This window comes from Ruegeria sp. YTSA072 (genome assembly GCF_059610285.1).
The window spans coordinates 457,622-572,605 of the sequence record NZ_JBXWNI010000001.1 but is presented as its reverse complement, the minus strand read 5'-3'; the positions used below and the strand labels follow the sequence as shown (position 1 = coordinate 572,605).

Annotated in this window: 109 protein-coding genes and 4 tRNA genes (2 of these 113 only partly in view); 51 read left to right on the top strand and 62 right to left on the bottom strand. The window is 57.1% G+C overall.

Features of this window, described 5'->3' with window-relative positions:
- Positions 1-72: the 5' end (the start) of a class I SAM-dependent methyltransferase gene (locus AC2FIB_RS02760; RefSeq protein WP_496841708.1), read on the bottom strand. The gene continues 780 nt to the left of window position 1, outside the view; the window shows 72 of its 852 coding nt (coding positions 1-72); it begins with the start codon at positions 70-72; the stop codon falls past the left edge of the window.
- Between the two features lie 139 nt (positions 73-211).
- On the opposite strand from AC2FIB_RS02760, the gene AC2FIB_RS02755 reads away from it, so the two are divergent.
- From AC2FIB_RS02755 to AC2FIB_RS02735, 5 genes are all read left to right on the top strand, one after another.
- A complete protein-coding gene (locus AC2FIB_RS02755; protein WP_282118526.1) occupies positions 212-1,327 on the top strand; it encodes a carboxylate-amine ligase in 1,116 nt (371 codons plus the stop codon).
- Positions 1,328-1,444: 117 nt separating this feature from the next.
- Positions 1,445-2,587, top strand: coding sequence for an acyl-CoA dehydrogenase family protein (locus tag AC2FIB_RS02750; RefSeq protein ID WP_496733142.1), 1,143 nt, complete (start codon positions 1,445-1,447; stop codon positions 2,585-2,587).
- Positions 2,588-2,594: 7 nt separating this feature from the next.
- Positions 2,595-3,635, top strand: a complete 1,041-nt coding sequence (locus tag AC2FIB_RS02745) for an enoyl-CoA hydratase/isomerase family protein (protein ID WP_496841707.1) — start codon at positions 2,595-2,597, stop codon at positions 3,633-3,635.
- Positions 3,636-3,638: 3 nt separating this feature from the next.
- A complete protein-coding gene (mmsB, locus tag AC2FIB_RS02740; protein WP_496733140.1) occupies positions 3,639-4,511 on the top strand; it encodes a 3-hydroxyisobutyrate dehydrogenase in 873 nt (290 codons plus the stop codon).
- Positions 4,512-4,608: 97 nt separating this feature from the next.
- Entirely contained in the window at positions 4,609-4,941 is a 333-nt protein-coding gene (locus AC2FIB_RS02735) for a hypothetical protein (RefSeq protein ID WP_058271892.1), read from the top strand.
- A 9-nt stretch (positions 4,942-4,950) separates the two neighbouring features.
- Here AC2FIB_RS02735 and uvrA read toward each other — a convergent pair whose 3' ends face one another.
- The 3 genes from uvrA to AC2FIB_RS02720 form a co-directional block, all read right to left on the bottom strand.
- Positions 4,951-7,809, bottom strand: coding sequence for an excinuclease ABC subunit UvrA (gene uvrA / locus AC2FIB_RS02730; protein WP_496733139.1), 2,859 nt, complete (start codon positions 7,807-7,809; stop codon positions 4,951-4,953).
- A gap of 176 nt (positions 7,810-7,985) precedes the next feature.
- A tRNA-Asp gene (locus tag AC2FIB_RS02725) sits at positions 7,986-8,062 on the bottom strand.
- 46 nt (positions 8,063-8,108) lie between these two features.
- Positions 8,109-8,185 (bottom strand) — tRNA-Asp (locus tag AC2FIB_RS02720).
- Positions 8,186-8,396: 211 nt separating this feature from the next.
- Between AC2FIB_RS02720 and AC2FIB_RS02715 the strand changes: the two genes are divergently transcribed.
- Together AC2FIB_RS02715 and AC2FIB_RS02710 are read left to right on the top strand one after the other, a co-directional pair.
- Positions 8,397-8,471: transfer RNA gene (locus AC2FIB_RS02715), tRNA-Val, on the top strand.
- Between the two features lie 127 nt (positions 8,472-8,598).
- The gene (locus AC2FIB_RS02710) at positions 8,599-10,185 is read left to right on the top strand and encodes an APC family permease (protein ID WP_496841706.1); all 1,587 of its coding nucleotides are present in this window, start codon (positions 8,599-8,601) and stop codon (positions 10,183-10,185) included.
- A gap of 52 nt (positions 10,186-10,237) precedes the next feature.
- Here AC2FIB_RS02710 and lon read toward each other — a convergent pair whose 3' ends face one another.
- From lon to AC2FIB_RS02695, 3 genes are all read right to left on the bottom strand, one after another.
- Positions 10,238-12,646, bottom strand: coding sequence for an endopeptidase La (gene lon, locus AC2FIB_RS02705; protein ID WP_058277828.1), 2,409 nt, complete (start codon positions 12,644-12,646; stop codon positions 10,238-10,240).
- A 211-nt stretch (positions 12,647-12,857) separates the two neighbouring features.
- Complete coding sequence (tgt, locus tag AC2FIB_RS02700; RefSeq protein WP_113788867.1) at positions 12,858-13,988, bottom strand: tRNA guanosine(34) transglycosylase Tgt; 1,131 nt, start codon at positions 13,986-13,988, stop codon at positions 12,858-12,860.
- A 64-nt stretch (positions 13,989-14,052) separates the two neighbouring features.
- Complete coding sequence (locus AC2FIB_RS02695; RefSeq protein WP_496733137.1) at positions 14,053-14,964, bottom strand: nucleoside hydrolase; 912 nt, start codon at positions 14,962-14,964, stop codon at positions 14,053-14,055.
- Positions 14,965-15,141: 177 nt separating this feature from the next.
- On the opposite strand from AC2FIB_RS02695, the gene AC2FIB_RS02690 reads away from it, so the two are divergent.
- The 3 genes from AC2FIB_RS02690 (at position 15,142) to AC2FIB_RS02680 (ending at position 16,771) form a co-directional block, all read left to right on the top strand.
- Positions 15,142-16,032 (top strand): SPFH domain-containing protein, encoded by an 891-nt coding sequence (locus tag AC2FIB_RS02690; RefSeq protein ID WP_496733136.1) that lies wholly within the window; start codon positions 15,142-15,144, stop codon positions 16,030-16,032.
- The gene (locus AC2FIB_RS02685; protein WP_496733135.1) at positions 16,032-16,310 is read left to right on the top strand and encodes an NfeD family protein; all 279 of its coding nucleotides are present in this window, start codon (positions 16,032-16,034) and stop codon (positions 16,308-16,310) included. The genes AC2FIB_RS02690 and AC2FIB_RS02685 overlap by 1 nt, the downstream gene beginning before the upstream one ends.
- 98 nt (positions 16,311-16,408) lie before the next feature.
- Positions 16,409-16,771: an SUF system Fe-S cluster assembly protein gene (locus AC2FIB_RS02680; RefSeq protein WP_058271500.1), complete on the top strand. Its 363-nt coding sequence runs from the start codon at positions 16,409-16,411 to the stop codon at positions 16,769-16,771.
- A gap of 97 nt (positions 16,772-16,868) precedes the next feature.
- On the opposite strand, the gene AC2FIB_RS02675 is transcribed toward AC2FIB_RS02680, so the two are convergent.
- Entirely contained in the window at positions 16,869-17,204 is a 336-nt protein-coding gene (locus tag AC2FIB_RS02675) for a hypothetical protein (protein WP_496733134.1), read from the bottom strand.
- A 199-nt stretch (positions 17,205-17,403) separates the two neighbouring features.
- Between AC2FIB_RS02675 and AC2FIB_RS02670 the strand changes: the two genes are divergently transcribed.
- Entirely contained in the window at positions 17,404-17,769 is a 366-nt protein-coding gene (locus tag AC2FIB_RS02670) for a HesB/IscA family protein (RefSeq protein WP_058271498.1), read from the top strand.
- Here AC2FIB_RS02670 and AC2FIB_RS02665 read toward each other — a convergent pair.
- A complete protein-coding gene (locus AC2FIB_RS02665) occupies positions 17,766-18,677 on the bottom strand; it encodes an isopenicillin N synthase family dioxygenase (protein ID WP_496733133.1) in 912 nt (303 codons plus the stop codon). The genes AC2FIB_RS02670 and AC2FIB_RS02665 overlap by 4 nt on opposite strands.
- A gap of 121 nt (positions 18,678-18,798) precedes the next feature.
- Here AC2FIB_RS02665 and tpiA point away from each other — a divergent pair, with 121 nt between their 5' ends.
- A complete protein-coding gene (gene tpiA / locus AC2FIB_RS02660) occupies positions 18,799-19,548 on the top strand; it encodes a triose-phosphate isomerase (protein WP_496841705.1) in 750 nt (249 codons plus the stop codon).
- A gap of 2 nt (positions 19,549-19,550) precedes the next feature.
- Here the strand turns inward: tpiA and AC2FIB_RS02655 are convergent, their stop codons facing one another.
- The 6 genes from AC2FIB_RS02655 to AC2FIB_RS02630 all read right to left on the bottom strand — a co-directional run bounded on the left by AC2FIB_RS02655 (position 19,551) and on the right by AC2FIB_RS02630 (position 26,689).
- Positions 19,551-19,862 (bottom strand): DMT family transporter, encoded by a 312-nt coding sequence (locus AC2FIB_RS02655; protein WP_496733131.1) that lies wholly within the window; start codon positions 19,860-19,862, stop codon positions 19,551-19,553.
- Between the two features lie 325 nt (positions 19,863-20,187).
- Positions 20,188-21,564 (bottom strand): TRAP transporter large permease, encoded by a 1,377-nt coding sequence (locus tag AC2FIB_RS02650; RefSeq protein ID WP_496733130.1) that lies wholly within the window; start codon positions 21,562-21,564, stop codon positions 20,188-20,190.
- Positions 21,564-22,241 carry a TRAP transporter small permease gene (locus AC2FIB_RS02645; protein WP_058271493.1) on the bottom strand — a complete coding sequence of 226 codons (678 nt, stop codon included), beginning with the start codon at positions 22,239-22,241 and terminating at the stop codon, positions 21,564-21,566. Before AC2FIB_RS02645 ends, AC2FIB_RS02650 begins: the two co-directional genes overlap by 1 nt.
- Positions 22,242-22,356: 115 nt before the next feature.
- Positions 22,357-23,358, bottom strand: coding sequence for a DctP family TRAP transporter solute-binding subunit (locus AC2FIB_RS02640; RefSeq protein ID WP_109311602.1), 1,002 nt, complete (start codon positions 23,356-23,358; stop codon positions 22,357-22,359).
- A 371-nt stretch (positions 23,359-23,729) separates the two neighbouring features.
- Positions 23,730-24,959 (bottom strand): sigma-54-dependent transcriptional regulator, encoded by a 1,230-nt coding sequence (locus AC2FIB_RS02635; protein ID WP_496733128.1) that lies wholly within the window; start codon positions 24,957-24,959, stop codon positions 23,730-23,732.
- Positions 24,956-26,689 (bottom strand): sensor histidine kinase, encoded by a 1,734-nt coding sequence (locus AC2FIB_RS02630; protein ID WP_496733127.1) that lies wholly within the window; start codon positions 26,687-26,689, stop codon positions 24,956-24,958. Before AC2FIB_RS02630 ends, AC2FIB_RS02635 begins: the two co-directional genes overlap by 4 nt.
- 47 nt (positions 26,690-26,736) lie before the next feature.
- On the opposite strand from AC2FIB_RS02630, the gene AC2FIB_RS02625 reads away from it, so the two are divergent.
- The gene (locus tag AC2FIB_RS02625; protein WP_496733126.1) at positions 26,737-27,918 is read left to right on the top strand and encodes a cytochrome P450; all 1,182 of its coding nucleotides are present in this window, start codon (positions 26,737-26,739) and stop codon (positions 27,916-27,918) included.
- Here AC2FIB_RS02625 and AC2FIB_RS02620 read toward each other — a convergent pair.
- Positions 27,915-28,394: an Lrp/AsnC family transcriptional regulator gene (locus AC2FIB_RS02620; RefSeq protein WP_058271489.1), complete on the bottom strand. Its 480-nt coding sequence runs from the start codon at positions 28,392-28,394 to the stop codon at positions 27,915-27,917. The genes AC2FIB_RS02625 and AC2FIB_RS02620 overlap by 4 nt on opposite strands.
- A gap of 143 nt (positions 28,395-28,537) precedes the next feature.
- Between AC2FIB_RS02620 and cobA the strand changes: the two genes are divergently transcribed.
- The 7 genes from cobA (at position 28,538) to infC (ending at position 34,167) form a co-directional block, all read left to right on the top strand.
- Positions 28,538-29,314: a uroporphyrinogen-III C-methyltransferase gene (cobA, locus tag AC2FIB_RS02615; protein WP_282168399.1), complete on the top strand. Its 777-nt coding sequence runs from the start codon at positions 28,538-28,540 to the stop codon at positions 29,312-29,314.
- A complete protein-coding gene (locus tag AC2FIB_RS02610) occupies positions 29,314-29,628 on the top strand; it encodes a DUF2849 domain-containing protein (protein WP_496733125.1) in 315 nt (104 codons plus the stop codon). Before cobA ends, AC2FIB_RS02610 begins: the two co-directional genes overlap by 1 nt.
- 68 nt (positions 29,629-29,696) lie before the next feature.
- A complete protein-coding gene (locus tag AC2FIB_RS02605; RefSeq protein WP_496733124.1) occupies positions 29,697-31,361 on the top strand; it encodes a nitrite/sulfite reductase in 1,665 nt (554 codons plus the stop codon).
- Positions 31,351-32,112, top strand: coding sequence for a phosphoadenylyl-sulfate reductase (locus AC2FIB_RS02600; RefSeq protein ID WP_282118555.1), 762 nt, complete (start codon positions 31,351-31,353; stop codon positions 32,110-32,112). Before AC2FIB_RS02605 ends, AC2FIB_RS02600 begins: the two co-directional genes overlap by 11 nt.
- Positions 32,109-32,516: a DUF934 domain-containing protein gene (locus AC2FIB_RS02595; RefSeq protein WP_170557552.1), complete on the top strand. Its 408-nt coding sequence runs from the start codon at positions 32,109-32,111 to the stop codon at positions 32,514-32,516. Before AC2FIB_RS02600 ends, AC2FIB_RS02595 begins: the two co-directional genes overlap by 4 nt.
- Before the next feature lie 108 nt (positions 32,517-32,624).
- Positions 32,625-33,458 carry a ferredoxin--NADP reductase gene (locus tag AC2FIB_RS02590; protein ID WP_058271890.1) on the top strand — a complete coding sequence of 278 codons (834 nt, stop codon included), beginning with the start codon at positions 32,625-32,627 and terminating at the stop codon, positions 33,456-33,458.
- A 127-nt stretch (positions 33,459-33,585) separates the two neighbouring features.
- Entirely contained in the window at positions 33,586-34,167 is a 582-nt protein-coding gene (infC, locus tag AC2FIB_RS02585; protein WP_496722603.1) for a translation initiation factor IF-3, read from the top strand.
- 88 nt (positions 34,168-34,255) lie between these two features.
- On the opposite strand, the gene AC2FIB_RS02580 is transcribed toward infC, so the two are convergent.
- Together AC2FIB_RS02580 and AC2FIB_RS02575 are read right to left on the bottom strand one after the other, a co-directional pair.
- Complete coding sequence (locus AC2FIB_RS02580) at positions 34,256-35,578, bottom strand: aspartate aminotransferase family protein (protein WP_496841704.1); 1,323 nt, start codon at positions 35,576-35,578, stop codon at positions 34,256-34,258.
- Positions 35,575-36,345: a beta-keto acid cleavage family enzyme gene (locus AC2FIB_RS02575; protein ID WP_496733122.1), complete on the bottom strand. Its 771-nt coding sequence runs from the start codon at positions 36,343-36,345 to the stop codon at positions 35,575-35,577. Before AC2FIB_RS02575 ends, AC2FIB_RS02580 begins: the two co-directional genes overlap by 4 nt.
- Before the next feature lie 101 nt (positions 36,346-36,446).
- Between AC2FIB_RS02575 and AC2FIB_RS02570 the strand changes: the two genes are divergently transcribed.
- Positions 36,447-37,334, top strand: a complete 888-nt coding sequence (locus AC2FIB_RS02570) for a MurR/RpiR family transcriptional regulator (protein WP_496841703.1) — start codon at positions 36,447-36,449, stop codon at positions 37,332-37,334.
- A 47-nt stretch (positions 37,335-37,381) separates the two neighbouring features.
- Here AC2FIB_RS02570 and AC2FIB_RS02565 read toward each other — a convergent pair whose 3' ends face one another.
- The 5 genes from AC2FIB_RS02565 to AC2FIB_RS02545 form a co-directional block, all read right to left on the bottom strand.
- Positions 37,382-38,173 carry an FAD binding domain-containing protein gene (locus AC2FIB_RS02565; protein WP_282168405.1) on the bottom strand — a complete coding sequence of 264 codons (792 nt, stop codon included), beginning with the start codon at positions 38,171-38,173 and terminating at the stop codon, positions 37,382-37,384.
- A 94-nt stretch (positions 38,174-38,267) separates the two neighbouring features.
- The gene (locus AC2FIB_RS02560) at positions 38,268-40,628 is read right to left on the bottom strand and encodes a xanthine dehydrogenase family protein molybdopterin-binding subunit (protein WP_496841702.1); all 2,361 of its coding nucleotides are present in this window, start codon (positions 40,626-40,628) and stop codon (positions 38,268-38,270) included.
- Positions 40,629-40,707: 79 nt separating this feature from the next.
- Positions 40,708-41,193 carry a (2Fe-2S)-binding protein gene (locus tag AC2FIB_RS02555; protein ID WP_109311614.1) on the bottom strand — a complete coding sequence of 162 codons (486 nt, stop codon included), beginning with the start codon at positions 41,191-41,193 and terminating at the stop codon, positions 40,708-40,710.
- Positions 41,194-41,344: 151 nt separating this feature from the next.
- The gene (locus tag AC2FIB_RS02550; protein ID WP_496841701.1) at positions 41,345-42,346 is read right to left on the bottom strand and encodes a molybdopterin-binding protein; all 1,002 of its coding nucleotides are present in this window, start codon (positions 42,344-42,346) and stop codon (positions 41,345-41,347) included.
- The gene (locus AC2FIB_RS02545; protein ID WP_496841700.1) at positions 42,343-43,311 is read right to left on the bottom strand and encodes an XdhC family protein; all 969 of its coding nucleotides are present in this window, start codon (positions 43,309-43,311) and stop codon (positions 42,343-42,345) included. Before AC2FIB_RS02545 ends, AC2FIB_RS02550 begins: the two co-directional genes overlap by 4 nt.
- Positions 43,312-43,553: 242 nt before the next feature.
- Here AC2FIB_RS02545 and AC2FIB_RS02540 point away from each other — a divergent pair, with 242 nt between their 5' ends.
- The gene (locus AC2FIB_RS02540) at positions 43,554-44,054 is read left to right on the top strand and encodes a hypothetical protein (RefSeq protein WP_082637106.1); all 501 of its coding nucleotides are present in this window, start codon (positions 43,554-43,556) and stop codon (positions 44,052-44,054) included.
- A 3-nt stretch (positions 44,055-44,057) separates the two neighbouring features.
- Here AC2FIB_RS02540 and AC2FIB_RS02535 read toward each other — a convergent pair whose 3' ends face one another.
- Both AC2FIB_RS02535 and AC2FIB_RS02530 read right to left on the bottom strand, forming a co-directional pair.
- Positions 44,058-45,314: a vWA domain-containing protein gene (locus AC2FIB_RS02535; protein WP_496841699.1), complete on the bottom strand. Its 1,257-nt coding sequence runs from the start codon at positions 45,312-45,314 to the stop codon at positions 44,058-44,060.
- A complete protein-coding gene (locus AC2FIB_RS02530; RefSeq protein WP_496733115.1) occupies positions 45,314-46,222 on the bottom strand; it encodes an AAA family ATPase in 909 nt (302 codons plus the stop codon). Before AC2FIB_RS02530 ends, AC2FIB_RS02535 begins: the two co-directional genes overlap by 1 nt.
- Positions 46,223-46,376: 154 nt before the next feature.
- Here AC2FIB_RS02530 and pyrC point away from each other — a divergent pair, with 154 nt between their 5' ends.
- On the top strand, positions 46,377-47,414 hold the full coding sequence (gene pyrC, locus AC2FIB_RS02525; protein ID WP_496841698.1) for a dihydroorotase: 1,038 nt from the start codon (positions 46,377-46,379) through the stop codon (positions 47,412-47,414).
- Here the strand turns inward: pyrC and AC2FIB_RS02520 are convergent.
- The gene (locus AC2FIB_RS02520) at positions 47,411-48,706 is read right to left on the bottom strand and encodes an MmgE/PrpD family protein (RefSeq protein WP_496841697.1); all 1,296 of its coding nucleotides are present in this window, start codon (positions 48,704-48,706) and stop codon (positions 47,411-47,413) included. The two genes, pyrC and AC2FIB_RS02520, sit on opposite strands and share 4 nt — an antisense overlap.
- 37 nt (positions 48,707-48,743) lie before the next feature.
- A complete protein-coding gene (locus AC2FIB_RS02515; protein WP_496841696.1) occupies positions 48,744-49,190 on the bottom strand; it encodes a type II toxin-antitoxin system RatA family toxin in 447 nt (148 codons plus the stop codon).
- 71 nt (positions 49,191-49,261) lie between these two features.
- On the opposite strand from AC2FIB_RS02515, the gene hpt reads away from it, so the two are divergent.
- Complete coding sequence (gene hpt / locus AC2FIB_RS02510) at positions 49,262-49,804, top strand: hypoxanthine phosphoribosyltransferase (RefSeq protein ID WP_058271886.1); 543 nt, start codon at positions 49,262-49,264, stop codon at positions 49,802-49,804.
- Between the two features lie 131 nt (positions 49,805-49,935).
- The gene (locus tag AC2FIB_RS02505) at positions 49,936-50,295 is read left to right on the top strand and encodes a hypothetical protein (protein ID WP_282118568.1); all 360 of its coding nucleotides are present in this window, start codon (positions 49,936-49,938) and stop codon (positions 50,293-50,295) included.
- Positions 50,296-50,299: 4 nt separating this feature from the next.
- Here AC2FIB_RS02505 and AC2FIB_RS02500 read toward each other — a convergent pair whose 3' ends face one another.
- Both AC2FIB_RS02500 and lipA read right to left on the bottom strand, forming a co-directional pair.
- Positions 50,300-51,442 (bottom strand): amidohydrolase, encoded by a 1,143-nt coding sequence (locus tag AC2FIB_RS02500; RefSeq protein ID WP_496733112.1) that lies wholly within the window; start codon positions 51,440-51,442, stop codon positions 50,300-50,302.
- Positions 51,439-52,389, bottom strand: a complete 951-nt coding sequence (gene lipA, locus AC2FIB_RS02495; protein WP_058277796.1) for a lipoyl synthase — start codon at positions 52,387-52,389, stop codon at positions 51,439-51,441. The genes AC2FIB_RS02500 and lipA overlap by 4 nt, the downstream gene beginning before the upstream one ends.
- Before the next feature lie 263 nt (positions 52,390-52,652).
- Here lipA and AC2FIB_RS02490 point away from each other — a divergent pair, with 263 nt between their 5' ends.
- Positions 52,653-53,201: a peroxiredoxin gene (locus tag AC2FIB_RS02490; protein ID WP_496841695.1), complete on the top strand. Its 549-nt coding sequence runs from the start codon at positions 52,653-52,655 to the stop codon at positions 53,199-53,201.
- A 47-nt stretch (positions 53,202-53,248) separates the two neighbouring features.
- Here the strand turns inward: AC2FIB_RS02490 and AC2FIB_RS02485 are convergent, their stop codons facing one another.
- Together AC2FIB_RS02485 and AC2FIB_RS02480 are read right to left on the bottom strand one after the other, a co-directional pair.
- Entirely contained in the window at positions 53,249-54,172 is a 924-nt protein-coding gene (locus AC2FIB_RS02485) for a hydrogen peroxide-inducible genes activator (protein ID WP_496841694.1), read from the bottom strand.
- A gap of 52 nt (positions 54,173-54,224) precedes the next feature.
- Complete coding sequence (locus AC2FIB_RS02480) at positions 54,225-55,334, bottom strand: DUF6456 domain-containing protein (protein ID WP_496738831.1); 1,110 nt, start codon at positions 55,332-55,334, stop codon at positions 54,225-54,227.
- A 240-nt stretch (positions 55,335-55,574) separates the two neighbouring features.
- Between AC2FIB_RS02480 and AC2FIB_RS02475 the strand changes: the two genes are divergently transcribed.
- Positions 55,575-55,874 (top strand): DUF6477 family protein, encoded by a 300-nt coding sequence (locus AC2FIB_RS02475; RefSeq protein WP_108859085.1) that lies wholly within the window; start codon positions 55,575-55,577, stop codon positions 55,872-55,874.
- On the opposite strand, the gene AC2FIB_RS02470 is transcribed toward AC2FIB_RS02475, so the two are convergent.
- Together AC2FIB_RS02470 and AC2FIB_RS02465 are read right to left on the bottom strand one after the other, a co-directional pair.
- A complete protein-coding gene (locus AC2FIB_RS02470) occupies positions 55,875-57,419 on the bottom strand; it encodes a trimethylamine methyltransferase family protein (RefSeq protein WP_496733110.1) in 1,545 nt (514 codons plus the stop codon).
- A 133-nt stretch (positions 57,420-57,552) separates the two neighbouring features.
- Positions 57,553-57,993, bottom strand: a complete 441-nt coding sequence (locus tag AC2FIB_RS02465) for a GNAT family N-acetyltransferase (RefSeq protein ID WP_496841693.1) — start codon at positions 57,991-57,993, stop codon at positions 57,553-57,555.
- A 91-nt stretch (positions 57,994-58,084) separates the two neighbouring features.
- Between AC2FIB_RS02465 and guaA the strand changes: the two genes are divergently transcribed.
- The 9 genes from guaA (at position 58,085) to AC2FIB_RS02420 (ending at position 67,356) form a co-directional block, all read left to right on the top strand.
- Positions 58,085-59,644, top strand: a complete 1,560-nt coding sequence (gene guaA / locus AC2FIB_RS02460; RefSeq protein ID WP_496733108.1) for a glutamine-hydrolyzing GMP synthase — start codon at positions 58,085-58,087, stop codon at positions 59,642-59,644.
- 97 nt (positions 59,645-59,741) lie between these two features.
- Positions 59,742-60,647, top strand: a complete 906-nt coding sequence (locus tag AC2FIB_RS02455) for a DMT family transporter (RefSeq protein ID WP_496733107.1) — start codon at positions 59,742-59,744, stop codon at positions 60,645-60,647.
- A gap of 121 nt (positions 60,648-60,768) precedes the next feature.
- On the top strand, positions 60,769-61,896 hold the full coding sequence (locus AC2FIB_RS02450) for an OmpP1/FadL family transporter (protein ID WP_496841692.1): 1,128 nt from the start codon (positions 60,769-60,771) through the stop codon (positions 61,894-61,896).
- Between the two features lie 104 nt (positions 61,897-62,000).
- Complete coding sequence (locus tag AC2FIB_RS02445) at positions 62,001-62,897, top strand: DMT family transporter (protein WP_496733105.1); 897 nt, start codon at positions 62,001-62,003, stop codon at positions 62,895-62,897.
- A gap of 49 nt (positions 62,898-62,946) precedes the next feature.
- The gene (locus tag AC2FIB_RS02440; protein ID WP_496733104.1) at positions 62,947-63,819 is read left to right on the top strand and encodes an ATPase; all 873 of its coding nucleotides are present in this window, start codon (positions 62,947-62,949) and stop codon (positions 63,817-63,819) included.
- 39 nt (positions 63,820-63,858) lie between these two features.
- Positions 63,859-64,776 carry a homoserine O-acetyltransferase MetA gene (metA, locus tag AC2FIB_RS02435; protein WP_058271457.1) on the top strand — a complete coding sequence of 306 codons (918 nt, stop codon included), beginning with the start codon at positions 63,859-63,861 and terminating at the stop codon, positions 64,774-64,776.
- Positions 64,727-65,719, top strand: a complete 993-nt coding sequence (locus AC2FIB_RS02430) for an alpha/beta fold hydrolase (RefSeq protein ID WP_496733103.1) — start codon at positions 64,727-64,729, stop codon at positions 65,717-65,719. Before metA ends, AC2FIB_RS02430 begins: the two co-directional genes overlap by 50 nt.
- A gap of 49 nt (positions 65,720-65,768) precedes the next feature.
- Complete coding sequence (ppk2, locus tag AC2FIB_RS02425; protein ID WP_496733102.1) at positions 65,769-66,638, top strand: polyphosphate kinase 2; 870 nt, start codon at positions 65,769-65,771, stop codon at positions 66,636-66,638.
- 103 nt (positions 66,639-66,741) lie between these two features.
- Complete coding sequence (locus AC2FIB_RS02420) at positions 66,742-67,356, top strand: TetR/AcrR family transcriptional regulator (protein WP_496733101.1); 615 nt, start codon at positions 66,742-66,744, stop codon at positions 67,354-67,356.
- 8 nt (positions 67,357-67,364) lie between these two features.
- Here the strand turns inward: AC2FIB_RS02420 and AC2FIB_RS02415 are convergent, their stop codons facing one another.
- The 3 genes from AC2FIB_RS02415 to AC2FIB_RS02405 form a co-directional block, all read right to left on the bottom strand.
- Positions 67,365-68,423, bottom strand: a complete 1,059-nt coding sequence (locus AC2FIB_RS02415; protein ID WP_496733100.1) for an adenylate/guanylate cyclase domain-containing protein — start codon at positions 68,421-68,423, stop codon at positions 67,365-67,367.
- Complete coding sequence (locus AC2FIB_RS02410) at positions 68,420-68,788, bottom strand: group I truncated hemoglobin (RefSeq protein ID WP_496733099.1); 369 nt, start codon at positions 68,786-68,788, stop codon at positions 68,420-68,422. Before AC2FIB_RS02410 ends, AC2FIB_RS02415 begins: the two co-directional genes overlap by 4 nt.
- Positions 68,789-68,914: 126 nt before the next feature.
- A complete protein-coding gene (locus AC2FIB_RS02405) occupies positions 68,915-69,757 on the bottom strand; it encodes a glycosyltransferase family 25 protein (RefSeq protein ID WP_496733098.1) in 843 nt (280 codons plus the stop codon).
- 150 nt (positions 69,758-69,907) lie between these two features.
- On the opposite strand from AC2FIB_RS02405, the gene speB reads away from it, so the two are divergent.
- Positions 69,908-70,882: an agmatinase gene (speB, locus tag AC2FIB_RS02400; RefSeq protein ID WP_282168425.1), complete on the top strand. Its 975-nt coding sequence runs from the start codon at positions 69,908-69,910 to the stop codon at positions 70,880-70,882.
- Positions 70,883-70,903: 21 nt separating this feature from the next.
- Here speB and AC2FIB_RS02395 read toward each other — a convergent pair whose 3' ends face one another.
- From AC2FIB_RS02395 to AC2FIB_RS02365, 7 genes are all read right to left on the bottom strand, one after another.
- The gene (locus AC2FIB_RS02395) at positions 70,904-72,124 is read right to left on the bottom strand and encodes an aminopeptidase P family protein (RefSeq protein ID WP_496733097.1); all 1,221 of its coding nucleotides are present in this window, start codon (positions 72,122-72,124) and stop codon (positions 70,904-70,906) included.
- A gap of 161 nt (positions 72,125-72,285) precedes the next feature.
- Positions 72,286-73,497 (bottom strand): ABC transporter permease, encoded by a 1,212-nt coding sequence (locus AC2FIB_RS02390; protein WP_496733096.1) that lies wholly within the window; start codon positions 73,495-73,497, stop codon positions 72,286-72,288.
- Between the two features lie 5 nt (positions 73,498-73,502).
- Complete coding sequence (locus tag AC2FIB_RS02385; RefSeq protein ID WP_496733095.1) at positions 73,503-74,774, bottom strand: ABC transporter permease; 1,272 nt, start codon at positions 74,772-74,774, stop codon at positions 73,503-73,505.
- Positions 74,775-74,840: 66 nt separating this feature from the next.
- The gene (locus tag AC2FIB_RS02380; RefSeq protein WP_496733094.1) at positions 74,841-75,932 is read right to left on the bottom strand and encodes an extracellular solute-binding protein; all 1,092 of its coding nucleotides are present in this window, start codon (positions 75,930-75,932) and stop codon (positions 74,841-74,843) included.
- A 112-nt stretch (positions 75,933-76,044) separates the two neighbouring features.
- Positions 76,045-77,136 (bottom strand): ABC transporter ATP-binding protein, encoded by a 1,092-nt coding sequence (locus AC2FIB_RS02375; RefSeq protein WP_496733093.1) that lies wholly within the window; start codon positions 77,134-77,136, stop codon positions 76,045-76,047.
- Between the two features lie 149 nt (positions 77,137-77,285).
- Complete coding sequence (locus AC2FIB_RS02370; protein ID WP_496733092.1) at positions 77,286-77,993, bottom strand: maleate cis-trans isomerase family protein; 708 nt, start codon at positions 77,991-77,993, stop codon at positions 77,286-77,288.
- Complete coding sequence (locus AC2FIB_RS02365) at positions 77,990-79,135, bottom strand: M24 family metallopeptidase (protein ID WP_496733091.1); 1,146 nt, start codon at positions 79,133-79,135, stop codon at positions 77,990-77,992. Before AC2FIB_RS02365 ends, AC2FIB_RS02370 begins: the two co-directional genes overlap by 4 nt.
- Before the next feature lie 195 nt (positions 79,136-79,330).
- Between AC2FIB_RS02365 and AC2FIB_RS02360 the strand changes: the two genes are divergently transcribed.
- The gene (locus AC2FIB_RS02360) at positions 79,331-80,515 is read left to right on the top strand and encodes a M24 family metallopeptidase (RefSeq protein WP_496733090.1); all 1,185 of its coding nucleotides are present in this window, start codon (positions 79,331-79,333) and stop codon (positions 80,513-80,515) included.
- Complete coding sequence (gene argE / locus AC2FIB_RS02355) at positions 80,512-81,669, top strand: acetylornithine deacetylase (protein ID WP_496733089.1); 1,158 nt, start codon at positions 80,512-80,514, stop codon at positions 81,667-81,669. The genes AC2FIB_RS02360 and argE overlap by 4 nt, the downstream gene beginning before the upstream one ends.
- On the opposite strand, the gene AC2FIB_RS02350 is transcribed toward argE, so the two are convergent.
- From AC2FIB_RS02350 to AC2FIB_RS02325, 6 genes are read right to left on the bottom strand one after another with little or no spacing between them, the layout of a single operon-like run.
- Complete coding sequence (locus AC2FIB_RS02350; protein WP_496733088.1) at positions 81,666-82,532, bottom strand: urea carboxylase-associated family protein; 867 nt, start codon at positions 82,530-82,532, stop codon at positions 81,666-81,668. The genes argE and AC2FIB_RS02350 overlap by 4 nt on opposite strands.
- Positions 82,533-82,575: 43 nt before the next feature.
- Positions 82,576-84,054 carry an aldehyde dehydrogenase gene (locus tag AC2FIB_RS02345; RefSeq protein WP_496841691.1) on the bottom strand — a complete coding sequence of 493 codons (1,479 nt, stop codon included), beginning with the start codon at positions 84,052-84,054 and terminating at the stop codon, positions 82,576-82,578.
- 8 nt (positions 84,055-84,062) lie between these two features.
- Positions 84,063-85,097 (bottom strand): LLM class flavin-dependent oxidoreductase, encoded by a 1,035-nt coding sequence (locus tag AC2FIB_RS02340; protein ID WP_496733086.1) that lies wholly within the window; start codon positions 85,095-85,097, stop codon positions 84,063-84,065.
- Positions 85,097-86,017, bottom strand: coding sequence for a flavin reductase family protein (locus AC2FIB_RS02335; protein ID WP_496733085.1), 921 nt, complete (start codon positions 86,015-86,017; stop codon positions 85,097-85,099). Before AC2FIB_RS02335 ends, AC2FIB_RS02340 begins: the two co-directional genes overlap by 1 nt.
- Positions 86,014-86,793 (bottom strand): alpha/beta fold hydrolase, encoded by a 780-nt coding sequence (locus tag AC2FIB_RS02330; protein ID WP_496733084.1) that lies wholly within the window; start codon positions 86,791-86,793, stop codon positions 86,014-86,016. Before AC2FIB_RS02330 ends, AC2FIB_RS02335 begins: the two co-directional genes overlap by 4 nt.
- Positions 86,765-87,364 (bottom strand): amino acid synthesis family protein, encoded by a 600-nt coding sequence (locus AC2FIB_RS02325; protein WP_058271883.1) that lies wholly within the window; start codon positions 87,362-87,364, stop codon positions 86,765-86,767. The genes AC2FIB_RS02330 and AC2FIB_RS02325 overlap by 29 nt, the downstream gene beginning before the upstream one ends.
- 107 nt (positions 87,365-87,471) lie before the next feature.
- Between AC2FIB_RS02325 and AC2FIB_RS02320 the strand changes: the two genes are divergently transcribed.
- From AC2FIB_RS02320 to AC2FIB_RS02300, 5 genes are all read left to right on the top strand, one after another.
- Positions 87,472-88,335, top strand: a complete 864-nt coding sequence (locus tag AC2FIB_RS02320; protein WP_496841690.1) for a LysR family transcriptional regulator — start codon at positions 87,472-87,474, stop codon at positions 88,333-88,335.
- A 77-nt stretch (positions 88,336-88,412) separates the two neighbouring features.
- Positions 88,413-89,663: a sarcosine oxidase subunit beta family protein gene (locus tag AC2FIB_RS02315; RefSeq protein ID WP_496841689.1), complete on the top strand. Its 1,251-nt coding sequence runs from the start codon at positions 88,413-88,415 to the stop codon at positions 89,661-89,663.
- Positions 89,664-89,676: 13 nt separating this feature from the next.
- Positions 89,677-89,964: a sarcosine oxidase subunit delta gene (locus AC2FIB_RS02310; protein WP_058277765.1), complete on the top strand. Its 288-nt coding sequence runs from the start codon at positions 89,677-89,679 to the stop codon at positions 89,962-89,964.
- Positions 89,961-92,906 (top strand): sarcosine oxidase subunit alpha family protein, encoded by a 2,946-nt coding sequence (locus AC2FIB_RS02305; RefSeq protein WP_496841688.1) that lies wholly within the window; start codon positions 89,961-89,963, stop codon positions 92,904-92,906. Before AC2FIB_RS02310 ends, AC2FIB_RS02305 begins: the two co-directional genes overlap by 4 nt.
- A complete protein-coding gene (locus AC2FIB_RS02300; protein WP_496733081.1) occupies positions 92,899-93,459 on the top strand; it encodes a sarcosine oxidase subunit gamma in 561 nt (186 codons plus the stop codon). Before AC2FIB_RS02305 ends, AC2FIB_RS02300 begins: the two co-directional genes overlap by 8 nt.
- A 7-nt stretch (positions 93,460-93,466) precedes the next feature.
- Here the strand turns inward: AC2FIB_RS02300 and AC2FIB_RS02295 are convergent, their stop codons facing one another.
- Genes AC2FIB_RS02295 through AC2FIB_RS02285 form a run of 3 tightly spaced genes read right to left on the bottom strand, consistent with a single transcriptional unit; the run spans position 93,467 to position 95,114 of the window.
- A complete protein-coding gene (locus AC2FIB_RS02295; RefSeq protein WP_496733080.1) occupies positions 93,467-94,471 on the bottom strand; it encodes a GlxA family transcriptional regulator in 1,005 nt (334 codons plus the stop codon).
- Positions 94,472-94,514: 43 nt separating this feature from the next.
- Complete coding sequence (locus tag AC2FIB_RS02290) at positions 94,515-94,769, bottom strand: hypothetical protein (RefSeq protein WP_496733079.1); 255 nt, start codon at positions 94,767-94,769, stop codon at positions 94,515-94,517.
- Between the two features lie 3 nt (positions 94,770-94,772).
- Positions 94,773-95,114 carry a hypothetical protein gene (locus AC2FIB_RS02285; protein ID WP_496733078.1) on the bottom strand — a complete coding sequence of 114 codons (342 nt, stop codon included), beginning with the start codon at positions 95,112-95,114 and terminating at the stop codon, positions 94,773-94,775.
- Positions 95,115-95,220: 106 nt separating this feature from the next.
- Here AC2FIB_RS02285 and AC2FIB_RS02280 point away from each other — a divergent pair, with 106 nt between their 5' ends.
- Positions 95,221-96,099 carry a LysR family transcriptional regulator gene (locus AC2FIB_RS02280; RefSeq protein ID WP_496841687.1) on the top strand — a complete coding sequence of 293 codons (879 nt, stop codon included), beginning with the start codon at positions 95,221-95,223 and terminating at the stop codon, positions 96,097-96,099.
- Between the two features lie 129 nt (positions 96,100-96,228).
- Here AC2FIB_RS02280 and AC2FIB_RS02275 read toward each other — a convergent pair whose 3' ends face one another.
- Positions 96,229-96,906: a GntR family transcriptional regulator gene (locus AC2FIB_RS02275; protein WP_496738171.1), complete on the bottom strand. Its 678-nt coding sequence runs from the start codon at positions 96,904-96,906 to the stop codon at positions 96,229-96,231.
- 110 nt (positions 96,907-97,016) lie between these two features.
- Here AC2FIB_RS02275 and AC2FIB_RS02270 point away from each other — a divergent pair, with 110 nt between their 5' ends.
- On the top strand, positions 97,017-98,048 hold the full coding sequence (locus tag AC2FIB_RS02270; protein WP_496841771.1) for an AbrB family transcriptional regulator: 1,032 nt from the start codon (positions 97,017-97,019) through the stop codon (positions 98,046-98,048).
- 46 nt (positions 98,049-98,094) lie between these two features.
- Here AC2FIB_RS02270 and AC2FIB_RS02265 read toward each other — a convergent pair.
- The 9 genes from AC2FIB_RS02265 to pyrH all read right to left on the bottom strand — a co-directional run bounded on the left by AC2FIB_RS02265 (position 98,095) and on the right by pyrH (position 108,400).
- Positions 98,095-98,184, bottom strand: a tRNA-Ser gene (locus tag AC2FIB_RS02265).
- A gap of 90 nt (positions 98,185-98,274) precedes the next feature.
- Positions 98,275-100,704: a DUF3772 domain-containing protein gene (locus AC2FIB_RS02260; RefSeq protein WP_496841686.1), complete on the bottom strand. Its 2,430-nt coding sequence runs from the start codon at positions 100,702-100,704 to the stop codon at positions 98,275-98,277.
- The gene (locus AC2FIB_RS02255; RefSeq protein ID WP_108858796.1) at positions 100,704-101,738 is read right to left on the bottom strand and encodes a cysteine synthase A; all 1,035 of its coding nucleotides are present in this window, start codon (positions 101,736-101,738) and stop codon (positions 100,704-100,706) included. Before AC2FIB_RS02255 ends, AC2FIB_RS02260 begins: the two co-directional genes overlap by 1 nt.
- 69 nt (positions 101,739-101,807) lie before the next feature.
- Entirely contained in the window at positions 101,808-102,923 is a 1,116-nt protein-coding gene (locus tag AC2FIB_RS02250) for an NUDIX domain-containing protein (protein ID WP_496841685.1), read from the bottom strand.
- A 32-nt stretch (positions 102,924-102,955) separates the two neighbouring features.
- Positions 102,956-103,396: a TrgA family protein gene (locus tag AC2FIB_RS02245; RefSeq protein WP_058273774.1), complete on the bottom strand. Its 441-nt coding sequence runs from the start codon at positions 103,394-103,396 to the stop codon at positions 102,956-102,958.
- A 16-nt stretch (positions 103,397-103,412) separates the two neighbouring features.
- Positions 103,413-104,621 carry a class I SAM-dependent methyltransferase gene (locus AC2FIB_RS02240; RefSeq protein ID WP_496733073.1) on the bottom strand — a complete coding sequence of 403 codons (1,209 nt, stop codon included), beginning with the start codon at positions 104,619-104,621 and terminating at the stop codon, positions 103,413-103,415.
- A gap of 69 nt (positions 104,622-104,690) precedes the next feature.
- Positions 104,691-106,115 carry a cryptochrome/photolyase family protein gene (locus tag AC2FIB_RS02235; RefSeq protein ID WP_496733072.1) on the bottom strand — a complete coding sequence of 475 codons (1,425 nt, stop codon included), beginning with the start codon at positions 106,113-106,115 and terminating at the stop codon, positions 104,691-104,693.
- Between the two features lie 54 nt (positions 106,116-106,169).
- The gene (locus AC2FIB_RS02230; RefSeq protein ID WP_496733071.1) at positions 106,170-107,396 is read right to left on the bottom strand and encodes an aminotransferase class V-fold PLP-dependent enzyme; all 1,227 of its coding nucleotides are present in this window, start codon (positions 107,394-107,396) and stop codon (positions 106,170-106,172) included.
- 251 nt (positions 107,397-107,647) lie between these two features.
- Positions 107,648-108,400, bottom strand: a complete 753-nt coding sequence (gene pyrH / locus AC2FIB_RS02225; protein ID WP_109312162.1) for a UMP kinase — start codon at positions 108,398-108,400, stop codon at positions 107,648-107,650.
- Positions 108,401-108,497: 97 nt separating this feature from the next.
- Here pyrH and miaA point away from each other — a divergent pair, with 97 nt between their 5' ends.
- The 5 genes from miaA to AC2FIB_RS02200 all read left to right on the top strand — a co-directional run.
- Positions 108,498-109,391, top strand: coding sequence for a tRNA (adenosine(37)-N6)-dimethylallyltransferase MiaA (gene miaA / locus AC2FIB_RS02220; protein ID WP_496733070.1), 894 nt, complete (start codon positions 108,498-108,500; stop codon positions 109,389-109,391).
- A 327-nt stretch (positions 109,392-109,718) separates the two neighbouring features.
- Positions 109,719-111,389, top strand: a complete 1,671-nt coding sequence (locus AC2FIB_RS02215) for an ABC transporter substrate-binding protein (RefSeq protein WP_496733069.1) — start codon at positions 109,719-109,721, stop codon at positions 111,387-111,389.
- A 135-nt stretch (positions 111,390-111,524) separates the two neighbouring features.
- Positions 111,525-112,571: an ABC transporter permease gene (locus AC2FIB_RS02210; protein ID WP_058274233.1), complete on the top strand. Its 1,047-nt coding sequence runs from the start codon at positions 111,525-111,527 to the stop codon at positions 112,569-112,571.
- A gap of 12 nt (positions 112,572-112,583) precedes the next feature.
- Positions 112,584-114,047: an ABC transporter permease gene (locus AC2FIB_RS02205; protein WP_496733068.1), complete on the top strand. Its 1,464-nt coding sequence runs from the start codon at positions 112,584-112,586 to the stop codon at positions 114,045-114,047.
- Positions 114,048-114,138: 91 nt separating this feature from the next.
- Positions 114,139-114,984 carry the start of a dipeptide ABC transporter ATP-binding protein gene (locus AC2FIB_RS02200; protein ID WP_282118615.1) on the top strand. 1,242 nt of this gene lie beyond the right edge of the window, so only the first 846 of its 2,088 coding nucleotides appear in the window; it begins with the start codon at positions 114,139-114,141; its stop codon lies beyond the right edge, outside the window.

Below are 114,984 nucleotides of genomic sequence, written 5' to 3'. Positions count from 1 at the left end.
CACTTTGTCGATCAGTTTTACACCAAACCGGTCAAGCGCGGCGTTCAGCCGGGGGAATTTCCTTGGTTTCACGGGGGGCTCCGGGTTTGGTGACGGTCTAGACGCCTCCTTACCTGTGCGCATGGGGGCTTCGCAAGAACCCAGCTGGCAAACACTTGGCAAAAAGACAATTTCCGTATTCACTGGTCAGAACACAGTTGCGAGGGCCGGAATGCAGCAGGAATTTACGCTGGGCATCGAAGAAGAGTATCTGCTGGTTGATCGAGACAGTCTGGAACTCGCCGAAGCGCCTGCCGCCTTGATGGAAGCCTGCCAGGCCGATTTTGAAGGACAGGTCAGCCCCGAATTCCTGCAATGTCAGATCGAGGTTGGTACGCGGCCGCATGTGACCATCAGTTCTGCGCGCGAGGATTTGAAACGCTTGCGGTCCTGTGTCTCGAAACGCGCCGCCGAGCACAACCTTGCCCCAATCGCTGTATCCTGCCACCCCTTTGCCGACTGGAAAAAGCAGCAACATACGCGCAAAGACCGATATGACGCCCTCCAACACGCGTTGGGCGGAGTGGCGCGGCGTATGCTGATCTGTGGCATGCATGTTCATATCGGGGTGGCCGATTCAGCCTTGCGCGCCGACCTGATTCCGCAGCTGTCCTACTTTCTGCCGCATCTCTTGGCCTTGTCGACGTCATCGCCCTATTGGAACGGAGAAGACACAGGTCTGTCTTCGTACAGGTTAACGGTATTTGACAACTTGCCCCGGACCGGTCTGCCCCCGATCTTTTCCGGCTGGTCCGAATATGAACGCACCACGGGCGTTCTGGTCGAACTGGGCGTGATCGAAGACACCACGAAAATTTGGTGGGATCTACGACCGTCGCACCAATATCCAACGCTGGAAACCCGGATCATGGACGTGCAACCCCGCATGGAGCATGCACTTTCACTAGCCGCAATGGTGCAGGCGTTAACGCGCATGTTGTGCCGCCTGAAAGACAGAAACCTCAGGTGGCGGCAATATGATCGGTTCTTGATTGGCGAAAATCGCTGGCGCGCGCAACGCTATGGCGTGGGCGAAGGGATGATTGACTTCGGAGATCGCTCAATCAAACCCATGCCGGAACTTATGGGCGAATTGATGGGTCTGCTGGCCGAAGACGCCGAAGCTCTGGGCACCATGACCGAGTTGGCAAAGCTGCAGCAGATTGCCCAGAACGGCACCTCGGCCACCCGCCAGCGCCGGGTACATGCCGAGGCAGCGGCAAAAGGTGATGACCCCGGCAAGGCTGTGGTTCAACACTTGATTGACGAATTCCATCAAGACCTCTGAACGTTGGCACGTTTTCCCGCACAAGAATGTGCCCGTGATTGATGGCCGTGCAAAATTTCTGTAAGGATTGGGAAATAAACACTCGTTCAATTCAACGGGCAGCGTGGGAGGCAATCCATGGATTTCGCAACAACCGAAGAGCAAAACGCAATCTTCGACATGGCCCATGATTTCGGGCAGGAAAACATCGCCCCATTTGCCCGCCAGTGGGAAGCCGACGGCACCATCCCCAAAGACCTTTGGCCGCGCATTGGTGAGCTGGGTTTCGGCGGCCTTTATGTCTCGGAAGACAGCGGCGGTTCTGGCCTGTCTCGTCTGGACGCCACGCTTGTGTTCGAAGCTTTGTCGATGGCCTGCCCCTCGGTCGCGGCCTTTCTGTCGATCCACAACATGTGCGCCAAGATGCTGGACAACTTTGCCAGTGACGAGCTGAAATCCCGCATCATGCCCGATGTTCTTAGCTTGAACACCGTGCTCAGCTATTGTCTGACCGAGCCCGGATCGGGTTCTGACGCGGCCGCTTTGAAAACCCGCGCTGAACGCACAAACGAAGGCTATACCCTGAACGGTACCAAGGCTTTTATCTCGGGCGGCGGGTATTCGGATGCCTATGTTTGTATGGTGCGCACCGGTCAGGATGGACCCAAGGGCATTTCGACGGTCTATGTCGAGGATGGCACCCCGGGCCTTAGCTTTGGTGCGCTTGAACAAAAGATGGGGTGGAAAAGCCAGCCTACAGCTCAGGTACAGTTCGACGATTGCAAGATCCCCTCCGACAACCTTGTCGGTGTCGAGGGCGACGGTTTTAAATACGCAATGAAGGGGTTGGATGGCGGACGTCTGAACATCGCGTCCTGTTCTCTAGGTGCCGCACAAACCGGGTTGAACATGACACTGCAATACATGTCCGAGCGGAAGGCTTTCGGGCAGTCCATCGACCAGTTTCAGGCCCTTCAGTTCCGTCTGGCAGATATGGAGATTGAGCTGCAGGCCGCCCGGACATTCCTGCGTCAGGCGGCGTGGAAGTTGGATCAGGGCGCGCCCGATGCAACAAAGTTCTGCGCTATGGCCAAGAAATTCGTGACCGAAACGGGATCGAAAGTGGTAGATCAATGCCTGCAATTGCATGGCGGCTATGGCTATCTGGCCGATTACGGTATCGAAAAGCTTGTACGCGATCTGCGCGTGCATCAGATTTTGGAAGGCACGAACGAGATCATGAGGGTCATCGTTGCCCGCCAGATGCTCTCTCAGCGCTGAGGACTTTATGTCAGACATCTATATTCGCACAGCAGGCCTTGCCGGTCGTATCACCCTGACCCGAACCAAGGCCCTGAATGCACTCAGCTATGACATGTGCCTGGCGATCGACACCGCTTTGCGCAACTGGCGTGAGGATGACGCGGTCGATCTGGTCATTCTGGATGCCGAGGGCGACAAGGCCTTTTGCGCGGGCGGTGACATTGCCGAGCTTTATGAGACCGGCACCAAGGGCGATTTTGAATACGGCCGAAAGTTCTGGCTCGATGAGTACCGCTTGAATGCCCTGATCTTCGAATACCCAAAACCGGTAGTCAGCTTCCTACAGGGTTTCACGATGGGTGGAGGCGTCGGCATCGGGTGCCATGGCAGCCATCGCATCGTGGGTGAAACGTCGCAAATCGCCCTGCCTGAATGCTCGATTGGTTTGGTTCCGGATGTCGGCAGCACACTGATGCTGGCACTCGCACCCGGACGGTTGGGTGAATATCTCGGCACTACCGGTCATCGTATGGGTCCAGCAGATGCCATTCTGGCCGGTTTCGCAGATCATTACATTCCGATCCAGCAATGGCCGGATCTGATCGACATGCTTGAAGCATCCGGCGACGCCAGCATTCTTGAAAGCCATTCCGACACGCCGCCCGAAGGCTCGTTGGTCGCAATGCAAGATGCAATTGAGACGGATTTCGGGGGCGAAACGCTTGGAGATATCCAGAACAGCCTGCGCAACTCGAACAATGACGCCGCCGCTGACGCACTGAAGTTGATCGGGCGCAATTCGCCACTCTCCATGGCTTGCACGGTCGAAATGCTGCACCGTCTACGCACTCCAAACCTGACCATACGCAAGGCGTTGGAACTGGAGTACCGATTTACCTATCGCGCGATGGAACACGGGGACTTTCTGGAAGGTATCCGGGCGCAGATCATCGACAAGGATCGCAACCCAAGCTGGCGCCATCAAAACCCAGACGTACCGGCTGTCGCTGTTTCAAAGATGCTACAACCTTTGGGCGCGGACACGCTGACTTTTGAGGAGGAATAAGGAATGAAAATCGGGTTTATCGGTCTGGGCAACATGGGCAATCCGATGGCGGCCAACCTTGCCAAAGCAGGGCATGATGTCAGCGGCTTTGACATGGCAGATGTCTCTGTCCCGGGTGTCACTATGGCCAGCTCCGGTCCTGAGGCCGCGACTGGTGCCGACATCGTCGTGACCATGCTGCCGAACGGACAGATCCTGCGGGCGGTGGCAAAAGAGATCATTCCCGCCATGGTGCCCGGAGCGATCTGGATCGACTGTTCAACGGTCGATGTCGACAGCGCCCGTGCCGTCGCTGAGCAGGCCAAAGGGGCGGACGTTCTCGCAGTAGACGCCCCTGTGTCAGGTGGCATCGGCGGTGCGGCAGCGGGTACGCTAACCTTCATGGCAGGCGGTAGCGACGCGGCGTTTGAAAAGGCATCGCCGCTGTTCGACATCATGGGTCAGAAGGCTGTGCATTGCGGCGAATCCGGTGCTGGTCAAGCGGCCAAGATTTGCAACAACATGATCCTGGGCGTAACCATGATCGCCACCTGCGAAGCCTTTGCGCTGGCCGACAAGCTTGGGTTGGATCGGCAAAAGATGTTCGATGTGGTCAGCACGTCCTCGGGCTATAGCTGGACGATGAACGCCTATTGCCCTGCCCCAGGTGTCGGCCCTGCAAGCCCCGCGGACAACGGCTATCAGCCCGGTTTCGCGGCTGAACTGATGCTGAAAGATCTTCGCCTCAGCCAGCAAGCTGCTGAAAGTTCGAACGCAGACACGCCCATGGGACAGGTTGCAACGGCGCTATATGAGAAATTCGTCGAATCCGAAGACGGGCTGGGCAAGGATTTTTCCGCCATGCTGCCACGTTTTGAAAACCGTACCAGGGGCTAGTCGCCACAGGGTGGCAGCTTCCTGCCCATCGGGTTGACCGGCGGACGAACAGCGGCCATCTGTTTCCTAACCGCGCTTTAACGCGAAAGGAAACATGATGTCGCGAATTCTGTCTGTTACTTTGACCATTGTCGCGCTTTCATTGAGCCCGGCTACAGCAATGGCAGGGAACGGAAAGAGTAAGGCGGGTCATTGCCCGCCAGGCTTGGCAAAAAAAGCAGTTCCCTGTGTTCCGCCGGGTCAGGTAAAAAACCTGTATAAAAAGGGCGACTATATCACGCGCGACTACCGCTGGATCAACGATCCCTACCGTTATGGTCTGAATCGCGGCGGATCCTACATTCGCGCGGGCGATTACGTTTATCGTGTCGACCCCGAAACGCAAAAGGTGCTGAACCTGATCGGCGCAGTGGCTGATATTCTTTACTAAGGAACTGCACTATTCCGCAGCAACGCGCGCACCGTCCAACATCGGTTTGAGATACCTGCCGGTATGGCTGCGGTCGACCTCGGCCACATTCTCGGGTGTCCCGGTTGCCACGATTTCACCACCGCTATCGCCGCCTTCCGGACCGATATCAATGATGTGGTCGGCGGTTTTGACGACATCCAGATTGTGTTCAATCACTACGACAGTATTGCCCTGATCGACCAGTTCATGCAGCACTTCCAACAACTTGCGCACGTCTTCGAAATGTAGACCAGTGGTCGGTTCATCCAGAATATACAAAGTCCGCCCGGTCGAGCGTTTGGACAATTCCTTTGAAAGCTTCACGCGCTGCGCCTCACCACCCGAAAGCGTAGTCGCCTGCTGTCCAACCTTGATATAGCCAAGCCCGACACGGGCCAGTGCATCCATTTTATCGCGGATCGACGGCACGGCCTTAAAGAACTCCTGCGCGTCCTCGACAGTCATATCAAGGACATCGGCGATGGACTTGCCTTTGAACTTGATCTCCAGCGTTTCACGGTTGTATCGCGCGCCCTTACAGGTTTCGCAGGTGACGTAGACGTCGGGCAGGAAGTGCATCTCAATCTTGATGACGCCGTCACCCTGACAGGCCTCGCACCGGCCGCCCTTGACGTTAAAGCTGAACCGTCCCGGTTTGTAGCCGCGCGCCTTCGCCTCGGGCAAACCGGCAAACCAATCGCGGATCGGTGTGAAGGCGCCGGTGTAAGTCGCTGGATTCGAACGCGGAGTTCGCCCGATAGGGCGCTGGTCAATGTCGATGACCTTGTCCAGATGCTCCAACCCTTTGATGGTTTCGCAGGGCGCCGGCGTTTGCCGTGCGCCGTTCAGACGCATGGAGGCAGTTTTAAACAGCGTCTCAATCGTAAGCGTCGATTTTCCGCCGCCGGAGACACCCGTGACACAGACAAACTTGCCCAGCGGAAACTCCGCCGTAACGTTTTTGAGGTTGTTCCCGGTCGCTTTGACAACCGTCACCTTCTTTTTGTTCCCTTTGCGTCGCTCAGCCGGGACCGAGATCTCGCGGGTTCCCGACAAGTATTGCCCGGTCATTGAGGCCGCATCAGCCGCGATTTGATCAGGTGTGCCTTTGCTGACAACCTGACCACCATGCACTCCAGCCCCCGGCCCGATGTCAAAAACATAATCCGCCTCGCGGATTGCTTCCTCGTCATGCTCGACGACAATCACTGTATTACCCTGGTCACGCAGGTTTTTTAGCGTCCCAAGCAAGCGATCATTGTCCCGCTGGTGCAAACCAATGGACGGTTCATCCAGAACGTACAAAACTCCTGTCAATCCCGATCCGATCTGGCTGGCCAGACGAATGCGCTGGCTCTCGCCACCAGACAAGGTACCACTTGAGCGGGACAGTGTAAGGTATTCTAAACCCACGTTATTCAGAAATCCTAGTCGCTCACGGATCTCCTTGAGAATGGCACGCGCGATTTCGTTCTTCTGGACACTTAGATGGTTCGGTGCATCTTCGATCCAGGCCAGGGCCTCGCGGATGGACATCTGGACAACCTGCCCAACATGCGCGCCTGCGATCTTAACCGCCAGCGCCTCTGGCCGCAGGCGATAGCCTTCACAGGCACCACAGGGGCGGTTGTTCTGATACCGCTCAAACTCTTCCCGAATCCAGGCGCTGTCAGTCTCGCGATAGCGGCGCTGCATATTCGGGATCACGCCCTCAAAGCTGCGGGTGACCTGATAGACCCGCCCGCCTTCATCATAGCGGAATTGGATTTCTTCGTCGCCGGAACCGCGTAGAAACACTTGCTGCACCTTTGGTGGCAGGTCCTTCCACGGCGTGTTCTTGTCGAACTCATAGTGTCGGGCAATCGCTTCGATGGTCTGCAGAAAGTACGGCGACTTTCCCTTGCGCCAGGGAGCCAAGGCCCCGTCGTATAGTTTCAGGGTCTGGTCCGGCACCACAAGACGTTCGTCAAAGAACAACTCGACGCCCAGACCGTCACAATCCGGGCACGCCCCGAACGGAGCGTTGAACGAAAACAAACGGGGTTCGATTTCAGGAATGGTGAAACCGCTGACCGGGCAAGCAAAGTTCTCGCTAAACGTGATCCGTTCCGGATCGCCCTCACGCGGCGCGGTTTCCAGAACGGCGATACCGTCGGCCAAGTCCAACGCGGTACGCAAACTGTCGGCCAGCCGAGTCTCCATCCCTTCGCGCACGACAAGACGGTCGACTACAACATCAATGTCGTGGCGATATTTCTTGTCCAGCGTGGGCGGTTCATCCAGCTCGTAGAATTCTCCATCGACCTTCACGCGCTGAAAACCCTGCTTGCGCAGTTCAAGGAATTCTTTTTTGTATTCGCCTTTGCGGTCGCGCACGATGGGGGCGAGCAAGTATCCGCGCGTCCCCTCTTCCATCGTCATGATGCGGTCGACCATGTCCTGAACCTGTTGCGCCTCAATTGGCTGCCCCGTGGCAGGGCTGTACGGCGTTCCGGACCGGGCGAATAGCAAGCGCATATAGTCATAGATCTCGGTGACCGTTCCGACGGTCGAACGCGGGTTCTTGGATGTTGTCTTCTGTTCGATAGAGATGGCCGGTGAAAGGCCGCTGATGTGGTCCACATCCGGCTTTTCCATCATGTCCAGAAACTGGCGCGCATAGGCTGACAGGCTTTCAACGTAGCGCCGCTGGCCCTCGGCATAGATCGTGTCAAAAGCCAAAGACGACTTACCAGACCCCGACAGCCCGGTGATCACCACAAGCTGATCACGTGGGATGTCCACGTCGATACCCTTGAGGTTATGTTCGCGCGCTCCACGCACTTCGATATTCTTCAGCTCAGCCATTTTTGGCCCCCAACACACAAGTGTCTTAGAAATAGGTGAACGACGCTGGAACTCCAACAGAAAAATTAGAACAAAGCAAGAACTGTCATTTATTCGCCTATCCAACAAAGCAGCATCGCAACTGACACGCCGAAGCGTGCAACAAGTTACGATTTCAACGCTGACTTTTGGGAAAATGGCGCGGTTGACGGGGCTCGAACCCGCGACCCCCGGCGTGACAGGCCGGTACTCTAACCAACTGAGCTACAACCGCGCATCTATTTTCGTGATCCCTTAACCCGGATCCAGGCTGACAGCAGTGGCGCGGTTGACGGGGCTCGAACCCGCGACCCCCGGCGTGACAGGCCGGTACTCTAACCATCTGAGCTACAACCGCCCGCTGTCTGTTCATCGCTGAACGTTTGGGTGTATTATGGCTACGCCCCGACATCGTCAAGCGGCGTTTTGAAGTTTTTTCGAAGAACCTGATTTTTTCCGATTGAGCCACCCACCCCCGAGGCCGGAAAACCAGCTTTTCATGAGGTGGATCGAATTCACCACAGGCCATCTTGCCAACCAATCCGAGTCGCTGTAACAGCAGCGCCTATGGGTGATTAGCTCAGTGGTAGAGCGCTTCGTTCACATCGAAGATGTCAGGAGTTCAAATCTCTTATCACCCACCATTCCACTTCCTCAGAATCAACACCTTCTAAGGCCTTGAAATTACAATACTTGCCAGCTTGCATTTCAGCTGCGTATCGTTCCTGCATCTGCCGTGTGATCAACCGGCGCTGAAGCACGGGGTTTCGCATGGCCAAATTGAAACGGGATATTGGCCTTGTCGGCCTGACCTTCATTTCGGTCGGTGGAATTATCGGTTCCGGCTGGTTGTTCGGTCCCCTCCTCGCAGTTCAACACGCAGGTCCTGCCGCTATCCTTTCGTGGATCATTGGCGCGGTGGCCATGTTCGTTCTTGCGATAACCTTCGCAGAGATTTCGGCCATGCTGCCCATTCCCGGGGGGATCGCCCGCGTCCCCCAGTTTTCGCACGGGAATATCGTTTCGATGGCAATGGGGTGGACCGCCTGGATTGGGTACAACACCACCGCCCCGATTGAGGTCGAGGCGATGCTTAAATACCTCGGGCCTTATGCTCCCTGGCTGCACACAGCCGCTACGGGCGATTTGACCGGCGCAGGTATCGCAGTGGCGTTGTTTTTCATGTTGTTGTTCGTTGTCATTAATGCGTTGGGGGTAAAATTCTTCACGCAAGTCAACGCGGCGCTGACATGGGCCAAAATTGCCATTCCTATCGTTCTATCGGTTCTGCTGATCGCAAGTCGATTTGACACCGGGAACTTCACCCAAGCGGGTGGTTTTGCGCCGTACGGCTTGCAGGGCATCATGGCGGCTGTTTCAACCGGAGGCGTCATTTTTTCCTTCATCGGTTTCCGCCATGTGGTCGATATGGCCGGTGAGGTTCGAAACCCCAAAGTGGCCATTCCTGCCGCGCTGGTGCTGTCCATTATTCTGTGTGCAGCCATTTACGTCGGATTACAGATCGCGTTTATCGGCGCACTTGACCCGGAGATGCTGAAGAACGGCTGGGCAAGCCTGAATTTTAGCGGTCAGGGGCCATTGGACGGGGTCATCCTATCCGTTGGGATCGTCTGGTTCCTGAGCGTTTTGAATGTCGGCTCGGTCATTGGCCCCTTTGGCAACGGTTTGGTGTCCACCGGCTCGAACGCGCGTATCGCGCTGGCCTTGTCACAGAACGGTTTCCTGCCAAAGCGTTTGCAAATACTGTCTTCATTTGGGGTGCCCTTGTGGGCCTTGTCTCTGAACTTTCTGATTGGAATTCTGTTCCTTCTTACGGTCCCGTTCACCACCGTTATTGCCCTGAATGGCGCGGCCATAGTCGTATCTTTTGCCGTTGGGCCAATCGCCGTTGTGTGCCTGCGCCGCCTGATGCCGGACCACCCGCGTTCCATTCGTATCCCTTTCGTCAAAGTGGTGGCCATCACGGCCTTCGCTGTCGCCACGCTCATCGTTTATTGGAGCGGATGGGACACCGTTTGGCGGCTTGGCATCGCGTTGATCGTCGGGTTTGTTCTTCTTCTGGCACGGTTCCACAATCGGTTGGACGAAATGGACGTGACCGAGGCCCTGTGGCTGGTTCCCTATTTCGGAGGGATCGGCTTGATCTCGTTCCTGGGACAGTTCGGGGAAGGTGCGCTTAAGCAAATCCCCTTTGGTTGGGATATTTTGCTGTGTGTTCTGTTTTCAATCGTCATTTTTGGTCTGGCGGTCCGATCCTCCCTGTCCGCCAAAAAGTTTCAGACTTACGTCGCCGAGGAAGAGGTTCTGGACCCGAAGAAACCCGTTATCGGCTTCTGAAAAAGAAAAAGGCGGGGAAAACCCCGCCTTTTCTTTGTCTATCGCCTATCGCTTAGTGCGTCGTGGCAGACGGGCTTGCGCTTTCAGTGGCCTTTGCAGCGGCTGCGGCAGCCTCTTCGGCAGCCTCATCCCACTCAATCGCTTCCGGCTCACGCACCAGCGCCAGTTTGAGAACTTCGGACACGTGCTCTACCGGAATGATCTTCAGACCTTCTTTCACGTTGTCCGGGATCTCAGCCAAGTCCTTTTCGTTCTCTTCCGGGATCAGGACCGTTTTGATGCCACCACGCAGGGCCGCCAGCAGTTTCTCTTTCAAACCACCAATCGGCATCGCATTACCACGTAACGAAACCTCACCTGTCATCGCGATGTCCTTGCGAACCGGAATACCGGTCAGCACGGATACGATCGAGGTCACCATGGCCAGACCAGCCGAAGGCCCGTCTTTCGGAGTCGCACCATCTGGCACGTGCACGTGGATATCTATCTTGTCGAACTTGGGTGGCTTCACCCCAATCTGAGGCGAAATTGACCGCACATAGGACGACGCCGCATCGATGGATTCCTTCATCACATCGCCCAGCTTGCCGGTGGTCTTCATCCGACCCTTGCCCGGCAGTTTCAGCGCCTCGATATGCAACAGATCACCACCGACCGATGTCCACGCCAGACCGGTGACAACACCAACCTGATCGTCCTGTTCGGCCAGGCCATAGCGGAACTTGGGCACGCCCAGAAACTCATCCAGATTGTCTGGCGTCACCGTTACAGATTCAGCCTCTTTCTTGATGATCTTGGTCAGCGACTTCCGCGCCACCTTGGCGATTTCACGTTCTAAGTTCCGAACGCCAGCTTCCCGCGTGTAAGTGCGGATGATCGAATGCAGCGCGTCATCGGTCAGTTCGAACTCCTTGGCCTTCAGGCCGTGGTTCTTCACCTGCTTGCTGATCAGATGCTGTTTGGCGATCTCACTTTTTTCGTCCTCGGTGTAACCGGCCAGCGGAATGATCTCCATCCGGTCCAGCAAAGGCCCAGGCATATTGTAGCTGTTGGATGTGGTCAGGAACATCACGTTGGACAGGTCGTATTCGACCTCAAGGTAGTGGTCCATGAACGTGCTGTTCTGCTCCGGGTCCAACACCTCGAGCATCGCCGAAGCCGGGTCACCACGGAAGTCCTGCCCCATCTTGTCGATCTCGTCGAGCAGGATGAGCGGGTTTGTGGTCTTCGCCTTTTTCAGCGCCTGGATGATCTTACCAGGCATCGAACCGATATAGGTCCGACGGTGGCCACGGATCTCGGACTCGTCACGCACACCGCCCAGCGAGATGCGGATGAACTCACGCCCCGTCGCACGTGCAACCGACTTACCAAGCGAAGTTTTACCCACACCCGGGGGGCCGACAAGACACATGATCGGGCCCTTTAGCTTCTTCGAACGTTGCTGAACGGCAAGATATTCGACGATCCGCTCCTTGACCTTCTCAAGGCCATAGTGATCGGCATCAAGAATGTCCTGCGCGCGGCCCAGATCCTTTTTCACGCGGGATTTGGTACCCCACGGCAAGGCCAGAATCCAGTCCAGATAGTTGCGTACGACGGTAGCCTCAGCTGACATCGGGCTCATGTTGCGCAGCTTCTTCAGCTCGCCTTCGGCCTTTTCACGGGCCTCTTTCGACAGCTTGGTCTCTTCGATCTTGGCTTCCAGTTCGGCCACTTCATTGCTGCCGTCTTCGCCATCACCAAGTTCCTTCTGAATGGCCTTCATCTGCTCATTCAGATAGTACTCGCGCTGCGTCTTCTCCATCTGGGTTTTGACGCGTGTCTTGATCTTTTTCTCGACCTGCAGAACCGACATTTCGCCCTGCATCAAACCATAGACCTTCTCAAGCCGCTCGCTGACGCTGAGGGTTTCCAGCAGGTCTTGCTTTTGCTCAACCTCGATACCCAAATGACCCGACACAAGGTCAGCCAGCTTTGCCGGTTCGGTGGATTCCCCAACCGCGGTCAACGCTTCTTCGGGGATGTTCTTGCGTACTTTCGCGTAACGCTCGAATTCATCCGCAACCGTGCGCTGCAGCGCTTCGGTCGTGGTCACGTCACCCGGAATCTCGGTCAGATACTCGGCGCGGGCCTCAAAAAACTCTTCGTTTTCAAGAAATTCCGTGATCATCACACGGGCTTGGCCCTCGACCAGAACCTTTACGGTGCCGTCCGGCAGTTTCAGCAATTGCAGTACATTGGCCAGCACACCGGACCGGTAGATGCCGTCCTCGGTTGGGTCATCGTCGCTCGGGTCGATCTGGCTGGACAACAGAATCTGCTTGTCGTCCTGCATCACTTCTTCCAGCGCCCGGACGGATTTTTCCCGACCGACGAACAGCGGCACGATCATATGCGGGAAGACCACGATATCGCGCAGCGGCAGCACTGGGTATGAGGAGTTCAGGGGCTCTTGCATGCTCTATCCTTATCATTGGCAAGACGGCTCTGGTCCCTCATCGAGGCAACGCCCGGCCGTCTCCTGTCTTGGACGATAAAGGTGGGGCAGTTAACGCCCTATTTCAACCTTACCGCCATCTCTCATGGTGAGAATGACCTGAGGTGTTCGGGACTGCAAGGCACCTGATGGACTATTCGGCGATTTTGATCACCAAAACGCCAAGCGCCTATCAAACAGGCTCAATATCCCCCTGCGCCCGCTGCGCATGGAACTCGACCTGCCACGCATCGAATGTTCCGGCAGCGATGGCGTCGCGCATGCCCTGCATGATCTCTTGGAAATAGTGCAGATTATGCCAGGTCAGCAGCATACCCGAAATCATTTCATTCGAACGGAACACGTGGTGCAGATAAGCGCGGGAGTAGTTTGAACAGGCGGGACACGTGCAGTGTTCATCCAACGGGCGCGGATCGTCTGAATGGCGGGCATTCTTGATGTTCACCACGCCGTAGCGCGTGAATACCTGCCCTGTGCGCCCCGAACGGGACGGCAACACACAATCCATCATGTCAATGCCACGCGCAACGGCGCCAACGATATCATCCGGTTTTCCAACGCCCATCAGATAACGAGGTTTATCGACAGGCAGCATATCCGGAGCAAAGTCCAGCACGTCGAACATCGCTTCCTGCCCCTCACCCACGGCGAGACCGCCGACAGCATAGCCTTCGAACCCGATCTCTTTCAGTGCCTCGGCCGATTCCTCGCGGAAATCCTGCTCTAGTCCGCCCTGCTGAATGCCGAACAAGGCATGACCCGGGCGATCCCCGAAAGCGTCACGCGACCGCTCAGCCCACCGCATCGACAGGCGCATCGACTCGGCAATGCGATCCCGGTCAGCGGGCAACGCTGGGCATTCGTCGAAACACATAACGATGTCGGACCCTAACAGGCGCTGAATCTCCATCGACCGTTCAGGCGTCAATTCGTGGCGCGAACCGTCGATATGAGATTTGAAGGTCACGCCTTTTTCGGTCAGCTTGCGCAACCCGGCCAGCGACATGACCTGGAACCCACCGGAATCCGTCAGGATCGGCCGTTCCCAATTCATAAACTTGTGCAACCCGCCCAGACGGTCGATCCGTTCGGCGGTCGGGCGCAGCATCAGGTGATATGTGTTGCCCAGCAGGATGTCTGCCCCAGTGGCACGTACGCTTTCCGGCATCATCGCTTTGACCGTTGCCGCCGTGCCAACCGGCATAAAGGCCGGCGTTCGAACTTCCCCGCGCGGAGTGTTGATTACTCCGGTACGGGCTTTGCCGTCCGTGGCCTTCAGGTCAAAAGAGAAACGGTCTGTCATGTGAATGCCTCAGGGTCGCTGAACCGGGCAGCAATTGCCCGATCTTCGCTGGTATTGCAAGCCGTCAGGGCAATGACGCAACGCGGTCAGTGAACAGGTTGACAACCCCTGCCCCGTCCACATCTCGGCATACGCGTACCGGTGGTCTGTTGGCCTCCGGTCGGGTTGCCCCGATTTGCGGACCATCGACCATAACCTGAAGCCCGGTTTCGACCATCTCGAACATGGGTTCGTGCGTGCAGGCGATCACGGCCGTCGAGTCGTGCAGGCCACACCCCTCGAGACCGCCGATATCCTTGTAGAACTTCAGGTAAAATTTCGAGATGTCGCGCAGGAAACCGCCCATGTCAGCGGAACGCGCTGCCAAAGCATCAAAATCCGCGGTCTCGTACAGAGTTTTCAGCGTGACATCCAAGCCGACCAGAACGGTATCTGGCGGAGACGCGAACACTGCATCCGCAGCCTGCGCATCGTGATAGATGTTGGCCTCGGCATGCTCTGTGATGTTCCCGGGGCAAAACACGGCACCGCCCATGATCACCAGTCGCTTGATGTTGCCTGCAAACTCTGGGTCCAACCGCATGGCATCGGCGACATTGGTCAACGGACCAATGGCGCAGACGACCAGCTCACCCTTGTGTTCCTGCGCCTGCTCGACAAGGAATTCGGCCGCCGTCAGGGGGTGATTTTCCCCAATCTGCGGGATGTCAGTCAAATCACCGAATCCTTCGGGGCCGTGCACGTGCTCGGACGGGTCGTAGGTGGTCGCACCCACTGGAAGCCGCGCTCCCTCGGCTACTGGCGCGTCCAGTCCCAGTTTATGGAGCAAGAACCGCGCGTTGCGGCTGGATTGGTGCACATGCGTGTTGCCGAAAACCGTGGTCAGGCCGATCAGGTCTATTTCTGGTGCAGCGGCGGCATAGGCAATGGCCATCGCATCGTCGATGCCCGGATCTGTATCAATTATCAGTTTCATCCCCGCCCGATAGCGCAATCACAACCGGATGCAAAGCAGCCACATTCAAAATATTCCACGCCACATTGTGGTTTTCAGAGATTTGCATCTATTCCCATTCCCGCCATACCAGAGTTGAAAATGAGCGAGTCAATCCCCAAGTGTATACCATAGTACACAACAATACAGAGGACAGATATGACCGAAGAACAGATCATTGGGTTGCTAACATCGAACATCATTTACCTGCTTGCGGCAGGTCTGATTGTCGTCGTTATTTTCAAAGGCATCAAAATTGTGCCTCAGTCCGAAAAATACGTGGTTGAACGCTTTGGCCGCCTGCACTCGGTACTTGGCCCCGGAATCAACTTTATCGTTCCTTTTCTTGACGTTGCGCGTCACAAGATATCCATTCTTGAACGCCAGTTGCCGAATGCGACGCAGGACGCGATCACTAAGGACAACGTTCTGGTTCAGATCGATACCTCGGTGTTCTACCGCATTCTTGAACCGGAAAAGACCGTGTACCGTATCCGTGACGTCGACGGCGCGATTGCAACAACCGTTGCAGGTATCGTCCGTGCCGAAATCGGTAAAATGGATCTGGATGAGGTGCAGTCCAATCGCGCGCAACTGATTGAACGCATTCAGGAAAGCGTCGAAACTGCCGTTGACGACTGGGGGATCGAAGTCACCCGCGCCGAGATTCTGGACGTAAATCTGGATCAGGCCACACGCGATGCCATGTTGCAGCAGTTGAACGCGGAACGTGCCCGCCGCGCGCAGGTGACCGAGGCTGAAGGTCAGAAACGTTCAGTCGAATTGAATGCCGACGCGGAACTCTACGCGGCCGAGCAGACCGCAAAAGCCCGCCGCATCCAGGCCGAGGCTGAAGCTTATGCAACCGGCGTAGTCGCCAAGGCCATTCAGGACAATGGTATCGAGGCCGCCCAGTATCAGGTCGCGTTGAAGCAAGTCGAAGCCCTGAACGCGCTAGGTAACGGCACCGGGTCGCAGACCATCGTGGTTCCCGCCAATGCGCTTGAGGCCTTTGGCGATGCCTTCAAGATGTTGAAAGGAGGAAAGTAATGGCTGACCCCATCTGGCTGACATGGTGGCTCTGGTTGGCCGGAGCGCTGGCTCTGGGCATACTTGAGATCGTCTTGCCGGGGTTCATCTTTCTTGGCTTTGCAATTGGCGCGGCGGTCACAGGGCTTTTGCTTGTGATTCCTGGTTTTGCCCCAAGCCTGGCAGTCTTGCTTTTGATCTTTGCGGCCTTATCGCTGGTGGCTTGGCTGATCCTGCGGCGCATGTTCGCCCTGCCCCACGGCCAGGTGAAAACCTTCCGCCACGATATCAACGATTGATCCAAATCGACGCAGCGTCCGGCGGGCCACACGGCACCACTGGACGCTGCCCCAGCCTTTCCCTATATAATTTCTCAGGTAACAGCCCCGAGGCACGAATGACCCATCCAAGTGAACAGTTCGAAGGTACGCCGCTGATCGCGCCTTCGACCATCGATCATCCACTCTACGATTCCGTGGTCGAGGCTTGCAGATCTGTCTTCGATCCCGAGATTCCGGTGAATATCTACGATCTGGGTCTGATCTATACGATCGATATCACCAAGGAAAACGCGGTGAAGGTCATCATGACACTGACCGCGCCCGGATGCCCGGTCGCCGGTGAAATGCCAGGCTGGATTGTCGAAGCCATCGAACCGGTCGCTGGCGTCAAAGAGGTTGACGTCGAACTGACATGGGAGCCCCCCTGGGGCATGGAGATGATGTCAGACGAAGCACGTCTTGAACTGGGATTCATGTAGAATTTCGCTCAGCTTTACCAAGTAAAGCATTGAAGGATAACAAAAGGGCTGTCCATAAACCGAGGCAGCCCTTTTTACGTCAAAGGGCCCGAGCGGCCTATTCCACGCCGCAGGTCGATTTTATCTCGGCCGCGCGTTGATCCAGCTCTTTGACGTAATCGCCATTCAACATACTGAGCCTTTTTTGCTCGGTTCCCGTGACCAGTCCCAGCAATGCACCGGCAGGAGTGATCGCAATGATACTTTCTGCCTGCTGGTCTTCTGCGTGCTTCTTTTCTGCGGCGATGGCTCGAAGATCCCCCTCGGCTGTTGCGCAATTCACCGGATGCCGTGCGCCATCCGTTGCTGCATGTGCCAGACCTGCGGTCAGAAAGACTGCGGCTACAGCTTGCATCGTTATGATTTTTCTGCGGAAATGCCTGTTCTTCGCCATCTTCTTTCGCCCTTCGCTCAAATGTCCTGTCACAATCGTCAAGCTAAGGCGAAGACCGGGAGTGACGCAAGTTTGCTGTGGCAATTGGTCGTTTGGCCGCGTCACTGCCGGTAAAACTTAGGTCAGCAGGTCTGCTATGTCTTGAGCCTGACGCCTCTCGGCCCTAGATTGGGGATAACGTAGCGCAACGGAGACCACCATGTTTGGCATTCCCGGCAAACAAGCCGTGACAATGACGACCAAAGCGGCCGAGCAGATCGCACGCCTGATGGCGACCGGCGGTCACGCCGGTTTGCGCATTGGCGTCAAGAAAGGCGGCTGCGCTGGCATGGAATACACCATGGACTACGTGGATGAAGCCGATACCAACGACGAAGTGGTCGAACAGGACGGTGCCCGCATCATGATCGCGCCAATGGCGCAGATGTTTCTGTTCGGAACTGAAATCGACTATGAGGTCTCGCTTCTGGAAGCCGGGTTCAAGTTCCGTAACCCGAATGTTGTGGACGCTTGCGGTTGCGGCGAATCCATCAAATTTGACGAGACGCTTTCCACACAAAACTAAGTCGCCTGCAGGTGCAGATAGGTTTCGTTGTAGCGCCGTGTAAGATGGTCACCTGCGCTGATCGTTTTGCCTGAGCTTTGCGGAGCAACGTTGGTGTCGTAGGATGGGTTAAAGAACAGTGGGACCGAAATGCGTTCTTGCGTCCCGCCTATGACGCGATGCTCGGTGGCTTTGACTTTTCCGGCGGTCCAGAATTCCAGCATCTCTCCAAAGTTGATGATGAATGTACCAGGCTCTGCAGAGACAGGTTGCCAGCTGTTATCCGGCATGCGGACCTCAAGCCCTGAGACCCCGTCTGTGGCCAGCAATGTCAGACACCCATAGTCAGTGTGCGCCCCGATGCCAAAATCCCGATCACCTGCCCATGCCGGGCGTTCTGGATAGTAGTTCCCGCGCAATAGGGCCATTGGCGTGTCAAAGGCACGATCAAAACTGAGTTTATCCCGGCCCAAAGCGACCGCAATGGCCCGAAGAACGCGCATCGCCACATTGCAGGCGTCACTGTAGTAACCTCTGATAATACCCTGAAATTCAACAGGACTATTCGGCCACAGGTTCGGAGCATACACGCTGAGCCCTTTTCCGGCGTAAGAATTTCCCGCAGGCAATTCGAAACCACAGTCGAACACTTCCTTGAAATCCGGATTGGCCTTGGGGTCGACCTGTTCTGATCGCGGCGCGCCCCACCCTCGGTTTGAACCCGTCATCGCCATATCAACGGTTTTTTTCTGGACGTCCGGCAAATGGAAGAAGTCGCGATACGCCTCGATCACGTTTCGGACTTGATCGGCGTTCAACCCGGTGTTCGACACCGTTAAAAACCCAACTTCACCAATGGCATGCAGCAGCATTGCCATCTCTGAAGCCTCGCGTTCATCCAGTTTTCTCAGATCCAGATCGTCGATCATGCCGCCCTCCACAATACCGCGGAACCTGCCGTTGTGGTCGGACCTTTGCAACCGGAATTGTCAGGCTCGGCTGGTGGTGCTATCCGATGAGCAAACAACGACTTATTTGGGGGTACGCGTTATGCGGCGCAAGCTGGCGGCTGGAAACTGGAAAATGAACGGAACTGCGGCTGCATTGCCCGAGCTTCAGTCGCTAGCCGGGTCGTTTCCTGACGCATCAGTGGATGTTCTGATTTGCCCCCCCGCGACCTTGCTGCACCGGGCGGCAGAAACGGTAAAAGACACCGGAATTTCGGTCGGTGGACAGGACTGCCACGCGGCCGAATCCGGCGCGCATACAGGCGATGTCAGCGCCCAGATGCTGATTGATGCAGGGGCAAGCGCGGTCATTCTTGGCCATTCCGAACGGCGCGAGGATCATGGTGAGCAAAACGACGATGTTCGCGCCAAAGCCCGCGCTGCGATGGACACGGGCCTGAAAGCCATCATTTGCGTCGGCGAAAGCCTGGAACAGCGCGAGGCCGCGAACACGTTGGACATCATCGGTGGTCAGTTGTCCGGTTCGATCCCAGATCAGTCGACCGGTGAGAACCTGGTTGTCGCCTATGAACCGATCTGGGCCATTGGCACCGGCAAAGTCCCCACACTGGACGAGATCGGAGAAGTGCACGACTTCATCCGCGCCCGGCTTGAACGTCGATTTGGCGAAGGCGTCGGCCGCTCGGTCCGGTTGCTCTATGGCGGTTCGGTCAAACCGGGCAACGCAGCCGATATCTTTGCAGTCTCCAACGTGGACGGGGCGCTGGTGGGCGGCGCAAGCCTGAAAGCCGAAGACTTTTCTGGCATTATCGACGCCCTGCAAAAGGCCTGAGGTCAGGCTAGTTTCATCGTCACCAGCCCGGCCACAATCAGGGCCGCCGCGATCAGGCGGGGCGCGCTCAGCGCCTCACCCAGAAACATCACGCCGACCATGAAGGCACCGACGGCGCCGATGCCGGTCCAGATCGTATAGGCCGTGCCTAAGGGCAACTCCCGCATCGCAAGGGCAAGCAACCCGAATGATCCGATCATCGACACGCCCATCAGGGCCGTAGGCCATAGGCGCGTGAAACCGGCAGATTGCTTCATGGCGACGGCCCAGACAATTTCCAGCAGGCCAGCGAATAGCAATAATATCCAGGGCATTTGGACACCTCATATCTCTTCGGGTCGTCCCGAATGATCAGCCAAATCGGCGAGGTCGTCCTCGGCTGAAAGATATACCCACTATACCGGGGTTCAAGAGGTCGGACACTTAATTGAGCACCTAAGGACACCCGGGCGGGCAAACGATCGACGCCCGATTGACGAGATGAAACTCTTAATGCGGCAATTCAACCGGTGATACGAAACTGATGGGTTCGCGTTTAGGGTGGTATCGAATGGGTTACCGACTATCTGGATCGATTCCGCACACAAAAAAGGCCGGGTCTGACGACAGACCCGGCCTTCTTTTCTTTCACAGAAACCGCTAGTTCGTAATGATCTCAGGCCCCATGAACGTATTGGGCAGGAAGGTCGATATCCACGGTATGTACGTCACCATGATCAGGAAGACGAAAAGCACGGCCAGGAACGGCAGCGCCGCCTTCACAACGCTCATCATCGGCATACCGGCCACGCCCGATGTCACGAATAGGTTCAAACCAACCGGGGGCGTAATCATCCCAATCTCCATGTTCACCACCATGATGATGCCCAAATGGATCGGGTCGATGCCCAACTCGATGGCGATTGGAAACACCAGAGGTGCCACGATGACCAACAATCCCGAAGGTTCCATGAACTGACCACCAATCAGCAGGATCACATTGACCACAATGAGGAAGGTGACTGGCCCCAGGCCCGCCGAAAGCATTGCACTAGCGATGTGCTGAGGCACCTGTTCATCGGTCAGCACGTGCTTGAGGATCAGCGCGTTGGCGATGACGAATAGCAACGTCACCGTCAACTTACCGGCCTCAAACAGCGTGTGCTTGGTGTCGGGGTGAAAGAACGCCGTGACCAAAGCATAGGGCTTTTTCAACAGCGGAATGTTCTGCCCATTCCCATTGGTGCTAAGCGGACCCATGTCCTTGTAGACAAAGCTGGCAATAAAGAAGGCATAGACGGCAGCGACAGCAGCGGCTTCGGTCGGTGTGAAGATACCGCCATAAATACCACCCAGAATGATGACGATCAGGAACAGACCCCAACCGGCTTCGCGGGCCGAGATAAAGATCTCGCCCCAACCTTTCCATTCACCTTTGGGCAGGTTTTTGACTTTGGCCATCACATAGATCGTAACCATCAGCATCAGACCCGCCATCAGGCCCGGAATGACGCCCGCAAGGAACATCCGCCCGACCGAGACCTCAACGGCGGCGGCATACACCACCATTACAATGGACGGCGGGATCAGAATGCCCAGCGTACCCGCGTTACAGATCACACCCGCAGCGAATTCCTTAGAATAGCCAACCTGCCGCATACCGGCGATGACGATGGAACCGATGGCTACAACAGTCGCCGGAGACGACCCCGACAGCGCGGCAAACAGCATACAGGCAAAGACACCCGCAATCGCCAGACCGCCCGGCAAGTGCCCGACACAGGCGATGGAAAAGCGGATGATCCGCCGCGCCACTCCGCCGGTCGTCATGAAGGACGATGCAAGAATGAAGAACGGGATCGCCAACAGAGTGAAGTGGCCTTCAAAGGCTTCGAACAGGGTTCCCGCGACCGAAGCCAACGAACTGTCGGAATAAATCAGCAGAAACAGGGTCGAGCTAAGACCCAGGGCCACCGCAATCGGCACACCGATCAGCAACAGGCCGATGACCATAGAGAATAGAAGTACGACGTCCATTAGTCATGCTCTCCTTGCTGAGCCCGGACTTCTTCGATCTCGTCCTCGACTTCGTGACTGGCAACAAGACGGTCGGTCTCACCACGCCAGATTTGTACTGCGACCTGAGCGAAGCGGATCACTAGAAGCAGCATCGACACCGGCAGCACCAGATACGGCACCACCTTGGGCAATTTTTCATACCCCTCGCCGTAGTTGATCAGATCCTCGAGGAAGCGCAGTGGCGCGACCATCGGGATATCGTCGACCTCGTAGAAACTCTGGCTGCGTGCGTCGAAATTGAACCCGGTCGGGAACCAGCGGCCCGAGGTGGGCGGCAGGTCGGCAAAAACGGCCCAGTAGTCATACGACCCTTTCAGCAGCAAAAGCGAGAACACCAGACAGCACGCCACCGATATCAGCGCCAGAATGCGGCGCGGCGCCGGGGCCAGCATGTTCAGGATTGCATCAACACCCAGATGAGCGTGTTTCTTGACCGCATAAGAGGCGCCCAGCAACACCAGCCAGCCAAAGGTGAAAACCGTTAGCTCAAGCGCCCACAAGATGTTGGAATTGAACACAAAGCGCGCGATCACGTTGGCGAAGGTTACGACCGTCATCACGCCCAACAGGGCGGCAATCATGGTCTCTTCGATATGGTCGACCAGCCCGCCTTGGCCGGGTTTCGAACCAGACATTTTTCTGTCCCCACATTATTGGTGATGAGAGTTAGATGTGGCGGGCCAAATTACGGCCCGCCCAGCCTGCGTGTCCGCCACTCCCCAGTCTTTGGACACGCGGCCTCAACCGGGATCAGAACCCGGCGTTGATGGCCTGAGCGGCGTCGATTTTGTCCTGACCTACGTCGTCAGAAAACTGGTCCCAAACGGGCTTCATCGCGTCGACCCAGGCCTGACGTTGTTCGGGGTTCAGTTCGCGGATGATACCGCCGGCATCAGTGATCGAAGCCTTAGCTGCTTCGTTCACCGAGAAGGCTTCCTTGTTCCGTGTCTCGGTCACTTCGCCCAGGATGGTCAGGAACTGATCGCGCACCTCGGGGTCAAGGCTGTCCAGCCAATCAACCGATGTCACAACCAGATAGTCGATGATGCCGTGGTTGGTCTCGGTGATACCGTCCTGCACTTCGAAGAACTTCTTGCCATAGATGTTCGACCATGTGTTTTCCTGCCCGTCCACAACGCCCTGTTGCAACGCGCCGTAAACTTCCGAGAACGCCATCTTCTGCGGGCTGCCGCCAATGGCTTCCATTTGGGCAACCAGAACGTCCGAGGATTGAACACGGAATTTCAGGCCTTCGGCATCCGACGGAGCCTCAAGCGGTTTGTTGGCCGACATCTGTTTCATGCCATTGTGCCAGAACGCCAGCCCTTGCAAGCCGCGGCGCTGCATGCTGTCTTTCATCGCCTGACCGTCAGCCGAGGCCTGGAATGCATCAACTGCGTCGATGTTCTTGAACATGAACGGCAGGTCGAACAGACGGAATTGCTTGGTAAACTTCTCGAACTTCGACAGCGACGGCGCGGCCAGCTGGACGTCGCCTTGAAGCATTGCTTCAAGCACCTTGTCATCATTATAGAGCGTCGAGTTCGGATAGACCTCAACGCACATCACGCCATTCATCTCGTCATTGACGCGCTGCTCCAGCAGCGATGCCGCGATGCCCTTAGGGTGTTTGTCCGTGTTCGTCACATGCGCGAATTTGACGACAATCTCGCCGTCATCACACGCGGCCATACCGGCGGTTGCTGTAACACTCAACGCCAGCGCGGTCGCGGCAGTTGTCAGGAATTTCATCTGTCTTTTCCTCCCAGACTTCCATGAAACCTTCAGTCAACGCCAGATCGGCGTCTCATGTCGCGCAGTGAAGCGAATCAAGGGGCACCGCTCAACTTTTTGTTCGAAATTCGGAAAGTTCAAATATTTTTGTTTTACTTCATAGTTTTAGATGGTACTTCCCCGCCATCAAAAGGCAGTGACACTACCCGTTGTGCGAAAATCCGCACATTTATTCCCCCGGCTGTGCGGATTTCCGCACGCACTTCGAATCAGATCGAACGACTCACCCCCTGATTCTCTGGTGACCACCCGCAGCCTGCGAATGCAGGCTGCCCGGCGCAACGCCATTAAATGCATGATAATGCAGTCAAAGGCGGCGGGTGTCCCCGTTAGCGCCGATAGTCTTCTGGGCGAATCTGATAGCGCGCCAGTTTGTCGTAAAAAGTCTTGCGCGGCAGTTTCAACGCACTTGCCGCATCCGAAGCTTTGCCATTGTGCCGACCCAGCGCCGCAATCAACAACGACCGCTCTACGCGCGCCATTTGCTCGTTCAGCCCCAGATCAGCGGCACGTGCCACCTCTTCCGGCATCCCTAACACGAACCGCATCGCCGCCGACATCAGCGATCTTGCGTTACCCGGCCAATCGCTGGCCATCAACGACGCAAGTTGCTCCGAGGTAATCTCGGGCTCGGCAATGCCCGCCTGTTCTGCCGCTTGCGCGACATAATGGCGAAAGATCACTGGAATATCTTCGGGTCGTTCCGCCAGCGACGGGATCCGCACACGCATGACATCCAGGCGAAAAAACAGGTCGGCATTGAATTGGCCCTGCTCTGACAGCACCGCCAGATTTGCGGTTGTTCCCGCGACAATCCGTGAACCGGTGCCCTCCTCTATCATTTCAAGCGCGGCGTATTGCGTGGCGTCTGGCATGGCCGAAACCTCATCCAAGAACAACGACCCACCGGCCGCATCTTCGCACACGCGTACCAACCCCTCGGGCGTCAGCCCTGAGGCCGGGCGCTTGACGAACGGCCCCTGCCCGACCGGCGACATCAGATGAACGACTTCGGCCACTTTCGATATCCCGCTGCCCGGTGGCCCGGTTACCAGAACTTCTGCCCCGGTGGGGGCGACGGATCGGACTCGTTCACGCAGGGCCTCGGCCTGTGCGGAAAGGCCGAACAAAAGCCGCGCTGCCGGATCGCCGCGCTCAAGCTCTGATTTGAGGGCACGCTGTTCGATCACCTGCGCGCGCGCGTCAAAGGCTCGTTCCAACACGGGCAGCAGGTCCGTCGCCGCACATGGCTTTTCCAGAAAATCAAAAGCTCCCTGTCCCATGGCCTGCACCGCCATCGGGATGTCGCCCTCACCGGTCAACAGAACAACGGGCAAATCTGGATCTACCTCACGCGCGTAGTTCAGCAGATGAAAACCATCCCGGCCCGGCATACGGATGTCCGAAACGATCACACCCAGAAAGTCGGCGCGAATATGGTCTTTTGCTGCCACAAAGGATCCCACAGTAACCGGATCATAATCTGCCAACTCAAGTGTTTGCGCCAAAGCTTCGCGGACGGCAGCGTCGTCATCAACCAGTAGAATTTTCCGCGTCATGCGACCTCGTACTCCGTGAAAGGTTCAAGCTCGACGGTAAACAGCGCCCCGGTGTCCAGATTTGCACCCCGGATGTTACCCCCAAAGCTTTGCACCAGACCATACGAGATCGAAAGCCCAAGCCCCATCCCCTCAGAGGTTCCGACAGCCTTGGTCGTATAGAACGGTTCGAACAGTTTTTCCGAGTTTTCGATGCCCGGGCCGATATCGCGGACAGTCACGGCCAGCTTGTCGCCGCGGTCGATCGCAATGCGAATAAGGCGGTCGTTTTGCCCGCTCATCGCGTCGGCGGCATTGTTGATCAGGTTGACGAATACCTGAACCAACCGCACCTCGCCACCCCATGCGTAAACCGGGTTATTGGGCGGGGCCCAATCCATACGGACATCCTCAGTTCGCAATCGCGCCTCGGTCAACTCGACCGCCGTATCGATCACCTGAACCAGGTTAACCTTGCCCATCGGTTCACTTTCGTTGCGCGAAAAGGCACGCAGGTTCTTGATGATACGCGCCATGCGCGCCGCCATGGCAGAGATACGCGTCAGGTTCTCCGACGCTTTCTCATCCCGGCCCCGGGATAGAAAAGCCGCGCCATTATCTGCGAATTGCTGGATCGCCATCAGTGGTTGGTTCAGTTCGTGACTGATACCCGCCGACATCTGGCCCAACGCGCTGAGTTTACCTGCCTGGATCAGCTCTTCCTGAGCGTGTTTCAGCGCCGCTTCTGCGTCTTCACGTTCACGCACTTCATGGCGCAGTGCGGTGTTTGCAGCTGTCAACGCATGCGTCCGTTGCGCGACCCGGCTTTCCAGAATCGTGTTGGCCTCGGCCAATGTGCGCCTGCGTTCGGTCGCCAGATACAACAGCGCACCGAAGGCCAGACAGATTGCAGCAACCGTCGCCGCCTGCAACCCCGCCAAACGCTGCGCGGGGGCCACATCGACCAGAACTTCAGCCGTCATGTCGATCACCGGCAAGTCCAGCATCAGGTGTAAAGCGCGGCTAGGCAGATACCGCCCCCAATTCAGTTCCCAGACCTCGTGCGGACCGACCAGAACCGAGGCAAAATCGACCACCCCGCCGTCTGGCGGTGTCAGGCCCAATTGACCCTCGTCCCGGTGCCAAAACAACAAGTCCGATCGGTTTGAGATAAACACGACACCGTCCCCGTCGGTGAAGAACACCGCCTCGGTACTGCCGCGCCAAGTCTGTTCCACATCCTGCACATCGGCCACAACGATCAATACACCCTCGACCCGACCAGCATCACCAAAGGCCGGGGCGGCGTAGGAATAGGTGCGATCTCCGCTGCTTTCCACAACCCCATGCGCGCTGCCCATTGCGCCCTGCAATGCGCGCCGAAACGCGGGGTGGTCCGCCATGTTTGGCCACACAACCGGCTGCGCCGAGGCCAGCACCTGCCCGCTTCGGTCAAGATACATCATGTTGACGGCCGAGGTTTTGTCGGCGACGTCCAGCAATATCGCGCGCGCTGCCCGTTGTTGCACCGGTGTCTCTAGGACGCGCAGGACCGGATGCGTGGCCATCAGCACGGCCAGTTCCTGATAGACCTGCATCTGAGTGCTGAGCCGGTCTGCAGCCAGTTCAAGGTCAGCCTCGGCCTTTTCGCTGAGCTGCGACAGCGCTTGACGATAGCCATAGGACCAGACCCCTGCGGTCAACAGGCCGACAGCAAACAAAAATCCCAGAATGACCCAAACGCGTTGCATGATATAGGGTCTTGCATTCGCCGCGCCGCATGGCAAGTCTGCGCCGCATGAAGACGGTATTTCAATCTCCGGTCGACCCGGAATTCGTGCAGAACCCCTACCCCTTCTATGATCTGGCCCGCGCGTGCGGTGATCTGGTCTATTGGGAGGACTATGGGAAAATTGCGGCTGTATCACACCGGGCGGTCTCGGCGCTTTTGAAAGACCGCCGCTTTGGTCGGGAAGTACCCGAAGAAATGCGAACCCCAGGTCCGGCGCATCTTGCCCCTTGGCTGGCGGTCGAGGCGCATTCGTTGCTGGAAGCCGAACCGCCAAGACACACACGTTTGCGCGCATTGGTGATGCGGGCATTCACGTCGCGCGCCATATCGGCGCTGGAACCTTCGATTCACGACCTAACCCATTCTTTGATTGACGCATTTCCCGACCAACCGTTCGATTTGCTCTCTACCTTTTGCACCCAAGTTCCGGTCATCACGATCTGCCGCCTTCTGGGCGTGCCCGAGGATATGTCACCCAGCCTACTCCGCTGGTCACATGATATGGTGGCGATGTATCAAGCCAGCCGTACGCCCGAGACTGAGACCACTGCCGCAGCCTCATCCCAAGCATTCACCGACTTTCTGATCGACTACATCGAGCAGCGCCGCAGCGATCCGCAGGACGATCTGATCACACGGTTGATCGTGGCCGAAGAAGATGGCAAAAAGCTCTCACGCGAAGAGCTGGTCGCCACCTGCATCCTGCTTTTGAATGCCGGGCACGAAGCGACCGTGCATTCACTTGGAAACGGCGTGAAGACCGTTTTGCAAAATGGCATCGGACCGCAATACTTTGCGCCGGGCACCATCGACCGCACGGTAGAAGAGGTTTTACGTTATGACCCGCCGCTGCACATGTTCACCCGCTATGCTTATGAAGACATCGACGCATTTGGGCACAGTTTCAAACGTGGCGATGAGGTCGCGTTACTATTGGGCGCTGCGAACCGGGATCCTGCCGTCTGGAGCGACCCGGACAGGTTTGATCCCACCCGCGCCATCGTCACGAACACCAGTTTCGGTGGCGGCCTGCACTTTTGCGTTGGCGCCCCTCTGGCACGGATGGAAATGCGCATCGCACTGTCCACGCTGTTCGACAGTTATCCGAACCTGCGCCTAAGCGCCGAGCCCGAGTTTTCGAACACGTACCATTTCCACGGGCTGACCAAACTGATGGTGCAGACCTAGCTTTCGATCAGCGCTTTCAGAGGCAACATGGTGGTGGACTTGATCTCTTCCATCGACAGCAAGGCGGTCACGTTGTGCACGCGCACTTCTGAAATCAGCGCCTGATAGAATTCATCATAGGCACGCGCGTTCTTGACCCGCACCTTCAGGATATAGTCGATGTCCCCGGCCAGCCGATGCGCTTCTTGCACTTCGGGCCTGTCGCGCAGGGCCTTGAGGAACTTGTGCTGCCAGTCAGCCTCGTGCTCTGAGGTGCGGATCAGAACAAAAAACGTAGCTTCAAATCCCAGCGCTTCGGCGTCCAGCAAAACGGTCTGCTGCCCGATCACACCGGCCCCTTTCAGCTTGCGTATCCGATTCCAAACCGGCGTCTTGGAACTGCCGACACGAGCGGCTATTTCGTCCAGCGATTGACTGGCGTCCCGCTGCAGCTCGACCAGAATTTTCCGATCCGTATCATCAATCCGCACCGACATTCCAAATTTCCCTTCGTTTCGAAACCAATGTCCCGTTTTGCCGTTGGCGTGGAACATTTGTCCTTATTTGTTCGCCTATATGGCGTATTGGCGGGAATATTTCCTATATTGCAACACAAGTCAAACCACACTCGGGACACGAAATGCAGCTTACGCAATCATATGATGGCACAGGACATGTCGACTTTGTCGGCGCGGGTCCGGGCGATCCGGAATTGCTGACGCTCAAGGCACTGAACGCCTTCGAGCGCGCGGATGTTGTTCTGCATGACCGTCTGATCAGTGATGAGGTCCTGGCCTTGGCCGGCAAGACCGCCCAACTGGTCGATGTCGGCAAGGCCGGTTTCGGCCCATCGTGGAAACAGGAAGACATTGACGCCCTGCTGGTTGAGCACGCCTTGAAAGGTCAGCGCGTCGTGCGCCTGAAGTCCGGCGACCCGACCGTATTTGGCCGTCTGGATGAAGAGATCGAGGCGGTTGAGGCTGCTGGTATCTCGTGGCGGATTGTTCCGGGCATCACCGCCGCTTCGGCGGCAGTTGCCGGAATCGGTCAAAGCCTGACACGGCGTGGGCGCAATTCTTCGGTCCGATTTCTGACCGGCCACGACATGAAAGGGTTTGCGGATCACGACTGGACTGCCTTGGCACGCGCCGGTTCGGTTGCCGCGATTTACATGGGCAAAAAGTCCGCTCGTTTCATTCAGGGTCGCCTGATTATGCACGGTGCAGATCGCCAGACGCCGGTGACGTTGATCGAAAACGCTACACGCCCCGATCAGCGCATTCTGGAAACAACGCTGGACCAGTTGCCCACCGATTTGAACGCCGCCGAAATGGATGGCCCTACCCTGACCTTTTTTGGCCTCGCCCCGCGCCAAGCGACCGCGGCCCTGACCGAATTTAAGAAGGAGCACGCCTGATGGCCCGCGCTTTTACCCCCAAAGTAGTGACCGCCAACGACCTGTTGGAAGGTGACGTTATTTATCTGACTGAAGACGACCAGTGGTCTCGGGAGTTGTCCGAGGCCGAGCTGATCACCGATGAAGCGCACGCGCAGGTGCGTCTTCTGGATGCCTCGCGCCAGGCCAACAAGATTGTCGGGGCGTATCTGGCCGACGCTATTGCCGGCGAAGATGGCCCCGAGCCCACCCATTTCCGGGAAGACTTCCGCCGCACTGGTCCGTCCAACTATGCCCACGGCAAACAGGAATCCTCCCCGCAGCCCCGGGCCTGACCTCTGGCCCTTCTCTCTCCCCTTCTCAAGGCCCCAAGGTTCGGGGCTGCAACTAAGGACAGCTAATCATGTATCGCTACTCCGAGTTCGACACAGCATTTTTGGCAGAACGTAACGCGCAGTTCCGCGCGCAGGTCGAGCGCCGTATTGACGGCTCGTTGACCGAAGATGAATTCAAACCGCTGCGCCTGATGAACGGCCTGTATCTGCAGCTGCACGCCTATATGCTGCGGGTTGCCATTCCATATGGAACGCTCTCCAGCGCTCAGATGCGTCAGCTAGCCCTCCTGGCCCAGAAGTGGGACAAAGGTTATGGCCACTTCACGACCCGTCAGAACATCCAGTACAATTGGCCCAAGCTGAACGACGTGCCCGATATGCTGGACGCGCTGGCCGAGGTTGGCATGCACGCCATTCAGACCTCGGGCAATACCATCCGCAACGTGACTGCCGACCATTTCGCCGGTGCCGCAGCGGATGAGGTCGCTGACCCGCGCCCCTATGCCGAATTGCTGCGCCAGTGGTCGACCGACCACCCGGAATTCCAGTTCATGCCGCGTAAGTTCAAGATCGCCATCACCGGCTCGGAAAACGACCGTGCCGTGATCAAGGCGCATGACATCGGCCTGCAACTGGTCGAACGTGATGGCGTTCTGGGCGCTCGTGTTATCGTGGGTGGCGGTCTGGGCCGTACGCCGATGATCGGTAAAGAACTGTCCGAATTCGTCGCCTTCGACGATCTGCTGGCCTATCTGGAAGCCACTGTTTCCGTGTGGAACCAGATCGGCCGCCGCGACAACAAGTACAAAGCTCGCATCAAGATCACCGTGCATGAGCATGGCATCGACGCGATCCGCGCCAAGGTTAACGAACGCTTCCTGAAAGTTCGCCCGCAGTTCAAGGGCGCAGACATGAACCTGTTGGAAGAGATCAAGGGCCACTTTGCCCCGCCAACCTTCCGTGAAGCCTCGGTTGCGTCGTTCGAAAGTGCCTACACCAACGATCCGGTCTTCCGCTCTTGGGTCGATACCAACATCGCGCCGCACAAGAACGCGGACCACGCGATCGTCACGATCTCGATCAAAAAGCACGGCCAGACACCGGGTGATGCGACTGCTGAGCAGATGCGCGTGATGGCCGATCTGGCCGAAGAGTTCGCTTATGACGAGCTACGTATCAGCCACGAGCAGAACGTGATCCTGCCGCATGTCCACAAGTCGGACCTGCCCGCGATCCACGCTCGTCTGAAAGAGCATGAGTTGGCCACCGCCAATATCGGCCTGATCAGCGACATCATCGCCTGCCCCGGCATGGATTACTGCGCGCTGGCGACAGCCCGTTCGATCCCGGTAGCACAGGAAATCGCGACCCGTTTCGATGATCTGAAGCTTGAGCATGATATCGGTCACCTGAAGATCAAGATCTCGGGCTGCATCAACGCATGTGGTCACCACCACGTGGGGCACATCGGCATCCTGGGTCTGGATCGCGCAGGCGTCGAGAACTACCAGATCACTCTGGGTGGTGACGCGACCGAAACAGCCGCCGTTGGCGACCGCACCGGTCCGGGCTTTGCCTATGATGAGATCGTGCCAGCCGTTGAGCGCATCGTGGACACTTATCTGGAACAGCGTGAGAGCGCCGAAGAAACCTTCCTGGAAACCTATCGCCGCGTAGGCATGGCACCGTTTAAAGCGGCGCTTTACCCCGAGGCACAGGCCAATGCCGCTTGACCTGATCCAGACGGAACTGGGGGCCGACCGCGCTGAGCTGACCGAAAAGGTCGAAGAGCTGAACACCCAGTTCCGCCACCACAGTGCCCATGACGTCATGCATGGTGCGTTGGAGGCAATCGAAGAGCTTGCTTTGGTCTCCAGCTTTGGGGCGGAATCGGTAGTTTTGTTGCACATGGCAGCCGTGGTCGACAAAGCCACGCCGGTCCTGTTTGTGGACACGCAGATGCTGTTCACCGAAACGCTGGAATATCAGCAGGACGTTTCAGATCGGCTTGGCCTGAAGAACGTTCACATCATCCGCGCAGATGATGAGGATGTTCAGCGCGAAGACCCATACGGCGCCTTGCGCCTGAGCGACACGGATGCCTGCTGCAACCTGCGCAAAACCTTCCCACTGCAGCGTGCTTTGGCGGGGTATGACGGCTGGATCTCAGGTCGGAAGCGGTTCCAGTCTGGCACACGCGCCGCGCTTGACTTTTTTGAGGTCGAAGACGGCACCGGTCGGATCAAGGTAAACCCGCTGGCCCATTGGGCGCCCGAAGACGTGCGCGCCTATATGGATGAAAACAACCTGCCCCGGCATCCGCTGGTGGCCAAAGGTTACCCCTCGATCGGTTGTGCGCCCTGCACCTCGCCGGTCAAAGAAGGCGAAGACCCCCGCGCCGGACGCTGGCGCGATCAGAACAAAGAAGAATGCGGCATCCATTTTGTCGACGGCAAGATGGTGCGCGCTGGAGAGAAAACATGAACGTAATCGTAACGGATGAGGGGTTCGCCCCCGACGACTGGACAGATGGCTTTGTCACGCTTGAAGACGCGGCCAATGATGTGGTTGCGCTGGACGTGGCTTCGGACACTGACCCCGATGAGCTTGTCGACCGCCTGGGCAGCGCCCGGATGGTCCGTGTGGACTTCCCGTCTTCGGCGGATGGTCGTGGCTTTACCATCGCCCGCGTGTTGCGCCTGAAAGGCTACACCGGTCGTCTGCGGGCCAGAGGCCATGTTCTGGCCGACCAATACGCCATGGCGCGCCGCAGCGGGTTCGATGAAGTCGAAATCGACGACGCACTGGCCAATCGCCAGCCCGAAGATCAGTGGCTGGCCCGCGCCGATTGGAAAGACCACAACTATCAGGCCCGCCTGCGCGGCTAAGATCGCCAATCGCCAGCTTGTGAATTCAAAGGGGGCATTTAGCCCCTTTTCCTGACTTGGATCAAAGATTAAACGGAGATGTCGGTTTACCCAGCCGATAGTGAAACGATGACAGAGATGAAACCCGTGACCGAAGTAACCGCCGTCAAGGCCCCCGTCCTTCCGGACGCACAGACCGTAACAGACGTCAAACATTGGACCGACAGCCTGTTCTCCTTCAAGGTGTCGCGTCCCGCCTCGCTGCGGTTCCGTTCGGGCGAGTTCGTTATGATCGGCCTGCTGGGCGACAACGGCAAGCCTTTGCTGCGCGCGTATTCCATCGCCTCGCCTTCGTGGGACGAAGAGTTGGAGTTCTACTCGATCAAGGTCCAGGACGGTCCGCTGACCTCGAAGCTGCAGCACATCAAACCGGGCGATCAGATCATCCTGCGCCCCAAGCCTGTTGGCACGCTGGTGCATGACGCTCTGCTGCCCGGCAAGCGCCTGTGGTTCTTTGCCACCGGAACCGGTTTTGCGCCCTTCGCGTCCTTGCTGCGCGAACCGCAGACCTATGAGGATTACGACGAGGTCATCATCACCCATACCTGCCGCGAAGTGGGTGAATTGGAATATGGCCGTCAGCTGATCGAAAGCATCCGCCAGGATGAGATGCTGGCCGAGCTGATGGGCGAAGGCTTTGCCGACAAAATCCGCTATTATCCAACCACCACACGGGAAGAGAGCCCCAAGATGGGCCGCATCACCGAATTGCTGAAAGACGGCACGGTTTTTGCTGATCTGGGCATCGAAGGCGGCATCAAACCGGAAACCGACCGTGCGATGGTCTGCGGGTCTTTGGCCTTCAACTTGGACATCAAAAAGATTCTGGAAGAGTTCGACCTGCGCGAAGGTGCCAATTCCGAACCCAAAGAATTTGTCATCGAAAAAGCCTTTGTTGGTTAACCCGATGCACCGGATCCGGAGCATTTGGCCCCGGACTGGCGAAAAACCTCTGACAAACCCCGATTTTTCGGGCTGGCCTGTACTTATGCCGCTTGAATCGGCGTGCAGGCCAGTCTAAATTCCGGCCTTGAATTTCTGCAATCATCAAAGGAATGAACCCATAGCCCGCAGACCTCACAACGCGCCGCCGCAAAGAGACACCGGCCCCCGCGTCAATGATAAGATCCGTGCCCCCGAAATCCGTCTGATTGGCGCTGAAGGTGAAAATGTCGGGGTGGTTCATCCCGCCAAAGCCATGCAGATGGCAGTTGATGCCGGTCTTGATCTGGTCGAAATTTCGCCCAACGCAAACCCGCCGGTCTGCAAGATCATGGACTTTGGTAAGTTCAAATACGAGACGCAAAAACGCGAAGCCGAAGCCCGCAAAAAACAGAAGATCATTGAGATCAAAGAGGTCAAATTCCGACCCAACACTGACACTCATGATTACGACGTGAAAATGCGGAACGTGTTCAAGTTTCTTGAAAACGGGGACAAGGTCAAAGTGACCCTGCGTTTCCGCGGCCGTGAAATGGCTCACCAAAATCTGGGTCGTGAGCTTTTGGAACGTGTTGCGGCCGACACCAAAGACATCGGCAAGGTTGAAAACATGCCGAAGATGGAAGGCCGTCAGATGATCATGCTGATCGGTCCACTGCCACAGAAATAAGCCCCTGTGCATATCGAATTCGAAACCCTGTCAGATCCGCTCTGGCAGGGTTTTTTTGTTGGTTCTATGGTACAGGCCACGCGGCGCTTCAGCCGGGGATCGAGATCGAGATCGCCCGGCCAAGTTTGCCCACAAGCTCGTCTATCTGCGAGTCTTCTATGATGAACGGCGGAGCCAGCAGGACGTGATCCCCAACCCGCCCATCCCGCGTACCGGCCATGGGGTAGCAGATCAGCCCCCCGGCCAAGGCGGCTTTCTTGATTTTGCCCGCAACGCCGTGAGCCGGATCAAACGGCGTTTTTGTTTCGCGGTCAGCCACCAACTCCAGCCCTCGAAACAGCCCCCTGCCGCGGATATCACCGATATTCGGATGCTGTCCGAATTCAGCCTGCAACGCCTCTTGCAGCTTGTCGCCCATGACGCCTGCGCGCGCGGGCAACGCGCGCTTGGTCAGTTCGGTGACAACAGCCAGGGCCGCTGCTGTCGCAACCGGGTGACCAATATAGGTGTGACCATGCTGAAAGAACCCGGACCCGTCGCGGATTGCATCATAGATTTTCCCGGTGCACATCATCGCACCAATCGGTTGGTATCCAGCACCCAACCCTTTGGCGATGCACAGAATGTCCGGCGAAATCCCATCATGATCGCAGGCAAACAAATGCCCGGTCCGACCCATGCCACACATGACTTCATCAAGAATCAACAAAACGCCATATTGGTCACATATCTGGCGAATACGCTGAAAATACCCCTCAACGGCAGGAACCGCACCCAGCGTTGCCCCCACAACGGGTTCTGCCATGAACGCCATAACCGATTCAGGACCCAAGCGCAGGATCTCGGCCTCCAACTCATTTGCGACGCGCTGGCCGTAGTCAAAACTGCTCTCAGTATCCGGCTTTTCAGCGTATTCGAAACAGGGCGCGATATGTGTCATCTCGATCAACATCGGCGCAAATTGCGCGCGTCGCCATTCGTTACCTCCAGCCGACAACGCGCCCAAAGTGTTCCCGTGATAGCTCTGCCGCCGCGCGATCACCCGGCGACGCTCGGGCTGGCCAATTTCAAGAAAGTACTGCCGCGCGAGTTTCATCGCCGCCTCGGTCGCCTCGGATCCGCCTGAGACGAAATACACGCGGTCCAAATCACCAAGCGCGTGCTCCACCAACAGATCAGCCAGCGCCTCTGCAGGTTCGGATGTCATGAAACCGGTATGTGCAAAAGCGATCTGTTCGACCTGCCGCTGCACGGCCTCGATAACCGCCGGGTTCGAATGCCCGAGGCACGACACCGCAGCGTCACCACAATCCAGATAGCGTTGCCCCTGATCGTCGATCAGGTAACACCCGTCGCCCCCAACGGCGACCGGCAGGTTCGATTTGGTATGACGAGGAAAAACGTGGCTCATTGCTGAGGTCCTTTCAAAACCGCGACCAGCGCCGAAACCGACGCTGCGTTGTTCGCCCAGGCACTTCCGTCCTGGTCGGTCAAACTATTTTCAAATCCAACCCGCACATCCCCGCCACGGTCCGCAGCCGTTTTTAGGCAAGCATGTTCCTGTTTTCCGAATGCACAGACCATCCAACTGGAGTGGGTTTGCGGAAAGTGATCAAGGTCTTCCGGTGCAGATTCCTGCCCCGAGGTGTAACGCCCCAGAACCAACAGCCGATCAGTTTGCCCGTCGCGGACGATCCCGCGGGCCTGCCAGTCTGCCAGAAGCACAGCATCTGCATCGTCATAGAGAATATGTTGAACGCGCGTTCCCTGTTCGGCACACAGACCGTAAACATTTTCCGCGAGGTCCGGCGCGCGCGCGATTTCCCGGACCGAGATCGAAGCCCATTTTGGCTTTACGTGCTGCAAACAGTGCAATTGGGCCGCGACATCAAAAACACCTGCTGCCTCAGTTGTGATCTGAATGTCCATCTCAGGCACGGCACGACGCAACTCGGACATCGTCTCAAGATAACGCCCGGCATCCAGAGAATGCTGCCCCTGATCATCGCGCACATGCAGGTGAATCCCATCTGCACCGGCCCGAAAACAGCTTTGTGCAGTCGATATGATCTCCTGCACCGACACCGGAAGCTGAACGTGATCCGCATGCCCCCTCCGGGCACCGTTCGGCGCTACCAGAACATAGGGCGTATGCGATTGCGGCAGTGTTTTGGACATAAGAGCAACCTTTTGAACTTTTAACTCAGTTAAAGGCCCTACGCGCGTTTTCAATTTACATCTTTCATAACATTTGTTTTCTTTCGCGGATGACCAAGTCTTTGAGCCAGCTTACCGAAGCTCTGCGACAGCAGATTGACCACTTGCCTCCCGGATTGCAGATGGCGGCAAAATACATCCTCGACCATCCCGGAGATTTCGGGCTGGACTCAATTCGAGAAACCGCAGCAAAGATCGGCGTCAGCTCAAACGTTCTGGTCCGGCTGGCGGATCGGATGGGATATGACCGCTTCGACGGCCTGCGCGCTCCGTTCCGCGATGCGTTGGTCACAGATGGTGAGGATCATCTGAGTCAAAGTTGGCTTGCCGACATGCAAGACGGTGATTCATTCAGCGCTGCCCAGGCAAAATTCGCCCAGAATGCGCAAAACGTCGTTATGCGATCCCTGCGGTTAATGAACCCTGAACGCGTCAAGCGCGCCGTTGAAATTATGACGTCTGCTGACAGGTGCTTTGTCACCGCCACCCGGGCCAGCTACGCCTTGTCTTACTATTTTTCATATGCGGGACGCATGGCACACCCCGGTCTGCAACTTATTCCGCGCCACATGGGGTCCGCGGCAGATGATCTGTTGGACGCAAGCCCCAACGATTGCCTGATTGCAATCACCTTCCATCCCTATTCCGCCGACACCATCCAATCAATGCGATTGGCGCGACGCATGAATGTACCGCTCATCCTGATTGCCGACAGCGAAGTGATCGCACCCGGGATCGAGCCGGACGTGGTTTTCCCCGTCAGCACGCGATCTCTGCACCACTTCTCAAACTATGCTGGGGCCATGGTGGTTCTGGAATGCCTACTGGGTCACCTATTTCAAGCAGGCGGAGACGTCGCGCGCGATCGCGTGGACAATTACCAAAAGTCCCGAGAAGACACAGGCGCATACTGGCAACCATCCCAGCCGCCCAAAATAAGACGGACATAAAAAAAGCCCCGGCCATAAGGACCGGGGCTTTTTTGACAGTTTTAAGCTTACATGCAGGCTTCAATGGCCCGCTTGGTCATGACACTGACCAGATGCGCGCGGTACGCCTTGCTGCCGTGCAAATCGGCAATCATATTCGCGGGATTGATGCTCAGCCCGGTCAAGGCATCCTGCCGAAACTCCTTGTTCAGGGCTTCTTCTGCCTCGGACCAGCGGAACACACCATCCTCACTGGCCCCTGTCACCGCAACGCGAACACCGTCGGCGAAACGTGCCAGATACACTCCGACCAGCGCAAAGCGCGATGCGGGTTGCAGGAATTTCTGATAGCTGGCCGCTTGTGGCACCGGGAAATTGACCGTGGTGATGATCTCACCTTCCTCCAGGGCTGTACTGAACAAACCCTCGAAGAAATCATCGGCCGCGATTTGGCGCGTATTGGTGATGATCGTCGCACCAGATCCCAAAGCGCCCGCCGGATAGCACGCTGCCGGATCATTGTTGGCCAGTGAGCCACCGATTGTTCCTCGATTGCGCACCGCCGGATCGCCGATCTGCCCAGCCAGTGCGGCCAGCGCTGGATAGCTGCCGGCGGCCTCTGACGCCACCGTTGCGTGGGTTGTTGCGCCACCAATGGCCACCGACCCGTCATCCTCGATACAGACCCCCTGCATGTCGGGAATCCCACCCAGCGACACCAGCGTAGACGGCGCTGCCAATCGCTGTTTCAGCGTCGGGATCAGCGTCTGGCCCCCCCCCAACGCCTGTGCATCCTCGCCTCCCAACGCCGAAACGGCGTCAGCAACGGTCGATGGCTTTTCAAACTCGAAATTGTACATTTCGCTTTCCTTTCCGAAAGGCGCGGATCCGCCCTTCATCTGGCTAAAAATATCCCGAGGGTCTGGGGGCAGAGCCCCCAGGCCACCCGACCAATCAGCTGTTCATCGCCGCCCAGACACGTGACGGGCTCACCGGCATATCGATGTGTTCGACCGCCTTGCCGCCCGAGTTCAGCGCATCCAACACCGCATTGACCACCGCCGGCGGCGAGCCAATTGCACCGGCTTCACCGCAGCCCTTCACACCCAAGGGGTTATGCGTGCAGGGTGTCTGGCTGGAATGATCGACACCATAGAAAGGCACGTCATCCGCGCGCGGCATCGCATAATCCATGAAAGACGCGCTCAGCAACTGACCGTTTTCGTCATAGGCACAATTCTCCAGCAAAGCCTGACCTATGCCCTGACCAATGCCGCCATGAACCTGACCGTCGACGATCATAGGATTGACGATGTTGCCAAAGTCATCTGCGGCATTGAAAGCCTCGACGGTCACCTGACCGGTCTCTGGGTCAACCTCGACCTCGCACGCATATGCACCGGCCGGGTAAGTGAAGTTGGCCGGGTCGTAAAACGCGGTCTCCTCCAACCCGGGTTCGACTTCCAACGGGTAGTTGTGTGGTACATAAGCCGTCAGGGTTACATCACCCCAGGCCACCGACTTGTCGGTACCCGCGACGCTAAACTGACCGTCTTTCAGTTCAATATCCGCCTCGGACGCTTCCAGCAGGTGGGCGGCGATCTTCTTGGCCTTATCGATTACCTTCTCGGTCGCCTTGACCATGGCCGAACCACAAACGGCCAGCGAACGCGAGCCATAGGTCCCCATGCCAAACGGGATCTTTGAGGTGTCGCCATGCACGATCTCGACCATCGATTCGTCGATACCGATCATGTCGGCCACAACCTGCGGGAAGGCTGTCTCATGCCCCTGCCCGTGGCTATGTGCGCCCACCATGACGCTGATCGAACCCGTGGCGTTCACCCGAACAGTTGCGGCATCATAAAGACCCGCGCGGGCCCCCAACATGCCGACGATGTTCGAAGGCGCGATACCGCAGGCCTCGATATAGCAATTGATGCCCAGACCACGCAGCTTGCCGTTGGCTTCGCTTTCGGCCCGACGCGCGGCGAAACCCGCCAGATCGGCAGCGACCTCAAGCTTGTCCATCGTCCCGTTGTAATCCCCGGTGTCATAGGTCAGTGCGACCGGAGTGTCATAGGGGAACTGAGTGATAAAGTTCTGACGGCGCAGGGCAATCGGATCAACACCCAACTCGCGTGCAGCTTTATCCACGACACGTTCCAGCTGATAAGTCGCCTCGGGACGGCCAGCGCCACGATAGGCGTCCACCGGAACCGTGTTGGTGAACATCGCCTTCACATTCACCTGAATGACCGGTGTCTTGTAGTTACCTGCCATCAAGGTACCGTGTAGCCAGGTCGGAACCGAGCTGGAGAAGGTCGACAGATAAGCTCCCAAGTTGGCATAGGTGTTGGTGCGCAGGCCGATGAAGTTGTTGTCTGCATCCAGCGCCAGTTCGATCTTGCTGACATGGTCGCGGCCATGGGCATCGGACATGAACGCCTCGGACCTGCTTGAGGTCCACTTGACCGGGCGATTACAGGCCTTGGCGGCAAAGGTGCAGAACGCTTCTTCCGCATAGTGGAAGATCTTTGTACCAAATCCACCACCAACATCCGGGGCCACCACGCGCACTTTATGTTCGGGCAGGCCCAGAACAAATGCACACATCAGCAGACGGATCACATGCGGGTTTTGCGACGTGGTGAAGAGCGTGTATTCGTCCGTACCACGCTTGTACTCACCCACCGCCACACGCGGTTCCATCGGGTTTGCGACTAGGCGGTTGTTCACCAGATCCAGCGTCGTCACGTGGGCTGCGTTGGCAAAGACCTCATCGACCTTGGCGTCGTCCGTCTCACCCAGTTGCCAGTCATAGCATATGTTGTTCTTCAGATCGTCATGAACCAGCGTCGACCCATCCTGAGCAGCAGATTTCATGTTCATGACAGCCGGCAGTTCTTCGATATCCAAATCGACCGCCTCGGCCGCATCACGGGCCTGTTCGAGACTGTCGGCTACAACGGCCGCAATCGGGTCGCCCACATGGCGCACCTTGCCTTGTGCCAAAATGGGGTGCGGCGGCTCCTGCATAGGTGCGCCGTGCTTGTCGGTCACTTCCCAACCGCAGGGCATCCCGCCCACGCCTTCAAAATCCTTGCCGGTGAAAACCTTGACCACGCCCGGCATGCTTTCAGCTGCAGAGGTGTCGATGTTTTTGATCCGTCCATGCGCGATGTCGGACCGTAGGAAATGTACATAGGCCTGGCCATGTACGTTGATGTCGTCGGTGTAATTGCCCGCTCCGGTCAGAAAGCGTACGTCTTCGCGCCGCTTGGAACTGGCTCCGATGCCACTGTCTTTGGGCATTGCTTGTTCTCCTCCCATAAACGGATGCTGTGCATCCTATGTCTTCCCACGGGCGCTTCATCGGACGCCCGTAGCGGCATCATTCGGCAGCGATGCTGCTGACGTCCTGACCAGATGCGGCCATGATCGCCTTGACAATGTTGTGGTAGCCGGTGCAACGACACAGGTTGCCTTCCAGATACTTGCGCACCTCGGCTTCGGTCGGGCGCGGGTTTTCCTTCAGCAGTGCTGCAGCACTCATGACCATTCCCGGTGTGCAGAAACCGCATTGCAGGCCGTGATGGTCCTGAAATGCCTGCTGAATCACGTTCAGCGAGCCATCCTGGTTAGCCTGGCCTTCGATCGTGCCCACATCAGCCCCATCTGCCTCAAGCGCCAGCATATTGCAGGACTTCACCGCTTCGCCGTTCACATGAACAACACACGCGCCGCATTGCGCTGTATCGCAACCCACATGAGTGCCAGTGAGATTGAGATTCTCGCGTAAAAAACCGGACAACAACGTCCGACCTTCCACCTCACCGCTCACGGTCTTACCGTTCACGGTCATTGAGACCTTGGTCATAAGATCCTCCCCTATTGGCTTTTATCGCTATCGCCGAGTTAAACACGGGAAAATTTGTTTGAGAACAAAAATATTTAGCGCCAATATCCGACGTTCGTAGGGGTCGTCTTTTCGATCTCAGCCGCCTAAGAAGAAAAGCTAATTTGCTACATCACCTTTTGCGCGACGCACGTGGTTGCGGCCGCGTCGGGATTTCTTTCAACAACCCGCCAACCCCCATCCCAGCAATGTCCGCGCCGGTTGTTTCTATCCCGCAAGCAACCCGCGACAGGACCCAATCCGCACCGTTCAATGCAGGCGAACGGGCGCACCCGGGCAATCCGATTACCGGCCTTGGGCCGAGTGTTCCAAGAAACAGCAGATTGCCGGGGTCGACTGGCATGCCGAACCTGTCCACCTGACCGCCAGCCGCCCGCACGGCCTGAGGTGCAACATCAAAAACATCAGATGTGGCAGAGCCGGTCAGGATCATCACAATGTCACCGGCAGCCTCTGAAATAGCCTGCGAAAGCGGTTCGGCTTTGTGTGGAACGATCCGTACATCGCTGAGGTCCATGCCAAGGGTTTCCACCCGGCCACGAATGGCTGCAATACCCTTTTCGTTGGGGGGACCTCCGGGAATATCCGTGACGATCAGCCCTGCCGTTTTATGGACCGGTGCCATCAGACGAATCGAAGCCCTGGCCAGACCAGCGGCCTGCACGACGTCATCCTTTGGAACGGCATAGGATATCACCTTGATCGTGGCGACCATCCCGCCCGGGCCCATCTGTTGATATTGCGGCACCGTCGCTACGGTGATCATCGGGTTGACGCAGTTGAACTCCTGCAGGGCCGCGACGTCCAATTCGACAACACCTGGCCCGTCGGCCAGCAAGTTCACGCGCCCGGTAAACGGCTGCGTTACCCGTAAACCGGCAGCGTCTGGATCAGGCGCAAGCGCTGCGGCCAACATTTCAGCAGCCTCGTCTTCGTGGCAATCGCCGGGCTCAAGCTGCGCAACCGTGACCTCATCATATCCAGCTGCACCCAGATGAGCCGCATGTTCGGCAGTCAGCAGCAATCCTTTGCGCAACTTGGCATCCTGAACCTGGACGGAGTGTGCAAGGATCGCGCCGGTGGCCTCGGCGACAGGAACGGGACCGAATTTCACGCCTTGCCCCGCAGCACGGCCGTCATCTGGGCGAGGATGGCCACCGCGATCTCGGACGGACCCGCCGCGCCGATGTCCAATCCAATCGGTCCGTGGATCTGGGCAATCTGTTCGTCCGTAAAACCCGCCTCTTTCATGCGAGCAACCCGCTTGGCATGGGTACGCGTGGACCCCAGAGCCCCGATATAAAACACGCCCGCCGTCAAGGCGGATTCCAAAGCCGGGTCGTCCAATTTGGGGTCATGCGTCAGCAAGACAACAGCGGTTCGCGTGTCCATGCCCAGCTTGGCGACCGCCTCGTCCGGCCAATCAGTCAGGATGGTTTCGCCCGGGAAACGGGCACCAGAGGCAAAGGCATCGCGCGGGTCGATGATGGCCGGATCATATCCGGCGATCCGGGCCATCGGAACCAGCGCCTGCGCAATGTGCACTGCTCCCACAATTATCAATCGCAGCGGAGGGTTGTGGACCGCAACAAATGTCTGTCCGTCCTCCTCAAAACCTGATCGGTCCATGCGCATTCGGTTTGAATAGGCTTTGCGGCGTAAAGCCCGATGACCGGTCTCGGTATTAACTTCATAGGCCACCGGTTCCCGCTGTGCGCGGGCTTTGACCAGATCACGCAACATGGAATCTGGCAGGACCGAACCGATAGGTTCTACTAAAACGCGGATCGTTCCGCCGCAGGCCAAACCCACGGCAAATGCATCCTCGTCACTGACACCAAATTCCAACAGACGTGCCTCACCCTCGTCCATCGCTTCAAGCGCTTCGACGATGACCGCGCCTTCGACACAGCCGCCGGATACCGACCCTTCGATGCGACCATCTGCGGCAATCACCAACTGTGCGCCGACGCGGCGCGGCGCGCTGCCCCAGGTTTCAACCACCGTGGCCAGAGCGGTTGGGTTACCCTCGGAATGCCATTTAAGGGCCGTCTCTGGGCTGTTGTCGAATCTGTCCATTGCACCCTCCCGGCGTGTTCTGAACCAACATAGGCAGGTTTGGCGCAATGAAAAGTAAGCCTTAAGGCGAATACCGGATGTTCGACCTGTCTGTTAAACTCAGAATTGCATCGGCGTATACAAGCCCAGATTGCCAAGCAGCCCACAAATCATTGATTGCACCCGGCCCAGAATCTAGCCTACATGCGTAGCTGCTGCATTCCAGTATGCGCATATTAATTTTTGACAATGGAGACAGAGAGTTGAAACGCATTTTTACACTCGGAATGGCACTTGGCCTGTTCACCGCAAGCGTTGCATCCGCAGACACGTTCCTGCGTTATGGCGAGGTTGAAGGTTGGAAAGTATTTATTGACGAGGACAAGAAATCCTGCCTGATCGAAGCGGTTGATGACGCTGAAAACGTCGTTCAGATGGGCCTGACCGAAGATCGTGGCGTGGGCTATGTTGGCGTCTTCACCAAAGCCAAGACCGATATCAAGCGTGGCGAGAAAGAAGCCGTGGCGGTCCTGCTGGGCGACAATATCTATGTCGGCGAAGCGACCGGAATGAAGGGTAACATCACCAAAGGTTATTCGGGTGGTTACGTCCTGTCCGACGATCCCCAATTCGCCGATGACCTCGCCAAGCAAAAGGTCATGGTTGTATTCCCGGAAAAGGAATTTGCCTTCACCGTTGATCTGACCGGTACTTACAAAGCCATGGAAATGGCCCGCAAGTGCAACGAAGAACAGCTGAGCTGATACTCAGTCGGAAAGCGCGGACAACAACCGCGCTTTCTCACCCACGTCATCGGGTTTCGAGATGACATTAGCCAGATCTTCGAGCGACGCGATCGAATGGCCGGCGCGGAAACTGTCAACATGGGGCAGCATGGCCGCGACGCCCTGCGCTTTGGGCGCGAACCCATCCCACCGTAGCAATGGGTTCAACCAGATCAGGCGTCGAGCGGACAAGTGCAATCGCTCCGTTTCTTTCCTCAGTGCCTCCGGGTCACCCCGATCCAGCCCGTCCGAAATCAACAGTACCACAGCACCCTGCCCCATGACCCGCCGCGACCAATCGCGGTTGAACGCATGAAGGCATTCGCCAATCCGCGTTCCCCCTTCCCAATCCTGCGCCTCGGCCCCGGCGGCGGCCAGTGCGGCATCTACGTCGCGCTGCTGAAGATGACGGGTGATATTCGTCAGACGCGTCCCAAAGGTAAATGCGTGAACCTTGGCCCAGCCTGCCCCTTTGGCATTCGAAACGGCATGAAGGAAATGCAGGACGATCCGGCTGTACTGGCTCATCGACCCCGAAATATCGCAGAGTACAACAAGGTTTGGCCAACGAGGTTTGGGCTTGAGCTTGGCAATATCCCGCAGTTCCCCCCCCTGACGCATCGCCGCGCGCAATGTCCGCGCCCGGTCGATGCGATGCCCCAGGTGGCTGGCCTGACCGCGTCGGGATTCTATGGGCTTCACCGGCAGAGCAAGCCGCGACAGCATGCGCTTGGCTTGCGCGATCTCGGCGGTGCTCATCTGCTCAAAGTCCAGACTGCGCAGGCGTTCCTCGGAGGACGCCGTTTGCGAGGCGTCGATCTCTAACTCGGTTTCTTCTTCCTGCTCAACCCCCTCGGGCAGATCACGTTCAACCCCGTCCAACAACGCCTCGGCCGCGCGCTTTTCGGCCGCGTCAGCCTTGCGTTCTTCCTGTACGCCGCGAATGGCAGGCAGCATCATGGACATCATGTGCTCAAGATATCGGGGGTCACGCCAATAGAGGCGAAAGACCTGCGCAAATACAGTGCGGTGTTCCGGGCGGTTCACGAAACAGGCGTGCAATGTCCAGTAGAAATCCTGTTTTTCCGTGAACCCCGCGGCCTGAACCGCGCGGATGGCATCCACTACTCGACCCGTCCCAATCGGTAGCCCGGCCTTGCGCAAGGCGCGGGCGAAATGGGTGATGTTTTGCGCCAGCTTGGGGTTGTCCGGAATGTCGATCGGAAGCTGTTCAGCCATCAGGCTGGTTCCAGCGACGCTTTGGCTTGATCCAGTATTCGTTTCGCCTCGGAGCCCTGCAATTTCTGGATGTCGTCCTGGTATTTCAAGATCGCACCCAGGGTATCACCGATGACTTCGGGGCTGAGGTTGATGACGTCCAGCGCAAGCAGGCATTTGGCCCAATCTATCGTCTCAGCCACACCCGGTTTCTTGAACAGATCTTCGGTGCGTAGATGCTGAACAAAGGCCACGACCTCACGACTAAGCGCTTCGGCAGCTTCTGGGGCGCGCGCGTGCAGGATTTCGATCTCTCGGTCGAAATCCGGGTAGTCGACCCAATGATAGAGGCAGCGTCGTTTTAGTGCATCATGCACTTCGCGTGTGCGGTTCGAGGTGACGATAACGATGGGCGGCTCCGGTGCTTTGACCGTGCCCAGTTCAGGAATCGTGACCTGAAAATCGCTGAGCGCTTCAAGCAGGAACGCCTCGAACGGTTCGTCTGTGCGATCAAGCTCGTCGATCAACAGAACCGGCGCGCCGTTTTCATCCGGACGCATCGCCTGCAGCAGCGGGCGTTCAATCAGGTACTCGTCCGAGAATAGCTCGGTCTGCAATGAACCCCGATCCGCCCCGCCCGAAGCTTCGGCCGTGCGGATCGCCACCATCTGCGCCGGAAAGTTCCATTCATAAACAGCGGAAGAGGCATCCAGTCCTTCGTAGCATTGCAACCTGATCAGGCGGCGATTCAGACCGGCGGCAAGGGCCTTGGCGATCTCTGTCTTGCCCACCCCTGCCTCACCTTCCAGAAACAGTGGTCGGCCCAGTTTCAGGGACAGGAACACCACCGTCGCCAGCGCGCGCCCGCAGACATAACCTTGCGCGCCCAGCATGGATTGAACGGCGTCGATGGAATCTGGCTGTGTCATGTTTCGATCTCTCCCTTGGCACAACAGGTCATGGGCGCTCGCGCGCGTCAAGGCCGTGTTCTTTCCGGGACTTACGACGATCGGACTGATTGACAAGGTCTGGGACCGAATTGAAGGTCTTTCACCGCCGGGTCCGCTGTGCTAGCGGAAGGCCATGACCGATACCCTCACGATCCGCCGCCCCGACGACTGGCATCTGCACCTGCGCGATGGCGCGATGTTGCAGGCCGTCCTGCCCGAAACCGCGCGTCATTTTGCCCGCGCGATCATCATGCCGAACCTTGTGCCGCCCGTCGTGCGCGGCGATCAGGCCGCCGCCTATCGCGACCGCATATTGGCCGCGCTGCCCGAAGGCATGACGTTCGACCCGTTGATGACCCTATACCTGACCGAAGATACCGACCCCGAAGATATGGCAGCAGCCCACGCCAGCGGTCTGGTCAAAGCGGTCAAACTGTACCCGGCGGGCGCGACGACCAACTCTGCTTCGGGCGTGCAGGACTTCGACAAAGTGCGCCCGGTGCTGGAAAAGATGGCTGAGATTGGCCTGCCCATGTGCGTGCATGGTGAGGTCACCGACGCCGAGATCGACATCTTCGACCGCGAAGCTGTGTTCATCGACCGTGTTCTGGATCCGATCCGCAAGGCCACTCCCGGACTGCGTGTGGTGATGGAGCACATCACGACCGCAAACGGTGTCGATTACGTCAAATCCAATAACAAGGATCTGGGTGCAACGATCACGGCACACCACCTGATTATCAACCGCAACCATATCCTCGTTGGTGGAATCAAGCCGCATTACTATTGCCTGCCTGTCGCCAAGCGTGAAGAACATCGACTGGCTCTGCTGGCGGCTGCAACCTCGGGCGATGCGCGGTATTTCCTGGGTACTGACAGCGCACCCCACACCGACGCCAACAAGGAAATGGCCTGCGGGTGTGCGGGATGTTTCACGGCGACCAATACAATGTCACTTGTGGCCGAGATGTTTGACCGCGAGGGCGCTTTGGATAAGCTGGAAGGCTTTGTGTCTCTGAACGGCCCGGCCTTCTATCGCCTTCCGGTGAATGAGGAAACCATCACCCTGACCAAAGGCGAACCGGTGGAATACCCGGACAAGATCGACTGCGAAGATGGTCCGGTCACAGTGTTTGAACCGGGTTTCCCGCTACACTGGCGCGTGACTTAACCCGCCAGCAAAACAGACAAATCGCGGACGCGGCCTCCGGTGCGAAGCATCGACCAGATCGCGTCCGCGTCCTCTGCTCCAATCAGCTTGTTGGCTTTGCCGCGCACGCGGTCCTCACGGTCCGACAGGGTCATCGGGGCCAACAGGTCATGCGTGGCCTCGCGCCTTGCCCCATCCCGGCGCAACAAGGTCAGCTGTGCCTGCGTTTCTGACAAACTGTCATCCGCTTCGACAGAGACTCGGTCCCGCAAGGATACCAGTCGCGGGTCGGCGCATGTCTTGTCCGAATAGCTGCCCGGCAGGGCCGTATCATAGCCAAGAGCCTGCATCGCAAGCACCGTCCGATATGAGAACTTGGCACCAAGGCCAGTTGTCGGGGAAGTCTGGTTGCAGACACTCATCCACCTTGGATGCGTCTTGATCTTGATCTCGGCGACTTCCGGTTCGGCGATATCCAGGTCGCGTGCAGCCTCAAGCGCGGCGTGCAATCCGTGGCAACAGGCATGAAACTTGTGACTGACGCTTTCAAAAAGCCATTCCGCACCCAGCCCATCCAATGAGGCTGCAATGTCTGATTGTCCTTTATGTGTCGCGCCAAATCCATAAGACCCTTCCAGCGCGTCTGAATTGGGATCGAATCCCGATGCCACCAACAAAGCGGCCTCAACCCCGGCAGAGGCCGCCAGACCCGCGTTATAAGGCTTACCCATCGTTCCGAATTGCGCCTTTAGACCGGCCGCCCGAGTCGCCGTCAGGCCCAGAACTTTTCGCATCTGTTCGACGTCGAATCCCAGTATGCGCCCTGCAGCGACAGCTGCACCAAACGCGCCAGACGTTGCTGTCTGGTGAAAGCCCGCCTGATAGTGATCGCGCCCCAGCCAGAGGCCGATCCGAATGGACGTCTCCATCCCAACCAGCGCGGCCTCAAGGAAATCGACCAGAATACGGTCGTCCCACTCGCTTATGGCCAGCGCCGCCGGAAGGACGGCAACCGATGGATGCCCGATATGGGCGAAATGCGTGTCGTCATAATCCAGGGCATGCGACACGGTACCATTTACCCATGCAGCACCGCGCAGGGGCGCCCCTCCTCCACCAAAAAGGCGCGCTTGTTCCGCCCCCCCCTCGCCAAGCACAAGGTCGCGCACTGTCCGGGAAACAGGCTCATCAACTCCGGCACGCCCGACAGCAATCCAGTCCAAAACAGAAAGAGACGTAACGACCCGCGTCTGCAAAGTCGTCGTGATGGGCCCCGCCGCGAAGGCTGCCAGTGAAGTGGTAAATTCGGTCATGGGCGCAGTCTAACGACCGCCAACCCGGGGTAAAGACCTAGCTGTACAAGTCCTTCGCGCGGGCCTCAAAGGCCTGAACGATCCGATGCATGGCCTCGTTAAAGACCACGCCGATGATCCCCTGAAGGATCGCGTTCTTGAATTCGAAATCCACGTGGAACTTGATGTTGCATCCGCCATCGTCGGCGTCAGCGAATTGCCAGTCGGATTTCATGTATTTGAATGGGCCGTCCAGATATTCGGTGTCGATTCTTTTCTGATCGGCAAACAATGTTACCCGGCTGCCAAACCGTTCACGGAACACTTTGAACGAGATCACCAGATCCGCTTCCATGACCTGCGCCTCACCCGCCGCATAGGTCCGACGAATGCGGGCGGCTGCGCACCAAGGCAGAAACTCGGGATACTTTGCCACGTCCGCGACCAGCTCGTACATCTGCTGCGCAGTGTAAGGAAGGTGACGTGTTTCCGAATGAGTAGGCATGGCGTCCGGTTTTTCAGGTGACAATGGCGCGTCATGTCGTATGTTGCGCGCCAAAGATCAAGGGGGCAGCGATGAGCGACCGCGCATATGTGATAGATACGATGATCTCGGCCAAGGCGATTGCAGCCCGAATCGAGGAATTATGCCGCGAAATCACGGCAGAATTCGGAGATACCGACAAGCTGATCGTGGTCGGCCTGCTGCGCGGCAGTTTCGTCTTCATCGCGGATCTGGTGCGCGAGCTGGACCTGCCGATCGAAGTCGATTTCCTCGAAGTATCCTCGTATGGAGACGCGATGGAAAGCAGCCGGGAAGTACGTATTCTCAAAGACTTACGCGGCGCGATTGAAGGGCGCGATGTTTTGGCTGTTGAGGATATTGTCGACACCGGCCACACGCTGAACCACGTCACAAAACTGTTGCGCAGCCGCAAGCCAAGCCGACTTAAGTCCATTGCCTTGCTGGACAAACCCAGCCGGCGCGAGGTCGATTTCCGTTCCGATTGGATCGGCTTTGAAATTCCGGACGAATTCGTTGTGGGTTACGGGATCGACTACGCGCAGCGCAATCGCAACCTGCCGTTTATTGGTAAGGTTCGATTTGTCGAAGACTGAGAGGGGCAAAAACAAACCCAGATTCCAATAGTCAAAGTAGCTGCGCACCCTATCATTCACTTAATTGAATACCATTGGACAACGCCCTCAACAACAGATTACCCTCCGACCATCTTGGGAGGATTCTGCTTATGAAAGTAATGTCTATTGGGCTTCTGGCGACTTGCGCCGTCGCCGCAACGGTTGGTCTTGCGGACGCAAAAGACAACAAGGGCAAAGGGAAAGGCCCAGACAAGTCGAAAATCGAAAAGTCGATAAAGACCAATAATGGCGTTGGTGTACCGCCCGGACAGATCAAGCGTTATACGCGAGGTCAGAAACTCCCTAACGATCTGAATTTTGATTATCTTGATGACCTGGACGGCTGGAAGTTGAAGCCCCTACCCGCCGGTCAGCGATATATTCGCGTGGATGACGAAATCCTGTCGATATCAGATGACACTAAGACAGTCATTGATGCCGTTGGAATAGTGAGCGATCTCGTAAACTGAAGTTTCAGCCATTAAGTGATCGAATTGCGGCAACAAATACGTCTACTCCTACCGGGATAAGTGCGTCTGGGAAATCATAGTCAGGGTTATGCAATTGCGGATGATCCTGCCCCGACCCCAGCCAGAACATGGCCGTTTTTGCGGCTTTGCCGAATTGCCCGAAGTCTTCTGAGAACTTTTGCGGCGTCTTTGTTGAATGGCACGGCACTCCACGCTCGGCGCAGGCCGTTGCGATGATGCTCACCGCGTCGCTGTGATTGACGCAGGCCTCGAAGACATCGTCATAGGTGATCTCAAAACCCAGACTGTCGGCGGATGCAGCGCGGCGCGCCAGCGCCTCGGCCTCGGTGATCAGCGTTTGCATCCGAGCGTCTGAAACAGTGCGCAAGGTCACCCAGATCTCGGCCTGCCCCGGAGCGACGCCGAAAGTCGGCTCTCCCAAACGGGCATGCGTCACAGTTGTCAGCGCAAAATCGGCATCCAACGCGCCGCCTGCGCCTAAACCCGCCAGCTTCGAAACAAGTTCGGACATCGCCTCAGCCGGGGAAATCCCATCCTGAGGCGTAGCCGCATGGGACGTCTTGCCGGTCAGGATTATCTTCATCCCGCGCGAGGCGCAGTTAGCCGAACCCTGACACAACTCAACGGCGCCGAGTTCCAATCCCGGCAGGTTGTGCAGAGAGAACACGTAGTCCGGCGCGATCTTCGCGAATTGAGGGTCCGTGCAAAAGGCGATAGCGCCCTGCCCGGTTTCCTCAGCCGGTTGAAAGATCAATACCACCCGACCCTTTTGGGGGCGGTGGCGCGCCAAGTCTTCGGCAACGCCAAGCACCATCGCCATGTGCCCATCATGGCCACACAGATGCCCTTTGCCCGGAACCTTTGACACATAGGGGTGCGTGCCAAGTTCTTGAATCGGCAGCCCGTCCAACTCGCACCGGATACCAACTGTTGGCCCAGCCTGCCCACTGTCAAAAACCGCGGCAACGCCATGCCCCCCCAGTCCGGTAAGCACACGGTCCGCGCCGATTCCCTGCAACAGCTCTGTCATGCGGGCGGCGGTTTCGCGCTCCTGCCCGGAAAGTTCGGGATATTGATGCAGGTCGTGGCGCAGGCGTGTCAGCCGCGCGTGCGCTTCGGGTGTCACCCCTGTTCCAGCTTTTTCTGGCGAGCCTCACGCAACCGGGCAAAGTCATCCCCCGCGTGATAGGACGACCGGGTCAGAGGTGTCGCGGACACCATCAGGAACCCTTTGCCATAAGCTGCCTTTTCATAGGATGCGAACTCTTCCGGCGTCACGAACCGATCCACACCATGGTGTTTGGGCGTGGGCTGCAGATACTGACCGATGGTTAGAAAGTCGATATCGGCGGCGCGCATGTCATCCATGACCTGCCGAACTTCTTGCTCATTCTCACCCAATCCAACCATGATTCCCGATTTGGTAAAGATTGACGGGTCCAGCTCTTTGACGCGCTGCAACAGCCGCAAGGAGTGGAAATAGCGCGCACCGGGACGCACTTCGAGGTACAGGCCAGGTACGGTTTCCAGATTGTGGTTGAACACGTCCGGCTTGGCCTCGACGACAGTTTCAAGAACGGAAGAGTCACATTTCAGGAAATCAGGTGTCAGGATTTCAATGGTCGTCTTCGGCGACCGGTGCCGCACCGCGCGTATCGTCTGCGCGAAATGATCGGCACCGCCGTCCTTCAGATCATCGCGGTCAACGGATGTGATCACGACGTGGTTCAAACCCAGCTTTTCGACCGCATGTGCCACGCGCCCTGGTTCAAACGCATCCAACGAGTCCGGACGTCCCGTTGCAATGTTACAGAAGGTACAGCCGCGCGTGCAGATCTCACCCATGATCATCATGGTGGCGTGGCCCTGGCTCCAGCATTCGCCGACATTCGGGCATCCGGCCTCTTCACAGACAGTGACCAGATTATTCTCACGCATGATCTTGTGCGTCTCGGCGTAACCCTTACCGCCGGGTGCCTTGACGCGTATCCACTTGGGCTTTTTTGGCTGCGCATTGTCTGGACGATGCGCTTTTTCGGGATGACGTTGTTCTGGGATCTTCAGATCACGCACAGCTGGCTTTCCTGACTTTGGGTCAATTTGCTTTGCCCTAACATAATACGCCCGCGCAGACTATGCCACCCGGGTATACCCGCCATGCACGACAGGTTTGCACTCGCAGAATACGGCCTCGCACTTCAAACACTCAAGGCAGATTTAATTTCGTTTACTGTCACTTAAAGATATATCGCAATTGCAGCATTTCTGGCGTTGAAGACGGTTTAGAACTGTTTTAGGTCACCATTAATTCTAATGTGAATCACAGGAGCCCGTAGATGAAAACCGGCGCAAAACTGCCTTCCGTTACCTTCCACACTCGTGTCCGCGACGAAGCAATCGAAGGATCCAACCCGTTTCGTTGGGAAGAAAAAACAACCGCGGATTACTTCGCAGGCAAGCGCGTCATCCTGTTTTCCCTGCCCGGTGCGTTCACACCCACATGCTCGACCTTCCAACTGCCCGGTTTCGAAAACGGGTATGCCGATTTCACTGCCAAGGGCATCGATGAAATCTACTGCATGTCCGTGAATGACAGCTTTGTCATGAACAAATGGGCACAGGATCAGGGCCTGAAAAACGTCAAGGTCATCCCTGATGGTTCGGGCGAATTTACCCGCAAAATGGGCATGCTGGTCGACAAGGAAAACTTGGGCTTTGGCATGCGTTCGTGGCGCTACGCTGCCATCGTAACCGATGGTGTCGTCGAAGCTTGGTTCGAAGAGCCCGGCCTGATGGACAACTGCCCCGAAGATCCCTATGGCGTTTCGTCCCCGGAAACCCTGATGAAGCACCTGGAAGAAGCCAAAGAACCGGCACTGGCATAACAATTGTCAGGCTGACGTATCAAAGGCTCGCCTCTGGCGGGCCTTTTTTAATGGCGGGTCGCGGTTACGATATCATCGCCAACACGCCGGATGACTTCCGCAAGACTGTCGAACCAGTCTTCATGTCCCGTCGAAAGGCGCCGGACCAACCCCACCATCCGCGCAGGCTGCGGTGCCCCGAACCGCATGAGCTTGAGCCCCGGAACAGCTTCGGTTTCCGAGCGCGCCGCGAGTTCAGGCATGAGTGTCAGACCAAACCCTTCCGCAACCAGTCGCGACAGGGTGGCCAATGAGGACGCCCCCATATTGATCAAACCGCTGCTTCTGTCCTGACCACAGACCTCAAGAGCCTGATCCGTCAGGCAATGTCCGTCATCCAGCAACATCAACTGCGCGGTCTGCAGATCCACCGGGCGCAAGGCATCCGGGTCTGAGTGTACTGTCCCAAGGCGCCCCGCGCTTCCGGCAAGCAGAAAGCGATCCTCGAAAAGCGGCAATTCGAACAATTCTCTGCCACCGGCCGGCAAGGCCATCACACCGGCATCGATTTCCCCGGCCCGCAGCATCGCCAGCAAGCGCTCGGTCCGGGCCTCGCGGATCTGCACCCGTAAGGAGACGTCGGCTGTGCGCAGTCCGGCAAGCACACCAGGCAAAAGATAAGGCGCAATCGTCGGGATGATTCCAATCGCCAAAGACCGATGCCCAACGGAATGATCCTTTGCGAACTGGTCCAGCCTGTCTGCCGCGCCTAGCACCTGACGGGCGTAGTCCAGCACGTCGCGCCCCAATGGCGTCAGCAGGATGTCACGCGCCTGACGTTCGAACAGCGGGCCGCCCAACGTTTCTTCCAACGCTTTGATTTGAACCGACAGCGCTGGCTGCGAAACATGGCAGACCTGCGCCGCACGGCCAAAATTGCGCTGATCCGCCACCGCATTGAAATACTGAAGCTGTCTGAGGGTAAAATTCATAGGCAATTCCTATCACTACCCCCTGAAACCTCAACTGCGAATTATGGGATTTCTATCCAATCAGGCGAGTTTTCTCTGCCTGATCTTCGTAATGGCGCTTGAGGCGTTGCAGGGCGATGCGCAATACGATCTTCCCGGAACGCGCCGACCACCCCATGCGTTTTTCGGCTAATTCGAGCCCCTCAAGGTAACAGCAGCACCGCAGTGCCACGTCGCTTAGCCCCGGTCCCAGATCCGACAGGGCACGTTCAACCCGAGCGCGCGCGTCTGACGATCCCTGGCCTGCATACGTTCCATTTGCGAAACTTCCCCGCCCCCCGGCCGTTAGAAAGTGATCCCAGTTTTGGGCAACCTGCGGACCGATCTGCGACAGTTCAAAGTCTTCGCGTAGCCGTTCGCCAGCGCCGACCAGAGTTTCGTCGAGAAAGGGCTTTCCGTCCTTGTCCCGCCTGCGCGCCAACGCGATCAGCGGACTTTCGGCAGCACTGTACCGAATACGTCTGGCGCCGTGCGACGACCTGTCCTGTCTTTGTTCGCCATGCGCCTGAAACGGCGATTGCGCCTCGGCCATGCCGAACTCGTTTCTGGCGCGGGCTTTGTTCTCGGCCTCGGCGATCAGTTGGCTTAAGGCCGACCGCCCAGCGGAAGAGATGCGATACCGGGAAATACGTCCGGGATTATCGCAGGATATCCAATCATTCAGAGCCAGCGCTTGCGCAATCGTGCAATCGACGACCGCAGTTCTTGCGGTCCCGCTGTCGCCGGTGTCCCGAACGACCACAGCCTTGTCCATCTCTTCCGCCACAGCCAGAACCGCGCCGGTTTCGCAAAGGCGACGCAGTATTCGAAGAGCTTCGCGGTTAAACTCATCGTCCTTGCTTGCTGCATCGTTGACTTGAATCCCCAAAGGCTCGTTCAAGGACCCAGCGCGCCCTTGTTGATCCGTGAAATGGACCTCTGCCAGTGCTTGCAGCGCAGCATCCACCAACGGATCGTCCCGGCGCATTTCAATACGTCGGATCTGTCTGAGTATGGTTGACGCATGGCACCCCACGGATCGCGCGATGTCGCGGATCGATTGACCGGTTTCGGTATGCGCCAGGTATCTCTGCGCCCCTTCAGGCACCCACGCCGGAATGGTGAAAGCCATGTTTTCTTGCATAGTCACTTGCCCTCGTCGACAAAACAATCGGTTCTCAATCGCCCCCGGTGAATGTGTTAACCAATCCTAACTAGAGCCGCTTTCGTTACTCGTTCGTTAACCGGGAGAAACAACGACCAGATTTGATTCAAAATCATAAACACTCATGAAGTCAGAGTTCGGAGAGAACCTGCACAAGGCACCACTCGCTTAGGTTGTGTGACAAATGGCTATCTTCTGTTCAACCAAGGGATCACCGAAATGCAGGACCTGATGACCATGATTACAACGCTCCGCCGCCCACGCCTGTTGGCTCGGGCCGCAAAAATTGGGGCGCAGGAGTATGATCGGGATCGGCATCTTCAGCGTGTTCTGGGATACGGATCACTGCCCGGCACAGGATCTGCGCTGGTTCGTCTGTTGGAATTGGAACGAGAGGTTAACGCCCAAAGGCTGGCCGAAGACGCCGCCTATTCGCTGGTCCGCCATCTGGACCTGCTGATCGCGCTGTTGGGCGAGGCGCAACTGTTCAAAGCCAGTCGCGCCGCGCAATATCAATGATCAGGTGAAGGCATCCGGCATGGATGCTTTCTTTTCCACCACGTATGCGTTCAATGCTTCGTTGACGGCGGGGTCGAGTTGCGGTTGCTGGTAATTGGCCAGCAGATGCTCGACCCGCGACGTGGCCAATTGGCGTGTGTCGCGCCCGCCTTCGTCTTCCCAGGTCTCAAAGGGTTTGTAATCCAGGACCTCGGACTTCCAGAACGCTTCTTTAAAATTCGCCTGCGTATGGGCACAGCCCAGATAGTGACCGCCCGGGCCAACTTCGCGGATCGCATCCATCGCCTGCGCGTTTTCATCATAGGCCACGCCCTTGGCCAGACCATGCAGAACGCCCAACTGGTCGGCATCCATGACGAACTTTTCGAAGTCTGCAACAAGACCGCCTTCAAGCCAGCCGCAGGAATGCAGCATGAAGTTCACGCCAGCCATCAGCCCCATATTCAACGAGTTTGCGGTCTCATAAGCCGCCTGTGCATCAGGCAATTTCGAGCCGCAGAACGACCCGGCCGAGCGGAACGGCAGGTTCAGACGTCGCGCCAGCTGGCCCGCACCGTAGGTAACCATCGATGCCTCGGGCGTACCAAATGTCGGCGCGCCAGAGTTCATATCGATCGATGACACAAAGGCACCGAAAATCGCAGGCGCACCCGGACGGATGATCTGGCTATACGCGACACCAGCCAGAACTTCGGCCAGAACCTGCGTTAATGTCCCTGCAATCGATACCGGCGCCATCGCACCACCCACGATAAAGGGCGAGATGATGCAGGCCTGATTGTTCTTCGCATAAACTTCCAGCGCGCCCATCATCACGTCGTCGAAGGTCATCGGCGAGTTGATGTTGGTCAGCGAGGTCATCACTGTGTTTTCCTGAACGAACTCTTTGCCGAACAGAATCTCGCACATTTCAACCGAATCCTGCGCACGGCTGGGATCGGTGACCGAGCCCATGAACGGCTTGTCCGACAAGGTCATGTGCGCCATCAGCATGTCAAGGTGACGCTTGTTCACCGGAATATCTGTCGGCTCGCACACGGTCCCGCCCGAATGGTGCAACCACTTGGACATATACGCCAGTTTAACGAACTTGTTGAAATCTTCCATGTTCGCATAGCGACGGCCACCTTGGGCGTCCCGCACAAAGGGTGGGCCGTACACCGGGGCCAGAACCAGATTGCGGCCACCGATGACAACCGATTTCTCGGGGTTACGGGCATGCTGGGTGAATTCGCTGGGCGCTGTTTTGATCAGCTGACGCGCCAAACCGCGCGGAATGCGGACGCGTTCACCATCGACATCGGCGCCGACATCTTTCCAGCGCTGCAACGCGGCTGGGTTGTCGACAAAGTTCACGCCGACTTCGGCCAGAATGGTTTCCGCATTGGTTTCGATGATCTCCAACGCTTCTTCGTTGAGAACCTCGAAGTTCGGAATATTCCGTTCGATGTATTTCGCCGTTTCGATGCGAACCGCGGTACGTTCGGCCCGGCGGGCGGCGCCACCGCCACCTCTTGCCCGACGCCGGGTGTTTGCCTCTGCCATGAGAAGATCCCGTCTATTGGTTGGTTTGATCAGTTTGTTACAGCAAGCATTTGGCGCAATGCATCTAATTTACGGCGCTATAGGGGGAAAAGCGACATCTGCATAAACCAAAACCGTCAGGCACTTGCTCTGATCAGGAAAGTTCCTTCTCCATCAGGATGGTCTTTCCGCTCACCTCTTTCTCGTGCCAGCCCAAGTAGTGATACATGGAGACTGTCGCTCGCATCAATTTGTGCGTTCGCAACCTGAGCTTAGTGGCGCCCGTTCCGTTGGCTTCTTGTTCAGCTATTCCGATTAACCGCCTCGCCAACCCTGCCCCTTGTGCCTTTGGCGATACGGCAAGGTTAAAGATCATCACCGCAGAATCGACCTGGTCAAAAACAATAAACCCGACGATGTCTTCATCCTGCGTGGCAACCCAGGCCTGATGCGCGACGATATCGTCGCCAACGCCGTCCGTGACATCGGGCAGATCAGGAATATCGCGAAGTGCATCCGCATAGGCCGCTGCAATACAGGTTGTGACGGCTTCGGTATCAGCAGCACTTGCGCGGCGTAGTTTGATCTCGGGCATCTCGCGCTCTTTCTGTATTATCCTGAGGCTCAATTGCACAAATGACGTCATAGCGCTTGCACATGCAAGGCTTGCGACCTAATAGCCAACCATGACCCAAGACACCCATGACCGCCTTCTGATCATCGACTTCGGCAGCCAGGTTACGCAGCTTATTGCGCGCCGCCTGCGCGAGCTGAATGTCTATTGCGAAATCCACCCCTATCAAAAAGTCACAATGGACTTCGTGCGGGAAATGGCCCCCAAGGCCGTGATATTCTCGGGCGGTCCTGACAGCGTGACACGTGAGGGTTCGCCCCGTGTACCGCAAGAGATCTTTGATTACGGCGTTCCAATCCTTGGTATCTGTTACGGCCAACAGGTGATGATGCACCAGCTGGGCGGCAAAGTTGAAAGCGGACACGGCACGGCCGAGTTCGGGCGTGCGTTTGTTACCCCGCAGGCAAAGCTGGATATTTTGGAAGGCTGGTTTTCGGACGGTGACGAGCAGGTCTGGATGAGCCACGGCGACCATGTCAGCGAAATCGCGCCCGGCTTCACTGTTTACGGCACCTCGCCAAACGCACCTTTCGCGATTACAGCGGACAGCGACCGTCATTTCTATGCGGTTCAGTTCCACCCCGAAGTGCACCACACACCCAAAGGTGCAAAGCTGTATGAGAATTTCGTCAAACTCGCCGGGTTCAAGGGCGATTGGACCATGGGTGCCTATCGCGAACAAATGATCAAAAAGATCCGCGAGCAGGTCGGCGACAAAAAGGTTATTTGCGGTCTGTCCGGCGGTGTCGACAGCTCGGTCGCGGCGATCCTGATCCACGAGGCAATCGGCGATCAGCTGACCTGTGTATTCGTGGACCATGGCTTGCTTCGCAAAAACGAGGCCGAAGAAGTCGTCGGCATGTTCCGCGATAATTACAACATCCAGCTGATCCACGCGAACGAAAGCGATCTGTTCCTTGGTGAACTCGAAGGTCAAAGCGACCCCGAAACCAAACGCAAGATCATTGGCAAGCTGTTCATCGACGTATTCCAGAAACACGCTGACACGATCGACGGCGCCGAATTCCTGGCGCAAGGCACGCTGTATCCCGACGTGATTGAATCGGTGTCATTCTCGGGCGGCCCCTCGGTCACGATCAAATCGCACCACAACGTTGGTGGCCTGCCCGAAAAGATGGGCCTGAAACTGGTCGAGCCGCTGCGCGAGCTGTTCAAGGACGAGGTCCGCGCGCTGGGTCGCGAGTTGGGCCTGCCCCAGAGCTTTATCGGCCGCCACCCCTTCCCCGGTCCCGGTCTGGCGATTCGCTGCCCCGGTGAGATCACCCGTGAAAAGCTGGATATCCTGCGCGAAGCGGATGCGGTCTATATCGACCAGATTCGCAAGCACGGTTTGTACGATGACATCTGGCAAGCCTTTGTTGCCATCCTGCCCGTGCGTACTGTTGGCGTTATGGGCGACGGTCGCACCTACGACTACGCTTGTGCCCTGCGCGCGGTGACATCGGTGGATGGCATGACCGCAGACTATTACCCGTTCAGCCATGAGTTTTTAGGCGAAACGGCCACACGGATCATCAACGAGGTCAAAGGCATCAACAGATGCACCTATGACATCACATCAAAACCACCCGGAACCATCGAGTGGGAATAATGCGAAAGCCGGGCTCAGTCCCGGCTTTTTTGTTTTTCACGCCGTGAAAAAATCGATAGCAATCAATTTGGTATAACCAAAATCTACAGGCGCCCGGATGGAAACGGCCAGACCACAGATCGGCAAGGCAGCGCTCTGGATGACCGGGGCGATTGCCTCTTTCTCGTCCATGGCAATCGCGGGCCGTGAACTGAGCGTGACCCACGACACGTTCGAGATCATGTTCTACCGCAGCCTCGTCGGCATCTGCGTGGTCGCCCTGATCCTGACTCTGACGCGAAAGTGGCACCAGGTTTCGACTGAACGGATCGGCTTGCACGGAATCCGGAACGTATTGCATTTCACCGGGCAAAACCTCTGGTTTTATGCGGTCAGCGTCATTCCGTTGGCGCAGGTTTTTGCGCTGGAATTCACGCAACCGATATGGGTCATACTGCTGTCTCCGCTTTTGTTGAAAGAGCGCTTGACGACCGTGCGCATGTTATCTGCGCTGATTGGCTTTGCTGGAATTCTTCTGGTCGCCCGGCCGGGCACCGTGCCTCTCAGTGCAGGTGTGATGACCGCTGCTATGTCCGCTGTTTTCTTTGCCTTAACAACGATATCGACAAAGTCCCTCACTCGTTTTGCCAGCATCGGATGCATCATGTTCTGGCTGACAGTTATGCAAGCCGTACTGGGGCTGATCGCATCGGGTATCGACGGACAAATCACCCTGCCCTCGGCAAGCACAGCTCCGTTTTTGTTGCTGGTGGGACTGGCCGGGCTGCTGGCGCATTACTGCATCACAAACGCGCTTGCCATCGCCCCGGCTACCGTGGTGGTGCCGTTTGACTTTGCCCGCCTACCCACAATCGCCGTGGTCGGCATGGTTCTGTATCACGAACCGCTGGACCAATGGACCCTATTAGGCGCTGCGGTAATTTTCGCAGGTATCTTCCTAAACGTTCACGCCGAGAATCGTAACAGTTTGGCAACACCTCTACGCGACACTCAACACAAGTAACGCACGGTCACCAGTTGACGATAAGGTAAAGCTCAAGAAAATAACGAGCACCACAATGCAGGTCAGTCCGCACCACAGTTCAACAGGCGCTGACCTTCAGGAGACCTAGAGGGAGGAACTAATGAAAAAAGCGCTTCTACAGGCGTGCGCGGTGTGCATTGGCGCGACCGGGGCTTACGCCGGCGGTCTTGATCGCAGCGGCCAGGGCGTCAACATTCTGTTTGAGGAAGGTTCTGTTGTTCAGTTCCGTTTGGGTTACGCAAACCCCGACGTGAGCGGTGAGCAGAACGGTGTTGATTCCGGAAACATCGCCAAAAGCTTCTGGACACCACACCTGGCATACAAGCATTCGTTTACCGATCAGTTGGACTTTGCTCTCATCTATGATGAACCGTACGGTGCCGATGTCGAGTACCCGTCGAACTATCCTTTGTCGCAGAACCCCTTGGCCGCTTTTGGTGGTCGCACCGACGTTTTGCGCGCTAAAGCGGATGTTGATGCGATTACTGCCCTGGTGCGTTACAAGTTCGATGGCGGCTTCAGCGCAATCGGCGGTATTCGCGCACAGCGAGCCAAGGCAACGGTTGCTGTCCCGGTTGTTGCCGGTTACGAATTTGAATCCGGCTCTGAGGTTGACTTCGGTTACGTCGTAGGCGTCGCATGGGAACGTCCCGAAATCGCGGCACGTGTCGCACTGACCTACAACTCTAAAATCACGCACGATTTCGACTCGACGGAGTCCATCAACCGAAGACCACCGCCCGTCCCCGCACCGCTTGTGACCGCACAGACCGAAACCGAGGTTGTGACGCCTCAATCGGTGAACCTGGACTTCCAGACCGGTGTGGCACCAAAAACGCTGCTGTTCGGCTCGATCCGCTGGGTTGACTGGCCGCAGACAGTTCTGGCACCGCCCGTTTATACTGCCGCTGCACAACAGAACCTGGTTGATTACGCGGACGACACCTTCACCTACACACTGGGTCTTGGCTACAAGTTCACCGAAGAGTTTGCTGGCGCGATCTCTGCGGGCTATGAAACGTCCTCGGGTTCTGCTGTTTCGAACCTCGGCCCCACCGACGGTTTCTGGAGCCTTGGCGTAGGTGGTACATACACTTTCGAGCAGGCTCAGATTTCTGGCGGCATCCGCTATACCGACATCGGAGACGCGACCACCACAACAGGTGGCGAATTCTCGGGCAACTCGGCATGGAGCGTCGGCCTGCAGCTCACTTACACGCTGAACTGATCCCGCCTACCGAACCAACTACAAAAACCCCGCCACTTTCGGCGGGGTTTTTCTTTGCGCAAGTTTCGGGTCGAACATCGCCTTGGGGAATGCGAGAACGGGCTATGGAACCTCAAAAACACCTGTCTCCAAGGGCTTGGGCCGAACTGTTGCTTCTGGGCGTGATCTGGGGCGCATCCTTTATCGCGATCCGCGTCGCATTGGACACGATCCCGGTCATGACCTCGGTTCTGCACCGCGTTTTCTGGGCGATGCTGGCGCTGTGGATCGTTGTCTGGGTCAAAAAGCTGAGCGTTCCCACCAGTCCGCGTATCTGGGGCGCATTCTTGATGATGGGGTTGTTGAACAATGCCATCCCCTTCTCGCTTATGGCTTGGGGGCAGCTTTATATTGAAACTGGCCTGACCTCGATCCTGAATGCAGCAACCGCCGTCTTCGGCGTCCTGATCGCCGCTATGTTGTTCAAGGACGAGAGGTTGACCCTTGCTCGTGGTGTGGGCGTCGGCCTGGGATTTCTGGGTGTAGCAATTGCAATTGGCCTTAAGAATTTCGCGACTTTCAACCTTCAAAGCGTTGCCCAACTGGCAATCATCGCCGGAACAGTTTCTTACGCGTTGGCCAGCGCCTGGGCCAGAATCAAGTTGTCTGGCTTGTCTCCCATAGTTGCCGCTGCCGGTATGCTGACCGGCTCAACCATTCTGATTTTGCCTGTTTCCCTCGTGGTCGACGGGCTTCCCGTTTTGAACTTGCCGGCGATCACGTGGGCGGCCATTGCCTATTACGCCCTGATCGCAACAGCCGGAGCGTACTTGCTGTACTACCGCGTTCTTGCCATGGCCGGGGCCGGAAACCTGATGTTAGTAACGCTTGTCATACCGCCAGTCGCCATCGTTTTAGGCACACTGGTGCGCGACGAAACCCTACCGCCGCAGGCCTTTTTGGGCTTTGCTGTGCTGGCAGTCGGGCTATTGATTTTGAACTGGTCCCGCTCGCGTGATTGACGCCGCCCCCTGCCCGTTTTAGCTAGGTCAGAAAAAGGGACAGCGGACAATGATCTACAGCTCGGCAAAGGACTGGCGCGAAGCGGCCCGGAAAAAAGTGCTGTTCTTCGGCATGTCGGGGCTGGGCAAGACCTATGTGTCGAACGTGCTGCGCGATTCCGGGGACTGGTTCCACTACTCGATCGATTACCGCATCGGCACCCGGTACATGGGCGAATACATCATCGACAACGCCAAAGCCGAGGCGATGAAAGTTCCATTCCTGCGCGACCTGTTGCTGTCGGATTCGATCTATATCGGCTCGAATATATCGTTCGAAAATCTGACACCGGTTGCAACCTATCTGGGCAAACCGGGAAACCCGGAACTGGGTGGCTTGGAACTGACTGAATATCGTCGTCGGCAAGAACAATTCCGCCTCGCAGAGATCCACGCCCTGCTGGACACCGAGTATTTCATCGACCGCGCCAAGCGTTTGTATCAATACCCGAACTTCATCTGCGATACCGGCGGGTCAATTTGCGAATGGGTCGATCCTGAGGACCCGGCTGATCATGTCTTGTCCGAGCTGTCCCGCCAAACTCTGATGATCTGGATTAAGGGCGATGAGGATCACACTGCAGAACTGATCCGCCGTTTCGATAAGGCCCCCAAGCCGATGTCCTATCAGGCAGAGTTTCTGACCCGGGTCTGGGACGAATACCTCACCGAACATGGTTACGCTCCCGAGGACGTCGACCCGGACGCCTTTATCCGCTGGACCTATGCCCGCGCACTGGCGCACCGCCAACCGCGCTATCAGGCCATGGCGGACAATTGGGGTGTCACAGTCACCGCTGACGACATGCACAAGGTCCGCGATGCGGGTGATTTCGATGAGTTGATCGAACGCACCCTTGAGACCCGGACAAACCGGGCTTAATTACCGCCTCTACACAGTAACTCCAAAGGCTTGCACCTGATGCCGATCAAGATCCCTTCCGACCTGCCCGCTTACGACGTTCTCACCAAAGAGGGCGTCATGGTCATGGCTGCGGATCAGGCAATGCGTCAGGACATCCGCCCCTTGCGGATCGGGTTGCTGAATCTGATGCCCAAGAAGATTCAGACCGAAAACCAGTTCGCGCGTCTGATTGGTGCCACGCCTCTGCAGATCGACCTGTCGCTGATCCGCATGACCGAGCATCGTACCAGGAACACCGCCGCCGATCACATGGCCGAGTTCTACCAACCGTTCCAAGAGGTAAAGGACCAGAAATTCGACGGCCTGATCATCACGGGCGCGCCGATCGAGCATCTGGAGTTCGATGACGTCACCTATTGGGACGAGATGACTGAGGTTTTTGAGTGGACTCAGACAAACGTCCATTCCACCTTTGGCGTTTGCTGGGGTGGAATGGCGATGATCAACCATTTCCACGGCATCGACAAACAGGCGCTCGATGCCAAGGCGTTTGGTTGCTATCGGCACCAGAATCTGGCTCCTTCTTCCCCGTTTTTACGCGGTTTTTCCGATGATTGCGTGATCCCTGTCAGCCGCTGGACCACAATGAACCAATCTGAGATCAACAGCGCGCCTGGCCTGACGACATTGTTGGGAAGCGATGAGGTCGGCCCCTGTCTGGTCGAGGACCCCTCGCATCGTGCGATCTATATCTTTAACCATTTCGAATATGACAGCGATACGTTGAAGCAGGAATATGATCGCGATGTCTCGAACGGGACCCCCATCAACGTGCCGATGAACTACTATCCAGACGACGATCCATCACAACCGCCGCAAAACCGATGGCGCAGCCATGCGCATCTTCTGTACGGCAACTGGATCAATGAGATTTACCAGTCCACACCGTTCAACATGGAAGACGTTGGTCATTAAAGTTCTTATATTCCTTGGCCTCGTTCTATCGGGTCTGATCCTGCTGACCGTCTGGCGCGCAGCACAGAACGAAGTTGCGGCTGAGGCTCGTTTCCCTCTTGAGGGTAAAATAGTGATGGTCGACGGTATCGCCGTCCATGCGGTGATCATGGGCGACGGCCCCGATGTGGTTCTGATTCACGGATCCAGCGGTAATACCCGTGACATGACTTTTGCTCTTGCACCGATCCTGGCCGAGAACTTCCGTGTGATCGTGTTCGACCGACCCGGTCTGGGCTATAGCGACAGCTTCAATCCGGACGGAGAAACCATTGAAGAACAAGCGTTAATCCTGCAAAAGGCCGCTGCAAAGTTGGGCGCGGTAAAACCCATTGTTGCAGGGCAAAGCTATGGCGGGTCCGTATCGCTGGCTTGGGCGGTCACCCGGCCCGACAACATTTCTGCCCTTGTTTTGATCGCACCGGCTGCAATCCCGTGGGAGACGCCGCTGGACGGTTTCAACAAGCTAGCGTCGACTGAGGCGGGCAATACGCTGGCCCTGCCCCTGATCACCGCATTTGTCCCTGAATGGTACGTGGAACAAGCGCTGGACAAAGTCTTTGCCCCGCAGACGGCACCCGCAGGGTATGCTCAGCATTTCGGCCCCGGCCTGACGATGCGACGCGCCTCGATGCATGCCAACGCCAAGCAGCGGGCCAACCTGCTGGACGAGGTTCGCGCCCTGCAACCCCGCTATGGGGAAATTTCCGTACCGACCGAAGTTGTTCACGGAACGGCTGACACCACTGTCAAGTTTGCCTGGCATGCAGAACAACTGGTCGACCAAATCCCCGACGCGGAACTGATCGAGCTTCCGGGTATTGGTCACATGCCGCAGGTTGTGGCCGCCCCCGAGGTTGCCTCAGCAATCGACCGCGCGGCCGACCGAGCGGGTTTGCGTTAAACCGCCAGCTAATCCATAGTAGGATATGGATTTTATGGCGAGGTAGCTAATGGCCCGTTCGGAAAAAGGTTCCATTGAAAAGTATTTCCGCAAGGACGCGCCGAAAGAGGTGCGATCAGCCATTGAAAACGCAAAGAAAGACGACATTCTAAACCCGACATATCCTTACGAAGAACGAATGAAGCGTAAGGATTACGACAAAGAGATGGATCTGCTGCAGATCGAACTGGTCAAAATGCAATCCTGGGTCAGGGAAACAGACAATCGCGTTGCGATCATTTTCGAAGGCCGCGATGCCGCCGGAAAAGGTGGTACGATCAAACGTTTTCGCGAGAACCTAAATCCACGCGGCGCACGCAACGTGGCGCTCAGCAAACCCTCTGATACCGAACGCAGCCAATGGTACTTCCAACGATACGTTCAACACCTGCCTGCGGCAGGCGAAATCGTGTTCTTTGACCGCAGCTGGTACAATCGCGGTGTGGTCGAAAACGTCTTTGGTTTTTGCGAACCCGAAGAACGCGAACGTTTTTTCAGGCAAGTTCTGCCGCTTGAAACCGGACTGGTGAATGACGGGATCAAACTGTTCAAATTCTGGCTTAACGTCGGGCGCGCGGAGCAACTGAACCGCTTTCTGGCACGTGAGACAGATCCGCTAAAGCAATGGAAACTCAGCCCAATCGACATTGCGGGGCTTGGTAAATGGGACGAGTACACGCAATCGATCTCGGAAACTCTGACCCGCAGTCACTCAGACCTTTGCCCTTGGACCATCATTCGCTCAGACGACAAAAAACGCGCCCGCATCGCGGCCATACGAACTGTTTTGCACGCGTTGGACTATGATGAAAAAGACAAGAAGGCTATTGGCAAGATCGATCCACTGATTTGCGGCGGACCCGAGGTGTTGGACGCGTGATGACATTTGCGCGCTCCATTGATGCCAAGGGTTGGACGAACCGGCAGGCGTGGATTATGTCTTGGTTCCCCGGAACTTAAACAAAAAGGCTCGTGACACAGGCATGGCGAAACGCGGGTATCACCACGGCAATCTCAAGCAAGCCCTGATCGAGGCCGCTCTTTCGCTGATCGAAGAAAAAGGTCCGACAGGCTTTACCCTCTCCGAGGCCGCAAAGACCGCGGGTGTAACGCCTGCAGCTGTATACAGGCACTTTCAGGGGCGCGAGGACCTGATTGCGGAAGCCGCCCGTCAGGGCTTTGAAATGTTCGCCGACCTGATGCAGTACGCCTATGACACGGGCCAACCCTCGGCCTTGGCAGCGTTTGAGGCTACTGGTCGGGCTTATCTGGCTTTTGCCCGTAAGCACCCTGGTCACTACATCGCCATGTTCGAAAGCGGGATTTCCGTAAACCGAACACCTGAATTGGCGCTGGCCGCCAACCGGGCCAAGAGCGTGCTGGAAAAAGCAGCCGCAGATCTTTCGCATCACATCCCGCCAGAGAAACGGCCACCTGCGTCGATGTTCAGTGCCCATATCTGGGCGATGAGCCATGGCGTTGTTGAGCTTTATGCGCGCAACACAGGCGCCAGCTCTCCCTTTACACCAGAGGATCTGCTGGAAAGCGGTATCGGTATCTATCTGCGGGGTTTGGGCCTGGTGCCGCAGGACGATTGAGGTCCGCGCTAGAACCTGGGCCTTGGTGCCGGAACACTAAGGCCCGAGGTGACGTTAATCAGATCCATCTGCCCCATGCCCTTGATATCCACCGGCCCAATATCCGAGACCTGGAACTCGTCAATCAACGCATATTTCATCTCTCCCGGGGCGACAATATTCATTGGGTTTGCAAAGACTTGCAGGCGTGAAGCAATGTTCACGGCTGGACCAAACACATCGTAGACGTATTTCTGAATACCCACGACCGAGCCGACTGCCGGCCCCATTCCCAGACCGATCCGGGCCTGCCATTTGTGCGGATGGCTTTCGTTGCGCCGTTCGAGGTATCGTAAGAACCGGACCGCGCAATGGGCCACGGCCGTCGCATGATCCGGTGTTGCGTCCGGCATACCCGAGACCGCCAGATAAGCGTCCCCGATAGTTTTGATCCGTTCGCACCCATACTGTTCGACGATCCGGTCGAAGGCCGTGAAAACGTCGTTCAACTCGCTGAGTGTCACAGTCGGGTCGGTCTTTGCCGCAAAATCCGTAAAGCCCACAAAATCCAGCATCACGACCGAGACCTGATCGTAGAGCTGCGGGGTAACGACACCAAAGGTCTTGAACTCTTCGTACACAGCACGCGGCATGAGGTTCAACAGCAACCGTTCGACCCGCTCTTTCTCACGTTCCAATTCGCGCGTGTTACGTTCGACCATGGTCGAATAACTGTCGATCATGCTCTCAAGCTCGCGAATGCGGGTGATGTTCTGAAATTCAACCACCAACACCTGTTCGGAAAGGCCGTTGGCCAAGGACACTGCAACTGCGAATATCAGCGTCCGGCGCTTGGGCTTGACCTGCAGCTCGACCGAATAGCGCAAGCCGGATTGCTTGACGTCCTCAAGCTCTTTTGGATCAAGGTCGGGAAAATAATCCAACAGGGTCTGACCTTCGGCCGGTGCCCCAAACCACTCGGTAAATGGACCGTTGTGAAACACGAAACCCAAATCCGAAGCCCGCACAACAGCGACGCCGACACCGATCGCGCGGAGCAGCTGTTCGTTTATGGCCAGAATACTCATGCGGCGTCGCGTGCCACGATGATGGCTCGTTTTGACTCGATGGCATCAAGGGCAACTTTTATATGCACGTCTTCCATTCCATGCATCGACAGGGCCTCGCTGAAAAGCGCGGCCATCTCGTCAAAATCGGCGTGAGAGATGTTCAGGTGACGATGAACCGCCTCGATCCTGTCATCGCTAAAGGATGCAGGTCCACCAACCAGAGACGAAACAAACTTGGTCTGATGATCAATCAAACGAGGCATGTCTATTTCTTCGAAATGACCGCCGATCTGATCGGAATCCAACGCCATTTCGTAGAAGGTCATCACGATCCGCGAGATCGTTTTGAAGCCACCGTATCTTTCGTAAATTGTCTGCCCCACGACACATAACCCAAACGTTATTCACCACTAACGTCACGAGGTTATATCATATTGAAAGTTTTGTTAACGCTTATGACGCGGATGCACTGCGGGACGACCATTTAGGTGGCGTGTTTAGACTTGAATTCACACGCTCAGATCGTCGGCGCAGGGGATGAACCCGACGTATCCCCCCTGTTCCAGCAATCGCGTCTGGCCCCCCACGCGCCAATACAGCTTGCGCCGCGCCGCGACCAATTCCCGCCGGAGGCGGAACCAAAGCGGCCCCTTATCCAGCCCGCTGTTGGTTTTCTGGTCTTGGGATCGTTCGCTGACCTTCACCTCTTCGACCGTGTGATCTTGCTGTTTCGACCAGATCATCTGCACCCCAACAGCCGGAAAGCACTGATACATCCGCCAATCCGACCGTGGGATGGAGACGAAATCGTCCAGGTGATCCGAATACTTTTCGGACCAATTCAGCAGTTTCTGGCAGGCCCGCTGAGAAAGCACATAGGCGGCCGCACTCGGGGCCATCTCCAACATGGGCCGGACCGTGACGCCTGCGATATGCGTCTCTGGCCCAAAACGAAGAGATTTGGGGGAATAGTCCAGCTTCACCATGTCAAAGGCATCTGGGTCCGCCATCAGTGCTGAAATCACAGATCCTGCCTGAATGGACATTTCGACGTCATCTTCGAAAATGGCCACCGCTTGCAGGTTTTGATTCACGACCGCCTGCCATACCGCGCGATGGCTTTCGAAACAGGCGATTTCGCTTTGCGTCAAACCCCAGCGACTGCCCGATCCGGCAACATAGTCGCTGGCGTCCACAACTCCGGGTTTCTGGGCATCCGTCGCGCCAAACCGGGTGGCACCCACCAAGCCTGCATGATTGAACTGCGCTTCCATGAAGTCACGGCGCACTGGGACCCGATCCAGATTGATAAAAAAGGCACCCGTCTCTGGTGGCAGTTCGTGACGTCCCACGGTGTTTCCTTTCAAGCAGTTACGCCAGATACACACTGGCAAGGCGGACAATCAAGTCCGCGCTTGAGCAATATGTATCCGGTTTCGCCTATCCTGATTTAGAAGTCCCAATTAAGCTGCGCTGGGAAAACAATAAACAGGATTCTTGCAATGACGTCTCATGGATATTCCGGCGGTCGCCTGAACCTGCCGTTTGTGGGCATATCGACCTTTGGCAAAGCTCCGTACGTCGAGGATTGGGATCAAATCGATGCTGACGTCGCCGTCATGGGTGCGCCTTTTGATTTCGGAACTCAGTGGCGATCCGGCGCTCGGTTTGGACCGCGTGCGGTGCGCGAAGCGTCAACTCTGTTCAGCTTCGGCCATGCTGGCGCATATGACCACGAGGATGATGCCACTTATTTGGATGGCTCGGTCCGGATGGTCGATATCGGCGACGCGGATATCATCCACACAAAGACCGAAGAAAGCCACGCCAACATCCAGTTCGGTGTTGAAAAGATGCTGAACGCAGGCGCCCTGCCCGTCACCATCGGCGGCGATCACTCAGTCAACATTCCTTGCATCAACGCTTTCGAAAACGATTGCGAGAAAAACGGGCCTATCCACGTCGTTCAGATTGATGCTCACCTGGACTTCGTGGACGAACGGCATGGCGTGACCGCCGGACACGGCAACCCCATGCGGCGTGCAATTGAAAAACCGTATGTTTCGGGCATGACGCAACTGGGCATCCGGAACGTGTCGTCAACCGCCAAAGAAGGATATGAGGACGCCCGCGCCCGTGGGTCGGACATTTTGTCTGTTCGGCAAGTGCGCAAGCTCGGTACAGATGGCGTGTTGGCGCGCATCCCGGAAGGCGCCCGGTATTATGTCACGATTGATATCGACGCATTCTGCCCGTCCATCGCCTCTGGCACTGGCACGCCCAGCCACGGCGGGTTCCAGTACTATGATGTCTTGGAGATAATTCAGGGGCTTGCGAAACGCGGAGACGTAGTCGGGATCGACCTTGTCGAAGTGGCTCCGAACTACGACCCGACCGAAAGCACGCAGATTCTGGCGGCTCAGGTTCTGCTGAACTTCATCGGGTTCATCTTTCACGAACGTGGCAAGAAGGGCTGATCGCCCTTCCTGCCAGATCAATTATGCACTGATCGTGTTGTGTTCAGGGCCATAGGGGAAGCCAGTGATGTTTTCGGCTCCGGTTTCCTCGACCACCAGAATGTCATGCTCACGGTATCCGCCAGCGCCTTTCTGACCTTCGGGAATCCACAGCATCGGTTCGATCGAGACGACCATGCCGGGCTCCAGAACCGTGTCGATGTCTTCACGCAATTCCAGACCTGCCTCGCGCCCATAGTAATGGCTGAGGATACCGAAGGAGTGGCCGTACCCGAAGGACCGGTACTGCAGCAGACCTTCGTCGGCGAAGAAGCGGTTGATCTCTTCGCAGATTCCCGAGCAGGTTGCGCCGGGTTTAATCAGGCTCAGACCCAGCTCATGCGCGGCAACGTTGGCTTTCCAGATGCGCAGGCTATCGGCGTCGGGTTCGCCAAGGAACAGAGTGCGCTCCAGCGCTGTGTAATAACCTGAAATCATCGGGAAGGTGTTCAGCGACAGGATATCGCCCTTCTCCAGCGCCCGCTTGGTGACCGGGTTATGTGCGCCATCCGTGTTCAGGCCTGACTGAAACCAAACCCATGTGTCGCGGTATTCGGCATCCGGATAGGCGCGGGCAATCTCGGCCTCCATCGCGTCACGCCCGGCCATGGCGATCTCGATCTCGGTCGCGCCTTCACGGATCGCGGCGTGGATAGCTGCGCCACCAACATCCGCAGTACGCGCGCCGCCTTTGATCAGTTCGATCTCTTCGGCTGATTTCACCATCCGTGCAGCCATCGTATCAGGCGCGATATCGACCAGTTCCGGCCCACCCAACATGTCCAGCGCAGTGTCGTGCATTGCCAGGGTCATGTGGTCACCCTCGATACCGACCCGGCGGGCGGAGCCAATCAGGCTGGCTACAGCGCGCCAGTAATTGTTCCGCTTCCAATCGGTGTAGATCACGTTCTCTTCGACCGACCGGCGCCAGGGCTGCCCGGCGTCGATATTGGCCGAAACCGTGGTGCAGGCATCCTGCGTTACTACACAACCGTAAGGGCGACCAAACGAGCAATACAGGAATCCCGAGTAGTAAGCGATGTTCTGCATCGACGTCAGCAGAACTGCGGGAATATCCCGTGCCGCCATTGTTGCACGCAGGCTGGCAAGGCGACGGTCGTATTCCGCGCGGCTTAACGGCAAAGGCGCTTTGTCACCGTTATGGCAGGTGAAAAACTCGGGGCGGTTGTTTAGATCTTCCATCTTTGACTCTCCTCAACGCCGGACTGGCATCGCCCGGCCACAAGTCCCGGCGTTCAGGACGAGCGGCCTCGGGATCCGAGAGCCATGCACCCCGCGTTGCGTCACGACGCCATCGTGACCGGGGTGCATGGTGAAATCGCTAAATCAGCTTTTGAGTCGCGTCAAGCCGGGGTGAGCCCCCGCAGACGTTCAGACCGCCGCCGAAGCAGTTCGACCGTGGTCAGCAGCGCGATCGAGATCACCACAAGGATGGTCGCGACTGCCAGAATGGTCGGGCTGATCTGCTCACGCAGGCCGGTGAACATCTGCCACGGCAGTGTCTTCTGGCTGGCCGAGCCGACAAACAGGACCACCACAACTTCGTCAAACGATGTGATAAAGGCGAACAGGCCACCCGAGATCACGCCCGGCAGGATCAGCGGCATCTGGATCTTGAAGAACGTCCGCACCGGACCCGCACCCATATTCGCAGCAGCCCGGGTCAGGGATTGGTCAAACCCGACCAGCGTTGCGGTCACCGTGATGATGACGAAGGGAATCCCCAGAACCGCGTGGGCCAGCACGACTTTCACATAGCCGACGAAGTTCTTGTTCATGCCCAGCGTACCTTCCAAAAAACGGCCGATGTCGCTGTAGAAAAAGAACATACCCGTGGCCGAGATGATCAGCGGAACGATCATTGGCGAGATCAGAATGCCCATGATGGCCCGACGCCCCGGAACATGCGACTGGCTAAGACCTATCGCCGCCAGAGTGCCCAGCGATACCGAAATGATCGTCGCAATTGGTGCGATGATCAGCGAGTTCTTGAAGCTACGCTGCCATTCATTGTTGGTGAAGAAATCGCGGTAATGCTTCAGCGAATACCCTTCAGGGTCCAGACGCAACATTTCGGGCGTAAAGGTGAAAAAGTCCTGCGCATTGAAAGACAGCGGCAGAACCACAAGGATCGGCGTGATCAGGAACACGAAGATTGCCCCGCAGATCACCCGGAAAGTAAAATGCCACAACACCTGACCAGCCGTCATGTAAGGCAGCAATTTTTGCCGATAGCGCCCCTCGTAGAGCCAGAAGATGAAGAAGGCAAAGAACCACCCCGCCAGCAGCCCGACGATCAAGCCTGTAATGCCTGCAAAGAAAAATCCAATTGCAGCAAGACCAAGTATCGTAACCCAGCGCGCAACGCGTTCGTTGTCCAGCACGTTGATATACAGCCATGCCAGCCCTGCCATCAAAGCAGCGCCGATCAGGATGCCCAGCAGAACGTTGTCCTGCCCGGCACCGACGAACATGCCCAGAAATCCTCCGGCGATTGCGACAGCCGGCAGAACCACGGACAACGGTTTGCGGGATATTGGTGTAAGTGCAGCCATATTCTTTATCCCAGCTTGACGTTATCAATGCCGACGATCTTGTCGTAGCACCAGTATAGTAGAAGAACGACCGCCAGCAGGATCGTCCCCAGCGCCGCAGCCAGTCCCCAGTTCAGAGAGGATGAGATGTGGTACGCAATCCGGTTCGAAATGAAGACACCTTTGGTGCCGCCAACGATCTCGGGCGTGATGTAGTAGCCGATCGCCAGAATGAACACTAGGATCGAACCCGCGCCGATACCCGGTATCGATTGCGGGAAGTAAATCCGCCAGAAGGTCGTCCAGTTTGTCGCGCCCATGGATTTGGCCGCACGAGTATAGTACGGCGGGATCGTCTGCATGACCGAATACATCGGCAAGATCATGAACGGCAACAGGATGTGCGTCATCGCGATGATCGTGCCAAACTGGTTGTTGATGATCACCAGCCTCGCGTCATCGGCGACAAAGCCCAGCCAGACCAGCGTTTCGTTGATCACACCCTGCTGCTGCAACATCACTTTCCAGGCGGAGGTGCGCACAAGCAGCGAGGTCCAGAATGGCAGCAGCACCAAAATCATCAGCATGTTTGAAGCCCGCATCGGCAGATTGGCCAGCAGGTAAGAAACTGGATAGGCCAGCAGAATACAGGACCCGGTAATGATCAGCGACATGAACAATGTCCGGCCGAACAGCTTGATGAGGATGCGCTTATCTTCGGGTTGCGCTTGCGCCCCTTCGGGTGTGCGCTGCATATCAATAGCGTTCAGAAAGTATCCATTGGTGATCGGCACCGCGTGCGTCTTGATCACGCGCCAGGTGTCCACGTCCCCCCAGCCTTCGTGAATTTCGATCAGTTTTTCCTTGAACGGGGCGTCAGCTTCCGGATCCAACCGCTTGATCTTGCGTCCAGATTTTCGGAACATCGAAGACATTCCCGTCTGTTCATAATTCAGACGTGTCCCGAGTTTGGTATGTTCTTTCGCCTCAATTGCGGCAACCATGTCTTTGGTGAAGGCCGCGTAAAGCGCCTCGTCCGGTAGTTCTCCGCCTTCGGCATCCCAATTTTGCAACTCGACCACCGTCAGGGGGAGTGTTTGGGACACGATACCGTTCTCGACCGAGCGGAACAGCATCGACACGATCGGTATCACAAAGGACAGCAGCACAAATAGCAGCAAGGGCGCGATCAGAGCCAAAGCCCGAAGTTTTCGGCGGCGCAGTGATCGCGCCAAGGATTTCTTCAGCGGCGTGCCATCGGCAGCTAGCATCGGACCGGATTGAGTTGCGTCAGTCATCTGCGTCCCTTGGTCTTAGGTAAGCCGGGGCCAATGGCGGCCCCGACCGTGGTTTTCAAAACCGGCTTATTTCGCCAGCCAAGCCTGGAATTTCGCGTCGATATCGTCGCGGTAGTCAGCCCAGAACTCGTAGTTATACAGGAACGTGTTCTTGGCGTTTTCCGGATCGGTCGGCATGTGCGGCGCCATTTCGATACCCAGATCGGCGTGCTGACCAACCAGCGGTGCCGAAGACGCACGTGCCGGACCGTACGAGATCCACTTGGCCTGATCCGCCAGGCGCTGTGTGTCGGTTGCGAACATGATGTAGTCCAGCGCGCGCTGTTGACGCTCTTCGCTCAGACCAGCAGGAATGATCCAACCGTCCAGATCGAACACTTGTGCATCCCACAGCATTGCAACAGGCTGCTTCTGCTCTTCGATCACGCTGAACAGACGACCGTTATAGGTCGAACCCATGACGACTTCGCCGTCCGCCAACAACTGCGGCGTGTCTGCACCTGCGGACCACCAAACAACGCTGTCCTTGATAGTGTCCAGCTTTGCCAGAGCTTGATCCTGCCCTTCCGGTGTGGCCAGAACGTCATAGACGTCATCCTTGGCAACACCGTCACACAGCAGCGCCCATTCCATGTTGTTGATCGGACGCTTTTCAAGCGACCGCTTGCCCGGATAGCCTTCAAGATCGAAAATGGCACAAATCTCGGTCGGAGGATTGTCACCGACCAAATCGGTGCGATAGCCGAACGTGGTCGAGTATACGATTTGCGGGATAAAGCAGTCGCTTACCAGCAGTTCGCCGAAATCCTCGGACGCGGGTGTGCCGTCAGGTGCCGGTGCCAGTTGACTGTCAAAGTCGATTTCCAGCGCTAGGCCTTCGTCGCACAGGCGAATGGCATCCGCTGCCACAACGTCCACAACATCCCAGGTGATGTTGCCCGCTTCGTTCATTGCCCGCAGCTTGGCAACCGCTTCGTTCGAGCTGTCGTCGTTCAGAATGGTTACGCCGGTCTTTTCCGAATAGGGCTCGTGATAGGCTTTCAGCTGCGACTTGGAATATGCGCCGCCCCAAGAGACGATCGTCATCTCTTCGGCTGACGCGGCGCCGGCAACAGCCACAATCGCACCCGCCATAAGAGTGGTTTTAGTAACTTTCATCATTAACTCCCTGTTTTTTCCCGTTGATCTTGATCATTGCGGTTGGGCCACGGGGTAACCCTCCCATGCCTTTCCCCGCACATTATGGTGCTATGAGCGGGGCAATTCCTGATCAGGCGTCCAATGCCCGGCAGTCGCGCGCAAGCCAGCCGATTTCGACTTCCTGGCCCGGTGACAGTTTGATAGCGTCCGGGGCGTTTCGCGTCTTGATGATGAAGTCGTCATTCCCGGCAACCGACAGACGGAAGCGGAAGACATCGCCCATGTAGATGAACTCTTTCACCGTTGCTTTCAGAGTATGCGCATCGGCGTGCAGGCGATCCTTGTTGAATTCCACCCGCTCAGGCCGGATTGACACTTTGGTCCGATCACCTGCCGCGTGGACATTGACCGGCTTGGCGTCGATTTCTGATCCGTCATCCAGCGCCACAACACATTCGTCGCCGTTGATTGACTTAATAACGCCTTCCAATGTGTTGTTTTCACCAATGAACTGGGCAACAAAACTGTTTTCAGGCTCTTCGTACAGCAGATCCGGCGGCGCAAGCTGTTGAATGCGTCCATCGTCGAATACCGCAACGCGATCTGACATTGTCAGCGCTTCGGTCTGGTCGTGGGTCACGTAGACGGTCGTAATCCCAAGTTCATGGGCCAGACGCGTGATTTCAAACTGCATATGCTCGCGCAGCTGTTTGTCGAGCGCGCCCAGCGGTTCATCCATTAGAACCAGCTCGGGCTCGAACACCAGCGCACGTGCAAGGGCGATCCGCTGTTGCTGCCCACCGGACAATTGCGCTGGTCGACGGCTGCCAAAGGCCCCCATCTGGACCATATCAAGCGCCCGCCGGACCTTTTCTTCTCTTGCGTCCTTGCCAATTTTCCGCACTTCCAGAGGGAACGACAGATTTTCTGCCACCGTCATATGCGGAAAAAGAGCGTAATTTTGGAAAACCATGCCAATACCGCGCTTATGCGGTGGGATGTTGTTGATCGGTCGCCCGTCCAACATAATCTCGCCATGAGTGGCTGTTTCAAACCCTGCCAGCATCATCAGGCAAGTTGTCTTGCCAGAACCCGAGGGCCCAAGCATTGTAAGAAACTCACCTTTCGGCATGGAAAGGTTAAGGTCTTTTACAACAAGGATCTCGCCATCATAAGATTTTTGGACATGCTGAAACTCGACGAACGCTGCGTCATTAGACATTTACCGATTAGTCTCCCCTGTGCAGTCCTTGCCTGCCCGGTTCATCCGGATCTCAAAGACCTGTCGAGGCCATTTAAGGACATGCAGGGTGCGGCACGCAACCAAAATATGACACGTGGGTAACGATTAAAAAAGAAGCAGCAGAGTTTTCAGGCAGAATTCAACTTGCGCATGTGCCACGCAAGGCTTTGATTGCTGGAAAGCACCGGTTTATTCAGGCGTTCTTGCACAATCGGAATAACATCAAAAGTTCTTAGATTCGTGCAGCTTAGAAAAACAGCTTCAACTGAATCATCCTGCCCAAGACTCACTGCAGCCTCAATCAGAGACTTCCGTGAAATCCGCGCGACTTTGGCCTCTTCGGCTTCGCCGAATGTGCCAAAAACATCCATCGAAATGCCATTTTGCGCAAATGCGCGGCGTAAGGGATCGTTCACTTCTTCGATATATGGCGACAAAAGTGCGAACTTTGCTACACCAAGTTCTTGGGCGCAGGCCGAGGCCGCGCGCAATGGGTTTGTAACAACCTCTGCCTCGCAAGTTTTTTGAACCATTTGTTCGACCTGATCCGAGCCGATAACCGAGCTGGCAGAGGTGCAGCCATAACCAACCACACGATATGGTCGGGTCTTGGGCAACAGATCAGCAGCGGCAGGTAACGCGGTTTCCATTTCCGCCAGAGTATCTGTCGTCACCTCTTTGCCGCTGGGAATTCTGGAGACGTAAATGGGGCAGCTTCGATCAGAAAAATACGCGTTGAACTCCGGCTCAAGGGTCTCGTCTGTCTGCAAGACGATCAGACCCATTGGGGGCATGGCGGGATTATCTGCATCAACTGTATAAGGTAAACGCGTCATATCTCGGGCAACTCCATACCAGCGCGAGGGCTAAGAAAGCGGGGCTCTTTTTCGGTTATGACGATGTTTTCTTCGTGGACAAGGATCTTTCCACCCACGGCAATGCCCGGTTCAAGCGTCAAGACCATGCCTGGTTCCAAAACTGTGTGGTCGGTTGGTATGAGGGACGGCCATTCTGTCAAAGACATCCCCAATCCATGCCCCAAGCGCCCTGCCCCTGTATCGGCATCGTGGCGCGACAGCACAGAGTTCATCGCCTGAAACAAGTCAGCCGCCGTGGCGCCCGGACGCGCAATCTCGAATGCCGAATCCGATGCTTCAATCAAAGCACTGTAGGCCGACTTAACCTGCTGGCTCGCGGACCCTATTGACCAATTGCGGTCGTAATCACTGAAATACCCATCCCAAACCAGGCCGGTGTCCAGCATCAGGACATCGCCTTGTTGCAGTTGCGTATCAGATGCCGGGGATATTACGTCAGTGTAACCGCCCTGTTCCGCACCGCCCGCGAGGTATGGAACCCAATCGGCCCCCTCGTCCAGACACAGCATTTGAAACCGGCGAAACACAGCATCCAACGCCACGCCTTCTTTGGCGATTTCGGGCACCCGCTGAAAGGCGCGTCCGGCGATGGCGCAAGCCGTTTCGATCTTTGCAATCTCCGCTGATGATTTCACCATCCGAAGCGCGCGTACGATCCCTTCGTCGCCGCAAAGGTCTCGCTGACCGACTGCCTGTTGCAAACGTCGAAGGTCTGCCAACGGCATCCTGACATGCGTTTCATGCCCATCTGGTAGTCCGATCCTTGCGTCGTCGGGCGTAACCTCGCGAAGTGTCTCAGCCAAAAGGCTAATGCCATCGTCGGCCAGATCCGGCGCAACCCAGGTTCGGATATCATCGAGCCATGTCTCGGCCATAAGCGCGGCCCCGATCGAAGGGATCACGGCAATCGGCTTACCACTGGCAGGTACAATCAGAAACCAGGGCCGTGTCGGGCTTTCCCAAAACCGCGTCAGGTAGCCGGTAAAATATCGGACCTCAGGTTCCGTCGTTAGCAACAGCGCCGACAGACCAGAGGCTTGCATCTTGTTTTGCGCGCGTTCCGTTCGTGCTGCGAACTCAGACGTGTCAAACCCCCTCATTCCGTTACCTCAGAGAAAAAGCGGATAACCTGCGCGTCCGCGTCAATTCTCAAGCAAGCGCCATTTATCAGCTTTTGGCCGCCGCGATGGGGGGGAGGTGAGATTCTCAATTTAGTGTCTTTCCCGTGATGCCCATTGACGTGATCGCATTCGTCAAGTTCTGTCAACAAAACTCGCCCAAGGCAGGAGCCTAAAATGCCCCATTCAGATCCGGCCTTCAGCCGCGCCGAGTATGACCGCAGATTGGCAAAGACCCGCGCCGCCATGGCAGCAGCGGGTTTGGATGCCTTGTTTGTCGAAGATCCTTCAAACATGGCATGGCTGACCGGGTATGAAGGCTGGTCATTCTACGTGCATCAAGGGGTACTTGTGCTTCAGGATGCCGACCCGATCTGGTGGGGCCGAAATCAGGATGCCAATGGCGCGCGTAAAACTGTTTGGATGTCCAATGACCGGATCCACGGCTATGCGGACGAATATGTACAATCCACCGTGCGTCACCCCATGCAGGATCTGGCCGCGCTGATTGCGGATACTGGTATCGCGAAGGGGCGGATCGGTGTCGAGTTGGACAATTATTATTATTCAGCCAAAGCGCACCTGACTTTGCTGGCAGAGTTGCCCGACGCAGAGCTGGTCGACGCAAACACATTGGTGAACTGGCAGCGTGCCGTGAAATCCGATGAGGAAATTGCGCTAATGCGAAAAGCTGCCCGGATATCCGAGCATGTGACCGACGGCGTATTGGAACGCATTGAACCGGGTATGCGAAAGAACGACCTTGTCGCGCAAATCTACCATGACGCAATCACCGGAGTTGGCGAGGATTGGGGCGATTACGCGGCCATTGTGCCCTTGCTCCCGTCTGGTCCGGATGCCGCTGCACCGCACCTGACTTGGGATGGTGAACCATTCAAATCCGGAGAGTGTACATTTTTCGAACTGTCAGGCTGCTATCGCCGTTACCACGCGCCCTTCTGCCGCTCGGTCTTTTTGGGTAAGCCACCCGACTTTTTGCTTCGTGCTGAAGCCGCGCTGATAGAAGGTCTTGAAGCGGGACTAGAGGCCGCGCGGGCCGGCAATCAGGCGCGTGATATCGCGTTGGCTCTGGCTGCCCCGCTGGAACGGGCGGGTATCGAGCGCGGCGCGCGATGCGGTTATCCGATTGGCCTCAGCTATCCACCCGATTGGGGCGAACGCACGATTTCCCTGCGACCCGAGGACGAGACCGTTCTGGAACCCGGCATGACCTTTCACTTCATGCCCGGCCTTTGGATGGACGATTGGGGGTTGGAGATCACCGAGCCGATTCTCATCACTGAGTCGGGTCCCGCCGAGTGTTTCTGCAACCGCCCAAGAAAGCTATTTGTGAAGCCATGACTTTACCTAGAACCACGGAAATACTAGCCGACCTGATTGCTTTTGAGACGGTATCTGCGGATTCGAATCTGGAAATGATCAACTACCTGACCGAACGGCTCGAGGCATTGGGTGCGAGGTGTGTCGTCACTCGAGACAAGACCGGGGCAAAGGCCAATGTATTTGCCACCGTCGGGCCAGATCAACCCGGCGGCATCCTTTTGTCCGGCCATACGGACGTGGTACCGGTGGCCGATCAGGACTGGACGACCGATCCGTTTAAGTTGGCGGAAAGTGACGGCAAACTCTATGGTCGCGGCACGTGCGACATGAAGGGCTTTATCGCTGCGGCGGTGGCTTTCGGCGAAACGCTGGATGTCGGGAAGCTGACCCAGCCGCTGCACTTTGCCTTTACTTACGATGAGGAAATCGGCTGCCTTGGTGCGCAAACGCTGGTCGATGACTTGTCTGAACGCGGCATCGTTCCGGACATCGCGATTATCGGCGAACCGACTGAGATGCGCGTGATTGAGGGGCACAAGGGCTGCTTTGAATATACAACCCGCTTTACCGGGTTAGAGGGACACAGCTCTGCCCCCGATGATGGAGTGAATGCTGCGGAGTATGCCGCGCGATATATCGGCAAACTGCTGGAGCTGCGCCATATCCTCAAGTCCCGCGCACCCGCCGACAGCCGGTTCGAGCCGCCTTGGACGACGGTCAATATCGGCCAAATTTCAGGCGGCATTGCCCATAACGTCATAGCCAGCAAGGCCGAGGTTTTGTGGGAGATGCGACCCGTGCAGGCAAGTGACGCCGACCTCGTCAAAAAGACCCTTGCAGACTACGTGGAGCATTCCTTGTTACCGGAGATGCAAGCGGTCCACAGCGACTCGAGTATCACGCAAGAGGCTATCGCCGAGGTCGAAGGTCTTGAACCCATGGAAGAAAACGCGGCCCGTGATCTGGTGGCCGAACTGACCGGCGCGAATGGCAGTGGCGTTGTCGCCTTTGCGACCGAGGCCGGGCTGTTCCAGAAACTGGGCGTTCACGCAATTGTCTGCGGGCCGGGTTCAATCGCACAGGCCCACAAGGCAGACGAGTTCCTTGAAATCGAACAGTTGGACCTGTGCTGCAGAATGCTGACCCGATTGGGTCAGCGCCTGACCCGTTAAACGGTTCCGTGCGCGCGGTCGTATTTTGATCGGCCCGGTTGGACATGCGCCGCACGTGCTTCCTTGCCGGGATCGTAGACTTCCATCAACAACGGATGGCAGGCAGCGGTATCCGAGGAATGTTCCGACGAACAATCCCCGCCGGGGCATGCAGACAGGCCGACGATCAGGTCAATCTCGGCATAAAACTCAAGATAGTCGCCAGGCCGCACCGGGCTGGCCTTCATGAAATACTGGCCCGTATCGCGGGTAAATCCGGTGCACATGAACACGTTCAGCACGTCATGCACCAGCATTTCGGCCTCATGCAGTGGCAGGTCGCAATAGCTGGCCAGCGCGCGGGTCAGGTTCGAATGACAGCAATAGTGATAGTCGTCCCCCGATAGCAAACGCCCGGTATACGGATCACACCGCGTGCCAATCACGTCATGGACCGATCCGCCATAGGTATCGAACCCATACCAGTCCAGAGTATCGGCAACGATCGTCGCCATCGGTCGCATGTTGGGAAAGCTCGACCACATCCGGTCTCCGGTCGACAGGTGCGTGCCGTGCAGCGCGCGGGTTTTGCCGGAATAGAACCGCTCGGTCAGGTCATGCTTGTTCCACATGTTCAGGTCACCGACCTGAGGACCATCGACCGATACCACCCTGACAAAAGCGCCGGCCGGAACATCAATGCAAGCCGCGTCACGCGGGGCAGCAGTGGCCTCGGCCACCTTTACGGCACCTTCGCGCAGTTGGCCCAAACCAATCAGATCAGGCTGCTGCAACGAGTCCGGTGGGTAGCAGATTACTGGGGCAATGGCCTTGCGGTCGGCGGCATCGGCCGGTGGTGGGAAGTTCGGTTTTGTCAGTTTCATGCGCCCCTCACTTCCCTCCGGAAATCCCTGCCTTTCCGAATCCTTAGCGCATTATGAAAGGGTTCGCCATCGGCTCTTGCGCGGTGCTGATCCAAGTGGTCTTGGTTCTGGTGTAATCCAGGATCGCCTCAACGCCGGCCTCGCGGCCATATCCCGACTGATTGAACCCGCCAAACGGCGCGATAGGAGAGATCGCGCGATAGGTGTTCACCCAGCAGATACCGGCCCTGATCCGTTTCGAAACACGGTGTGCACGCGCAAGGTTCTGCGTGAACACGCCCGAGCCCAACCCGTAAGGGGTGCTGTTTGCCAGCGCGATAGCCTCTTCTTCAGTATCGAACGGCAGCAAGGACATGACAGGTCCGAACATTTCGATCTTCAAGGTTTCGGTCTCGGGTGACACGCATTCGACCAAAGTGGGATTCATGTAATTTCCGGGACGGTCTGCAGTTTCTCCGCCGAAATGGATCGTCGCGCCCTGCCCCCGCGCTTTGCCTAAAGTCTCTTCGATCTTGCGCACCTGCGCTGCCGTGCACAGCGGGCCGACATGCGTTTCCGGCTGCAGGGGATCACCCAACCGGATGGCGCTGGCCTTTTCGGCGATCCGTTCAACCAGAGGTTCCAGGATCGACCGTTGCACCAGTCCGCGCGTGCCCGCCACACAACTCTGACCGGATGCGCCGAAGTTACCCGCGATCAAGCCGTTTGCTGCACCGTCCAAATCGGCGTCCTCAAACACGAGGATCGGCGACTTTCCACCCAGCTCCAATGACGTGACCGCAAAGTTCTCAGCCGAGTTTCGCACCACATGGCGGGCGGTTTCAGGCCCACCCGTAAAGGCAATTCGGTCGACATCCGGGTGCCGGGTCAGTGGGATCGCGCAGTTTTCGGCGTCACCGGTGATAACCGACACAACGCCGGACGGGAACCCGGCCTGTTCAATCAGCTTGGCGAATTTCAGCATGGGTGCGGGCGCGATTTCCGATGCTTTCAGCACCACGGTACACCCGGCAGCCAACGCCGGGCCCAGCTTGGTCGCGGTCAGGAACATCTGCGCATTCCACGGCACGATCGCGGCCACGACGCCAATCGGTTCTCGTGAGGTAAAGACATGCATGTCCGGCTTGTCGATGGGCAGGACCGTGCCTTCGACCTTGTCTGCCAGACCCGCATAGTAGCGGTAGTAATCGGCGACATGTCCGGTTTGTGCCGAGGTTTCCGCCAACAGCTTTCCGCTGTCGGTCGTCTCCAACTCACCCAGACGCGCGGCATTCTCAGCCACCAGATCGGCAAGGCGATACAGCAGCTTGCCCCGCTGCGTCTGTGTCATATCCCGCCATCCCGGGTCATCCAAAACCCGTTTGGCGGCGGCGATGGCGCGTTCAACATCACTGGGCGAGGCGCACGCGAATGTGGCCCACCCCTGGCCTGTGGCCGGGTTCTCGGACGTCATAACCTGCGAGGCTGAACCTTCGGTCCAGGCGCCATCAATGAACAGCTGAAAATGCGGTAAGTTTCCCATGGTGGTCCTCACTGAAATGCCGGCATCACGTCGTCGATGAATCGCGCCAAAGAGGCGCGCTTTCGTTCGTTGGTCATGCCGCTATCGACCCAGAACGAAAACTCGTCATAGCCCAGATCTTCATAGCGCTTGATCCGGTCGATTACCTGTTGCGCGGTCCCAACTGTCAGGTCGCGGCCCAGTTTCTCGCTGGTATACATCGGGTTCGCGTCCATCTCGGCTTCGGTAATCGGCTTGATCAAGCCCTGTTCAACTGGCCGTTTGTTCATGAACCATGCACCAAAGTAATTGTAGTACCGGCGCAGACTTTGCACGCCCTGCGCAACATCGTCGTCATCTTTGCCGACATAAGTGTGGTGCAACAGCATGATCTTGGGGCGCGGCCCCGCGTAGCTGTCACAGGCATCGTTGAACCGCCCCATCAGGGTCTCGATCTCTTCCATGCCCTGCCATAGCGGGGTGACCTGAATATTGAATCCGTTGTGAACGCCGAATTCGTGGCTGTTTGGGTCCCGCGCCGCGATCCATATTGGAGGACCGCCGTCCTGATAAGGTTTCGGTGCCGAAGTTGCGGCCGGAAAGCTATAAAACTCGCCTTCATGGGCACAATCGCCCGTCCAGATCTGCGGCAACAGCGGCGTGGATTCACGCATGCGCTGCCCCGCTTCCCATGCGTCCATTCCTGGCATCAGGCGTTCATATTCATAGGAATACGCACCGCGCGCGATCCCCAACTCGATACGCCCTTTTGTCATCTGATCCGCTGCGGCGGCCTCACCTGCCAGTTTGATAGGATGCCAGAACGGCGCAATTACCGTCCCGGTCCCCAATCGCACATTGCGCGTGTGATGCGCCAGATCGACCAGCGACAGAAACGGGTTGGGGGCAATGGTGAACTCCATCCCATGATGTTCACCTGTCCAAACTGCCCGCATGCCCCCGTCATCAGCCATCTTAACCAGGCTCACGAATTCATCATACAGAACATCGTGTGGCTGATCCGGGGTCAGACGTTCCACGTGGGCAAACAGTGAAAACTCCATCAAATGGCTCCTTTACCGAAACTGTGAATTTCGCCGCGCTCGGCGTCGCCGAGATACAGCCCGAACACGCCTTCGCGGGCTTCAAGGGCGTAGCGGGTCATCATGTGGTGCAAACTTTTGCTGGCATAGGTCAGATCGGCCAGATCGCCGATGTCTACCCATTCGGCATTGTCCGTCTGGGTGGTCTGACCGCAGGACGCCAGAAAGAACGTATAGTGCAGGTTCGTTTCGGCATCGTTGAACGAAGAATAGACCTGTTCGATCTGCGCCTGAATGCCGCGATCAGAAAGGCCCTGTGCCAGCCTGTTGCGTTGCCCCCCGGGTTCTGCACCGGTGATTTGAACCGGGCGAAATACGCCTTCGTAGCGTTCCAGAAGAACTTTGCCATTTGCCGCAACAATCGCGCCGCAGATTGTCGGAACCTGCGCGTCCATCTGACGCTCGAGCCCAAGACTGAAGTACGACCCGTTCACATAACCCAGACCGTTTCCGCCGATATGGGTGAAGTCTATGACACGGCCAATCAGAACCGTGTGGTCGCCTGCGGGCAGCGCCTGATGCGTTTCACAACTAAACTGTGCCAGCGCCCCGTCGATCAGCGGCAAGCCATTGGCTCCGTCGCGATGCGCCACACGACCAAATCGGTCGCCCTTGAAACTAGCGAAGGTGTTCGAGACGCCCTGCTGCCCGTCTGCCAGAACATTCACCGCAAAGTGCGCGCATCCGGCAAAGGTATCGTGGGTGGACAGAAACTTGCCGGGACAGACCAACAGCAAGGGCGGATCAAGCGACACAGACGTGAAGGAATTCGCCGTGAACCCGACCGGGTTGCCGGACGTATCCCGGGTCGTCACAACCGTCACGCCGGTCATGAAGTTGCCGAAAGCATCACGCAGGGCGCGGGTATCAACCTCGGTCATGGCAGGCACCTCCGAACGAACTCAAGCAAATTGGCGTTAACGTCAGCCGGGTGCGTCATGGGCATCATGTGGGCGGCGTTCGGAACAATTTCGACACGCCCATTTGTCACCTTCTGCGCCATGCCCTGTGACATGCCCGGTGTGGAATTCGGCTCATCCCCGCCCGTCATAAACAGTGCCGGGCATTTGATTTGCCCCAGTTGTGCGTTAGTCGGTCCATCGCTTTCGGCGAAGACGGTATAGGCCGCTTTGTAGGCGCTCGGATCGACATCTTTTAGCCAACGCGAACAGGCTTCGCATTCTTCGGAAACCTGATCGCCAAACCAACGCTGCAAAGTCACGGTGGGATCGTTCATGGCCGCAGCATCCAGTGCCGCGGCGCGGGTCGTGACAGCCGCACGCGCTTCGGGGGTTCGGCGGTAAATTGCGTTCAACGCAGCAACGCCTCTCACCTGATCATGACCCGATGCCGCAATGTCCAAAGCGATCAAAGCGCCCATGGAATGCCCAATCAGAACGGCAGGCTCGGTCAATCGGGCCGCGATAGGGTTGGCGTATCCATCCAGCCCAATAGCACCATGGAAAGGGGTTTCCCCGTGCCCGGGCATATCCGGACACAGAACACGATACCCGGCGGCAGACAGCGCATCGATCTGTGCGCCCCAAGCCTCGGCCCGCAATCCAACGCCATGGAGCAGAACCACAAGCGGGCCTTCGCCTTCGTCTATCGCGGCGAGCCCGCCGATGTCAGACCGAGGCCGGGTTGTCCACGTCATGGCCCAGATCCTTCAAGTCCTGATAGCGGTCGCCAATACGATGATGCGGGCGGCCCGAGGTTGCTCCGCCCAAAACAACGACAATCTCATCCGCGCGCGGCGCGTCGGGGATGGCGAATTGCAGCGTCAGGTAATGCGACCGACGGCCTGCATCGTTCTTGTCCATCAGTGGCACCATGATCGGTGTGTTCGCCGGGCCCCGGGTGTTGGTGAATGACAGATAGGACTTGGCGTCAACCGCCTGCCGGAAGATGTTCCCGAAATGCAGCGTGTGGATCAGGCCCGAGGCATGCTCGACCTCTCCGTCCAGCCCCACAACCGCGGCCTTGCCATAAGCCTCAATCGCCTCGCCGCTTCCGGCCAGCGCGATCATCCTGTCGGTCAATTCTTGGCCCAGAATTGGGCCATAGGCCAAAATTTCAGGCCGCAGATCCTCGACGAAACGTCCGGCCCAAGGGTTCGTGACAACCGCTGCCACGGCGAACATGCGCCACGGCCGTTCGGCTTTGCGATATCCTTCGATCAGCACTTCTTCGTCGAAGGTCACTATTTTACGAATTTCCGGCTGCACGTTATCCCCCAATCTTGAGTACGAGAAATATCTTTGATTGGCCGGCACTTTGACAAACGAAAGAAGTTGGGTCTTAGGTATTAACAAAGCTACTAGGTCGGTTGCACATGCCCAAAACTCTGCCCCCCCTTACATGGTTCAGGTCGTTCGAGGCCGCGGCCCGAAGGTTGAGCTCAACAGCTGCGGCGGATGAAATCGGATTGACCCAATCCGCCGTAAGCCAGCAAATCAGGTCGCTGGAATCCCGGCTTGGCGTCGTCCTGTTTCATCGGCACCCGCGCGGTCTTTCCTTGACGGATGAAGGGCGAAAGCTGCTGCCGCAAGTCGAAGCCGCACTGCAATTGCTGCAATCCGCCGCCTCTCCGTATTTGGCAGAGGAACGGGCCAGACACGTCACTGTTGCGGCGTCGATCAGCATCATCGAATGGTTGATTTCCCCTGCCCTGCCCCAGTTTCGCGACCAAAACCCAGACACGTCCATTCGCTTTGTCAGCACGATCTGGCCCGATGAATACTCTGCCCTGCGCGCCGATGTCGAAATCCGGTTCGGGTCGGAAAAACAGGTTGGACGGGATGCAATGCCCTTACGACCAAATGACCTGATTGCGGTAAAAGCACCTGGCTTGGTTGGCGCTTTTCTGGACTTGCCGTTGATCGAGGCCGTGGGAACGTCAGACAACTGGTCCACCTGGGCGGAGGTCACCGGTCATAAAATCCATACCCCGGCCTATTATGTCGACTCTTACGGGCTCGCATTGCAATTGGCGGCTTCCGGGAACGGCGTGGCCTTGGTAAATGCACTTATCGCCGATCACGCTTTGCAAACCGGTCAGGTCGCGCGTGTATTCGATGAGACCGCTCCAGCGACCGAAGGGTACTTTCTGGCCGTGCAGCGCGCATCCCCCGAGGTTGACGCCTTTGTATCATGGTTTTCACAATTGGTTCCCAGCGCGGCGCAGGAAAGGGTCTGATTCAGACACACCAATGTCGCATCTGAGGATATCACTGAGCAGGAAAATAGTGAATTCTGGCAAAAAAGGTCCGATTCATGCGATATTCAGGCTTTCGAGTCATCAAAGAGGCGCTTACCGGCCACAAAGGGTGGAAACCGGTCTGGCGTGACCCCGAACCTAAAGCTCATTACGACATCATCGTCATAGGCGGTGGTGGTCATGGGCTGGCGACAGCCCACTATCTGTCCAAAGTCTACGGTCATCGAAGTGTCGCAGTTGTCGAAAAGGGCTGGATCGGCGGAGGCAATGTCGGGCGGAACACGACGATCGTTCGCTCGAACTACATGCTGGACGGGAATGAGCCGTTCTATGAATTCTCGATGAAACTGTGGGAAGGGCTTGAACAAGACCTGAACTACAACGCGATGATGAGCCAGCGCGGAATACTCAACCTGTTCCACACGGATGGTCAGCGCGACGCTTATACGCGGCGCGGCAATGCGATGATCCTGCACGGTGCAGATGCCGAACTGCTGGATGCCGATCAGGTACGCAAAGAACACCCCTATCTGAATTTCGACGACGCGCGTTTCCCGATCAAAGGCGGTCTGGCCCAGCGGCGGGGCGGCACCGCGCGCCATGATGCGGTGGCCTGGGGCTTTGCCCGGTCCGCTGACAGCCACGGTGTCGACATCATCCAGAATTGCGAAGTCACCGGGCTCCGCATCGAGAACGGCAAATGCCTCGGTGTTGAGACCTCAAAGGGCTTTATCGGGGCTAACAAAGTCGGCTGCGCTGTTGCCGGTAACTCGGGCCGGGTGATGGGCATGGCGGGCATGCGCCTGCCGATCGAAAGCCACGTGTTACAGGCGTTTGTGTCCGAAGGTCTGAAGCCGGTTCTGCCCAGCGTCATCACCTATGGGGCCGGACATTTCTATGTCAGCCAGTCCGACAAAGGCGGGCTCGTCTTTGGCGGTGATATCGACGGCTATAACACCTACGCCCAACGTGGAAATCTGCCTGTGGTCGAGGATGTCTGCGAAGGCGGCGTCTCGTTAATGCCAATGATCGGTCGCGCCCGTCTGCTGCGCATGTGGGGTGGTGTTATGGACATGTCGATGGATGGCTCGCCCATCATCGACCGCACTCCGGTCGAGGGGCTCTATTTCAATGGTGGCTGGTGCTACGGCGGGTTCAAGGCGACCCCGGCGTCCGGTTACTGTTTTGCGCATCTGTTGGCGAAGGACGAACCGCACTCTACCGCCACGGCCTATCGCTTCGACCGGTTCCGCACGGGCCGGATGATCGACGAAAAAGGCGTGGGCAACCAGCCCAACCTGCATTGAGGGGAGCACGAGAATGATTATCAACCATCCCCTTCTGGGCCCGCGCGACGCATCTGAATTCACCTATCTGGGTGACGCGTCACTGATCAACCGCCCGGACTGGCAGGCCGAAGACGCGGCGGACGCGTTCTATGAATACGGCTATCTGCGCGACAATCCCGCAGGCGAGCATCAAGAATTGTGGTATCATGAGGCTGGCGACCGGTCGTGGCTGGTCGTTACCCGCGACACCACCACACATGAGATTTCCAAGGTAGAACTGGCCCGCGATGTGGCCCGCGCGCGGGGGCGATCCAAATGACCCAGAACAACAGGTTAAGCGGCGGTCAGATCGACCGCAATACCACTGTGAATTTCCGGTTCGACAACCACAACTATACCGCCCATCCCGGCGATACGCTGGCTTCGGCTTTGCTGGCCAATGACGTGCGGTTGGTCGGACGCTCGTTCAAGTATCACCGCCCGCGCGGCCTACTGACTGCCGGATCCGAGGAACCCAATGGCATCGTCGAGCTGCGCTCCGGCAACCGGCAGGAACCCAACACACGGGCCACAACGACCGAGATGTTTGACGGGCTTGAGGCGCAATCGCAGAACCGTTGGCCCAGCCTGAAATTCGATGCGCTTGGCGTGAACGACCTGTTCTCGAATTTCCTGTCCGCCGGGTTTTACTACAAGACCTTCATGTGGCCGGCTGCTTTTTGGGAAAAAGTCTATGAGCCGATCATCCGTCGCGCCGCGGGCCTTGGCTCTTTGTCGATGGAGGCTGACCCCGACGAATATGACAAAGGGTTCCGCCATTGCGATCTGCTGATCATCGGCGCGGGCCCATCGGGCTTGATGGCAGCTCTCACCGCGGGGCGCGCTGGAGCGGATGTTATTCTGGCAGACGAGGATTTTCGGTTCGGCGGACGTCTGAACAGCGAGACATTTTCGGTTGACGATCAAAGCGCCAGCGACTGGGCAGCGCAGGCCGTCGCGGAACTGTCATCCTTGCCCAACGTCCGGCTGATGGCCAGAACCACTGTCATCGGCGCCTTCGACCACGGCATCTACGGCGCTGTAGAACGGACCGGAGATCATGTGGCCACCCTGCCCGCCGGTAAGCCGCGCCAAATCCTCTGGCGCATTTACACCAAGAAGGCGTTGCTGTGTGCGGGGTCGACTGAACGGCCCATCGCGTTCGAAAACAACGACCGCCCCGGCATAATGATGGCCAGCGCCTTGCGAACCTATGCCAATCGGTTCGCGGCCACAGCCTCTCAGCGCGTGGCGATCTTCACCAACAACGACGACGGTCATCGCACCGCCGCCGACCTGCATGCCAAGGGCGTTCACATTTGCGCCATTGTCGACGTACGTGAGGATGCTCCGGTCAACTACGATTACGAAGTCCTGAGCGGCGCTCAGGTTGTGAATACCAAGGGGCGTCTTGGTCTCACCTTTGTCGAAGTTGCCCTGCCCGACGGCTCGACCCGTACGCTGGAATGCGGCGCGCTGGGCGTTTCGGGGGGGTGGAACCCGAATGTGCACCTGACCTGCCATCAGCGCGGGCGTCCAGTCTGGAACAACGATCTGGCCGCCTTTGTACCCGGCTCAAATCTGCCTGTCGGGCTATCGGTGGCGGGTGCGGCGAACGGGGTGATGTCCACCCATGGCGCATTGCAATCCGGTGCCGAAGCTGCTGTAGCAGCGCTGGAGCTAAGCGGTGCTCAGCCCGACCTGCCAGAGGCCGAGGACACACCAATCGCGCAGAAACCGTTCTGGTATGTCGAAGGCTGCAAACGCGCATGGCTGGACCAGCAAAACGACGTGACCGTCAAGGACGTCAAACTCAGCTATCAGGAAGGGTTCCGGTCAGTTGAACACCTGAAACGCTATACCACGCTTGGCATGGCGACCGATCAGGGCAAGACATCGAACATCAGCGCTTTGGCGATCATGGCCGAGGTGGCCGGAAAGACGATCCCCGAAACTGGGACAACAATTTTCCGCCCGCCTTACACGCCTGTTCCGATCAGCACCTTCGCCGGTCGGATGAAGGGACAAGAGTTTCACCCCACCCGCCTGACACCTTCACACTACTGGGCCAAGGAACGGGGCGCTGTATTTGTCGAGGTCGGCAACTGGCTGCGCGCGCAGTGGTTTCCCCTGCCCGGTGAGACCCATTGGCGTGAATCAGTGGACCGTGAAGTGCGCCAGACCCGCGCGTCCGTCGGGGTGTGCGACTGTACGACACTTGGAAAAATCGACGTGCAGGGCGCGGACGCGGCTGATTTCCTGAACCGCGTCTACGCGAACGGTTTCGCCAAGCTTCCCGTGGGAAAAACCCGCTATGGCCTGATGCTTCGCGAAGACGGCATGGTGATGGATGATGGCACAGCCGCGCGTCTGGCCGAGGATCATTTTGTCGTCACAACGACCACGGCCAACGCGGTAAATGTCTATCGTCACATGGAATTTGTGCGCCAATGCCTGTTCCCGGATATGGATGTGCAGCTGATCTCGACCACCGAATCCTGGGCGCAATATGCTGTCGCTGGTCCCAATTCGCGCAAGCTGCTGCAAAAGATTGTCGACCCTGAATTCGACATCTCGAACGAGGCATTTCCCTTCATGGGCTGTGGCAACATTACAGTCTGCGGCGGGTTGCGCGCGCGGCTGTTCCGGATCTCATTCTCGGGAGAGTTGGCGTTCGAAATCGCGGTACCTTCACGTTATGGCGACGCCCTGATGCGGCGTCTGATGACCGAGGGTGAGGAATTTGACGTGGTCCCTTACGGCACCGAAGCGCTGGGCGTCATGCGGATCGAAAAGGGCCACGCGGCCGGCAACGAGTTGAATGGCACCACAACGGCATTGAATCTTGGATTGGGTAAGATGGTGTCGAAAAAGAAAGACAGCATCGGATCAACCCTGTCCGAACGAGAGGCCTTGGTAGAACCGGATGTCCTGCGGCTGGTCGGGATCAAACCGGTATCGCCCGAAGAGAAAATCACCGCTGGTGGCCATTTGATGAATACGACCGGCCCGGTGGATGCCGCGCACGATCAGGGCTATGTCACTTCGGCTGCGTACTCGCCCATTCTGAACAGCAATATCGGGCTGGGTCTTTTGAAGGACGGTGCCAACCGAATGGGCGAGAAAATGCGCCTTGTGTCCCCATTGACCGACCTGACCGTCGAGGTCGAAATCGTATCGGCCCATTTCGTTGACCCCGAAGGAGAGCGTCTGCGTGCATGATCTAGTTGCAATAACCGCATTGGGCGGGTCCGAACCGCAGGTCGACACTGTTGGCGGGGTTACGTGCCGGGAAGTTCCGGGCGTCGCGCTGGCATCCGTCGCCGCGCGGATGGGACAGGAAACCAAAGCCAGCAAAGCCCTGGCGAAACTGATCGGTGCCCCTGCACCTGGTATCGGCCAACATGCCGGTGACACTGTCACTGCCTTTTGGGCCGGTCCGGATCAGTGGATGATCGAGGCGCCTTTTGACACGCACGAAGAGCTTACTGATCAGGTGAAGTCCGCTTTGGGCGATACCGCGTCGGTGACAGAACAGACCGACGGTTGGACACGGTTCGACCTGAACGGTGATCAGATTCCGGCTGTGTTGGAACTATTATCTATGCTGGACCTACGCAATATCGATGCGGGCAGCGTCGCCCGTTGCTCAATTCACCACATTGGGTGCTTTGTTCTCTGTCGGTCAGATGAAGCGTTCAGCATTTATGGCCCCCGTTCATCCGCCGGGTCGTTGCATCATGCCATCGTCTCTGCAATGCGGTCGGCGCTGTAAAACAACGTCAGACTGACGGCAATGGCGCGTTACCTTCGACACGGAAGCGGTTGATTCTGCGACGGTCTTCGCTGGGGCTTAGCCCAAAGGCCGACCGATAATGGGTCACAAGCGGCGCCACTGAACCATACCCGATCGCAGCCGCGATGTCTGCAATCGGGTCCTTGGTATAGACCACCATCTGCCGTGCCGCCTTCATGCGCATTGCGCGATAGTAATGGCTGGGGCTTTGGCCCGTCGCCTGTTTGAAAGCACGTTCCACCTGGCGCGGCGTGACCCCGATTTTCTGTGCGGCCTCTGCGATGGAAATCGGATCGCTCATATGACCGGCGAACAGGTCGACGCAGCGCGACACCAGCGGCGGCAGGCTGTCGCCAGTTTCCGGCGCGGTCGTGGTAGGAACTTGTTGCCGCACACCTGCCCCGCGCATCATCGGATGTTGAAACCAACAGGCAACCTCGTGCGCGACATCGCCACCGAGCCGATCCTCGATCAGATGCAGGGCCAGATCGAACCCGGCAGCGGCACCGGCCGCGGTGTAGCGTGTCGCCGTTTTCACGATCACCTCGCTACGCGAGTCGACTTCGGGAAACTCAGCCAGAAATGCGGCCTCATAGCACCAATGGACGGAAACAGGTTGCCCCCCCATCACCCCAGACCGGACCAATGGGAAAACCCCACCGCTAATCCCGCCCAAAACGGTGCCATGCCGTCCGAGACTGCGCAGAGCACCGTTGCCAACGGTTGTGTTGTCAAAGCCGGACGTTGGGCTGCTGAGAAGGAACAGAATGTCGATATCCTTGCAGTCGGTCAAAGACCTCTCGGCCTCGAACCGGACACCTGCGCTGGATTGTACTTTCTGTTGACGCTCGGACAGCAGCGACCAGCAGAACGCCTCCTGCCCGGCGATTTCATTGGCCGCCCGCAACGGCTCGATCACCGAGGTCAGGCAGGCCATGGGAAAGCCGTCAAACAGCAAAAAGCCGATTTTGATTCTGTCTTCATTTCGCATAAGGCTGTTCTAGCAAGATTTCCGCAACTGCCCTATGCGAAGTTCATGCCCACCGGATCAACCCGATGATCGCCGAGGCCGCATAGAACCCTTGCAACAACAGGAACGTCCAGCGGCGATCAATCACGGCCCAGGCCGCAAACAGGCCCGAGGACAATAACAACAGGGCGAAGCCGACCAACTCGGCCCCCGTATTCGAAGCGATCAACAAGGCATAGGCCATAGCCAGCACCGATCCGGTGATTTCGAATACCGTCGTCAGACCGCCCGGGTCACGGGTTTTGATTTGATCCGTCATGGTTCAGCCCTTTGTCGGCAAGAGGTTGATCAGCGGCGCGGGTGTCTGTTTGGGCTGATCTTTATTCGGGAAATGACTGCAGTTTTCCGGCAACTTGTGCACGACGGGAACCTGATCGATGACCGACCTGTCATGCACCGGATTCCAAGGTCGTTCAGACTGACCAAGACCCGCCAGACCGAACAAGTGTACCCTGTTGCCCGCCGCTGCCCGTACAGGCGGCACGTCGCGATGGATGTAAGATAATGTGCTGTGGATCAAATCCACCGGATCGCCTTCCCCATGGGTTCCGGGGACCATCCGCGGGGTTTTGATCACTGTGTGGTCCGGGACGAGATGCGGCATGCGAATACTCCTGAGCTTTGGATTTCCTGACCAGTAGTTCAACACTGGTATGTGACACAAATGAATGATATTCATACTTCAATCCAAAATTGTCATGGTGCTGCAAATGACCGACCGATTGGAAATTGACGCCCTGCGCGCCCTTCTAGCCATCGCATCCCATGGCGGCGTGACGCGCGCGGCCGAGCATCTGGCGCTGTCGCAATCGGCAGTCAGCCACAAAATCCGACGGTTAGAGCAAGCCCTGGACTGCGATCTGCTGGCGCGACGACCCGGTGGCCCTCTGTTCACGGATACTGGTCTGCGCCTGTGCGACTATGCCCGCCGAATATGTGCCCTGCACGATGAGGCGCTTGCCAGTTTGGGCAAGAAACCCTTGGCCGGCGCACTCCGGCTGGGCATGACCGAAGACACGGCAACCAGCGACATCGCCCGCATATTGGGTCGTTTCACACGGCTTTACCCGGACGTTCAGGTCCGAACACGCACCAGTCAAAGTCTGAACGTGCAAGAGTGGTTGAAGGCCGGAGAGTTGGATGTCGCCGTCATGCAAATCTTTCGGCACGATGCGCGGCCAGATGACCTGATCCTGTTCGAGGACACACTCCACTGGGTAAAATCACCGGATTTCCAACTGGATACGACAGCACTTGTTCCCTTTCTGTCCTTCGACAGCCAATGTTTCTATCGCAAATGGGGCTTCGGAGATGGGCAGCTGCAAGGGCACCACTTCGATAACGTATTAGAATGCCCAAGCGCCAATGGCATTCAGTCGGCTGTGCGGTCCGGTTTGGGCGTCGCCCTGTTGAATGGAATGCATGTCACACCGGACATAGAGGTGATCAAAGGCGTATTCCCCGATCCCCCGGCCATCGTTTTTGTCGCGCGTATGCATGTTAAGCGCCGAAACCCTGCCGCGATGGCACTGGTACAAGAGATTAGCCGCGAGGTTGAAGGCCCCAACCCTTTGAAAGTGGTCAGCTGAGTGTTTGTACCGGAAAAGCCTAAACAACGACCTCCACGATGGCCGGATTTTCCGTCGACTTCTGTGGATGGGAGGAGTGGTTTGGCGAAAGAGCCTAGGACCAAGAGGTAGGACGATCAACTCCTCAGATCAGGTCTGATCAATTGCGCGGTCCCGTTTCTGCAAAGCGCGGATACGCATCCGCTGGGCCGCATGAACATGGGCGCGCATCGCCAGCTCGGCTGCGTCGCCGTCACGAGCCTGCAAGGCTTCCATCACACGGCGATGCTCATCCGCGGCATCGTCTGCGCGCTGACCGTCCAGCATTTGGGACGGGCCCAATATCAACAACGCCTTTTGCAGCGATAGCATCGACTTTGTGAGAAAGCGGTTTTTGGCGGCATCCAATAGCGTGGCGTGGAAAATACGGTTCAACTGAGCGGCCACCGGACCGGTGCCAGCCTCGGCAAGGCGATTGTTCAGGACATTCAGTTCGTCCAGTTCCACATCCGAAGCCGCGCGTGCCGCCAAACGTGCCGCCGTGCCTTCAAGTACGGCGCGCATTTCGTACAGCTCCATGACTTCCGAATAGCTCAGGCTGCGAACCGTAGCGCCCAGCCTCGGGATATGCGTAACCAACCCATCCGCTTCGAGTTGCCGTATCGCTTCGCGCACAGGTGTTCGGCTGACGCCCAGTCTTTCGGACAGCTCGATCTCTCTGAGCCTGTCACCTGGCAACAAAACGCCCTCGCGAATTTCATCCAGCAAACGCTGATAAGCGGAATTCCCCTGCGGGCCGGTTTGATTAGGATCTTCTTGAGTTTTCATCATTCTCAATCTTGCATATTGTGTCTCTTTGTATACATTTGGATACATGCCTTAGTCAACGAAATCGGACACTATCCTTGACCGCCTCAAGCCTTCATTTGTCGCCGCTGATGCAACGGTCAGTCACGCTGATATTGGCTATGTTGGGAACTGCAGTTTTTTGGGCGTTGAACCTGCCGCTGCCCTTTCTGTTCGGGCCGATGTCAGCGTGTTTGATTGCAGCTTTGGCACACGCACCCATGCGGGATTTCGGGCAAATCTCGGTCGCGTCCAGAACCATTCTTGGCGTCGCGGTCGGGGCGTCGATCACACCCAGCCTGTTCGCCGAACTTCCAAAGATGGTGGCGTCCCTTTTGCTGATACCGGTATTTATCCTGCTGATTGCAATGGTTGGTGTGCCGTTCTTTCGTAAATTCTGGGGCTTTGACGACAAAACTGCGTTTTTTGCGGCCATGCCGGGCGGGTTTCAGGACATGGTTATCTTTGGGGCAGAGGCTGGTGCCAATCCGCGAACCCTGTCGTTGATCCACGGGACGCGCGTATTGATTATCGTCACCCTTGCCCCTTTGTTCCTGACTTTTTTTTACGGTGCCGAACTGACCAACCCGTTGGGCGAACCTGCCTCGGCCCTACCCTTGCATGAGCTGATACTCATGACGGTCGCAGCTTTTGTCGGCTGGAAAGGCGGAGAGAAGATCGGGCTTTTCGGTGCTTCGATTCTTGGTCCATTAATCCTGACGGCGGCCTTGTCGCTTGGGGATTTCATCCATACCCGCCCCCCGCGCGAGGCGATCCTGTTCGCCCAGTTCTTCATCGGCTGTGGGATCGGTGTCAAATTCGTCGGTGTCACCTGGTCTGAGCTTAAACGCGTCGTGGCGGCTGGCTTCACGTACGTGATCTTGCTGGCCGTTGTGGCCGCTGCTTTCACGGCAGTGGTCACCACGCTGGGGCTGGGCCGTCCGGTCGAAGCCTTTCTAGCTTTTGCACCGGGCGGTCAGGCAGAGATGACGGTGCTGGCCATCGTATCGGGGGCGGATCTGGGGTATGTGGTCACACACCACCTGGCGCGCATTGTCGTCGTGATCATCGGCGCGCCAATCGCGGCCAACCTACTTCTGCGCTCGTCGAAATCCAGGGATTGACGGATTCACCTGCAAACGCAGCTGGATGAATGTTGATAGGGGGTTGTGGCGGAGAGACAGGGATTCGAACCCTGGAGACGGTCTCCCGCCTACACACTTTCCAGGCGTGCGCCTTCGACCACTCGGCCACCTCTCCGTGCCGGCGTTATTTGAACTATCGCCGAGGGATTTGCAAGGCCCCATTGAGGTGAAATTTCACCTGAAATCGAAAGCCTTGCAAAGGCGTTTAAATCTCGTCGCTGTCACCATCAGCCAAATCTCCCTCGGTCATCTCGACGGGATTTGTGGATGGCTTTGCGGACGGTATTTCGTCGGTGTTCTTGCTGGGTTGGGCTTCGCTGCCCTGCAACACCTCGGGATTACGCAACCAGAGATCGCGCTGTGCAAACGGGATTTCGATCCCCTCGTCGACAAAGCGCCGGTTAATCTCGTGGTTCATATCGGATTTGACTGACAACACCCAGTTCACATCGCGCAGGATGGCCCGGATTTCAAAGTCCAGCGAATCTGCGCCAAACCCCTGGAACACCACACTGGGGGCTGGATTCGCCAAAACCATAGGGTGTGAATTCGCGATTTCGCCCAGAATCTTCTCTACCATTCGGGTATCAGTCCCATAGGCGACCCCGACCGGTACAATCACCCGCCCGATCGTATTGCCACGTGTATAGTTCGTGACAACGCCGCTGATCAGATCCGAGTTCGGAACGATCACATCCGTTCGGTCAAACGTCTCGATCCGCGTGGACCGGACGGAAATATCACGGACGTACCCCATCATCCCATTCACGTCGATCCAATCCCCTTTCGAGATTGGGCGTTCGACCAACAGGATAATGCCCGACACAAAGTTCGACACGATGGTTTGCAGACCAAAGCCGATCCCGACTGACAACGCACCGGCAACAATAGCCAGCGATGACAGGTTGAAACCGGCAATCGTTATCGCAACCAGCGCGGCCAGGAATATACCGACATACCCGGTGCCCGAAACAATCGCGTTTTGCCCGCCTGGATCAATGCTGGTCTTTGGCAACAGAGAATTGCGCAGCCCGCTTTGCAGCATCCGCGTCAGGCCATAGCCGATGGCAAATATGACAAGGAAGGTAAAGAAGTTGCTGGGCGAGATGGTTACCCCGCCAATGTCAAACCCCTGCAGCAGGCGCGACCAGACTTCCTGCAGGTCGGTTTGACGCGCACCCCAATACAGCGCGAGCACGGGCATAGCCACAATGGCCATTGCAAAGCCGATGAGAACCGAAAACAGCGAGTCCTTGGCCTTATCGCCCTGCCCGCCAAGCCAGCCGTAAACAGACGTCAGGAAGCGTTGGACGATGACCAGCGCTGCAATAAGAACCAATGAACGCACAGCCGGGAAAACGATTGCCTCAGCCGCATTCGTATACCCCAGCATCGCTAAAATCGGGCTGGCGATCCCCAGGAAGAACAAAGCGCGTCGAATGAACTCGATCAGTTGGCTGAACCCGGCAGCGCGGGCCGTTTCGGACGGCTCACCTGCATCGACAGGGACATCAACGCTGCGGACGCGACGGACGCGCAGTAGAATCAAAGCTGTTGCGACGATGACCGGAAAGGCGACGACGGCGCGCGTCGCATCCGAGATATTTTCGATCTGATCGAACAGGTTCACCAGTTCATGCAGGATCAGGAGCCCGGCAAGAAAATCGAGGTAGACGCGTAACTCAGTGACTTTCTGGCGGGACAGTTTTTTGAACCCCTGCGCCGCTTGCAGCACGTAAACCTGTCGGCCAATCCAGTCATAATACAGGATGATCGCCGCCCAATAGGGCACGTTTTCCATCAACAGCGTCCCGCGCAGCCCCAGAACGCCTGTCATCACAACAGCCTGAACCAGAAGCCAGACGCCGAACCAGGGGAGGACAATTCTCAGCAACGAGGTCAAGAACGTCCATACGCCACTTCCCTGCCCTCCCAGGGCTCGCAAACGCGCACCAGCGGCTTCCGACCACCGCTTGCCGTAAAACAACAGCACGCCGGCGACGAAAACCAACGCCAGAATACCCAGGCCACGGGAACGCAAACGTTCATGAACGACGTCAGTTCTCAGGTTCCGCCGCGCTTCGTTGAACAACGCTTGCGCAGCTTCGTTCACATCAACCCAAGCAGGCCGCCAATGGGTGGGGTTCAGGGGCGACGGTCCGCGCTCTAAAAGTTCTTTCGCCTGACGGTCCCGCAATAGTTTGTCTATCTCGAATATAAGGCCATTGGCCCGGCTGAATGCCTCTTCCGAGATGATCTGCGGGACGCGCAAACTGTTCAGCTGCTCGTCTAGGTGCTTTCGTAGTGTGGCAATGTCTTCCGGTTCGGTCGCGTCGCCTTCGGGTGCTGCACCAAGAGCCTTGATCTGATTTTCAAGCGTTTGGATACGTTCGGTGTTTGCACCGCGTGCCCGATTGAAATCGTCCCGGTATTCGTTGATCTCGGCGCGCAGGTTTTCGAGCGACGCGTTCGACGCGCGATCGGCCTCGATCACCGTCTCGGCACGGTCCGCCGTTTTGACCCAGCCTTGATAGTATTCGCTTTGACGATCTGTAAGCTGCGCGGCAGCGGGGCCGCAAACTATCGCAAAACATACCGCAAAAAGGGTCAGGAACAGGCGAACACGCCGCAGCATCACACGTCCTCAAAAACGCCGGGGATACTGCGTGGAGCTTCGGTCATCCAGTCCGGGACAGGCAATTCCTTTTCACGCAGAAAGTCCGGGTTGAACAGCTTGGACTGATAGCGAGTTCCATAGTCACACAGGATGGTCACGATGGTGTGGCCCGGTCCCAGATCTTTGGCCAGACGTACCGCACCAGCCATGTTAATGGCGGTTGAACCGCCCATGACCAGGCCTTCATCGCGCAGCAGATCAAAGATGTAAGGCAGCGCCTCGTTGTCCGTCATCTGATAAGCAAAGTCAGGTTTGAACCCCTCAAGGTTCTTGGTGATACGCACCTGACCGATGCCCTCAGCGATCGAGCCGCCCTCCATCGCGATTTCGCCGGTGGTGTAATACGAATACAGCCCAGCCCCCATCGGATCGACCAGACCGATCTTCACGCCTTTGGGCTGCAACGCATCGGCCACGCCTGCCAATGTACCGCCCGACCCCACGGCACAGACGAACCCGTCAACTTTGCCATCGGTCTGTTCCCAGATTTCGGGACCGGTCGTTTCCACATGCGCCTGACGGTTCGCAACATTGTCGAACTGGTTGGCCCAGATCGCGCCGTTGGGCTCGGTCTGCGCCAGTTCTTCGGCCAGACGACGGGAATAGTGTACGAAATTGTTGGGGTTGCGGTACGGTGCTGCCGGAACCTGAACCAGCTGAGCACCAGCTAGTCGCAGCATGTCCTTTTTCTCTTCGGACTGTGTTTCCGGGATGACGATGACGGTCTTGAACCCCATCGACGCACCAACAAGCGCCAGACCGATCCCGGTGTTACCCGCCGTACCTTCAACAATGGTGCCGCCCGGTTTCAGGTCGCCACGCGCAATGGCATCGCGGATGATGTAGAGCGCCGCACGATCCTTGACCGACTGGCCGGGGTTCATGAATTCGGCCTTGCCGAGAATCTCGCACCCGGTCTCTTCGCTGATGCGACGCAGGCGGATCAGCGGGGTTTTTCCGACTGCGTCGGCAAGGTCTCGTGCAATGCGCATGGCGCCCTCATTTCATTTCGGATCAACGCAGATTTACCTGTGGTGCGCGACGACCACAAGCGGCGAAAATCATCCGCGCAGGCGCTCACGGTGACGTGCAAGCCAATGGGCCACCGCCAAAAGCGGCAAATCCTTAAACCCATGACTGTCGACCCTATCCATGAAATCACTGAAAGGCAGAATCTGGGTTCGGATATCCTCACCCTCCGTTGCCAACCCACCATCTTCGATGGTCTTGGTCAGATCAGCCAGCCCGACATAAAGGTATAGATATTCAGTCGATGACCCGCTGGAGGAATACGCGCCGCCTGCATATTCCAGCCGGTTCAGCGCAATCTGGGCTTCTTCTTCGGCCTCGCGCAGGGCCGCCTGTTCCGGCGTTTCGCCTGGGTCGATCATCCCGGCGACCGGCTCCCACATCCAGGGTTCAGGATCCTCAGCCAGAAAGATCGGTGCCCTGAATTGTTCAACTAACAAAACCGTGTCGCGCACGGGATCATACGGCAGGACGATCACGGCGCTGCCCTGCATCAGGCTACTGCGGTTCAGCACTTTGCCCATCGAGCCATCGTATTGGCGATGCTGCAACGCGACTTCTTCCATCCCGAAATAATTGACATAGGCCGGTTTACGATCGTGCACGATGACGTCTTTGGCAGTGTCTTGTGCATCACCTGTCGCACGTTGACGGGCAGCCAGCTTTGCCCATGCTCGCGTCCGGATCGACGGAAAGCTTCGCGCAATTTGTTCCGCATCAACCTTGCCGTAAAAACCCATAACCTCTTGCGCGGCGAGCATCGTCATCGCGCCCCACTCATCCAACCAGCCCTGCAGCGACCAGAGACCGCCGCGGTTCCAAAGCCCCGGCTCAGGGTAGAACACAAGGGCTTGCGATATCGACCCGTCGGCCAGATCAACTGTCTGCTCCCGCAGGTCGTAATCAAAGCCACCCTCGTAGAAGACCAAACGGTTCTGATCTTCCTCACTCAATCCCCGGAGCAATAACCCTTTGGCCAGACTGCCTTCCTCATGAACAATCATGGGAAAGGCCTGATCCTGCACGCTATGGATTGCATGATCTTTCAGTGTGGCTTGGGCAAATTCAAGTTTGGACGCTGGACGTCCCAAGACAAGCTCCAGCAATGGCAAGTGCCGCAGCGTGCCATAAAAGAACAGATCTGACACTGTTGGGTTCTTTCGTACTTTAAGTTGTTAGCTCACCGCCACCGGCGAGCTGCTTCCTCGGTGACCAGCCCAGTGATCAGAGCCCCAATGATCAAAGTCCACAAGATTTCGGGCACCACAAGTTGCTGACCATATTCAACACCGATTTTAAAGATGGAGATCAGCGCCTCGAACGGGCCGTCATACCGATGGCGCATCGCCAAGCGGAGCATTTCGTTTACACCCTGAACAAACAGGCCCCAGAACACCAGCGCCGCCATTCCGGTCAAGCCGTTGTTGATTGCGGCAGTCCAGCCCCGGCCAGCACGCTTGCCCATGATCCACCAACCGCAAATCACGCCCAACGCCATGTTTACGTAGGTAAACATACCGTAGTTCTTACCTTCATCACCGTTTTCGATGACCATACTCGAAACCAAGAACGCCACGATCAAAAGGCATAAGCCAGAAACAAGCTTGGGTGCAGTGGGCATTTCTGAAGTCCGTTCCTTAACTCGGTTTCGCTATAGTGATCTGTGTCACATCGCAATTACCGGTGTCAAAGGCTGCTCCGCAGGCGGTCAAATAATAATTCCACATGCGGCGAAAACGCTCATCAAAGCCCATTTCCGAGATTTCGTCCCACTTGCCGTTGAACGTGTCATACCAGCGGCGCAGGGTCAGGTCATAGCTTTTACCGAATTCTTTCGATTTGACGACTTTCAAACCCGCCTGAGCAACTTGTTCCTTCAAAATGGAAGGCGCCGGAAGCATGCCGCCCGGGAAAATATATTTCTGAATGAAATCAATGCCGTTACGATAAACATCCCATCGATGATCCGCGACAGTGATAATTTGCAACGTCGCTTGCGCCCCGGGTTTTAATCGCTCACGCACAGTGTCGAAATACACAGGCCAGTACTTTTGACCTACCGCTTCGAACATCTCGATCGATGCGATTCCGTCGTACTGGCCACGCTCATCCCGGTAATCCTGCAATTTGAATTCAACCAAATTCGAAAGACCAGCATTTTCAATACGCTGCCTGGCAAACTTCAACTGTTCTTGACTGATCGTCAGACCTGTGACCCGCAGGCCACGCTCTTTTGCAGCGTATTCAGCAAAGCCGCCCCAGCCACAGCCAATCTCAAGAATGTGATCTCCGGGTTTTGCACCCATTTCATCGACCATGCTGGCGTATTTTGCGGTTTGCGCCTTTTCCAGACTTTCCTGCCCTGTTTCGAACAGTGCGCTGGAATAGGTCATCGTGTCATCAAGCCACAAACCATAGAAATCATTGCCCAGATCATAATGGTACGAGATGTTCTTTTTGGCCTGTGCCCGGTTATTGCGGTGCAACCAGAACCGCAGCCGCTCATACATCTGCACAAGGACTTTGCCCGTGAAATCGTCGTAGACCGTTTCATTACCCATATGCACTAGGTCCATAAAGGATCGCAGGTCCGGCGTGCTCCAGTCACCTTCCAGATATGCGTCGGAAAAACCAAGTTCACCTTCACGGACCAATCGGGCAAAAACGTCTGGATTGTGGATATCCACACGGGCAACCGGCCCGGGTTTGGTGCCCTCGGTTCGGAAGACACGACCATCCGGTAGTCCGATGTCCAATCGGCCGGACTGCATCCGGCTAACCATTTTGAATACTTGCGCAAAGTATCTGGGCAGGTCTTTCTGCCCCTCGGTGGTCATCAAAGTCATCCGCTCTCCCCTGTGCGGCCGCGCAAACAGGCTAGGCCGAGTTTGTGTTTGTGGCAAGTTTTCAATTCGTTACTGGTTTTTTCGGCCCTCATAGGCCGCCAATGCACGCGCCCGACCGGCTGCCAAAGTGACAACGGGTTGCGGGTATGGGTCCTGTGGACTGAGGTTCCATGACTTCGGAACCGCATCAAAATACGCCAGTGCTGTTGCCGGTGGATTGCTCTGCCCCTCGGCAATCCATTGCCGAACGAAGTCCGATTGCGGATCGAACTTTTCCTGCTGTGTTTGCGGATTGAAGATGCGAAAGAATGGCGAGGCATCGGGCCCCGACCCTGCAACCCATTGCCAGCCCATCGCGTTTGCCGCCGGGTCCCAGTCGACCAGACAATCCGCGAACCAATCCATGCCAATTCTCCAATGGGTCATCAGATGCTTGGTCAGGTAACTCGCTACGATCATCCGTGCCCGATTGTGCATTCGCCCGGTCACATACATTTGCCGTAACCCGGCATCGACTGCCGGGACGCCGGTTTTCGCCTGCTTCCAAGCGAGAACTTCGGGCTGGTCCGCATCAGTGTTCCACGGAAATCTTTCCCATTCCGGCTTCCAATTACCGCTGAGCAGGGATGGAGTGTGATACATCAGGTGATAAGCAAATTCGCGCCAGACCAATTGGCGCAAATAGGGTTCGCCCCCCTGAACTCCCGTCATCCCGGCCCGCTGAATTGCGTGCCAGACACTGCGTGGGCCAATTTCACCTAAAGACAGATACTCGGACAGGTTAGATGTCCCGTCCAAGTCCATACGATCCCGGTGATCTGAGTAGTCGGCGATGCGGTCCAGAAATTGATGCAACGCCTCAAAAGCTGCGGTTTCACCCGGTCGGACATGGGGTGTGACCACGGATGCTCCGCGGCGCATCTGCGTGCCCAGATGCCAATCTTGGAGATTTTCGGAAACAGGCCACGTCGCAGCCGATCTGAGATGGGCCACAGCATCGCTGGGCATCGGAACGTCGCGGCTGCGCACTGAACGCCACATCGGCGTGAACACGCGGAACGGCTGCCCTGTTTTCGTCGCCACGGTCCAAGGCTCGAACAAAAGATGGCCGGCGAAGGATTTAACGGTGACATTCTGGTCGGTCAGCGCTGTCTTGATTTTCGTATCTCTGGCAATGGCGTCAGGGTCATATGCGCGGGTCCAGTAAACGCTGCTTGCACCGGTTTCGACGACAAGCTGCCGCAGAACGGTCAGCGCATCCCCTTGACGCAAGATCAGGCGGCTGCCAGTCAGCTCTAGCGTCCGTGCAAAAGCCTTAAGGCCCAATTCAAGCCGCCATTTCGGTGCTGCGCCCAAAGGCAGGACCGAGTGGTCCAGAATAAAAACTGGTATGATCGGTCGCCCGCTCTCAACCGCGGCGCTCAGTGCAGGATGGTCCGACAGGCGCAAATCCCGTCGGAACCACATGATGATCGGTGACCGCTGCTGTTCCATGTCCGCCCTGCTCTTTTCTTCTTTCTTCGGTTACGAAGCAGAGGCGGAATTGGATCACAAAACGTCGTCTAGTGCATTCAAAAGCTGATCAATTTCCTGTTGAGATGTATAGTGCGTGAAACTGACCCGCAGCACGCCTTGATCCAGATCGACCCCCATCGCGGTTAACGGACGCACGGCATAGAAATCACCGCCGCCAGCCATGACACCATATCCAGCCAGATCGGCGGCAACGGCTTCTGCATTGCGGTTCAGCGCCAGGGCCACGGTCGGGGCGCGGCGGCTGGCATCGGATGTTCCGATCAGGCGGACGGCGTTGCGGTCTTTGACCGCATCCAGAACCGGTTGCAGCAATGCGACCTCGTGCGAGCGCATCAGATCATGGGCGAATGAACCACGCTCGGCCACTTCGCCGGTTGGCCCGCTATGATGATCGCACAGCAGATCAATGTAATCCGCCATGCCCGCGCTGGCCGCAATCTGGGCATGGTCCGGCCCCGCCGGAGTAAACCGTTGGTACAGCACGTCGCCGTTGAAATAGTGCCCCTGGTTCGGCAGCACTTCCCCAAGCGTACGTCGGATGACCATACACCCCTGATGCGGTCCGTATGTTTTGTAGGCCGAAAACAGATAAATATCCGGTCCCAGATCACCCACATTCGGAAACCCGTGTGGCGCGTAGGATACGCCGTCCACACATACAAATGCCCCCGCGGCATGGGCAATCGCGGTTATCTCGGTCACCGGGTTGATCTCTCCGATCACGTTCGAGCAATGGGGAAAGCACACCAGACGCACGTCTTCGTCCAGCAGGTTTTCCAGGTCCATCGGATTCAACGAGCCGGTTTCGGGATCAATCTGCCATTCGCGGATTTCGATCCCCTCGTCCGCTAGCCGCCGCCACGGACCTGAATTTGCCTCGTGATCCTGATTGGTGACCACGATGGCTTCGCCGGGTTGCATCCATTGGCGGAAAGCCTGCGCCAGGACATAGGTGTTCTGCGTGGTCGAAGGGCCAAAGCTCAACTCATCCGTCTCGACGCCCAATATGGCTGCCATGCGTGCGCGGGCCTCATCCATTTCCTCACCCGCCAGACGGCTGGCCTCATAGGGTGCATAGGGTTGAACTTTACGCTGGGTGTAGTACCGCGTCAGGCGATCGAGCACTGGCTTGCAAGTATATGATCCCCCAGCGTTTTCAAAGAATGCCTGCCCTTGCAGGCTGGGCTCGGAAAAGGCCGGAAACTGTGACCGGACAAAATTGATATCCAGAGTGCTCATGGCACGTCTCTCCTTGATCATGCGCGTTCATTCAAGAGGTGTCCGAGCATGATTTCGAAACCCTCAGAAATCATGGCAGGTCTTCCAGCCCAGTCCGCGCGATAGGCGCAGACAGCCCCCGCTACCGGTCCGGCGCGGGAACGCGGTCAAATTGCAAGGACTGAGATGGTTCGTCAAGCGTTCAGGTTTGCTAAACGCGCACAAAAAAGCCGGGCATCCAAACCCGGCTTTTAAGCAAACTGTAAAGCGGTTTAGCCCTGAACTTTGGTGTAGGTCCCCTCACCGGCCAAAATGCCCCGGAATCCGCCCGGTTCGTCCAGCCCGAAGACAATCAACGGCAGATTGTTGTCGCGCGCCAGTGCAATGGCCGACGCGTCCATGACCCGCAGGCGTTTGGCCAGAACATCATCATAGCTGACGGTGTCGTACCGCACGGCATCCGCGTGTTCCTTGGGGTCCTTATCATAAACACCATCGACGCCGTTCTTACCCATGAAGATCGCCTGACATGCCATTTCATTGGCGCGCAGGGTCGCGGCAGTGTCGGTGGTAAAATACGGGTTTCCGGTTCCGGCGGCAAAGATGCAGACCCGCTTTTTCTCAAGGTGGCGCACGGCACGGCGGCGAATATAGGGCTCGCACACCTCGTCCATGCGGATGGCTGAGATTACCCGGGTGAAAACGCCGATTTCTTCCAGCGCGGACTGCATCCCCAGCGCGTTCATGACCGTTGCCAGCATGCCCATGTAATCAGCCGTAGTCCGTTCCATACCCTGTGCCGATCCGCTGAGACCGCGGAAGATATTGCCGCCGCCAATCACCATGCAGATCTCGACACCCAAATCGTGCACCGATTTGATCTCTTGCGCGATGCGCTGAACTGTGGGCGGATGCAGGCCGAACCCCTGATCGCCCATAAGCGCCTCGCCCGAGATTTTCAGCATTACGCGATCATACCTTGCCTTCGTGATTTCGGCGGTGTCGGTGGTCGGGGAAATGGTCATGTTGCGCTCCGGGCTGGCACGGGTTTATTTTCAGGCGCAAAATGAAGCAAAACCGCCGCAGGTTCAATGCGATTGGTAAGGAATGAGGCAGTCCGAGATGACCGAACCCACAAGATCGCAGATATTGGACCGCCTGCCTCCAATTCCCGACGACAAACCTGTGTTGATCGCAGGCCCTACCGCCTCTGGAAAGTCCGCACTTGCCCTGTTGATCGCCGAGCAGTTCGGCGGTGTCATCGTGAACGCCGATGCCAGCCAGGTCTACGATTGCTGGCGCGTGATTTCCGCCCGCCCGTCGGCTGAAGAAGAAGCCCACGCACCGCATCTTCTGTATGGACATATCTCATATGATCAGGACTACTCCACCGGCCATTGGCTGCGCGAGGTGAAACCACTGCTGACCAGCGGCGCACGCCCCATTATTGTAGGGGGCACCGGCCTATATTTTTCTGCGCTGACCGAAGGTATGGCCGATATTCCACCTACACCGTCCGAAATCCGGGCCGAGGCGGACAGCCTGACCTTGCAGACTCTGATCGCGGGTGTGGATGCGCAGACACTGGCCCGGATCGACACACAAAACCGCGCCCGTGTTCAGCGGGCATGGGAAGTGTACAATGCCACCGGTCGAAACCTCAGTGACTGGCAAGACGCCACACCACCCCCGGTTTTGGACGTGAAGAACACAGTGCCCATCGTTTTCGACGTGGATAAACAATGGCTTTTGGATCGCATCACGCGCCGCTTTGACCTGATGTTGGACACTGGTGCATTGACCGAGGTTGAAAGGATGCGGGACCGCTATGATCCGTCGCTTCCGGCATTCAAAGCCATCGGAGTACCCGAGTTGATGGCCTATTTCGACGGCACCATGATGTTGGATGAGGCTCGCGAACAGGCCACGATCTCGACCCGCCAATTCGCCAAACGACAGCGCACCTGGTTTCGCGCCCGTATGAAAAGTTGGAATCGGGTCGACTTATCAAAGTGATACCTGATGCGGTTGAAGTTTCATTGATCGCGAACGCACATGCAGGAAATTCGTGGCGAATCCACTGTCGCGAAACTGAACCTGCCAAGGGATTCCCCTGGGGCTGAAAAAGCTGATAGCGTTAAACTCAGCCCGTCAATGTCGTTTTTGTACCTCGAATGACGATTTCGAACATTGACCTCACCAAAATTCTGGTGCCGAATGTCGGTCATGGGGATGTCCGAAATCCGAGATCAGAAGACCAATGAACCTGCCGGCCGGAGCATTCCGGCCTGAGCGGTTCGCCACTTCATCCAAAAAAATACTGTCTCACAGGGAGTAACGTTAATGAATAATCAGACAATGACCGGAGCACCGATGCACTGGGCGGCAGAAATGCACGCACAGGAATATCGGGACGGCAAACTGAACCGACGCGAGTTTTTGACCCGCACCACGGGCCTTGGGGTCACCGCCGCCGCAGCCTATGGCATGATCGGACTGGCTGCCCCGGCGCGAGCGGCCGGAGAAGATGCAAAGAAAGAAGGCGGCACCCTGCGCGTTCAGCAGGAAGTGCGCGCCCTGAAAGACCCACGCACCTATGACTGGTCGCAGATCGCGAACGTGACCCGTGGCACGCTCGAGTATCTGGTCGAGTACAACTCGGACGGTACGTTCCGCGGCATGTTGCTGGAGGGCTGGGAAGTCAACGACGACGCAACCGTTTACACTCTGAAAGTCCGTCCGGGCGTCAAATGGAACAACGGTGACGACTTCACCTCCGAAGACGTGGCCCGCAACATCGGGCGCTGGTGTGACAAGAGCTCGGAAACCAACTCGATGGCAGGTCGCTTTGCGACACTGATCGATCCGGAATCTGGTCAGGCCATTGACGGCGCAATCGAAGTCGTCGATGCCAACACCGTCAAACTGAACCTGCCAGCCTCTGACATCTCGCTGATTGCTGGCATGGCAGATTATCCGGCGGCTATTGTACACAGCTCGTTCAGTGAAACCGATCTGCTCAACAATGTGGGCACCGGCGCATATCTGGTGCAGGAATTAGAAGTCGGCGTGAAAGCCACCCTCGTTCGCAACGAGAACCACACCTGGTGGGGCGAAGAGATCTTTGGTCGCCCGGCGCTGGACAGCATTGTCTACATTGACTACGGCACCGACCCGTCCGCTTGGCTGGCCGCGCTGGAATCCGATGAAGTCGACATGTTGTATGAATCGGTTGGTGAATTCATCGACGTGATGGATAGCCTCGGCTATGTGAAGTCCGAAGTTGTGACCATGAACACCATCGTCGTCCGCCCGAACCAGTTGGCCGAGATTGACGGGAAGAAGCCTTACGAAGACAAGCGGGTGCGTCAGGCTCTGCAAATGGCGGTTGATAACTCGATCTGTCTGGAACTGGGTTACGGCGGTCGTGGTTCGCCTGCGGAAAACCACCATGTTGGTCCGATCCACCCGGACTATTACGAACTGCCGCCGCAGAAGGTCGACCCGGAAGGTGCACGTGCGCTGATGGAAGAAGCCGGAATGATCGATTTCGAGCACGAGCTGATCTCGATCGACGATGACTGGCGCCGGAACACCACCGACGCGGTTGCAGCGCAGCTGCGTGACGCGGGTATCAAGGTCAAGCGGACCGTTCTGCCGGGCAACACGTTCTGGAACGACTGGGCGAAATACCCCTACAGCTCGACCAACTGGAACCACCGTCCACTGGGCGTGCAAATCTGGGCTCTGGCCTATCGTACCGGTGAAGCCTGGAACGAATTCGGCTGGGCAAATGCCGAGTTTGACGCGCTTCTGACCGAAGCGCTGGCCATCGCAGATGCCGACAAGCGCCGCGAAGTGGTCGCCAAGGGTGAGGCGATGATCCAGGAAGAAGGCGTGACCATTCAGCCATACTGGCGTTCGCTGTATCGCCACATGAAGGACGGGCTTGTCGGCACCGACATGCACGTTTCCTTCGAGCATCACCACTATAAGTGGGGCTGGGCGGCCTAAAACCTGCCAGACGTTAATGGGGGCGCCTGAACAGGGCGCCCCTTTCCAGCCGCAGACAGGCCGACACGGGGTCGGATGTCCGAGGCCAGACAATGGTCCAATGATCTGCGGAACACCCGAACAACAGGGGCCATCATGGGACTATTCATCCTCCGACGGTTCGGCGTCATGCTTCTTACTGCATTGTGCCTGACTTTCGTGGTCTTCTTTCTGACCAACCTCTACCCGAACCTGGAAAAGCTTGCGAAAACGCAGGGCAACCAGCGGATGTCCGACGAACAGGTTGAGACCTGGTTGGACAATCGCGGCTATCTGCAACCGACGCTAGTCAAATACGGTCAATGGCTGGGGGTTTTGCCAGGCTATACCAAGACACTTGATGACGGCACGTTCCTTGGAACGTGTACCCGACCGGGGTCAACCGAGGAAACGACCTCCAGATATTGCGGTGTTTTGCAGGGCGACTGGGGCTATTCCAGCGTGTTCAAAGACGAGGTCGGCACCATTGTTGGCAAACGCCTGGGCAACACCGGCTATCTGATGTTTTGGGTTTTGGTCCTGATGGTGCCATCCGCGCTACTGGTCGGAGTATTGGCCGGGATGCGCGAAGGATCAGCACTGGACCGGTCCCTCTCTACCTTCTCAATCATCACGACGGCGACGCCAGAATACGTATCAGGCGTGATCTTCATCGCTATCTTCACCTCGTCCACCGTGGGCCTGAAATGGTTCAAGGGCACTGCGACGCAAGCGATGGACAATCCGACCTTTGAGAACTTCTTTCTGCCGGTTCTGACCATTGCGCTTTACGGGATGGGCTATATCGCCCGGATGACCCGCGCTTCGATGACCGAGGTGATGACCGCACAATATATCCGTACCGCGCGTCTCAAGGGTGTTTCCTTTGGCAACATCGTTATGAAGCACGCGCTGCGCAACGCTCTGATCGCCCCCTTTACCGTCATCATGCTGCAGTTCCCATGGCTGCTGAATGGCGTGGTGATTGTTGAAACCCTGTTTAACTACAAGGGTTTCGGCTGGGCGCTGGTGCAGGCGGCGGGCAACAACGACATTCAGCTCTTGCTGGCGATTTCGGTCGTGTCGGTCTTTGTGGTGCTGGTGACGCAGCTGATATCCGATATCGGCTATGTCTACCTCAACCCGCGCATCCGAATTTCGTAAGGGAGATAGATCATGGAACCTCTTAGCTGGACCGGCTCTATCGCCATTCTAAACCCAATCTTGATGATCGCGCTGGCTGCGTTGGTCGTATCAATCGTCGTCTGGATCATCGGCAGCATCGTCCTACCCGAAGCCCCGTTGAGCTTGAATGCGGACGGAACGCTCAGCTCAGGCACAGGACTGCGGGGATTGACCCAATCAGCCTTGAGATACAGCTTTTTCGCCTGTGTCGTCCTTGCGCTAGCGTATATCGTGCTTGGCATCCTCATGGGCACCAGTGCCGGGATCGTCGGCGCGATCTCACAGCAATTTCTGCCTGTGTGGTTGTCGCTGATCATCCTGTTTGCAATGTCGATCGCCTTCAAACGACGCCTCGGGCTATACGGCAAACTGTTTGACAGCCCCATCGGCATGATCGGCTTCGGCCTTGTGATGTTTTGGGTCTTCACCGGGATCTTCGGTGCGCTGGATCTGATCATCACACATGACCCGCTGAGTCAGGTCTCTGGTATGAAGAACAAAGTGCCCGGAACGCCCCTGCAAAACCCTGAAGACGGCGAGTATGCCTGGTACCTTCTGGGCGGCGACAACCTTGCCCGCGACGTCTTTAGTCGCATGGTCAAAGGCGCATGGATCGTGGTGCAGATCGCCCCGCTGGCGACCATGTTCGCGTTTATGGTCGGAATCACTCTGGGTCTGCCAGCAGGGTATTACGGCGGGCGTCTGGACACGTTCCTGTCCTTCCTTGCCAACCTGATCCTGGCTTTCCCAGTCATCCTGCTGTTCTACCTGCTGGTTACGCCGGAAATCGTGGCGACAGGCGTGCCTAACTATATGGCAGCCGTTTTGTTCATATTCCCGATCTTGTTCATCGGCGTTCTGTTGAACTCGCGGTATTACACCCGCCCGAATTTCCGCACTCCGCTGTTGATCGGGGTTCTGGGTATCGTGCTGTGGCTGTATCTGTCGCTGATTTCGACCGATGGCTACATCATCAACACCGATGATTACGGCATTTGGGGCTTGCCGACCTATCTGGACCTGTTCGATATCCCTGGCGGTATCCTCGTGGTGTTTGTTTCGGTTGTCTTCGTGAACTCACCCACCGTGTTCCGCATCGTGCGCGGTCTCGCGCTGGACATCAAAACACGGGATTACGTGGCTGCGGCACAGACCCGTGGCGAAGGCCCGTGGTACATCATGCTGTGGGAAATCCTGCCCAATGCACGAGGTCCGCTGATCGTCGATTTCTGTCTACGTATCGGCTATACCACGATCCTGTTGGGAACCTTGGGTTTCTTCGGATTGGGGCTGCCGCCGGAAAGCCCGGATTGGGGCTCTACGATCAACGAAGGGCGCAAGCTGTTGTCGATCTATCTGCACCCTGCCCTTCCGCCTGCCTTTGCCTTGCTGTCGCTGGTTCTTGGTCTGAACCTGCTGGCAGATGGCCTGCGCGAAGAAAGCCTGAAGGACTGATGTGAGAGCGACCGAGGGCTTTGCCCCCGGACCCCCAGGATATTTTTAGCCAGATGAAGGGGATCCCCGGACTCTCGCGAGGAGATACAAGATGAACAAATTGGCGGAATATGACGGCCCAATTCTTGAGATCGACAAACTTTCGATTTCTTTCTTCACCCGCCTTCGGGAAATTCCCGCCGTGATGGATTTTTCGGTCAGCGTACAGCCCGGCGAGGCTGTTGGACTGGTCGGAGAATCCGGTTGCGGCAAATCCACTGTGGCACTTGGAGTGATGCAGGACCTCGGCAAGAACGGGCGGGTTGTCGGCGGTTCGATCAAGTTCAAAGGGCGCGATCTGGCTGAGATGAGTGCGGATGAACTGCGCGATATTCGCGGCAATGAGATCGCGATGATCTATCAGGAACCGATGGCCTCGCTGAACCCGGCGATGAAGATCGGCAAGCAATTGATGGAAGTCCCGATGATCCACGAGGGAGTCGGCAAGGAAGAGGCCTATGCCCGCGCATTGGAAGTGGTAACGGACGTACGCCTGCCCGACCCCGAGCGGATGCTGAATTCGTTCCCCCATCAGCTGTCAGGGGGGCAGCAGCAGCGTATCGTGATCGCGATGGCGCTGATGTCGAAGCCGGCGCTGTTGATTCTGGATGAACCGACAACCGCACTGGATGTGACGGTTGAGGCCGCCGTAGTCGAGTTAGTCAGGGATTTGGGTAAGAAATACGGCACCTCGATGCTGTTCATCTCGCACAACCTTGGTCTGGTTCTGGAGACCTGTGACCGGCTTTGCGTGATGTATTCGGGTGAGGCGGTCGAGCGCGGCTCGATACACGATGTGTTCGACGAGATGCAGCACCCCTATACTCAAGCGCTGTTCCGCTCGATCCCGTTGCCGGGGGCAGACAAGAACGCCCGCCCACTGGTGGCTATTCCCGGG

Coding starts and splice junctions, on each gene's coding strand:
- AC2FIB_RS02345 (WP_496841691.1), bottom strand. CDS start 84,054: ATGGGAAACTTACCGCATTTTCAGCTGTTCATTGATGGCGCCTGGACC.
- AC2FIB_RS02480 (WP_496738831.1), bottom strand. CDS start 55,334: ATGCAAGAAAACATGGCTTTCACCATTCCGGCGTGGGTGCCTGAAGGG.
- AC2FIB_RS02610 (WP_496733125.1), top strand. CDS start 29,314: ATGGCCCGCGCTTTTACCCCCAAAGTAGTGACCGCCAACGACCTGTTG.
- AC2FIB_RS02560 (WP_496841702.1), bottom strand. CDS start 40,628: ATGCCCAAAGACAGTGGCATCGGAGCCAGTTCCAAGCGGCGCGAAGAC.
- hpt (WP_058271886.1), top strand. CDS start 49,262: ATGAGCGACCGCGCATATGTGATAGATACGATGATCTCGGCCAAGGCG.
- speB (WP_282168425.1), top strand. CDS start 69,908: ATGACGTCTCATGGATATTCCGGCGGTCGCCTGAACCTGCCGTTTGTG.
- AC2FIB_RS02240 (WP_496733073.1), bottom strand. CDS start 104,621: ATGACTTTGATGACCACCGAGGGGCAGAAAGACCTGCCCAGATACTTT.
- AC2FIB_RS02370 (WP_496733092.1), bottom strand. CDS start 77,993: ATGACGCGTTTACCTTATACAGTTGATGCAGATAATCCCGCCATGCCC.
- AC2FIB_RS02320 (WP_496841690.1), top strand. CDS start 87,472: ATGCCCAAAACTCTGCCCCCCCTTACATGGTTCAGGTCGTTCGAGGCC.
- ppk2 (WP_496733102.1), top strand. CDS start 65,769: ATGGCCCGTTCGGAAAAAGGTTCCATTGAAAAGTATTTCCGCAAGGAC.
- AC2FIB_RS02465 (WP_496841693.1), bottom strand. CDS start 57,993: ATGCCCGAGATCAAACTACGCCGCGCAAGTGCTGCTGATACCGAAGCC.
- AC2FIB_RS02505 (WP_282118568.1), top strand. CDS start 49,936: ATGAAAGTAATGTCTATTGGGCTTCTGGCGACTTGCGCCGTCGCCGCA.
- guaA (WP_496733108.1), top strand. CDS start 58,085: ATGACCCAAGACACCCATGACCGCCTTCTGATCATCGACTTCGGCAGC.
- AC2FIB_RS02755 (WP_282118526.1), top strand. CDS start 212: ATGCAGCAGGAATTTACGCTGGGCATCGAAGAAGAGTATCTGCTGGTT.
- AC2FIB_RS02445 (WP_496733105.1), top strand. CDS start 62,001: ATGGAACCTCAAAAACACCTGTCTCCAAGGGCTTGGGCCGAACTGTTG.
- AC2FIB_RS02285 (WP_496733078.1), bottom strand. CDS start 95,114: ATGCCGCATCTCGTCCCGGACCACACAGTGATCAAAACCCCGCGGATG.
- uvrA (WP_496733139.1), bottom strand. CDS start 7,809: ATGGCTGAGCTGAAGAATATCGAAGTGCGTGGAGCGCGCGAACATAAC.
- AC2FIB_RS02690 (WP_496733136.1), top strand. CDS start 15,142: ATGACCGAAGAACAGATCATTGGGTTGCTAACATCGAACATCATTTAC.
- lon (WP_058277828.1), bottom strand. CDS start 12,646: ATGCAAGAGCCCCTGAACTCCTCATACCCAGTGCTGCCGCTGCGCGAT.
- AC2FIB_RS02470 (WP_496733110.1), bottom strand. CDS start 57,419: ATGGCAGAGGCAAACACCCGGCGTCGGGCAAGAGGTGGCGGTGGCGCC.
- AC2FIB_RS02430 (WP_496733103.1), top strand. CDS start 64,727: ATGAGATTTACCAGTCCACACCGTTCAACATGGAAGACGTTGGTCATT.
- metA (WP_058271457.1), top strand. CDS start 63,859: ATGCCGATCAAGATCCCTTCCGACCTGCCCGCTTACGACGTTCTCACC.
- AC2FIB_RS02645 (WP_058271493.1), bottom strand. CDS start 22,241: ATGTCTGGTTCGAAACCCGGCCAAGGCGGGCTGGTCGACCATATCGAA.
- AC2FIB_RS02745 (WP_496841707.1), top strand. CDS start 2,595: ATGTCAGACATCTATATTCGCACAGCAGGCCTTGCCGGTCGTATCACC.
- cobA (WP_282168399.1), top strand. CDS start 28,538: ATGCAGCTTACGCAATCATATGATGGCACAGGACATGTCGACTTTGTC.
- AC2FIB_RS02530 (WP_496733115.1), bottom strand. CDS start 46,222: ATGACACAGCCAGATTCCATCGACGCCGTTCAATCCATGCTGGGCGCG.
- AC2FIB_RS02455 (WP_496733107.1), top strand. CDS start 59,742: ATGGAAACGGCCAGACCACAGATCGGCAAGGCAGCGCTCTGGATGACC.
- AC2FIB_RS02350 (WP_496733088.1), bottom strand. CDS start 82,532: ATGAAACTGACAAAACCGAACTTCCCACCACCGGCCGATGCCGCCGAC.
- AC2FIB_RS02210 (WP_058274233.1), top strand. CDS start 111,525: ATGGGACTATTCATCCTCCGACGGTTCGGCGTCATGCTTCTTACTGCA.
- AC2FIB_RS02315 (WP_496841689.1), top strand. CDS start 88,413: ATGCGATATTCAGGCTTTCGAGTCATCAAAGAGGCGCTTACCGGCCAC.
- AC2FIB_RS02605 (WP_496733124.1), top strand. CDS start 29,697: ATGTATCGCTACTCCGAGTTCGACACAGCATTTTTGGCAGAACGTAAC.
- AC2FIB_RS02395 (WP_496733097.1), bottom strand. CDS start 72,124: ATGGAAGATCTAAACAACCGCCCCGAGTTTTTCACCTGCCATAACGGT.
- AC2FIB_RS02375 (WP_496733093.1), bottom strand. CDS start 77,136: ATGTCTAATGACGCAGCGTTCGTCGAGTTTCAGCATGTCCAAAAATCT.
- AC2FIB_RS02565 (WP_282168405.1), bottom strand. CDS start 38,173: ATGTACAATTTCGAGTTTGAAAAGCCATCGACCGTTGCTGACGCCGTT.
- AC2FIB_RS02590 (WP_058271890.1), top strand. CDS start 32,625: ATGACAGAGATGAAACCCGTGACCGAAGTAACCGCCGTCAAGGCCCCC.
- AC2FIB_RS02595 (WP_170557552.1), top strand. CDS start 32,109: ATGAACGTAATCGTAACGGATGAGGGGTTCGCCCCCGACGACTGGACA.
- AC2FIB_RS02655 (WP_496733131.1), bottom strand. CDS start 19,862: ATGCCCTGGATATTATTGCTATTCGCTGGCCTGCTGGAAATTGTCTGG.
- AC2FIB_RS02330 (WP_496733084.1), bottom strand. CDS start 86,793: ATGACGTGGACAACCCGGCCTCGGTCTGACATCGGCGGGCTCGCCGCG.
- AC2FIB_RS02360 (WP_496733090.1), top strand. CDS start 79,331: ATGCCCCATTCAGATCCGGCCTTCAGCCGCGCCGAGTATGACCGCAGA.
- AC2FIB_RS02640 (WP_109311602.1), bottom strand. CDS start 23,358: ATGAAATTCCTGACAACTGCCGCGACCGCGCTGGCGTTGAGTGTTACA.
- AC2FIB_RS02620 (WP_058271489.1), bottom strand. CDS start 28,394: ATGTCGGTGCGGATTGATGATACGGATCGGAAAATTCTGGTCGAGCTG.
- AC2FIB_RS02695 (WP_496733137.1), bottom strand. CDS start 14,964: ATGAAACTGATAATTGATACAGATCCGGGCATCGACGATGCGATGGCC.
- AC2FIB_RS02420 (WP_496733101.1), top strand. CDS start 66,742: ATGGCGAAACGCGGGTATCACCACGGCAATCTCAAGCAAGCCCTGATC.
- AC2FIB_RS02555 (WP_109311614.1), bottom strand. CDS start 41,193: ATGACCAAGGTCTCAATGACCGTGAACGGTAAGACCGTGAGCGGTGAG.
- AC2FIB_RS02295 (WP_496733080.1), bottom strand. CDS start 94,471: ATGCGAAATGAAGACAGAATCAAAATCGGCTTTTTGCTGTTTGACGGC.
- AC2FIB_RS02450 (WP_496841692.1), top strand. CDS start 60,769: ATGAAAAAAGCGCTTCTACAGGCGTGCGCGGTGTGCATTGGCGCGACC.
- pyrC (WP_496841698.1), top strand. CDS start 46,377: ATGACCGATACCCTCACGATCCGCCGCCCCGACGACTGGCATCTGCAC.
- AC2FIB_RS02520 (WP_496841697.1), bottom strand. CDS start 48,706: ATGACCGAATTTACCACTTCACTGGCAGCCTTCGCGGCGGGGCCCATC.
- AC2FIB_RS02275 (WP_496738171.1), bottom strand. CDS start 96,906: ATGAAAACTCAAGAAGATCCTAATCAAACCGGCCCGCAGGGGAATTCC.
- AC2FIB_RS02670 (WP_058271498.1), top strand. CDS start 17,404: ATGTTTGGCATTCCCGGCAAACAAGCCGTGACAATGACGACCAAAGCG.
- AC2FIB_RS02340 (WP_496733086.1), bottom strand. CDS start 85,097: ATGGAGTTTTCACTGTTTGCCCACGTGGAACGTCTGACCCCGGATCAG.
- AC2FIB_RS02735 (WP_058271892.1), top strand. CDS start 4,609: ATGTCGCGAATTCTGTCTGTTACTTTGACCATTGTCGCGCTTTCATTG.
- AC2FIB_RS02245 (WP_058273774.1), bottom strand. CDS start 103,396: ATGCCCACTGCACCCAAGCTTGTTTCTGGCTTATGCCTTTTGATCGTG.
- AC2FIB_RS02475 (WP_108859085.1), top strand. CDS start 55,575: ATGCAGGACCTGATGACCATGATTACAACGCTCCGCCGCCCACGCCTG.
- AC2FIB_RS02710 (WP_496841706.1), top strand. CDS start 8,599: ATGGCCAAATTGAAACGGGATATTGGCCTTGTCGGCCTGACCTTCATT.
- AC2FIB_RS02310 (WP_058277765.1), top strand. CDS start 89,677: ATGATTATCAACCATCCCCTTCTGGGCCCGCGCGACGCATCTGAATTC.
- AC2FIB_RS02625 (WP_496733126.1), top strand. CDS start 26,737: ATGAAGACGGTATTTCAATCTCCGGTCGACCCGGAATTCGTGCAGAAC.
- AC2FIB_RS02515 (WP_496841696.1), bottom strand. CDS start 49,190: ATGCCTACTCATTCGGAAACACGTCACCTTCCTTACACTGCGCAGCAG.
- AC2FIB_RS02365 (WP_496733091.1), bottom strand. CDS start 79,135: ATGAGGGGGTTTGACACGTCTGAGTTCGCAGCACGAACGGAACGCGCG.
- AC2FIB_RS02680 (WP_058271500.1), top strand. CDS start 16,409: ATGACCCATCCAAGTGAACAGTTCGAAGGTACGCCGCTGATCGCGCCT.
- AC2FIB_RS02385 (WP_496733095.1), bottom strand. CDS start 74,774: ATGACTGACGCAACTCAATCCGGTCCGATGCTAGCTGCCGATGGCACG.
- AC2FIB_RS02215 (WP_496733069.1), top strand. CDS start 109,719: ATGAATAATCAGACAATGACCGGAGCACCGATGCACTGGGCGGCAGAA.
- argE (WP_496733089.1), top strand. CDS start 80,512: ATGACTTTACCTAGAACCACGGAAATACTAGCCGACCTGATTGCTTTT.
- AC2FIB_RS02600 (WP_282118555.1), top strand. CDS start 31,351: ATGCCGCTTGACCTGATCCAGACGGAACTGGGGGCCGACCGCGCTGAG.
- AC2FIB_RS02535 (WP_496841699.1), bottom strand. CDS start 45,314: ATGGCTGAACAGCTTCCGATCGACATTCCGGACAACCCCAAGCTGGCG.
- AC2FIB_RS02290 (WP_496733079.1), bottom strand. CDS start 94,769: ATGACGGATCAAATCAAAACCCGTGACCCGGGCGGTCTGACGACGGTA.
- AC2FIB_RS02575 (WP_496733122.1), bottom strand. CDS start 36,345: ATGTCCAAAACACTGCCGCAATCGCATACGCCCTATGTTCTGGTAGCG.
- AC2FIB_RS02665 (WP_496733133.1), bottom strand. CDS start 18,677: ATGATCGACGATCTGGATCTGAGAAAACTGGATGAACGCGAGGCTTCA.
- AC2FIB_RS02545 (WP_496841700.1), bottom strand. CDS start 43,311: ATGGACAGATTCGACAACAGCCCAGAGACGGCCCTTAAATGGCATTCC.
- miaA (WP_496733070.1), top strand. CDS start 108,498: ATGACCGAACCCACAAGATCGCAGATATTGGACCGCCTGCCTCCAATT.
- AC2FIB_RS02230 (WP_496733071.1), bottom strand. CDS start 107,396: ATGAGCACTCTGGATATCAATTTTGTCCGGTCACAGTTTCCGGCCTTT.
- AC2FIB_RS02490 (WP_496841695.1), top strand. CDS start 52,653: ATGAAAACCGGCGCAAAACTGCCTTCCGTTACCTTCCACACTCGTGTC.
- tpiA (WP_496841705.1), top strand. CDS start 18,799: ATGCGGCGCAAGCTGGCGGCTGGAAACTGGAAAATGAACGGAACTGCG.
- AC2FIB_RS02270 (WP_496841771.1), top strand. CDS start 97,017: ATGCAACGGTCAGTCACGCTGATATTGGCTATGTTGGGAACTGCAGTT.
- AC2FIB_RS02235 (WP_496733072.1), bottom strand. CDS start 106,115: ATGGAACAGCAGCGGTCACCGATCATCATGTGGTTCCGACGGGATTTG.
- AC2FIB_RS02205 (WP_496733068.1), top strand. CDS start 112,584: ATGGAACCTCTTAGCTGGACCGGCTCTATCGCCATTCTAAACCCAATC.
- mmsB (WP_496733140.1), top strand. CDS start 3,639: ATGAAAATCGGGTTTATCGGTCTGGGCAACATGGGCAATCCGATGGCG.
- pyrH (WP_109312162.1), bottom strand. CDS start 108,400: ATGACCATTTCCCCGACCACCGACACCGCCGAAATCACGAAGGCAAGG.
- AC2FIB_RS02580 (WP_496841704.1), bottom strand. CDS start 35,578: ATGAGCCACGTTTTTCCTCGTCATACCAAATCGAACCTGCCGGTCGCC.
- AC2FIB_RS02380 (WP_496733094.1), bottom strand. CDS start 75,932: ATGAAAGTTACTAAAACCACTCTTATGGCGGGTGCGATTGTGGCTGTT.
- AC2FIB_RS02650 (WP_496733130.1), bottom strand. CDS start 21,564: ATGGACGTCGTACTTCTATTCTCTATGGTCATCGGCCTGTTGCTGATC.
- AC2FIB_RS02630 (WP_496733127.1), bottom strand. CDS start 26,689: ATGCAACGCGTTTGGGTCATTCTGGGATTTTTGTTTGCTGTCGGCCTG.
- AC2FIB_RS02750 (WP_496733142.1), top strand. CDS start 1,445: ATGGATTTCGCAACAACCGAAGAGCAAAACGCAATCTTCGACATGGCC.
- AC2FIB_RS02390 (WP_496733096.1), bottom strand. CDS start 73,497: ATGGCTGCACTTACACCAATATCCCGCAAACCGTTGTCCGTGGTTCTG.
- AC2FIB_RS02260 (WP_496841686.1), bottom strand. CDS start 100,704: ATGCTGCGGCGTGTTCGCCTGTTCCTGACCCTTTTTGCGGTATGTTTT.
- AC2FIB_RS02255 (WP_108858796.1), bottom strand. CDS start 101,738: ATGCGCATTGCACGAGACCTTGCCGACGCAGTCGGAAAAACCCCGCTG.
- AC2FIB_RS02675 (WP_496733134.1), bottom strand. CDS start 17,204: ATGGCGAAGAACAGGCATTTCCGCAGAAAAATCATAACGATGCAAGCT.
- AC2FIB_RS02485 (WP_496841694.1), bottom strand. CDS start 54,172: ATGAATTTTACCCTCAGACAGCTTCAGTATTTCAATGCGGTGGCGGAT.
- AC2FIB_RS02415 (WP_496733100.1), bottom strand. CDS start 68,423: ATGAGTATTCTGGCCATAAACGAACAGCTGCTCCGCGCGATCGGTGTC.
- AC2FIB_RS02305 (WP_496841688.1), top strand. CDS start 89,961: ATGACCCAGAACAACAGGTTAAGCGGCGGTCAGATCGACCGCAATACC.
- tgt (WP_113788867.1), bottom strand. CDS start 13,988: ATGACAGACCGTTTCTCTTTTGACCTGAAGGCCACGGACGGCAAAGCC.
- AC2FIB_RS02335 (WP_496733085.1), bottom strand. CDS start 86,017: ATGACCGAGGTTGATACCCGCGCCCTGCGTGATGCTTTCGGCAACTTC.
- AC2FIB_RS02440 (WP_496733104.1), top strand. CDS start 62,947: ATGATCTACAGCTCGGCAAAGGACTGGCGCGAAGCGGCCCGGAAAAAA.
- AC2FIB_RS02280 (WP_496841687.1), top strand. CDS start 95,221: ATGACCGACCGATTGGAAATTGACGCCCTGCGCGCCCTTCTAGCCATC.
- AC2FIB_RS02685 (WP_496733135.1), top strand. CDS start 16,032: ATGGCTGACCCCATCTGGCTGACATGGTGGCTCTGGTTGGCCGGAGCG.
- AC2FIB_RS02635 (WP_496733128.1), bottom strand. CDS start 24,959: ATGACGCGGAAAATTCTACTGGTTGATGACGACGCTGCCGTCCGCGAA.